Origin of the sequence: Geodermatophilus siccatus (assembly GCF_900103785.1) — a bacterium.
In the GTDB taxonomy this organism is placed as follows: Bacteria; Actinomycetota; Actinomycetes; order Mycobacteriales; family Geodermatophilaceae; genus Geodermatophilus; species Geodermatophilus siccatus.
The window spans coordinates 1-115343 of the sequence record NZ_FNHE01000009.1 but is presented as its reverse complement, the minus strand read 5'-3'; the positions used below and the strand labels follow the sequence as shown (position 1 = coordinate 115343).

Sequence of the window (115343 nt, the reverse complement as noted above, 5' to 3'; positions counted from 1 at the left end):
GCGAAGAGGAAGCCCCAGAAGTTCAGCTCGGTGATCGAGCCGACGTCCAGCCAGTCGGCGAGGAGACCGCCGAGGACCGCTCCGGCGACGCCGAGCAGCACCGTGGCGAGGACGCTCATCCGCTGGCGTCCGGGCTGGAGCAGCCGGGCCAGGGCCCCGATGACCAGGCCGACCGCGATGAGGCCGAGGATCTGCACGGCTTCTCCCTCGTGTTGCGGGCCGGGGACGCCGGAGCTGATCGCCGTCCGGTCGTCGATGCCGGCCAGGTCGACCGACGCGCCGCCGCGCACGATCGGCACCCGCTCGTTGCGCAGCACCTGCACCCCCAGGGTCGGCAGGTGGCGCAGCCACGCGGTCGTGTCGACGAAGTACTCGTGGTTGCCGGTCACGAAGTAGACGCCCTGCTCGCTGACCAGGTCGGCCAGCGGGGCCACCTCCTCGCGCAGCTCGCTGAGCTCGCCGTCGACCAGGTCGCCCACGATCGCCACGACGTCGGGCCGCTGGGCGTTGACGATCTCGACCAGCCGCTCGAAGCGCCGTCCGCCGTACAGGGCCGACAGGTGGCCGTCGGAGAAGGTGACGATCCGCAGCCCCTCGAGGGCCGGGTCCAGGCCGGCGAGCGTGATCGGCACCCGGCGGACCACGGGGGCGCTGTTGGCGAGGTAGGCGCCCGTGCCGGCGGTGCCCAGCGCGACCGCTCCCGCCGTCACCGCGAGCCCGCGGGCCAGGAGCAGCCTCCGCGACAGGTCTGCAACCCCGTCGTCCTGCCGGGCGGCACCGCGGCCAGGTGCCGTCCCCGGTCCGGGCTGAGCCGCCGCGTCGTCGCTGCGCGGAGCCCTCCGGGCCCCGCTCGCGACGAGCGGCTCGTCCTCGGCGAACCTCGTCGGGCTCGCCGCGCCCCGGGACCGGCGCCGCAGGACCGGCCTCACCGGCTCGAGGGCGAGCAGGGTCAGGAAGAGGTAGAACGCGGTGCCCAGCCAGCTGAAGCCGACCCACTGCACCACGGTGCTCAGCGCGGAGTCCTCGCGCCGCAGCAGGACCGCTCCCATCGGCAGCACGGCGAGGACGACCACGCCCAGCGTCAGCAGCCGCCGGGTCCGGCCGGGCGGGGTGGTGCTGCGGACCAGCCGCCACCACAGGTAGCCGTGCAGCAGCAGCACGGCCAGGAGGACGACGGTGGCGAACCCGAGCAGGCCGATGAGGGACAGCGGAAGGACCTCCTCGCCCCCCACCATGGAAGGACCCCGTCCTACCCGCCCTTCGCACGCTCGGGGCGGTGCCCTGGACGGGGCCAGCGGCGGGACCCGGCAGGGGTGGGGGCCTCGCTCAGGCTAGCCCGGCCACCGTCTTGACCGCGCGGCGCAGGCCGGGCTCCAGTGCCCAGAACTCCGCCTCGGCGGCCGCGGCCCGGGCCTCCTCGAGGCCGTGCAGCCGGCCGTAGGTCCAGGCGTTCTCGCCCGCGGCGAAGGCGGCCCGCCCGACCCGCACAGCGACGTCCCGGGTGACGACGGTGTCCTGGGCCGCCCCGAGGAGGTCCTGCACCTGCTTGGTGCAGACGATGAGCGCGCCGGCCGGCTCGCCGACCTCGGCCTCGGCCACCTCCGCGGTGTAGCGCACCCGCTTGGCGGCCTTGCGGACCTCGTGCAGGCGCTCGTGCCGCTGCTCCCCCTCCACCTCACGGGCCGCCGCGACGGCGCGGCGCAGCCGCTTCCCGGTGCGCCGGACGGCGTCGGTCAGCTGCTCGCGGGCGGGCGCGGCGGCCAGCTCGGTGAGCGGCGGCTCGGCCAGCAGCGCGTCGAGGGCGTCGAGCAGCCGCAGGTAGCGCCGGTCGGTGAGCGTGCGGGTGACCCGGCGGGCCCCGGTCTGGTGGTCCTTGACCTCGGTCTGCCGCAGGCGGGCGGCGACCGGCCCGAGCACCAGCTCGACCGGCTGGGCGACCACCAGCTCGCGCAGGTGGGACAGCGCCACCTCGGTGTCCCGGGCGCCGGAGAGCTGCGCGCCCACCCACTGCAGCTCGGCGCGCAGCGGGTCGGTGTGCTCGCGGTCCAGCACGGGGCGGAACGCGGCGAGGATGCTCCGCAGCCGGCGACAGGCCACCCGCAGGTCGTGCACGCCCTCCGGCTGCTCGGTGCGCACCGCCAGGTCGGCGTCCCGCAGCGCCCGGAGCTGCCCGGCCACCGCGCCGAGGACCACCTCGCCGGCCGTGCGGACCGGGCCCTTGTCCTTCCGCGCCTTCTTGCCCTTCTTCGCCGTCGCCCCGGCCTCGGCCGGCTCCGGAGCGGGGGGCGCCGGCGCCGGCAGCCGCCCGTCGAGCACCCGCGCGACCTTGGAGGGGACGGCGGCGGGTCGGGCGCCGGCCGCGACGAGCCGCTCGGCGACCGCCTGGAGCAGCGTCTCGTCGCCGTCGACCAGCTCGACCTCGACCTCCCGCCAGGTGGTGACGGTGGCCGGCTCGCCGGGTGCGGTCGCGAGCGCCGTGCCGACGACGGCGTCGTCGGCCACCTCGGCCAGCACCCGTCCGTCCTCGTCCAGCAGCCGGTGCACCACCCGGCGGGTGGAGAGGGTGGCGACCGGCTCGGCCGCGGCGGTGCCCAGCAGACCGAGCAGGGGGGCGACGACGGCGCGCGGGGCGGTGCGGGCCGCCCGGCCCAGTGGCTGGTGCAGCTCGCGCCGGGCGCCGTCCGCCCCCGGGAGCTTCACGTGCCAGCCGGCGTCGGCTCCGCCGGTGCGCCGCCGCAGCGTCACGCGGGAGCGCAGCAGCCGCAGGTCGGGGGTGTCGTAGTAGGTGGCCTCGAGCGACTGCTCGTCCGGGTCGCCGACCGCGGCGACCCCTCCCACGCCGGTGAGATCCGGGAGGGCGAAGGTCTCGTCGGCCTCGAACTTGCGCTCGACCTCGACGTGCACGGTGGTCACAGGTGTCACGGTAGGCGGACGCGCAGGTCAGCACAGCGCGGTCGCCGCGCAACGACCCATGTTCGGCCGGTGTCCCGGGTGGGCACGCTGGACCCGGCAGGTCCCGTGGGGGCCCTGCGCGGACGAGGGGAGCCGACCCGGTGTTGAGCGAACGAGAACTGTCCGCGGCGATCGGCAGCGCTGCCTACGGCCCGGACGGCGAGAAGATCGGCACGGTCGAGCACTTCTTCACCGACGACCGCACCGGCGCCCCCACCTGGGTGGCGATCTCCACCGGGCTGTTCGGCACTCGGCACTCCGTCGTGCCCGCGACCGAGGCCACCTTCACCGGGGGCGCCGTGCGGCTGCCGGTCACCAAGGAGGCCGTCCGCACCGCTCCGTCGGTCTCCGACCAGCACCTCGACCCCGAGGCCGAGGCGCTGCTGCGCCAGCACTACGGCCTGGACGCCGGGACGTCCCCGGCTGGGACGACGACGGCCGGGGACGCTGCCGGCACGACGACGGCCGGGGGGACGGCCGGCACGACGACCGCGGGTCCCGCGCCGGCCGGGACGACGACGGCTCCCGCCGGCGACGACTCCACCACCCGTGACCTCTCCCGGGTGCCGGTCGACCCCGGCGCGGGCGGCCCGCGGCAGGACACCGTCGGCACCGACCGGGCGGCTGCCGGGGACGCGACCGTGCCGGTCGCCGCCGTGCCGACCCCGCCGGCCAGGGACGGCGCCATGACCCGCAGCGAGGAGCAGCTGCGGGTGGCCACCGAGCGCTACGCCGCCAAGCGGGTGCGGGTGGTCAAGTACGTGGTCACCGAGGAGGTGCAGGTCACCGTCCCCATCCGCCGCGAGGAGATCCGGATCGAGGAGGTCCCCCTGGACGACGGCGCCCCCGCGACGGCCGGCGCTCTCGACGCGGTCGGCACCGGCGGACTGCCGGAGACGATCGTGCTGCACACCGAGCGACCGGTCATCGGCACCGAGGTCGTGCCGGTGGAGCGGGTGCGGCTGCGCACCGAGTGGGTGCAGGAGCAGCAGCAGGTCCGCGACCAGGTGCGCCGCGAGCGGGTCGACGTCGACCAGGACCGCCGGGACCAGGAGCGCACCGCTCAGGACCGCCTCGGCCAGGAGCGCATCGGCCAGGAGCGCATCGGCTAGGCCCGCCGGTCGGGAGGCTCTGCCGTCAGCGCCGGTCGGCGAGGAACTGCAGCCGCTCGCGCGTAGCGGTCACCTCGGCGGGGTCGACGTCGGCCACCAGCACCGTCTCCACGCCCGCGGCCGTCGCCAGCAGCTCGCCCATCGGGCTGACGATGCGGCTGTCGCCGGTGTGCTCGGTGCCGCCGCCCGCTGTGCCGACGCGGTTGCAGCCCACCACGTAGGCCTGGTTCTCGATCGCCCGGGCCTGCAGCAGCGTCTGCCAGTGCAGCCGGCGGGCGGCCGGCCAGTTCGCCGTCACCAGGTAGACGTCGGTGTCGAGCGCGGCGGACCAGAAGACGTCGGCGAAGCGCAGGTCGTAGCAGACGAACGGGGTCACCCGGAGGCCGCCGACCTCCACGGTCACCGGCTTCTCCCCGGCCCGGAAGCGCTCGTGCTCGCCGCCGTGGGTGAACGGGTGCAGCTTGCGGTAGCGGTGCACCGTGCCGTCGGGGCCGGCCAGCACGAAGGAGTTGTAGGGCAGGTCGCCGTCCGGGGCGATCTCCGGGCAGCTGCCCGCCACCCAGACGCCGTGCTCGGCGGCCCGCTCCTGGAGGAACTGCGCCGACGGGCCTCCCTCGGGCTCCCCTATCCCCGGCGTCATCGAGAAGCCGGTCGAGAACGTCTCGCTGAGCAGCACGAACTCCGCCCCGGCGCCGGCCGCTCGCGCGACCAGCGGCGCCAGGCGCGCGAAGTTCGCCGCCCGGTCCTCCCAGACGATGTCGTGCTGGACCACCGCGAACCTCATGGCTGACCTCCCACACCCGCCCGACCCATCCCGCCCAGCCTGTCGACCGCCTCGGCCAGCACGGCGTCACCCTTGCAGAACGCGAAGCGCACGAGGTGGCGGCCCAGGTGGGCGTGCTCCGACGAGTAGAAGACCACCGTCGGGACGGCCACCACCCCCGCGCGCTCGGGCAGTGCCCGGCAGAACGCCAGGCCGTCCCCGTCGGGCTGCACCGGCCGGACGTCGACCGTGGCGAAGTACGTCGCCTCCGGGCACACCACCGGCAGGCCCGCGGCGGTCAGCCCCTCGACCAGCACGTCGCGGCGGTGCTCCAGGTCCCGCGCGATGCCGGCGAAGTACTCGTCGGGCAGCCGCAGCCCGGCCGCGACCGCCGGCTGGAACGGCCCGCCGTTGACGTAGGTGAGGAACTGCTTGGCCGTGCGGACGGCGGACACCAGCGGCGCCGGCCCGCAGATCCAGCCGACCTTCCAGCCGGTGACGTTGAAGGTCTTGCCGGCGCTGCCCACGACGAGGGTCCGCTCGCGCATGCCGGGCACGGTGGACAGGGAGGCGTGCCGGGCGCCGGTGAAGACCAGGTGCTCGTAGACCTCGTCGGCGAGCACCAGCAGCTCGTGCTCCATGGCCAGCGCCGCCAGCGTGCCGAGCTCCGCGCGGGTGAAGACCTTGCCGGTGGGGTTGTGCGGCGTGTTGAGCAGCAGCAGCCGCGCCCGCGGGGTGACCGCCGCGCGCAGCTCGGCGGGGTCGAAGGTCCACGGCCCGGTGCCGGACGGCGGGGGCCGCAGCGGCACCGGCCGGGCGACCCCGCCGGCCATCGCGATGCCCGCCGCGTAGCTGTCGTACATCGGCTCGAACAGGACGACCTCGTCGCCGGGCTCGAGCAGGGCCAGCAGCGCGGCGGTCAGCGCCTCGGTCGCACCCGCGGTGACCAGCACCTCGGTGTCCGGGTCGTGGGCGTGGCCGCCGAAGCGGTGCACGTGCTCGGCCACCGCGGTCCGCAGCTCCGGGATGCCGGGGCCCGGGGGGTACTGGTCGTGCGCGGTGCCGATCGCCGAGCGGGCGACCTCGAGCACCTCCGGCGGGCCCGGGTAGTCGGGGAAGCCCTGCCCGAGGTTGATCGAGCCCGTGGCGACGGCGAGCGCACTCATCTCGGCGAAGACCGTCGTCCCGAAGCCCTGCAGCCGGGACGACAGGTACGGCGCGCGCGTCATGGGGTCAGCCTGTCAGTTCCACGTGGAACCCCGCTCACCCCCGGCCATCCCCGCGGAGATGGCCGCTCAGCCGACGATGACACGGGTCGGCTCCCACGCCTCGATCCGCTCCTCGCTCGCTGCGATGCTCCCGCGGCTGTCAGCCGACGCGCACGTCCTCCATGCCCTCCACGCTGACCACGTCACCCCTGCGGACCTGCCGGCCGCGACGCTCCTCGGGCTCGCCGTTGACCCGGACCGTGCCGGTGAGCAGCACGTCCTTCACCTGGGCGCCGGTCGGGACGGCGTCCACCAGCTTGAGCAGCTGACCCAGCCGGATGGACTCCTCGCCCGGCCGCAGTTCCACGGTGCGCACGCGGCTCATGCTGTCAGCTCGTCGCCCACCGCGACCGTGCCGGCCCGGACGACCAGCGCCCCCACCGCGAGGCGGCCGTCCCGCTCGCGGTGGATGGTCTTGAGGACGCCGTTGTCGCGGCCGATCCCGCCGGGCTGCGGCCGGGTCACCATGACGCAGCGGTCCACCTGCTTGACGACGTCCAGCTCGGCGCCGCCCAGCCGCACCCGCCGGCCGACCAGTGCGTCCTCCCCCGCCCCCTCGAGGACGACGTTGGCGCGGAACCGCCGCCGGTCCCAGGTGCCCAGCGTGCCGGTGGAGACCAGCGACACCCGGGTGCGGGAGCTGTCGTGGAAGGCGCCGCGGGCGCCGGAGAAGGCGTCCCAGTCGTACTCGCCGGCCTCGCCGACCTCGTGGGGGTTCTCGTACCGGCGCTCGCCGGGCGCGTCCGCCGCGGCCCGCAGCACCACCGATCGGCCCAGCCGGTCCGACAGCACGGCGTCGTCGGAGGTGACGGTCCCGTCCGGCAGCACCACCTCGACGTGGCCGTCCGCGCGCAGCCGGCCGGAGAGGAACAGCAGGTCGGGCACCCGTCGGGCGGTCAGCCCGAAGCCGCTGTCGACGTCGAACAGCGCCCACTGCCGGTCGCCGGCCAGCCCCTCCGGACCGACCTCGGCGCCGGTCAGCCGCTCGCCCTGCAGCGACTTGACCGGGTACCGCCACAGCTCGGCGACCCGCACGTCACACCTCCCAGGTGAGGGTCCAGGTGCCGGACCACTCGGCGCCCGGGTCGAGGACGACGAGGTCGACGTGGTCGGCCAGTGCGTTCGGCGGGCAGGTCATCGGCTCGACGGCGACGCTGCGCCGGCGCTGCCCGACGCTGAGCGTGTCGCCGGTGAAGACCTGCAGCCACGACCAGGAGCCGTCGACGGCGAGCTCGAGGCTGCCCAGCGCCGCGCTGCGCAGCCGCACGCGGGCCCAGCCGTCGGCGTCGCGGTCGAGGTCGGTGACCGGGGTGTCCAGGGAGCGGTCGCCGATCCGGCCGATCGCCCCGGCGAAGGGACGCCGCTCGCCCGTCGGGAGCCCGCCGTCGTCGACCACCAGCTCGGTGCGGGCGGGCAGCTCCAGCTCGGCGTCGGCGATCCCGCCGTCCTCCTGCGCGCCGACGGCGAGGTACGGGTGGAAGCCGGCGCCGAAGGGGGCCGGCTCGGCGCCGGCGTTGCGCACCCGCATCGTCACGGCGAGCCGGCCGGGCTCAAGGGTGTGGTCGATCGCGGCGGCCAGCCGGAACGGGTAGCCGGAACGGGGCTCGACGACGGTGCCGACGGTCACCGCGCCGTCCCCGCTCTCCAGGACGCTCCAGGGCTGCCAGCCGACCAGGCCGTGCATGGCGGTGGGCTTGTCCGGGCCGGCCAGCTCCAGCTGCAGGTCGCGGCCGCCCCAGCTCCACCGGCCGTCGCGGACGCGGTTGGGCCAGGGCAGCAGCACCCGGCCGCGGCTGCCGCCGGGCACCGCGCCCGCGGGGTAGCCGTCGAGCAGTTCGCGGTCGCCGACGGTCAGCGTGCGCATGGCGCCGCCGCGCAGGTCGACGGCCAGCCGGGCGTCGCCGGCGGTGATCTCGACCTCGGTGGGCTCGGTCGCGGGCCAGGCAGCGCTCATGGGCTCCACCCCACCACACCGGGCCCGTCGGGGCGGCGAGTCGAGGAGCCGGATCAGGCCGGGTCGAGCACGCGCTCGTAGAACAGCGAGTCGTCGGCGTCGTCCACGTAGGGGCCGAAGGCAGGGATCGGCCGGTAGCCCGCACCCTCGTACAGCGCGACGGCCTCCGGCTGCCGCGGACCGGTCTCCAGCCGCAGCGTGGTCCAGCCGCGGTCTCGCGCGGCCGCCTCCAGCCCGGCGAGCACCAGCTTCGACAGGCCCCGCCCCCGCGCCGCCGGCAGGACGTACATCCGTTTGATCTCGGCGACGTCGTCCCCCAGCGGGCGCAGCGCGCCGCACCCGACCGCCTCGCCGCCGGCGTCGCGGGCGACCAGGACGACGGCGACGTCCGCGGCCGAGGGCGGCGTCCCGGGCTCCTGACCGCCCTCGTAGCGCGCCCGCAGCTCGGCCTGCTGGGCGGCGGTCAGCCGCTGGACGTCGGGGTCGTCCCAGGCGGCCGGGACGAGTCGCACGTCGGGCACGGCCCGACCGTACTGACGCGTTCCACGTGGAACCGGTGACGTCCGTCAGTACCGCCGGGCCCGCCCCGGCGGAAGACTGGAGCCCCGACCCGAGGAGGCCACCCCGATGCCCGAGCCGCACCTGCGCGCCGCTGACGCCGACCGCGCCGCCGTGGCCGCCCAGCTCGGTGAGCAGATGAGCGCCGGGCGGCTCACCGTCGCCGAGTACGACGAGCGCCTGGCCCGTGCCTACGCCGCCCGCACCTACGGCGAGCTCGAGGAGCTCACCGCCGACCTGCCGCGCCCGGCCGCACAGCCACCGGCGCCCGCTCCGGTCCAGCCGCAGCCCGCTGCGGCGCACGGCTGGCACCACGGCGGCTGGAGCGGCGGGCCCACCCGCGAGGCGGCCTGGCGCAACTGGGCCGTGACCGCCGTCATCGTGCTCACCGTCTGGCTCGCCACGGTGATCGGCTCCGGCGAGTTCCGCTACTTCTGGCCGATCTGGGTCATCGGCCCCTGGGGTGCGGTGCTGCTCGCCCAGACGCTCGGCCGGGGACGCGGCGACGACGACCGCCGCCGGTTGACCTGACGGCAGGGGTGACGGTCCCTGGAGTGGGTACAGCGACCCCGACCGCCCACGCCGCACCCCGGGGGACCGATGCACACGATGACCGAGCGCTTCACCGACGCGCTGCACCGCATCGACAGCGACCGCGACGTCCAGCCCATGGTGGACCTCACCGGGGACGACGCCGAGCTGGTGAAGCTGGACGAGCACCACCGGACGACGGGCAAGGACGGCGCGAAGACCTTCTGGGAGGACTACCGCAACGTCTTCGGCGCCCTGGAGACGACCTTCACGCACAGCGTCGTCGGTGAGGACAGCGCCGCCCTGGAGTGGACCTCGACCGGCACCCTGCGCAGCGGCAAGCCGTTCCGGTACCGCGGGGTGACCGTCATCGAGGGCGACGAGGAACGGCTCACCGGCGTCCGCACCTACTACGACTCCGCGGCCTTCATCCAGGAGCGCGGCGGCACCGCCTGAGAAAGGACCCCCTGCCCCCCTGCAGGGGGCCGCCGCGAGCGCCGGCCGTCGGCTCGCGCCGGGCCGCACTCCCCGGCGGCCACGTCACCCGCACGGGTGAACCGCGGTCAACCACCGCGCGGGACGGGCCGACCGGATCGGCATGAGCTCCACCCGCCCGATGGCCGAGCACGCTGCCCGGCGCGGCGCTCCCCTGTGGCTGTACCTCACCGCGCTGGTGTTCGTCCCGCTGCTCGGCGTCGCCGGGCTGACCGCGGTGATGGTCCGGTCCGTCGTGGTCGACGCCGACAGCGCCGCGCGCGCCGCCGCGGCCGTGGGTGCCGTCGCGCAGCTGGACGCCGTCCGCAGCGGGGTGGCGCACGAGATGATCCCCTCGCTGTCCCTGACGGTCATCGAGGACCCGGCCAGCGCAGCCGAGCTCGGGGTGCCCGTCGAGCAGGTGGCCACCCAGCGCCGGCTGACCCTGACCCTGCTGCAGCAGAGCCGGGGGGTGACCGACGACGTCCTGGGCTCGGCACCGGCGGATCCCGCCCGCTCGTCCGCTCTGGGCGGCGCCGCCCGTGAGGTCGCGGAGCTGCGCGCCCACGTCGACGCGCACGACCTGCGCGTGGACCTCCTCTACGACCGGTACCTGGCGCTCCTCGACGACCTGGGCTCCGCGCAGCAGGAGGCGGTCGCCGCGGCCGCGGCCGAGCAGGTCCCCGTCGCCACGCTGACGGCCACCCGCGACGTGCAGCTGGTGGGAGAGCTCGTCACCGCGGCCATCCGGCAGATGCCGAACTTCTTCGGCGCCCAGCTCGACTGGGACCGGTCGGCCGACTTCCGGCAGGACTGGCAGGCCGACTGGGCGGCCTACACCGACGCCCAGCAGGTGATGAGCCAGCTCTCCCAGGCCCCCCTGCGTGCGGAGTGGCAGGAGATCAGCACCTCCCCGGAGGTGACCACGGTCGACGGCGTGCTGGCCACCCAGGCCGGCGGCACCACCGCGGCTCCGCTGCCCCTCCCCGACCTGGTGCAGCTGGTGATCGGGACCTCGACCCGCGACACCGCCCTGACCGGCCTCCTGGACAGTGCCGTGGAGCGGGCCCGGGACCTGGCCGCCGCGGACCGGGACCGGGCCACGGGCCACCGCGACCTCATCCTGGGTCTCGGTGCCGGGCTCGTCCTGGCCTCGCTGCTCGGCGCGCTGTGGGTCGGGCACCGCATCTCCCGCGCCCTCGGCCTGGTCGCCGACCGGGCCGAGCGCATCATCCAGGGGAGCCTGGTGGACGTGGAGAGCGTCGGCCCCCGCGAGGTGCGCACCGTCTCCCGGGCCCTCGCCTCGGCCGTCGCCGGGCTGCGCCGCATCCAGCACCAGGCGCGGGCCATCGCCCGCGGCGACCTGTCCCACCCCGTCCTGGACGAGCCCCTTCCCGGGTCGCTCGGGCAGCTGCTCCACGCGTCCGTCGAGCAGCTCGTCAGCGCCATCCGCCAGCGGGACAGCCTGCAGTCCGCGCTGGCGCACCAGGCCGCGCACGACCCCCTCACCGAGCTGCCCAACCGGGCGCAGGCACTGTCCCTGGTCACGGCCGCGCTGCACCGCGGTCGGCGCTCCGGCTCCATGACCGGCCTGCTGTTCGTCGACCTCGACGGCTTCAAGGCGGTCAACGACGGGCACGGCCACGCGGCCGGGGACGAGGTGCTGCAGGAGGTCGCGCGCCGGCTGAGGAGCACCGTCCGTCCCGGGGACGTCGTCTGCCGGCTGGGTGGGGACGAGTTCGTCGTCCTCGTCGAGGAGAGCGGGTCCGAGCGCGACCTCCAGGGCCTCGCGGAGCGGCTGATCGGATCGGTCAGCGAGCCGATCACCGCCGACGGTTCCCAGGTGCGGATCGGCGCCAGCGTCGGGATCGCCGTCTGCCGCGACGCGGACACCGACGCCGACGCGCTCATCGCCGAGGCCGACACCGCCGCCTACCGCGCCAAGGACCGTGGACGTGGCCGGGCGGAGATGTTCGACGAGGCGCTGCGCCTGCAGCTGAGCGCCCGCTCCGAGATGGAGGCCGCGATCGCCGCCGGCCTGGCCGCCGGCGAGATGCGGCTGCACTACCAGCCCGTGCTCGACCTGTCCGCCGGCCGGCTGAAGGGCTACGAGGCCCTGGTGCGCTGGGAGCGACCGGGCGCGGGGATGGTGCCGCCCAACGACTTCATCCCCGTGGCCGAGGAGAGCAGCCTGGTCTGCGAGCTGGACCGCTGGGTCCTGCACGAGGCGACCCGCCAGCTGGCGGAGTGGCGGGTCGAGGCCCCGGTCGAGCCCGGCGAGCCCGAGCCCACCGTCGCGGTGAACGTCTCCGGCCGCCACCTCGCCGACCGGCGCATCCTCCAGGACGTCGCGGACGCCCTGGCGGCGTCCGGCCTCCCGCCCCGGCTGCTCGTCCTGGAGGTCACCGAGACCGTGCTGGTCAACGAGCCCGTGGCGTTCAGCCACCTCGCCGCGCTGCGGGAGCAGGGCATCACGATCGCGATCGACGACTTCGGCACCGGCTACACCTCGATCGGTCAGCTGGGGAACATGCCGGTGGACACCCTCAAGATCGACCGCAGCTTCGTCGCCTCGACGCAGCCCGGGCACCCGGAGCTCGTGGCCCTCATGATCCGCGCCGCGCACACCTTCGGGCTCACCGTGGTGGCCGAGGGCGTGGAGGAGGTCGAGCAGGTCGAGTGGCTCAGGGGCCAGTCGTGTGACCAGGCGCAGGGCTACCTGCTGTCCCGCCCCCTGCCCCCGGCCGACGCAGCGGCCCTGCGCCGGCCGACCGTGGGCGCCGTCCCCGCCGATCGCTGAACCGCCAGTCGGGACGGCCGGACCACGACAGCGGCGAGGCCCCGGGGATCCCCCCGGGGCCTCGCTGTCGGTGTGGGCAAGGGGGGAGTTGAACCCCCACGTCCTTCCGGACACACGGACCTGAACCGTGCGCGTCTGCCATTCCGCCACTTGCCCTGGCGAGGAACGACAGTAGCAGCCCCCGTGGCACGACCCGGGCAGGGGGTCGGTCGTCCTCCCAGGGGGTCTGCCGCGCTCCCCGGAACGTGAGTCGGTCCACGGCTGGCCGCTCCGCGGACGGCTACGATCATCGGTGGCAGACCGGACGACCGCGCGAGCGCAAGGGAGCGACTGTGGGTGTGCTGCAGCGCTTCGAGCGGCGACTCGAGGGCATGGTCGGACTGGCCTTCGCCCGGATCTTCAAGGGCAAGGTGCACCCGGCCGAGATCGCCAAGGCCCTGACCCGCGAGGCCGACGAGCAGCGCGCGGTGATGGGCGAGGGCCGGGTCCTCGCGCCCAACATCTACGACGTCCGGCTGGGCCCCACCGACCACGACCACCTCGCCGAGTGGTCCGAGCAGCTGGCCGCCCAGCTCGCCGACATGGTCACCGAGCACATCGAGGGCGAGGGCTACCAGGTCTTCGACACCGTCCAGGTGCGTCTGGAGCGCGACGAGCAGCTGCCCACGGGCGTCTTCGAGGTCAGCTCGCACGTCGCCGACCCGTCGGCGAAGCCGGGCCCGCGCCTCGACGAGCCGGTCGGCCCCCGCAGCGGCGCCGTCCCCCCGCTGCCCCCGCTGCAGGGCCGCATGGCCACCGACACCGGCCGGCAGGCGCCCTCCACGGTGGTCGGCCGCGCCGGCGCCAAGCCCGGCGTCACCCACGTCCTGCTGGTCGACGGCCCCGGCACGCGGCACGAGCTGACGACGGGGCGCAACGTGATCGGCCGCGGCACGGACGCCGACATCCGGCTGCCCGACACCGGCGTGAGCCGCAAGCACGTCGACGTCGTCCTGGACAACGGGACGGCGATCGCCGAGGACCTCGGCTCGACCAACGGCACCCTGGTCAACGGCCGGCGGATCACCCGCCAGCCGCTCGCCGACGGCGACGTCATCCGCATCGGACACTCGGTGCTGGTCTACCGGCAGGACGGGACGTGACCGAGCTCGCGAGGTCACGCATGAGCAGAGCACGCCCCGGCACGCGGCCGACGAGCGCCAGCGAGGCGGACGCGTGACGGCCGAGATCGTCCTGCAGATCTTCCGCTTCGGCTTCCTCCTGCTGTTGTGGCTGTTCATCTTCGCCGCCTTCCGGGTGGTCCGGGCCGACCTGTTCGGCGGCCGCGCCGGACGGGTGGCCTCGGTACCGCCGCGGGCCGCCGCCCCGGGGAAGAAGAAGACCCGCGGCGCCCCCAAGACCCTCGTCGTCACCGCCGGCCCGCTCACCGGCACGAAGATCACGCTGGGCGACCAGCCGATCCTCATCGGCCGCGCCGACGACTCGACCCTGGTGCTCACCGACGACTTCGCCAGCTCCCGGCACGCCCGGCTGACCAACCGCGGCGGCCAGTGGTACGTCGAGGACCTGGGCTCCACCAACGGCACCTACCTCGACCAGCAGCGCGTCCAGGGGCCGCTGCTCGTCGCGCCGGGTCAGCCGATCCGCATCGGGCAGACCGCGCTGGAGCTGCGCTCGTGACCCGCCGCCCCCGGGGGAGCCGACCCCGATGAGCCTCGCGCTGCGCTACGCGGCCCGGTCCGACCGCGGCCTGGTCCGCGGCAACAACCAGGACTCGGTCTACGCCGGGCCCCGGCTGCTCGCCGTGGCCGACGGCATGGGCGGCCACGCGGCCGGCGACGTCGCCAGCAAGGTGGTCATCGCCGCCCTCGAGCACCTGGACGACGACGCGCCCAGCGGCGACATGCTGCAGGCGCTGCGCGAGGCGGTCTTCGACGGCAGCGAGCACCTGCGCGAGGTGATCCGCGAGTCCCCGCAGCTGGAGGGCATGGGCACCACGCTCACCGCCGTCCTGTTCGCCGGCGGCCGGCTCGCGCTGTGCCACGTCGGCGACTCGCGCGCCTACCTGCTGCGCGACGGCGTCCTGCAGCAGATCACCCACGACGACACGTTCGTGCAGACGCTGATCGACGACGGGCGGATCACGCCCGAGGAGGCCAACCACCACCCCCAGCGCTCGCTGCTGCTGCGCGCGCTCAACGGGCAGGACGTCGACCCCGACCTGTCGATGCGCGAGGCCCGCGCCGGCGACCGCTACCTGCTCTGCTCCGACGGCCTGTCCGGCGTGGTCAGCGAGGAGACGCTCGCCGAGGCCCTGCAGGACCCCGACCCGCAGTCGACCGCCGACCGGCTCGTCGAGCTGGCGCTGCGCAGCGGCGGGCCGGACAACATCACGGTGATCGTGGCCGACGTCGTGGAGGACGACGGCGAGGGCACCTACCCGGTCGAGCCGGTGGTCGACGGTGCCGCGGGCGACAACGTCGGGCAGCGCGCGGTCGACCCGCGCTCGGCCGCCGGGCGGGCCGCGCTGGCCGACCCGCGACCGGAGCCCCCCGCGTCGGCGGCACCGATGGCGGCCGCCCCCCCGCCCCGCCGCGGGCGCCGGCGGGTGCTCGGCGCGCTCGCCGCCGTCGTCCTGCTGGCTGCCGCCGCCGCGGGCACCTACCTGTGGGTGCTGTCCAACTGGTTCGTCGCGGTGCAGGACACCGCGGACGGCGCACGCGTGACGGTCTTCCGCGGCCTGGACACCTCGCTGCTGGGCATGGACCTCAACCAGGTCTCCGACGTCACCGACCTGCCCGTCGCCGACCTCACGCCGGCAGCCGCCAGCAAGGTGCAGCGCGGCATCGACGCCACCGACGGCCAGCACGCCCGGCGCATCGTCTCCACGCTGCGCGAGCAGCGGCTGCCGCTGTGCCCGACCGAGGAGGACGTCGAGCCGGCACCGGTCGCGCCGACCGCGCCCCCGCCGCCCTCCCCCACGCCGGCCCCGGACGGTGCGGCGCCGACCGACGCCGCCCCCGTCCCACCCGAACCGACGACCCCCGAGCCGACGTCGACGCAGCCGACGAGGACGTACGAGCCCGGGGTGGACTGCCGGGAGGCCAAGTGACGTCCGGCCCCACGACCGACCCCCGCGCCGCGGCGCCGGGGGCGGCGAACCCGCCCAAGCGCCGCAACACCGAGCTGGCCCTGCTCGGCTTCGCCGTCCTGATCACGCTGGTCGCGCAGGCGATCGTCGACCTCACGGTCACCGGCTCGCTGACCACCGAGCTGGCGACCTTCGGGGTGTGGTTCGCCGCGCTGTGGACCGTCGCCCACCTCGTCGTCCGCCGGTGGGCGCCCTACGCCGACCCGCTGCTGCTGCCCGCGGTCGCCCTGCTGGTGGGCCTCGGGCTGTCCTTCATCCACCGCCTCGACCTGGCCGCCCAGCAGGCCGACAGCGCGCTCAGCCGGGAGGACGCCCCCGTCCAGCTGGTGTGGGCCACGCTGGGCCTGGTCCTGTTCGTCGGCGTGCTGCTGGTGCTGCGCGACCACCGGCTGCTGTCCCGGTTCGCCTACACGCTGGCCCTCGTCGGCCTGGTGCTGCTGGCCATCCCGGCGCTGCTGCCGTCGTCCCTCTCGGAGGTCAACGGCGCCAAGATCTGGATCCGGGTGGCCGGCTTCAGCATCCAGCCCGGCGAGTTCGCCAAGATCTGCCTGACGGTCTTCTTCGCCGCCTACCTCGTCGACAAGCGCGACGTCCTGGCGCTGGCCAGCCGCCGCGTCATGGGCCTGGAGCTGCCCCGCGGCCGCGACCTCGGCCCGGTCCTGGTCGCCTGGGGGCTGTCGATCCTCGTGCTGGTCTTCGAGCGCGACCTGGGCAGCTCGCTGCTGCTGTTCGGCATCTTCGTCGTCATGCTCTACGTGGCCACCGAGCGGGCCAGCTGGCTGCTCATCGGCCTGGGCCTGTTCGCCGGGGGCGCACTCGTCGCCTACCAGCTCTTCGGCCACGTGCAGCAGCGCGTCGACTCCTGGCTGGACCCCTTCGAGTACTACGACGGCTCCGGCTTCCAGGTGGCCCAGGCGCTGTTCGGCCTGGGCACCGGCGGGCTGTTCGGCGCCGGGCTCGGCGGTGGCCGCCCCGACCAGGTGCCGGTGGCCAAGAGCGACTTCATCGCCGCCGCGGTCGGCGAGGAGCTGGGCCTGTTCGGCCTGGTCGCGGTGATCATCGTCTACCTGGTGCTGGTCGAGCGCGGGCTGCGCACGTCGCTGATCTGCCGCGACGCGTTCGGCAAGCTGCTGGCGGCCGGCCTGTCCTTCGCCATCGCCTGGCAGGTGTTCGTCGTCCTCGGCGGGGTCACCGGCCTGCTGCCGCTGACCGGACTGACCACGCCCTTCCTCGCCTACGGCGGCTCGTCGCTGGTGGCCAACTTCGTCCTGGTCGCCGTCCTGGTGCGGATCAGCGACGCCGCGCGCCGCCCGGCCGCCCCCACCGGGCCGCCCAAGCCCGCGCTCGGTGACGCCCCGACCGAGGTGGTGCAGACGTGAACGCCCCCCTGCGCCGCGTGGCGATCAGCGTGCTCGTGCTGTTCACGCTGCTGATCGTCAACGTCAACGTCATCCAGGTGGTCCGTTCCGACGAGCTGCGCTCCGACGGCCGCAACACCCGCGTGCTCGTCGAGGAGTACGACAGCGAGCGGGGCTCGATCGTCGCCGGCGGCACCGAGGTCGCCAACTCGGTCCCGACCGACGACCAGCTCACCTACCTGCGGCAGTACGCGAACGGCCCGGTGTACGCACCGGTCACCGGCTACTACTCGCTGGTCTACGGCAACGCCCAGATGGAGCGGGCGGCCGACGACGTGCTCTCCGGCGACGACGCCCGGCTGTTCACCCGGCGCCTGGCCGACCTGTTCACCGGACGCGACCCCGCCGGCGGTGACGTCGTCCTGACCCTGGACCCCGCGGTGCAGGAGACGGCGATGGCCGGGCTCGAGGGCGTCACCGGCGCGGTCGTCGCCCTCGACCCCTCGACCGGGGCGGTGCTGGGCATGGCGAGCACCCCGACGTACGACCCGAACCAGCTCTCCAGCCACGAGCCGGCCGCGATCCGCGACTACGCCGCGCAGCTCGACGGCATGGAGATCGACCCCCGGCTCAACCGGGCGATCAACGCCCGTTACGAGCCGGGGTCGATCTTCAAGGTGGTCGTCTCCGCCGCGGCGCTGTCCAGCGGCCAGTACACGCCCGACACCGTCATCCCGGCGCCGCAGGAGCTCGTCCTGCCCGGCACCAGGACGGCGCTGGAGAACTTCGGCGGCTCGGCCTGCGACCCCAGCGGCCGGCAGAGCCTGCTCGAGGCGCTGACCATCTCCTGCAACACCGCCTTCGCCCAGCTGGGCATCGACCTCGGCGAGGACCGGGTGCGGGAGATGGCCGAGGCGTTCGGCATCGGCGGCGACCCCCTCGAGATCCCGCTGCCCGTGTCGGAGAGCACGCTCGGGGAGATCGAGACCGACGCGGCGCTCGGGGTCAGCTCGATCGGTCAGCAGGACGTGCAGCTCACCCCGCTGCAGGCGGCGATGATCGCCTCCGCGGTGGCCAACGACGGGACGCTGATGAGCCCCTACCTCGTCGACCAGGTGCGTGCCCCGGACCTGTCGGTCATCGACCAGACCGACCCCGAGGAGCTCAGCGAGCCGGTCTCGGCCGACGTCGCCGACCAGCTGACCGAGATGATGACCAGCGTCGTGGAGAACGGCAGCGGCCGGCGCGCGCGGATCCCCGGCGCCACCGTCGCGGGCAAGACCGGGACGGCGGAGAACGCCGGCCCCGACCACAACTGGTTCATCGGGTTCGCGCCGGCCGACGACCCGCAGATCGCCGTGGCGGTCTTCGTGGCCAACGGCGGCGGCACGGGCGGCGACGTCTCCGCCCCCATCGCCCGGGACGTCATGCAGGCCTACCTCGACGGGCAGGGCGGCTGATGACACTGTCGACCGGGACGATCCTCGCCGGGCGCTACGAGATCACCGCACCCATCGCCACGGGCGGCATGGGCGAGGTGTGGCGTGCCCGCGACCGCGTCCTCGACCGCGAGGTCGCCGCCAAGGTGCTCCGCAGCGAGTTCACCGGCGACCCGAGCTTCGTGGCCCGCTTCCGCAACGAGGCGCGGCACACCGCGGCGCTGTCCCACCCCAACATCGCCTCGGTCTACGACTACGGCGAGACCGAGGACGAGCGCGGCGCCCGGCTGGCCTTCCTCGTCATGGAGCTGGTCGAGGGCAAGCCGCTGGTCACGATCCTGCACGAGGAGGGCAAGCTCCCGGTCGACTGGACGCTGCACGTCCTCGGCCAGGCCGCCGACGGGCTCTCGGCGGCCCACCACGCCGGCGTCGTCCACCGCGACATCAAGCCGGGCAACCTCATCGTGCGCCCCGACGGCGTGGTGAAGCTGACCGACTTCGGCATCGCCCGGGCCCGCGACGCCACACCGCTGACCCGCACCGGCATGGTCGTCGGCACCGCCCAGTACCTCTCCCCCGAGCAGGCGCAGGGCTTCGAGGTCACCGCCGCCTCCGACGTCTACTCCCTCGGTGTCGTCGGATACGAGTGCCTGACCGGCGGCCGGCCGTTCGACGGGACGTCGCAGGTCGCGGTGGCGCTGGCGCACATCAACCGCCAGCCGCCGCCCCTGCCGGCGAACGTGCCCCCGGCGGTGCGGCTGCTGATCGAGCGCGCTCTGGCCAAGGACCCGGCCGACCGCTTCCCCGACGGCGCCGCCTTCGCCGCCGCGATCCGATCGGTGGCCTCCGGCAACGGCACCTCCCCCGCCCACCGGGCCGCCGGGTCCGCCACGACGCCGCCGTACCCGGTGGGCGCCGCGCCCACGGCGCAGACCGAGGTCGTCGACGACCTCGCCGACTCGCGCACCCAGGTGCTGGGCGCCGCGTCCGCCGGCGGGGCCGCCGTCACCGGGGCACGCACCTCGGCGGGCGCCATGCCGCCCCTGCGCCGCACCGAGGACGACGACGAGCGCGGCCGGCACACCGCGCCGCCCGCGGACGACGACCGCCGCCGCAAGCCCTGGGTGTGGCTGGTCGCCGGCCTGCTGCTGCTCGCGCTGGTGGGCGGCGGGCTGTGGGCCCTCGCGGGCGGCGGGGACGACGGCTCGACGGGCACCGACGCCGCCCCCACCACCGCGGCACCGAGCACGGCCTCCAGCGCGGCGCCGGGGGCGTTCTTCGTCGCGACCGACGACTACGTCGGGGACGACGTCGACGACGTCGCGGACCTCCTGCGTGCCGCGGGCCTGCAGGTCGAGACCGAGGAGGCCAGTGCCGCGCAGCTGGCCGCGCTCGGTCAGCCGCTGGACGAGGGCGACGTCGTCACCACCGACCCGGCGAACACCGACGTCTCGCCCGGCGACACCGTGACCCTCTTCTACGCCGCTGCGGGCTACGCGCCCGACACCGGCGACGGGGGCACCGGCACCGGGGACGACGAGGCTCCTGCGGCCCCCACCACCCAGGCCCCGCCCCGGACGACCGCTGCTCCGGCCCCGACGACGGCCAGCGATCCCGGCGGCGACGAGGACAGCGGGAACGACGGCGGGGACCCCGACGGGAACACCTGGCCCACCGGCAACCCCCGGCCGACGGGTGGCGGCGCCACGTCCACCCCCACCGCACAGCCGACACAGACCACGCTGCCCGGCAACACGCCGACGGCGACCGTGCCCCCACGTGACACGGCCGAGCCACCGGCCGGCAACGCGCAGAACCGCCAGCCGGTGGCTGGGGAAGCAGGTCCGACGGCGTGAGCCGCTCCCCTCGCGCCGTCCGGGTCCTGGCGGTCGCAGCGGTTACGCTGCCCGCCGGCCCACCCGTCCACTGCGCCCCGCGGGGTCCCGCCCGGACGCAGGACCGCACCGCCCGAGAGGACCTCCGATGACCACGCCCCAGGTGCTCGGTGAGCGCTACGAGATCGGCGGGGTGCTCGGTCGCGGTGGCATGGCCGAGGTGCACCGCGGCCGCGACCTGCGCCTCGGCCGCGAGGTGGCGGTCAAGGTCCTGCGCAGCGACCTCGCGCGCGACCCCTCCTTCCAGGTCCGGTTCCGCCGCGAGGCGCAGGCGGCGGCCTCGCTGAACCACCCGGCGATCGTCTCGGTCTACGACACCGGCGAGGACCGGACGTCGAGCGGCGCGACCCCGTACATCGTCATGGAGTACGTCGAGGGCGAGACCCTGCGCGACGTGCTGCGCCGGGAGGGCGTGCTCTCCCCGGAGCGGGCGATGACCTTCGCCGCCGACATCTGCGCCGCGCTGGACTTCAGCCACCGCAACGGCATCGTGCACCGCGACGTGAAGCCCGGGAACGTGATGGTCACCCCCCAGGGCACCGTCAAGGTCATGGACTTCGGCATCGCCCGCGCGGTGTCGGACTCGGCCGCGACCATGACCTCCACGGCCGCGGTGATAGGGACCGCCCAGTACCTCTCCCCCGAGCAGGCCCGCGGCGAGAGCGTCGACGCCCGCTCGGACGTCTACTCGGTCGGCTGCCTGCTCTACGAGCTGGTCACCGGAGCGCCGCCGTTCACCGGCGACTCGCCGGTCTCGGTGGCCTACCAGCACGTGCGCGAGGACCCGAAGCTGCCGTCGTCGGTCAACCCGGCGATCCCGGCCGACCTCGACGCCATCCTGCTCAAGGCGCTGAGCAAGAACCCGGCGAACCGCTACCAGTCGGCCGCGGACATGCGCAACGACCTGCTGCGGGCCCTGGCCGGCCAGCGGGTCGAGGCCACGCCGGTGATGGGCGACGCCGAGAAGACCGCCATCATCGGCGCCCCGCCCGGCGGGTACGGCGACGGCGGCTGGGACGACGAGGACGACGACGTCGGCAAGCGCCGGCGCAACCGGATCATCGCCGCGGTCATCGCCGGCGTGCTGATCCTCGGCGCCGTCGTCGGGGTGGCGCTGCTGGTCAACTCCGGCGACGACCAGCCGGCGGCCGAGCCCACGGCCACGCAGGTGCCGGTGCCCAACGTGGTCGGGCAGCAGCAGGCCGCGGCCGAGCAGCAGCTCACCGACGCCGGGCTGACCGTCGGCGAGGTGACCCAGCAGGTCACCCAGGACGAGTCCCAGGAGGGCACCGTCCTGGGCACCGATCCGTCCAGCGGCACCCAGGTCGACCCGGGCAGCGCGGTCCGCCTCACCGTCGGCGTCGGGCCGGGCACCGTCGAGGTCCCGGCCGTGATCGGCCTGGACGTCGACCGCGCCGAGAACACCCTGCAGAACGCGGGCTTCGACAGCGTGGAGACGGAGGAGATCGACTCGCTGAAGCCCGCCGACCAGGTCGTCGACGTCAGCCCCGGCGAGGGGCAGTCGGTCGACCCGAGCACCACCGTGACCCTGCAGGTGTCCGACGGCGACGCCGAGGTGCCCGACGTCACCGGCCAGCAGCAGGCGGCGGCCACCCAGACGCTGCGGAGCGCGGGCTTCACCAACGTCACCGCCGAGCAGGTCGAGTCCCAGCAGCCCGAGGGCACGGTCATCGAGACCGACCCCTCCGCCGGCGAGCAGGCCTCCGCGGACGACCCGATCACCCTGCAGGTCTCCAGCGGCCCGTCGGAGCCGGCCGAGGACCCGCTGCTCACCGTGCCGGATGTGACGACCCAGAACTCTGCCACGGCGGCCCGCGACGCACTGCGCGCCGCCGGCTTCACCGACGTCAGCGTGATCGACGAGCAGGGGGCCGTGGTCACCAACTTGTCGCAGGTGACCGCGATCCTGGGCACCCGACCGGGAGCCGGTAGCCAGGCGGCCGCGAACGAACCGATCGCGGTGGTCGTCCGGGTGCCGCCCACGACGGCCGAGCCGCCGCGCTGACGACAGCAGGGCCCCTTCCCGTGCGGGGAGGGGCCCTGCTGCGTCGAGGGCCGCTCAGGCCGTCGTGGCGACCGTGGTGAGCCGGTGGGCCGCGGCGCTGGCCGCCTCCACGGTGGCGGGGTCGGGCGCCACGCCGCAGGCCTCCAGCCAGGTGGCGAGCATCCGGTGGCCGCCCTCGGTGAGCACCGACTCGGGGTGGAACTGCACGCCCTCGATGGGCAGCTCCCGGTGCCGCAGCGCCATGACGATGCCCGAGGGCGTCGTCCCGGTGATCTCGAGCTCGGCGGGCACGGTGTCGCGGTCGACGGCCAGCGAGTGGTAGCGGGTGGCGGTGAACGGGGAGGGCAGCCCGGCCAGCACGCCGGCGCCCTCGTGGACCACCTGGCTGGTCTTGCCGTGCAGCAGCTCGGGTGCGCGGACGACCTCCGCACCGAACGCCTCACCGATCGCCTGGTGGCCCAGGCACACGCCCAGGACCGGCGTCCCGGCCTCGGCGGCGGCCCGCACCATCGGCACGGTCACCCCGGCGTCGGCCGGCGTCCCCGGCCCCGGGGAGAGCAGCACCCCGGCGACGTCGAGGCCGGGCAGCTCGTCGACGGTGACGGCGTCGTTGCGCCGGACGACGCACTCGACGCCCAACTGGCCCAGGTACTGCACCAGGTTGTAGACGAAGCTGTCGAAGTTGTCGACGACGAGGACGGGTCGGCTCACGGTCCCTGTGTACCAAAAGGACGCCATCCTCCTCACGCTCGCGAGCTCGCAGCGGGCCCCTGCACGGGGCCGGGGCCGTGAACGGGGCCTCAGCCGGCAGCGGCTGTGGCGTACTCCATCGCCGGCTGGCCGTCGTAGGCCGGCAGCGTGAGCTCGCCGCGCGCCTGGACGGCGAAGCCCAGGCCGTAGTCCTCGACCGCCTGCTGGAAGACCTGCACCTGCGGGGAGGCGGCCAGCTGGGCGCGGATCGCGTCGGCGTCGCCGATGGCGGTGACCACGAACGGCGGCGACCAGGTGCGGCCGTGCAGCAGCAGGACGTTGCCGACGCAGCGGACGGCGCTGGTCGCGATCAGCCGCTGGTCCATGATGGCCACCGCGTCCGCGCCGGAGGCCCACACGGCGTTCACGACGGCCTGCACGTCGGACTGGTGGATGACGACGTCGTCGGGCTGGGCGCCGATGGGCAGCGAGCCGTCGGGCCGCCGCGGGGCGTCGTCCAGGGTGATCTCCACACCGGGACCGGTGAGGGCCACCAGGCCGGCCGAGAGGACGCCGGCCTCCCCGGCGTCGCGGGCGGCCGCCACGTCGCCGTCGCGGGACGCGGCCTGGTCGGTGAGGGCCTGCACCTGGGCCTGCAGCGCCGCCAGCTGCGCCTCCTGCTGGGCGACGACGTCCTCCCGGGCGGGGATGAGGGCGGAGAGCTCGGTGGCCTCCCCGCCGCGCAGGTCCGTGCCCTGGGCGGTCTGGCTGGACGTCGCGAACAGCAGCCCGGCCGCCAGCGCCACCACGGGCACCAGGGCGGCCCACGCGGCACCCCCACGGGTCATCCGTGGGCGCAGGGTGCGGGCTGGTGCCACATCTGCAGCTTAGGCTGGGGAACCGTCACGGCCGGTCGCGAGGGACCGGCCCCGGAGGGAGTCCATCGGTGCCCAAGTCCAAGGTGCGCAAGAAGTCGGTCTACACGCCGCCGCAGGGCACCCTGCAGTCCGGGACGACGAGCGCGCGGGCCCTCCAGCCCAGCCCGCGCTGGTACGCCCCGCTCATGGTCACGCTCATGCTGCTGGGGCTGCTGTGGATCGTCGTGTTCTACGTCGCCGGCGACCGGATCCCGTTCATGTCGGCGCTCAACGCCTGGAACTTCCTGATCGGCTTCGGCCTCATGGTGGCCGGTCTGGTCATGTCGATGCGCTGGCGCTGAGGAGCACCCTCCTGCCCGCCCTCCCACGTCCGGGGCGGTGCGCAGGAGGGGTTGCCACCCGCCGACGAGGCCCTCGTCCCACCCGGGACGGGGGCCTCTCGTCTGTCACCGACTGGATACACACAGTGTTGTCCACACGCAGCGTTGTGCACAGCGGCTCGACGCTGTCCACAGGTCGACAAAGCGCTGAACCCCCAGGGTTGTCCACGACGTGTGGAGAACGCCTGTTCGACCGCGCCGCGCTGAGCTGCGGGTTCATCACGGGTGGGACGGGAGTGACGAGAAGGGCACCCGAGTAACTACAGCCCTGTGAGTCCATCCCCAGCTGTGCACACAACTGTGGACGAGTCGACATGGCGGCAGCCCTGCGTTCGCCGTCCTACCCGCCCTGTGGTAGCGCGACACGCGGCCTGACCACGGCGAATCCCGATCTCCCACGACGCCGTCCCCCGGGACGACGACGGCCCCCGGGCCACGGGGGACCGGGGGCCGTCGACAGGGGCCTGTGGATCAGGAGGGAAGCAGCTCCAGGACGGTCGCGTTCGCCATCCCGCCGCCCTCGCACATCGTCTGCAGGCCGTAGCGGGCGCCGGTGGCCTGCATGGTGTGGACGAGCGTCGTCATGATCCGGGCGCCGGACCCGCCCAGCGGGTGACCCAGCGCGATCGCGCCGCCCCGCGGGTTGAGCCGGTCGGCGTCGGCCCCGGTCTCGACCTGCCAGGCCAGCGGCACCGGCGCGAACGCCTCGTTGACCTCGAACACCCCGATGTCGTCGACCGACAGGCCCGAGCGCTGCAGCACCTTGTGGGTGGCCGGGATGGGGGCGGTCAGCATGATGACCGGGTCGTCGCCCGCCATGACCGTCGTGTGGACGCGCACCAGCGGGCGCAGGCCGAGCTCCCGGGCCCTCTCCGAGGTGGTGACCAGCAGCGCGGCCGACCCGTCGGAGATCTGGCTGGCGTTGCCGGCGCTGATGACGCCGTCCTCCTTGAACGGGGTCTTCAGCGTGGCCAGCTTCTCCAGGGTGCCGCCGGGCCGGATCCCCTCGTCGGCGCTGACCACGGTGCCGTCCGGCGTGGTCACCGGGACGATCTCCTCCTCGAAGGCGCCGTCGGCCTGCGCCTTGGCCGCCTTCTCGTGCGAGGCGAGGGAGTACTCGTCGAGCTGGGTGCGGGAGAAGCCCCAGCGCTCGGCGATCATCTCCGCGCCGATGCCCTGGTTGGGGAAGACCCCGCCGTAGCGCTCGAGGAAGCGCGGCCCCAACGGCTTGCCCGCCAGGCCGTCCGCGCGGGCGGCTCCCATCGGCACCCGGCTCATCGACTCGACACCACCGGCGACCACGACGTCGGCCTGCCCGCTGATGACCGTGGCGGCGGCGAAGGCCACCGCCTGCTGCGAGGAGCCGCACTGCCGGTCGATCGTCGCCCCGGGCACCGACTCCGGCCAGCCCGCGGCCAGGATGGCGTTGCGGGCGATGTTGAAGGTCTGCTCGCCGACCTGGCTCACGCAGCCCCAGAACACGTCCTCGACCACGGCCGGGTCGAGGCCGGTGCGCTCGACCAGCGCGTCCAGCACGGTGGCCGACAGGTCCACGGCGTGCACTCCGGACAGCCCACCGCCCCGCTTGCCCACCGGGGTGCGCACCGCGGCGCAGATGACGGCATCTCGCATGACCACTCCTCGTCGACGTGGGCGGCGTTCCACCCACCGTGGCGCGATCGTAGGACGTCCACGCATAGGAGCGGCCGCGGTCGCCTGGGAGGCTGGACGGCGTGGAGTGGTCGCCGCGCACCGGGGAGACGGCGGTCCTGGCGGCGGCCGGCGTCGTCCTGGGCCTGGTCACGGTGGTCCTGGACCCGCTCGGCCGGGTGCTGGTCGGCGCGGCCGCCGTCCTGCTGCTCGCCCTGTCCGCACGCGACCGGGTGCTGCGCCCGCGGCTGGCCGCCGGTCCGGAGGGCGTCGCCGTCCGCCGGCTGGGCGGCACGACCGTGCTGCCGTGGGCCCGGCTGCAGGTGCGGGTGCGCGACGCCCGCCGGTGGGGGCTGCGCTCCCGGCTGCTGGAGCTGGACACCGCCGCCGGACCGGACGGCGACGGCCGGCCCCGTCCAGAGGCTCGCCGCGAGCCTGCGAGTGGTGAGGAGGACGGGGTCCTTGTACTGCTCGGCCGCCGGGACCTCGGCGCCGACCCCGGCGACGTCGCCCGGGCGCTGCGCGCGCTGCGGCCCTGGTGACGGACCGGGACGGCCACCTTCCAGGGCCCCGCGCCGAGCCTCGACGGCCCTCGTGCAGGGTCCCGTCGCGAGCCTGCGAGTGGCGGGGGGCAAGGGGGTCCTCCACGGGGGAAGGGTGGGTCCTCACGCGAGGACGACGAGGGTGGGGACGGTCAGCGCGACCACCACGAGCGCCGCCGTCAGCAGCATCAGGCCCAGCACCTGCAGCTCGGTGCGCCGACGGGCCAGCACGACCAGCCCGGTGGCGACGAAGCCGGCCACCAGGCCGCCCAGGTGCCCCAGCAGGGAGACGCCGGGCAGGAAGCTGATGAGCACGTTGATCGCCAGCAGGGTGAGCAGCCCGCGGAGGTCCTCCCGGCGGGCGATCATGACCACGGCCAGGCCGCCGAGCAGGCCGTAGATCGCGGCCGAGGCCCCGGCGACCGGGCGCCCCGGCTCACCGAACAGCTGGAGCGCGACCGCTCCGCCGAGCAGGGAGACGAGGTACACGGCGAGGTAGCGCCACCGGCCCAGCTGGCGTTCGAGCTCGGAGCCGAAGACCAGCAGCGCCAGCATGTTGAGCACCAGGTGCAGGATCCCGATGTGCAGGAAGGCCGCGGTGACCAGCCGCCAGTCCTCGCCCAGCTCGACGAGGACCGGGATCTGCGCCAGCTGCACGAACAGCGGCGAGAACTGGTTGTCCAGCGGGTTGGCACCGGCCAGGCCGGCGGAGACCGCGGTCACCACGAAGACCACCAGGTTGAGCGCGATGAGCGTGACCGTGACCGCGCCGAAGCGCCGTCCGGCCCGCTGCAGCAGCGGGGCCTGGCGGGGACGGCGCACACCGGCGTTGCCGGCCCGGACGTCGTCCGGGCACTGGAAGCCGACCGAAGCGGGGGTCATGCACTCCGGGCAGATGGGTCGGCCGCAGCGGGTGCAGGCGATGCGGGTGGGCCGGTCCGGGTGCCGGTAGCAACTGGGTGGCGGGGGCGCCGGCTGCGGCTGGCCGGCGCCCCCGTCGTCCGGGCTCGTGGTCAGCTGCGCTGCACCTCGACCGACTGCAGGACGACGTCCTCCACCGGGCGGTCGCCACGGCCGGTCCGCACCTTGGCGATGCGGTCGACGACGTCCCGGCTGGCCTGGTCGGCCACCTCGCCGAAGATGGTGTGCTTGCCGGTCAGCCAGGTGGTCGGCGCGACGGTGATGAAGAACTGCGAGCCGTTGGTGCCGGGCCCGGCGTTGGCCATGGCCAGCAGGTAGGGCTTGGTGAAGGCCAGGTCGGGGTGGATCTCGTCGCCGAACTGGTAGCCCGGACCGCCGATGCCCTGACCCAGCGGGTCACCGCCCTGGATCATGAAGCCGTCGATGATCCGGTGGAAGACGGTGCCGTCGTAGAGGCGGTCGGTGGTCTTCGCGCGGGTCTGCGGGTGGGTCCACTCCCGGCGACCCTCGGCGAGGTCGGCGAAGTTCGCGACCGTCTTGGGTGCGTGGTCGGGGAACAGGTCGACGGTGATGTCGCCGTGGTTGGTGTGCAGGACGGCGCGGCGTGCAGGAGTCGCTTCAGTCACGACGTCCACTCTCCCACTGGCCCGCTCCCCGCGAGGCACGGGGAGCGGACGGCCGGTACTGCGGTCAGATGCGCATGAGGTGGACGACGTCGAGGTCGCGGAAGCTCGCCTCCCCCTCGGTGACCTCCTGCATCCGCTTCGAGATCTCCGTGGTCACCGGGTGCTCGGAGTTGCGCATCGCGGAGGCGTGGTCGGGGAACGCCACGAACTGGAGGTAGGTGTCGGCCCGGTCGCGATCCGCCGTGAACACGATCCAGCGGGCCGTCGTCTCGCGGCCCATCCGCTCCCGCCACTCCTCGCCGAGCGCGCGGACCCCGTCGAGGTCTCGGGCGTGGAACTCGATCAGCTGGACGAAGGCGCCCTCCTCCAGGTGGAGGGCCTCCTCGTCCCGCAGCGCGGCACGCAGCCCGTCGCGCAACTCCCGGTCGTCCGCGTGCCCGTGCACCGACACCGCGTGCTGGACGGCGAGCTCGAGGACCTCGTCCTCCTCGCCGGCGATCTGGACGGTGCAGTTGCTCTCGCTCGGCATCGTCCGGCAGTCGATGGTCTTCCGAGCCATGACTCTCCTCCTCGGGACGAGGCCCTGGCCCGCCCTGAGCCGTGGGCCAGCGGCCTGGCCGACCGATACGCGGAGGGCGGCGGGACGTCCAGTGCCGGAGGTCCTGGGGAGTGGGTGGAGACGAGGGGAATCGAACCCCTAACCCCCGCCTTGCAAAGGCGGTGCTCTGCCAATTGAGCTACGTCCCCGAGGTGGGAGGTGGGAGCCCCCCGGCGGGTCAGCGGGTGGTGGGCGTGCTGACCCCCTGCGGGCCGCGGGTGGCCTCGGCCCAGAGGTCGGCCTCCACCCTGCCGGACGAGCGCCGGCGGACGGCGGCGAGGGCTCCGGCGGCGGCTGCCGCGAAGACCAGCTTCCTCAGCACGCGGGGTACCTCCTCGAGGGGAGCCCCCCTCCTCGGGAGGGGGCCGGGGCCCGACCCCGGGGACGGGGTCGGGCCGGTGGCTCCGGATCACGGGTGGGCCTGGGAGGACTTGAACCTCCGGCCTCATCCTTATCAGGGATGCGCTCTAACCGCCTGAGCTACAGGCCCGTGGACCTCGACCAGCGTACCTGGCCCCACCGTGCCGCCCGCAGGGGGGTCACCCGGCGTGGCGCCTCCAGCGCACCGCCGCCCCCTGCAGGGTCCCGCCGCGAGCTCGCGGGTGGCGGGGAGCAGGGAGTCCTCTCTCAGTCGCGCTCGGAGAGGGTGACCTCGAGGCCGCCGACCAGGTCGGAGCACATGTTGTAGATGAACGCCGCGACGGTGCACAGCGCGGTCATCAGCACGATGTTGATCGCCCCGATGACCGCGGCGCCGCCGAAGACGATGCCCGGGGTGATGACCTCGCTGCCGCCGTCACCGCCCGAGGCGCTGCCGAGCTGGCCGAACAGGTCGTTGAGGGTCTCGAAGACACCGAGGCCGGAGAGGATGCCGTAGAGCAGACCCACGGCGACCATCCAGATGAAGAACATCGCGATGGACAGGACCAGCGAGATCTTCAGCGCGGAGAACGTGTCGATGTGCCGCAGCTGCAGCCGGGCGCGACGCGGACCGCGGGCGGCCTTGCCGCCGCCGTCGCCCGAGGAGGCCTTCGCGGCACCGGTGGCCGGCTGAGCACCAGGGGCGGGCCGGGCGCCGGTGGCGGCCTGGGTGCCGGTGGCGGGCTGGGCACCGGTGGCGGGCTGGGTGCCGGTGGCGGGCTGGGCACCGGTGGCCGGGGGGACGGCGGTCTGCGTCCCCGACGCCGGGCCGGCCGCGGCCGGGGCCTCACTGTCCGCGGCGACGGCCTTCGTCCGGGCGGTGTTCGCACCGGGGATGGTCTGCGTCGACCCCACCGAGGGCTTGCCGTCAACCGCGGGCTGCTGACCGGTCGCCGTCCCCTGTGCCGGGGTGGTCTCCCCGGTGCGCACCGAACCCTGCGTCCGGTCGCTCATGCGAGTCTCCCGTTCCCCAGCGGCCCTCGCCGCTGCCTCGCACCCGGTGTGCCCGGCGCGAGGCCGGGAGCGCCTGGGCGCCGATCATGGCTGGGACGACGGAGGCGGGGCTGCCGACCCGGGGGCCGGCGACCCCGCCTCCACCGTCGTCGTCCACAGACTAGGCGGCAGCCTCGTCGTTGTCCGTCGTACGCGCGATCGCCACGATCGACACGTCTTCGGGCAAGTTCATGAGCTTGACACCCATGGTGGCGCGGTCCTTGTTGTGGCGGACGCCGTTGACCGGGGTCCGGATGACGCCGCCACCGGAGGTGATGGCGTAGAGCTCGTCGCCGAGCCGGACCGACAGGGCCCCGACCAGGTTGCCCTTGCGCGCCTTCGGGTCGGCGGTGAGCACGCCCTTGCCGCCGCGGCCCTGCGGCGGGTAGTTCTCGATCCCGGTCCTCTTGGCGAAGCCGCGCTCGGTGGCGACGAGGACGTCGACGCCCTCCTCGACCACGATCATCGACAGCAGGGAGTCGCCCTCGCCGAGGGAGATGCCGCGGACGCCCTCGGTGGCCCGGCCCATCGGCCGCAGCGTGGCGTCGTCGGCCTTGAAGCGGATCGACATCGCCTTGCGGGTGACCAGCAGCAGGTCCTGGTCGGGGTCGATGAGCGCGGCGCCCACCAGCTCGTCGCTCTCGCGCAGGTTGATCGCGATGACACCGCCGCTGCGCGGGGAGTCGAAGTCGTTCAGCCGGGTCTTCTTCACCTGCCCGTTGGCCGTGGCCAGGACCAGGTACGGCGCGACGTCGTAGTCCTTGATCTGCATGACCTGGGCGATCCGCTCGTCGGGCTGGAACGCCAGGATGTTGGCCACGTGCGCGCCGCGGGCGGTGCGGTTGGCCTCGGGCAGCTCGTAGGCCTTGGCCCGGTAGACGCGGCCCTTGTTGGTGAAGAAGAGGATCCAGTCGTGGGTGGAGCCCACGAAGAAGTGGTCGACGATGTCGTCCTGCTTCAGCGCCGCACCCATCACGCCCTTGCCGCCCCGGCGCTGCGACCGGTACAGGTCGCTCTTGGTCCGCTTGGCGTAGCCGGTGCGGGTGATGGTGACGACGACCTCCTCCTCGGCGATGAGGTCCTCCATGGAGACGTCACCGTCGTTGGGCACGAACTTCGTGCGCCGGTCGTCGCCGTACTTCTCCACGATCTCGGCGAGCTCGTCGTGGATGATCTGCCGCTGCCGCTCGGGCGAGTCGAGGATGGCCTGCAGGTCGGCGATGCGGGCCTCGATCTCGGCCAGCTCGTCCATGATCCGCTGCCGCTCGAGAGCGGCCAGCCGGCGCAGCTGCATGTCCAGGATCGCGGTCGCCTGGATCTCGTCGATGTCCAGCAGCTCCATCAGGCCGCTGCGCGCCGCGTCGGCGGACTCGCTGGACCGGATGAGGGCGATGACGGCGTCGAGCTGGTCGAGGGCCTTGGCCAGACCGCGCAGGATGTGGGCGCGCTCCTCGGCCTTGCGCAGCCGGTAACGGGTCCGCCGCTGGATGACCTCGATCTGGTGCAGCACGAAGTAGCGGATCAGCTCGTCGAGCCGCAGCGTCCGCGGGACGCCGTCGACGATCGAGAGCATGTTGCAGCCGAACGAGGTCTGCAGCTGGGTGTGCTTGTAGAGGTTGTTCAGCACGACCTTGGCGACGGCGTCGCGGCGCAGGGTGATGACCAGTCGGCGGCCCACGCGGTCGCTGGACTCGTCGGCGATCTCGCTGATGCCCTGCAGCCGGCCGTCGCGGACGGCCTCGGCGATCGCCTCGGCCAGGTTGTCCGGGTTGACCTGGTACGGCAGCTCGGTGACGACCAGCTGCACCCGCCCCCTGGCGTCCTCCTCGACGGTGACGACGGCCCGCATGCGCACCGAGCCGCGGCCGGTGCGGTAGGCCTCCTCGATGCCCTCGCGGCCGACGATGAGACCGGCGGTCGGGAAGTCGGGTCCGAGGACGCGCTGCATGCAGGCGTTGAGGGCCTCCTCCGGTTCGGCGTCCGGGTGCTCGAGCACCCAGAAGACCGCGGAGGCCACCTCGCGCAGGTTGTGCGGGGGCATGTTGGTGGCCATGCCGACGGCGATGCCGGCCGAGCCGTTGATCAGCAGGTTGGGGATGCGCCCGGGCAGGACCAGGGGCTCCTGGTTCTTGCCGTCGTAGTTGGGCTGGAAGTCGACGGTCTCCTCGTCGATGTTGGCCAGCATCTCCATGGCCAGCGGCGTCAGCCGGGCCTCGGTGTAGCGCATGGCCGCCGCGGGGTCGTTGCCGGGGGAGCCGAAGTTGCCCTGGCCGTCGATCAGCGGGTAGCGCATCGACCACGGCTGGGCCAGCCGCACGAGGGCGTCGTAGATCGCCGAGTCGCCGTGCGGGTGGTAGTTGCCCATGACCTCGCCGACGACGCGGGCGCACTTGACGTAGCTCCGGTCGGGGCGGAAGCCCTGGTCGTACATGGCGTACAGCACGCGGCGGTGCACCGGCTTGAGGCCGTCGCGGACCTCCGGCAGCGCGCGGCCGACGATGACCGACATCGCGTAGTCGATGTAGCTGCGCTGCATCTCCTGCTGGAGGTCGACCGGCTCGATGCGGTCGCGGGCAGGGGTCTCGGTCACGGTTCAGTTCTCCACGAGTGGGTGCGCAGGGGGGACGGCCGGCCCCCTCGCAGGGCCCCGCCGCGAGCCTGCGAGCGGGCTGGGGGGCGAGGGGGTCCTTCCTCAGACGTCGAGGAAGCGGACGTCCTTGGCGTTGCGGGTGATGAAGCTGCGGCGGGCGTCGACGTCCTCGCCCATGAGCACGCTGAACAGCTCGTCGGCGGTCGCGGCGTCCTCGAGGGTGACCTGCAGCAGGATCCGCGTCTCCGGGTTCATCGTGGTCTCCCACAGCTCGGTGGCGTTCATCTCACCGAGGCCCTTGAACCGCTGGATCGCGTCGTCCTTGATCTTGCGTCCGGCCTCGGCGCCGGCGCGGAGGACGGCTTCCTTCTCCTTGTCGGTGTAGACGTACTCGTCACCGACCTTGCCGCCCCACTTGATCTTGTACAGCGGCGGCTGGGCCAGGTAGACGTGCCCGGCCTCGACCAGCGGCCGCATGAAGCGGAACAGCAGGGTCAGCAGCAGGGTGCGGATGTGCTGGCCGTCGACGTCGGCGTCGGCCATCAGCACGATCTTGTGGTAGCGCAGCTTCGACAGGTCGAACTCGTCGTGGATGCCGGTGCCGAAGGCCGTGATCATCGACTGGACCTCGGTGTTCTTGAGGACCCGGTCGATGCGCGCCTTCTCGACGTTGATGATCTTGCCGCGGATCGGCAGGATCGCCTGGAACATCGAGTCGCGGCCGGACTTGGCCGAGCCACCGGCCGAGTCGCCCTCGACGATGTAGACCTCGGAGTTGCGCGGGTCGGTCGAGCGGCAGTCGGCCAGCTTGCCGGGCAGGCCGGTCGAGTTCAGCGGGTTCTTCCGGGCCAGCTGGCGGGCCTGCTGGGCGGCGCGACGGGCGCGCGCGGCCGAGCTGGCCTTGGTGATGATCTGCTTGGCCTCGGTCGGGTTGGCCTCGAACCAGTGCCCGAGCTGCTCGTTGCAGACCCGCTGCACGAAGCCCTTGACCTCGGTGTTGCCGAGCTTGGTCTTGGTCTGGCCCTCGAACTGCGGGTCGCCGATCTTCACCGAGACGATCGCCGCCAGCCCCTCGCGGATGTCCTCACCCGTGAGCTTCTCGTCCTTGCCCTTGAAGAGCTTCTTCTCCTCGGCGTAGCGGTTGACGATCGAGGTCAGCGCCGCGCGGAAGCCCTCCTCGTGGGTGCCGCCCTCGTGGGTGTTGATGATGTTGGCGAAGGTGTGCACCGACTCCGAGTACGCCTCGGACCACTGCATCGCGATGTCCACCGACATCGCCGTGTCGTTCTTGCCGGTGCCGTCGGCGGAGAAGCCGATGACCGAGCGGTGGATCGGGGTCTTGGACCGGTTCAGGTAGGCGACGTAGTCCTTGAGGCCGCCCTCGTAGAAGTACATGACCTCGGTCGGCTCGAACGCCGGCGTCTCGGCGTCCGGGGCCGGGGCCTCCTCGGCGAGCGACACCTCCTCGGCCATGCCGGTCTCGGCCTTGCCGTGCCCCGGGCGCTCGTCGCGCAGGACGATCTTCAGGCCGGCGTTGAGGAAGGCCATCTCCTGCAGGCGACGGCTGATGGTGTCGAACGAGTAGCTCGTCGTCTCGAAGATGTCGGGATCGGCCCAGAAGGTGATCTGGGTGCCGCGCTTCTTCGTCGGGCCGATCTTCTCCAGCGGACCGGGCTTGGCCTCGGCGTAGTGCTGGTGCCACTCGGTGCCGTCGCGCCAGATGCGCACGTCGAGTTCACTGGACAGCGCGTTGACGACGGTGACGCCGACGCCGTGCAGACCACCGGAGACGCCGTAGCTCTTGCCGTCGAACTTGCCGCCCGCGTGCAGGATGGTCATGACGACCTCGACGGTCGGGCGCTTCTCGACCGGGTGCATGTCGACCGGGATGCCGCGGCCGTTGTCCTCCACCCGGACGCCGCCGTCGGGGAGCAGGGTGACCCGCACCGTGTCGCAGTAGCCGGCCAGGGCCTCGTCGACGGCGTTGTCGACGACCTCCCAGACCATGTGGTGCAGGCCCCGCTCACCGGTCGAGCCGATGTACATGCCAGGGCGCTTGCGGACCGCCTCGAGACCCTCGAGGACGGTGATGGAGCTGCCGGAGTAGGCGTCAGCCTGGGCGTCGGTCTTCGGTCGAGCGACCACGTGTGGCCCTTCTGTCGCGCACCCGGCGGCAAGGCGCCCCGATCGTGGACAGGGGCGCAGAACGGCTCTCAGCCGGATGCTGGCGGTTTCTGCTCTCCAGGATACCGGGTGGTACGACAGGAATGCCGTCGTCCCGGCCCTCACGTCGTGTCTGCGCCACTCGCAGCACGTCTGCCACCACAGGTGTTGACCCCGGGCCCGACACGCCGTCCCCGGGGCGCTGGGTGCCCCCGTCCGGGACGGCCCCGGTGAGGCCTCCCTGCCCCCGCCCGGGAAGGACCCCGCGGGGAGGCCGAGAGGACGGGGTCACCCTCCAGGTCCCGCGCCGAGCGCGCGAGGCGTGGGGGGTGGTCCTCCTCAGTTGACCGGGCCGCCCTTGGTGAACCGCTCGGGGTCCAGCGGCGGCACGGCGGGGCCGGTGCGCCGGTTGATCAGCACGGTGACGCCCCAGAGGACGACGCCGATCGCGAGCAGGACCCCGGCGATCCGGTACTGCTCCGTGGGCCGCCCGGCCCACGGCGTCGCGAGGTACGCGCAGGCGAGTGCGCCCACGACGGGGAGCACCGTCGGCGTGCGGAAGTGGTCGGCCTCGACGCGGTCGCGGCGCAGCACCAGGACGGCCACGTTGACGACGGTGAACACCATGAGCAGCAGCAGCGCCGTGGTGCCGCCGAGGGCGGGCACCGCCCCGACGAAGGTGATCAGGCCGAAGGCGAGCGCGGTGGTGAAGAGGATGGCCGTCGTCGGGGTGCGGCGGCGGTGGTGGACCCGGCCGAGCAACGGGGGCAGCACGTGCTGGCGGCTCATCCCGTAGACCAGCCGGCTGGCCATGAGCATGTTGATCAGCGCGGAGTTGGCGACGGCGAACATCGTGATGACCCCGAAGACGCCGATCGGGAAGCCCGGGGCGCCCGCCTCCACCACCTGCAGCAGGGGGGTGTCGCCCTCGCTGAGCTGGTCGGCCGGCACCAGCGCGATCGCCGAGATGGACACGAGCACGTAGATCAGCCCGGTCAGGCAGAGCCCGGCCAGCAGCACCTTGGGGAAGATCCGCCGCGGCTCCTTGCACTCCTCGGCCATGTTGACCGAGTCCTCGAAGCCGACCATCGCGAAGAAGGCCAGGCCGGTGGCGGCGATGACCCCGCCGAGCACCGAGCGCTCGCCGGTGTCGAACTCGGTCACCCGGGAGAAGTCCCCCTCCCCCATACCCAGCGCCCAGACGCCGACCCCGATGACGATGAGCAGACCGGTGAGCTCCACGCAGGTGAGCAGCACGTTGGTCTTCACGCTCTCGCCCACGCCGCGGAGGTTGACCAGCGCGACCAGCGCCATGAACCCCAGGCCGATGAGGGTGATGCCGACGCCCTCGCCCAGGCTGAGGCCGAACACGTCGGCGAAGTTGGCGCTGAACGCACGCGCCGCCGTCGACGCCGACGTGATGCCGCTGCTCATCACCGCGAAGGCGACCAGGAACGTGACGAAGTGGATGCCGAACGCCTTGTGCGTGTAGAGCGCCGCCCCGGCCGCCTGCGGGTACTTCGTCACCAGCTCCAGGTAGCTGAACGCGGTGACCAGCGCGACGAGGAAGGCGACGAGGAACGGCAACCAGACCACACCGCCCACCTGGGCCGCGACCTGCCCGGTGAGCGCGTAGATCCCGGTGCCCAGGATGTCGCCGACGATGAACAGCAGCAGCAACCCGGGTCCCATGACCCGCTTGAGGGTGGGTTGACCGTCCTGGGTGCGGTCGGGTGCTGCGGTGGTGTCGGCCATGGGGGACCCCCTGCTCGACTCGTGCCGGTGGACGGGACCGCCGTTGGTCTCCGGGACGTGCGCCCAGCGTGGCGGGTGCAGGGGTGGTCCGCGACCCGAGCGGGCGGGGCGTTCCCGCCGGACACTCGGGACATGGCCGAGACCGACGGCACCACCTCCACCCCCACGGCGAAGACCTGCCTCGTCACCGGGGCCACCGGATACATCGGCGGGCGGCTCGTGCCCGAGCTGCTCGCCGCCGGGCACCGGGTGCGGGTGATGACCCGATCGCCCGAGCGGCTGCGCGACCACCCGTGGGCCGGTCAGGTCGAGATCGCCCGGGCCGACGCGGGCGACGCCGAGGCGGTCGCGGCGGCCTGCGCCGGGGTCGACGTCGTCTACTACCTGGTCCACGCGCTGGGCACCGGCAAGGAGTTCGAGGAGACCGACCGGCGGACGGCGCGGGTGGTGGCGCGCGCCGCGCGGGAGGCCGGCGTGGGCCGGCTGGTCTACCTCGGCGGCCTGGAGCCCCGGGGCGAGGAGCTCTCCCCGCACCTGCGCTCGCGCGCCGAGGTCGCCGAGATCCTGCTCGGCTCCGGCGTCCCGACCGTCGTCCTGCGGGCCGCGGTGGTGCTCGGCTCGGGGTCGGCGTCCTTCGAGATGCTGCGCTACCTGACCGAGCGGCTGCCGGTCATGGTCACGCCGCGCTGGGTGCACAGCCGGATCCAGCCGATCGCCATCCGCGACGTGCTGCGCTACCTGGTCGGCTGCGCGACGCTGCCGGCCGACGTGCACCGGTGCTTCGACATCGGCGGCCCCGACGTCATGACCTACCTGGAGATGATGCAGCGCTTCGCCGCGGTGGCCCGGCTGCCCAGGCGGCGGATCCTGCCCGTCCCGGTGCTCAGCCCGGGCCTGTCGAGCCACTGGGTCGGCGTCGTCACGCCCGTGCCGGCGTCGATCGCCCGTCCGCTGGTGGAGTCGCTGCGCAACACCGTCGTCTGCGCCGAGCACGACATCGCGCAGTACGTCCCGGACCCGCCGGAGGGGCTGCTCGGCTTCGACGAGGCGGTGCGACTGGCGATCCAGCGGGTCAAGGACCAGACCGTGGCCACCCGCTGGTCCTCGGCGTCCACACCCGGGGCGCCGTCGGACCCGCTGCCCACCGACCCCCGCTGGGCCGGCGGCACCCTCTACCTCGACGAGAAGACCCGGGAGACCTCCGCCTCACCGGAGGCGCTGTGGCGGGTGGTCGAGGGGATCGGCGGGGAGACCGGCTGGTACTCGTTCCCGCTGGCCTGGGAGGTGCGCGGCTGGCTGGACCGGGCCGTCGGCGGGGTCGGCCTGCGGCGGGGACGCCGGTCGCCGTCGGACCTCTACGTCGGCGACGCCCTGGACTTCTGGCGGGTCGAGGCGCTCGAGGAGGGCCGGCTGCTGCGGCTGCGCGCCGAGATGCGGCTGCCCGGGCTGGCCTGGCTGGAGTTCCACGTGGAACAGGAGGACGGACGCAGCCGGCTGCGGCAACGCGCGACCTTCAAGCCGAACGGGCTCTTCGGCAACCTCTACTGGTGGGTGCTGGTGCCCTTCCACGGCCCGATCTTCGGCGGGATGGTGCGCAACATCTGCCGCGCCGCGGAGCAGGGGACGGCCGCCGCCGCGGGCCAGAGACGCGCCCGCGCGGCGTGACCTCGACGATCAGCTGGGCTCACCGCTCTGGTTCCTGGCCCAGCACTGGTGGTGAGCCAGGAACCGCGATGACCAGGTCAGCTGGTCATCGCGCTACACCAGCAGCTGGGCGGCCGCCAGTTCGCGGTAGAGGGGGCTGGCCTCCACCAGCTCCTCGTGGGTGCCGCTGGCGACCACCCGCCCGGCGTCGAGGACGACGATCCGGTCGCTGTCGAGCACGGTCGACAGCCGGTGCGCGACCACCAGCAGCGCCCGGTCGGCGGAGGCGGCGGCCAGGGTGTCGCGCAGCAGCGCCTCGTTGCGGGCGTCGAGACTGGCGGTCGGCTCGTCGAGCAGCAGCAGCGCCGGGCGGGCCAGCAGCGAGCGCGCGATCGCCAGCCGCTGCCGCTCGCCGCCGGACAGCAGCACGCCGTCGTCCCCCACCGGGACGTCGAGCCCGCGCGGCGAGCGCTGCACCACGTCGGTGAGCCCGACGTCGGCCACCACTGCCCACAGCTCGAGGTCGGTCGCATCCGGCGCGGCCAGCAGCAGGTTGTCGCGCACCGACCCGGCCAGCACCGGCGCCTCCTGCTCGACGTAGCCCAGCCGCGCGCGCAGGCCCGCCCGCGGCAGGTCGCGCACGTCGGTGCCGGCCCACCGCACCGCCCCGCCGGTCAGCGGGTAGAAGCCCTCGACGAGCGCCAGCACGGTCGACTTGCCCGCCCCCGACGGCCCGACCAGCGCCACCCGGCTGCCGGCCGGCACGCTGAACGAGACCCCGTGCAGCACGTCGGTGCCGTCCGGGTAGCGGAACGACACGTCGTCCAGCTCCAGCAGCGGGACCTCCGCGGACGGCGGCGACGCGGGGACGACGACGAGCGCCCCACCCCGCTCGGGCCGCGCGTCGTCCTCCGGCTGGAGCGCGAGCACCTCCTGCACCCGCGCCAGCGCGCCCAGCCCGCTCTGCAGCTGGGTCCAGGCCCCGATCGCCTGGCCCAGCGGCATGACCAGCAGGAACAGGTAGAGGATGAACGCGACCAGGTCGGCGACGGCGATCGAGCCCGTCGCCACCCGGTAGCCGCCCAGGCCGAGGACGGCGAGGAACGCGCCCTGGACCGCGATCGACCCGGCCGGGCTGACCAGCGCCTGCAGCCTGGCCACCCGCAGGCCGGCCTCGTACGCCCGGCCGGCGCTGGCCGCGACGACGTCCACCTCGCGAGCGGTCGCACCGCTGGCCCGGATGGTGCGCACCGCCGACAGCGCCCGCTCCACCGCGGCGGTCATCGCGCCGACCTCCTCCTGCGCCTGGCGGGAGAGCCGCTGCACGCCACGGGCGACCGAGACCACCACCGCCAGGCCGACGGCGACCGAGCCCGCGGTGACCAGCAGCAGCCACCCGTCGACCAGCGCCATCGCCACCACCGCGCCCACCGCGACCACCGCGGAGCCGGCGACCTCGACGACCCCGGAGGTCACCGTGGCGCGCAGCAGGGTGGTGTCCGCGCCGACCCGCGACATGAGGTCGCCGGTGCGCCGCCGGTCGTACTCGGCGATCGGCAGCCGCAGCAGCCGGTCGGCCAGCGTCCGCCGGGTGGAGAGCACGACACCCTCGGCCGTGCGCTGCAGCAGGTACTCCTGCACCGCACCCAGCGCCGAGGACGCCAGCAGGACCACCACCAGCAGGCCGACGGCGGGCAGCAGCGCCCGGCCGGCCCCCACCGCCTCGATCACCCGGGCGACCAGCGCCGGCTGGGCCAGCGCACCGGCGGCCGCGACCAGCGAGAGGACGGCGGCCGCGGCCAGCGGGCGGCGGTGCGGCCGGACCAGGGGCCACAGCTGCCGCAGGGTCGCGCGAGCCGCGGTCTCCGCGGAGGTGCTCTCCTCGGCCACGGACTCGCGCGGCTCAGAGGGCCGGGGCGAGGGCGCTGACCAGCGCGGTCAGCAGCCGGGCGTGGTGCTCGATCAGCTGCGGCCGGTGCCCGTCGGGACGGATCGCGGCCAGGTAGCCACCCGCCAACCCACCTCCGTCGGCCCCTGCCACCGTCCAGAACTCGTCGCCGTCGTCGGTGCCCAGCAGCAGCCCGCGCACCGTGGCGTCGCCGACCAGCGCGCGGGCGGCCGGGCCGTCCTCGGCGGCGAGCAGCACCCAGCGGGTGTCGAAGGCGGGGTCGCCGCTGGGCACCTGGACCAGCCCGCCGGTGCGGTGCTTCCAGAAGCGGGCCGGCGACAGCCGCAGCGGCGGCAGCGCGCCCAGCACCGGGGCGGCGGTGACCGCGTACTCGGGGACGGCGTAGCGGCCGGAGGCGTAGAGCACGTCGAAGGCGACCAGGTCGAGCGTGCCGTAGCGGCCGCGCATGACGCCGGCGGGCCGGTGGTCCTTCGTCGCCCGGACCGGCGCGGTGCGCACCAGCTCGGCGAGGACGGCGTCCTCCGGTGCGGTGCCGTCGGAGATGGCCCAGCCCTGCTGCACCGCCCAGCCCTGCGCGCCGACGGCGTCGCCCTGGTAGGCGAAGACCTGCTCGAGCTCACTGGGCTGCCGGGGCCGCCGGCTGCCGAAGAGGCCGCCGCGGGTGGGCTGCTCGCCCACCGTCTGCGGGCCGGCGGCCGGGGACTGCGCCGGGCGGTCGGGGGCGGCGGGTGGCAGGTCCCAGCCCGGCGGCTGCCAGGCGGTGCTCCCGCCCGGCCGGTCGGCCGGCGGCTGGTCGGCCGGCGGCTGGTCGGCCGGCGGCTGCTCGGGCCGGTCGGCCGGGGGCTGCCCGCCGTCCCCGCCGAGGTGGCCGGGCTCGCGCCAGCCGCTGCCCTCGTCGGGGCGCTCCTCGAAACCGTCGCGGTCGCGCGGGCTGCTCATCGCTGCCTCGTCTCCATCTGCCCCGTGCCCATGTGCACCGTCCTCCCGGGGCCACCACCCCGGGCGGCGGCCCCTATCCGTACGTGTCCCGCGGCCCGCGTCCGCGGACCGACCGGGGGCCCTTCTTCCAGCTCGGGGCCGTCGGACCGACAACGCGCAGCCGGCTCACGACGTCCCCGCCGACCGTGGCGTGCAGCTTGGCGAGGATCGTCGGCGCCAGCAGTCGCAGCTGGGTGGCCCACGCGGTGGACTCCGCGACCACCAGCAGCTCGCCCTCGGTGAGCGTCTGCGGCGTGCAGTGGGCGGCGATCTCCGGCCCGACCAGCGCCGACCAGCGGCCGAAGACCGCGCCGACCTTGGTGTGCTCGGTCCAGTCCTGGGTCTCGACGAGGTGGTCCACCAGCCGGGCCAGCGGCTGCGGGTCGTCGTCCCCCGGGCGGGGCCCGCTCCAGCTGCGCTTCGGCCCGGCGATCCGCCGCCGGGTGGGGCGCGGCCGGGACGCCGAGGCCGCGCGCGCCGCCTCCAGCGCCGCGCGCGCGATGTCACTGGGCCGCGCCGGCCGCTCCTCGGTCACGGCTCCTCCTCGCCGACGCTCGTCGTCCCCGTGCCCGGCCGTGCCGCACCCCCGCGTGACCTCGCCAGCTCGGTCACGTGACCTCCTCCCGCACGGCCCCATCCTCGGCGGCCTCCGGGTCGAGCGGTACCGCCTGCCCGCCGGCGACCTGCACCACCGTGCTGCGCAGCTCCGGCGGGACGTCGTCCAGCACCGCCGCGGTCACCAGGGACTGCTCCGCCGAGCGGGCCACGGCCGCCAGCGCCGCGCGGCGGTCGGCGTCGAGGGTGGCGAAGACGTCGTCGAGCACGAGGATCGGCTCGTCGCCGTCGGCCCGCAGCAGCGCGAAACAGCCCAGCTTCAGTGCCAGGGCCAGCGACCAGGACTCCCCGTGGCTGGCGAAGCCCTTCGCCGGCATCGACCCCAGCGAGATGACCAGGTCGTCGCGGTGCGGGCCGACCAGCGTCATGCCGCGGTCGACCTCCTCGTTGCGGCGCTCGGCCACCCGCTCGCGCAGCGCGGCCGAGAACTCCCCGGCCGTGGGCAGCGTCGTCCCCTCCGGTACCGGCGTCCCGTCCCCGGCCAGCGGCACGGTGCTGGCGTAGCCGAGCGCGGCGACGGCGGCGTCGGCACCCGCGACCCCGGCGTAGGCGCGGGTCACGTGCGGAGCCAGGTCGGCGACCAGCCGCAGCCGCGCGGCGAGCAGCTGCCCGCCGAGGTCGACGAGGTGCCCGTCCCAGACGTCGAGCGTGGCCAGCGCGTTGCCGCGGGCCATCCGGGCGGTCTTGAGCAGGGCGTTGCGCTGCTTGAGCACCCGGTCGTAGTCGCTGCGCACGCCGGCCAGCCGCGGGGTGCGGCTGACCAGCAGGTCGTCGAGGAACCGCCGCCGCTCGGCGGGGTCGCCGCGGACGAGCACCAGGTCCTCGGGCGCGAACAGCACGGACTTCACCAGCCCGAGCAGCTCCCGGGGCCGCGCCAGGGGCGCCCGGTTGACCCGCACCCGGTTGGCCCTGCCCGGGTTGATCTCGATCTCGACCAGCAGCTCGCGGTCCTCCCGGCGCAGCGCCGCGCGGACCACCGCCTGGGACGCGCCCTGCCGGACCAGCGGGGCGTCACCGGCGACCCGGTGACTGCCCATCGTGGCCAGGTAGCCGACCGCCTCGACGAGGTTGGTCTTGCCCTCGCCGTTGCGGCCGACGAAGACCGTCGGCCCCGGGCGGAGGGCCAGGTCCACCCGGTCCCAGTTGCGGAACGAGCCCAGCTGGAGGTGGCGCAGGTACACCTCAGGCCCGGCCCAGCAGCGCGGTCATGCGGGGCGTTCGACCTCCTGCTCGCGGACGGCGTGCACCGCGTGGCCGCCGAACTGCTGGCGCAGCGCCGCGACGGCCTTCATGGTCGGCGAGTCCTCCTGCCGCGAGGAGAAGCGCGCGAACAGCGAGGCGGCGATCGCCGGCATGGGGACGGCGTTCTCGATGGCCTGCTCGACGGTCCACCGGCCCTCGCCGGAGTCCTCGGCGTAGCCGCTGATCTTCTCGAGGGCCGGGTCCTCCTCGAGTGCGCGCACCAGCAGGTCCAGCAGCCAGGAGCGGATGACGGTGCCCTGGGTCCAGGACTTCACGACGCCGGGGACGTCCTCGATCAGGTCGACGGCGGCCAGCAGCTCGTAGCCCTCCCCGTAGGCCTGCATCATCGCGTACTCGATGCCGTTGTGGACCATCTTGGAGAAGTGCCCGGCGCCGACGGGACCGGCGTGCACGAAGCCCGCGCCCGGCAGCTCCTGACCGGACTCGTCCTTCGGCGCCGGCGGCTTGAGCGCGTCGAACACCGGCTGCACCTTGGCGACGTCCTCCTTGGTGCCGCCCACCATCAGCGCGTAGCCGTTCTCCAGGCCCCACACCCCGCCGGAGACGCCGGCGTCCACGTAGCCGATCCCCTTCTCGCGGCACATCACGTCGTGGACCTGGTCGTCGGTGTACTTGGAGTTGCCGCCGTCGACGATCACGTCACCGGGCTCGAGCAGCTCGGCGAGCTCCTTGACCGTCGCCCGGGTCGGCTCCCCCGCCGGCACCATCACCCAGACCACCCGCGGCGCCGACAGCGCCTCCTTCAGCGCCGGCAGGCTGTCGACGTCCCGCTTCTCCGGGTGGTGGTCGAAGCCGACGACCTCGTGACCGGCGCGGCGCAGCCGCTCGGCCATGTTGCCGCCCATCTTGCCCAGCCCGATCAGCCCCAGCTGCACGACGCAGTCCTCTCCTCGCAGTGGTCCGGCCGGCCCGTCGGCGGGCCGGCTCGTCTCCGCAGTCCATCGTGCTCGGTCCGGCCGGACGCTGCCGCCCGGGCCCCGCCGGCAGCCGAGGCGACGTCCTGGAACGGCCTCGTCCCGGGTCCCACCCTGAGCCTGCCAAGGGTGGGGAGGACGAGGTCCTTATCCCGGCAGCCGCACCGGCATGATCAGGTACCGGTAGCTGCCCGGCCGCTCGGCCGGCCGGGAGGCCGCCTCGTCGTCGTCGGTCGCCGGCTCGGGCACCCCGGAGAGGACGGCGGGCTTGAGCGGGCTGGTGAAGTCCATCCGCGCGCGCGGCGTGTGCACCGCGGCCAGCCCGTCGAGCAGGAACGTCGGGTTGAAGCCGATGGTCAGCGGCTCCCCCTCGAACTCGACGTCGCAGCGCTCCTCCGCCTGGCCCTCGTCGTCGGTGCCGCCGGCGCGCAGGGTGACCTGGCCGGGGGTGAACTCGCAGCGCAGCGGCGTGCCCCGCTCGGCGACCAGCGCGACGCGCTTGGCGGCGTCGGTGAACAGCCCGACCGGCAGCGTGGCGTTGCTGGCCGACTCGTTGGGCATGATCGCCCGGTACTTGACGAACTCGGCGTCAAGCAGCCGGGTGGTGGTCTGCCGGTCCTTGCCGGAGAGCCCCAGGATGCCCTCGCCGGAGCCGCCCGAGGACAGCGAGAGCGTGATCTCCGGCCCGCTGGTCAGCGTCTTCGCCGCGTCGGCCAGCGTGCGCGCGGGCACCAGCACCGCCGCGGTCAGACCCGGGGTCTCCGGCCGCCAGGCGAACTCGCGGACGGCGAGGCGGTAGCGGTCGGTCGCCGCCAGCGTCACCAGGTCGTCCTCGATCTCCAGCCGGACGCCGGTGAGCATGGGGAGGGTGTCGTCCCGCCCGGCGGCGACGGCGACCTGGCCGACGGCCTCGGCGAAGACGTCGCTGTCGACGACGCCGGCCGACGACGGCATGGCCGGCAGGGACGGGTAGTCCTCGACCGGCAGCGTCGGCAGGCTGAAGCGCGCGTTCCCGCAGGAGATCGACAGGCGCGGGCCCTCGGCGGTGAGGTCGACCGGGTGCGGTGGCAGTGCGCGGGTGATCTCGGCGAGCAGCCGGCCGGGCACGAGCACCCGGCCGCTCTCGGAGGCCTGCACGTCCACCTCGGCGCGGGCGGAGACCTCGTAGTCGAAGCCGGACACCGACAACTGGCTGCCGTCGACCTCGAGCATGATCCCGGCCAGCACCGGCACCGACGGCCGGGGCGGCAGGCTGCGCGCCGTCCACGCGACGGCATCGGCGAGCACCTCACGTGCCACCCGGAACTTCATGACCTGATCCACCCCAGCTGTCGTCGGTGTCCTCGTGGTGCGGTGCTCATCGTGCCCTCTGGGAGGGACATGCAGGTAACCGCTGTCCTCGGTCAGGTCACTCGCAGCGCAGCTTCCCCACCCAGAGTGTGGTTCGAGAAATCCTCGATCTATCTCCCTCATCTTCGTCATCACTGGTGTGGATCCTGGGGATCGAGGCCGTCCGTGCAGGTCAGCGCCCAAGTCGACATGTTGGCCGACTGTGGGTGGTGAGGCGGACTCCCGTGTCGACACGTGGACATCTCGACGTCCACCCACACCGGCCGCCGTCTCTCCACGTCCTGTCCCCCGGTTCCCCCAGCGTCCGTCCCCAGTCCGTACCCAGGTCCGGGTGCCCGGCGCCGCGGCGACCGGTGCCCGATGTCCCCGATGGAGTGAACCCGCAGGTCAGGAGGTCGACGGCCGGGATCCCCAGGGGTGGATGGAGCGGTGGGCAGCTCTGGCACGTCGTGACCGGGGGTGAGCGGGCGAGGAGAGATCTCCCCAACCTGTGCACATCGCTGGGGACAACTCGTCGACGAGTCGACCCGGGTCACCGGTGCGAGTGACCTGCACAGCACGCCTGACGCGGGGACGACGACGATCCGCCCGCCCACAGGACTGTGGACACGGAGCGGCCCTCTGGGGACACCGAGGTGGACGACCGAGGTCGCCGTCCACCGGACACACCGGGCCCGCCTGTGATGCCGCGCCACCTGCGCGGAGCGACCAGGGTCCGACCCGGTGCGAGTGGGCAGCAGCGCGGGTCGGCCGGGGACGACACGTGACCGCGGTGTCGTCCGGGGGACGACGGTGTCCTCAGCGCGGGGCGACGCGCTGCCGGAGATGTCGTCCGCTAGGACCGGGCGCGGCTCTTGATCCGGGCCGTCAGCTCGGTGACCTGGGTGTACGTCGCCCGCCGCTCGCTCATCAGGTTGGTGATCTTCTTGACGGCGTGCATGACCGTGGTGTGGTCCTTGCCGCCGAAGGAGGCCCCGATCCGCGGCAGGGACAGCTCGGTGAGCTCCCGGCACAGGTACATGGCGATCTGGCGGGCGTTGACGAGCGTGCGGCTGCGGTTGGAGCCCTGCAGCTCCTCCATCGTCACGGAGAAGTACTCGGCGGTGGCGGCCATGATGATCGCCGCGGTGATCTGCGGGCCCTGCTCGTCGCTGATCAGGTCCTTGAGCACCAGCTCGGCCAGCGGCAGGTCGACCTGCTGCTTGTTCAGCGACGCGAACGCGGTGACCCGGATGAGCGCGCCCTCGAGCTCGCGGATGTTGGTCTGCACCTTGCTGGCGATGAACTCCAGCACCGGGTCGGGCACCTGCAGCCGCTCGCCGTAGGCCTTCTTGCGCAGGATCGCGATGCGGGTCTCCAGGTCCGGCGCCTGGACATCGGTGATCAGCCCCCACTCGAACCGCGTGCGCAGCCGGTCCTCGAGCGTCGTCAGCTTCTTCGGCGCCCGGTCGGAGGTGATGACGATCTGCTTGCTGGCGTTGTGCAGCGTGTTGAAGGTGTGGAAGAACTCCTCCTGCGTCCGCTCGGCGCGCTCCAGGAACTGGATGTCGTCGATGAGCAGGAAGTCGATGTCCCGGTAGCGGCGGCGGAAGTCCTCGGCCCGCCCGGAGTGCACCAGGTTGATGAACTCGTTGGTGAACTCCTCGGTGCTCACGTAGCGCACCCGGACGTTGGGGAACATCCGCGCCGCGTAGTGGCCGATGGCGTGCAGCAGGTGCGTCTTGCCCAGCCCCGAGTCGCCGTAGATGAACAGCGGGTTGTAGGCGCGGGCCGGCGCCTCGGCGACCGCGACGGCCGCCGCGTGGGCGAACCGGTTGCTGTTGCCGATGACGAAACTGTCGAAGACGTACTTGGGGTTCAGCCCCGGGTCCTGCCCGCCGGCCGGGGCCCGGCGGTCACCGCCGAACAGCGGGACGGCGTCCCCTCCGCCTCGGGACCCGCCGCGCCGGCCGCGGGACGGCGGCGCGGGCGGCTCGGGGACGCCGCCGTCGTCGTCGCCGGTGTCGAGGTCGAAGGGCAGCACGGCCACGCCGTCCTCGTCGAGGTCGGTCCCGCCCCAGTCGCGCTCGGCGGCGCGGGTGCCGCGGCCGGCCGGACGCCGGGCCGGCGGGCTCCAGTCGGTGGGGGCCCACTCCTCCGGCTCACGCTCGGGCGGTCGGGGGTCGGAGGTGCTCCTGCCGTCGTCCTCCCACGCGGGCCGGACGTCGGCTCGCACGCCGAACGCGCTGCGCCCGTCGTCGGCGCGGTCGCGGGTCTCCCGGTCCTCCTCGGCCCGCTGCGCCTCGACCACCGACCACCGACGGCGGGTCGGCACCTCGGGTGCAGGTGCGGCCGGTGGCTCGGCCGGGCTGTCCTCCACCTGGACGGCGACGCGGATGTCGCGGCCGAGGTGCTCCGACAGCGCCTCGGCCAGCACCCGGCGCATCCGGGACTCGAGCACGGTCTGGGTGAACTCGTTGGGTGCCGACAGCACCGCGGTGTCCTCGAAGACCCCCACCGGGCGGGTGAGGTTCAGCATCGCGTTCTGCTGCGGGGACAGGCTCGTCGCCAGCCGCTCGCGGATCTGGTCCCAGACCGTCGCCAGGTCCACCGTGGCATCGGCCATGGCCCTCGTCCTCCCAGGTTCCCGTGTGTCGTCGGCCCCGCGGCGGCCGTCCGTCGCCGGGTCCGTCGTCCCCCGGTCGGTCCCCCACTGTGGACATCCGGACACACGGAGTCCACACCGGTGTCCACAGGCTGTGCACGATCGGCGACACATGCGCACCGGCTCCCGCGCGTTCCGCCGGGCTGGGGGGTGTCGCCGCTGGTCAGAGGGGAGTCGTCGCGGTTGTCCGGAGTGCGTGGTGGTCGGTCGACACCAGCGGGGCAGCCCCTGCGCCGGACGTCGGTGTCCGGTGTGGAGCGACGGCGACGCTAACAGCCTCGTCCACAGCCCGGCAACGAGGCCGGGGACAGCTCTCGGCGCGCCGCGGGGCGTGTCGCGGACCGTCCGTGGCGCGGCACCACGCGTCGTCCCTCCCGATGGGAGACCCTGGGGAGTCGGTGTCCGGCCGGGCCGCCGGTCCCCCCGCTCCCTCGGCTATGCTGGTGGGAGATCCGTGGACGGGGAACCGGCTCCCGCCGTGTGCCCGTCCCTGTCGCGCGCCCTCCCCCCGGTGGGCGTGCCCCGTCGATGTCGTGTAGTGGGAGTACCTCGTGAGCAAGCGCACGTTCCAGCCGAACAACCGCCGCCGGTCCAAGACCCACGGCTTCCGGCTGCGGATGCGCACCCGCGCGGGCCGGGCGATCATCGCCGGCCGTCGGCGCAAGGGTCGCGAGAAGCTCTCCGCCTGAGGTGCTGCCCGCGCAGGCACGCCTGCGCCGGCGTCCGGAGTTCACCGCGGTCGTCCGGTCCGGCAGGCGTGCCGGACGGCCGACCATGGTGCTCCACTACCTCCCCGAACGGCCCGTGACCCCGACCCCCGGTGACGCCGGGACGGTCGGTGGTCCACGGGCCGGCTTCGTGGTGGGCAAGGCCGTGGGCAACTCGGTGGTCCGTCACCGCGTGACCCGGCGGCTGCGAGCGGTGGTGCACGACCAGCTCGACCGCCTGCCCCCCACCGCGGACCTGGTGGTCCGCGCCCGGCCGGAGGCGGCCACCGCCAGCTCGGCGGACCTGCGCCGCGACCTGACCGCCGGACTCGACCGCGTCCTCCGGGTCCGCACCCCGTGACCGCCGACCCGCCGGCCGCCCGCGACGGACGACGCCCGGTCGCCCGGGCGCTGCTGGCCGTCGTCGGCTTCTACCAGCGGGCGATCAGCCCGGCGTTCCCCCCGCGGTGCCGCTTCCAGCCCACCTGCAGCGCCTACGCCGCCGAGGCGATCGCCGTCCACGGCGCCGGCCGCGGGAGCTGGCTGGCCCTGCGACGGCTGCTCAAGTGCGCCCCCTGGCACCCTGGTGGCCTCGACCTGGTGCCGCCGGCCCGCACGACCGCGCCCGCACCCGACCGACCCGTCCCGTCGGCACCCCGCCGGGCCCCGCAGGAGGAGTCCCCCCTTGCTTGACTGGCTGTACACCGCCATCTCGTGGGTCCTGGCCCGGTGGCACTCGCTGTGGAGCCTCGTGTTCGACGACCCCGAGGCAGGGACGGGCCTGTCGGGCCTGGCCTGGGCGCTGTCGATCGTCTTCCTGGTCGTCACCGTCCGGGTGATCCTCTTCCCGCTGTTCGTCAAGCAGGTGAAGTCGCAGCGGGCGATGCAGGAGCTCCAGCCGGAGATCACGCGGCTGCGCAAGCAGTACGGCAGCGACCGGCAGGGCTTCGCGGTGGCGATGCAGAAGCTGCAGAAGGAGCGGAACGTCAGCCCGCTGGCCGGCTGCCTGCCGATCCTGCCGCAGATCCCGATCTTCCTGTCGCTCTTCCACGTGCTGCGCCGGCTGGCGCCGAACGCCCAGGGCCTCTACGGCTGGGACGAGCCGCTCACCAACGAGGCGGCCGTGGCGCCGTTCTTCGGGGCGCCGATCTCGTCGTCGTTCTCGATGAGCGGGGCCAAGGAGCAGGCGATCCTCGAGGTCGCCAGCTACGCCAACATCCGGGTCGTCGCGTTCGTGCTCATCCTGATCATGAGCTTGACGACGTTCTTCACGCAGAAGCAGATCATGCGCCGCTCCGGTCCGGTCGAGGGCCAGGCCGCGATGGTGCAGAAGATGCTGCTCTACGTGATGCCGATCGGCCTGTTCGTCTCCGGCTTCATCTTCCCGATCGGCGTCCTCCTCTACTGGTTCACCAACAACCTGTGGACGCTGGGCCAGCAGTTCTTCATCCTGCGCAAGATGCCGCCGCCCGGCTCCGACGCCGCCAAGGCCAGGGCCGCCGCGGAGAAGCCCGCCGTCGACCCCAAGGCGCTGGCCCCCCGGCCCGGCGCCAAGCCGGTCCGCCCCAAGAACGGCCGCACCGCCGCCCCGGCCTCGACGGTCGACACGGCCAACCCGACCGGCGACACCACGGCCGGCGACACGGCCGGCGACACCGCGGCCGGCGAGCCCACGACGCACGACACCACGGCCGACGACGCCCCCACCGCGACGGGCGCCACCGCCGCGAGCTCCGGCGGCGCGTCGGCCGCCGCCCGCTCCTCGGGGGGCCGCCCACGCACCGGCGGTGCGCGCGGCAGCCAGGGACCGGCCAACCGCGGCAAGCGCAAGCGCCGCTGAGCCGGCGCGTGCGGCGCCCCTGCGGGCGCCCGCGCCGGTGATCGACCACCGGGGCCGACCCCGGACGCCCGCACGACTGGAGGACACGCCATGAGCGCCCCACAGCACCCCACCGAGCCGGCCGCCCCCACCAGCGAGGCCACCTCCGGCGCGGTCCTGAGCCCACCCGCCGACGCCGCCGTCCCGGCGCAGCCTGACCTGCCCGACCCGGACGAGGACGGCGCCGACGCCGTCGTCGAGCCGGCGGACCCGGTCGGGGACGACGAGGGCACCGACGACCTGCTGGTCCGCGAGGGTGACGTCGCCGGCGACTACCTCGAGCGGCTGCTCGACATCCTCGACGTGGACGGCGACATCGACCTCGACGTCGAGGGTGACCGGGCCTCGGTGGCGATCGTCGGCGGCGACCTCAAGGACCTCGTCGGTCCCGACGGCGCCGTCCTGGAGGCGCTGCAGGAGCTCACCCGCCTCGCCGTGGCCCAGTCCACCGGCGTCCGCAGCCGCCTCATGCTCGACATCAGCGGGTTCCGCGCCCGGCGCCGGGCCGACCTCACCTCGCTGGCGGCCGAGACCGCGCGCCGCGTCGCGAGCAGCGGGCAACCGGAGCGGCTGTCGGCGATGAACCCGTTCGAGCGCAAGGTCGTGCACGACGTCATCGCCGGCGTTGCCGGCGTGCACAGCGAGTCGGAGGGCGAGGAGCCCAACCGTCGCGTCGTGGTGCTGCCGGATCGGTGACCGAGCCCGCCTCGTCCGGCACCGGTGCCCCAGTCGTCCCACCGGCCCCGGAGGTCGCCCGCTCGGTGTTCGGCCCGGCGCTGGCCGACGCCGAGCGCTACGTCGTCCGGCTGGCCACCGACGGTGTCACCCGCGGGCTGATCGGCCCGCGGGAGGTGCCCCGGCTGTGGGAGCGGCACGTCCTCAACAGCGCCGCGGTCGCCGACGCCGTCCCGGCCGACGCCCGGGTGGTCGACGTCGGCAGCGGTGCCGGCCTGCCCGGGATCCCCCTGGCGCTGGCCCGGCCGGACCTGCGGCTCACCCTCCTCGAGCCGATGGCCCGCCGGGTGGAGTTCCTCGAGGAGGTCGTCGCCGACCTGGGCGCCCCGTGGCGCGTCGTGCGCGGCCGGGCCGAGGAGCGCTCGGTGCGCGCCGCGGTCGGGCCGGTGGACGTCGTCACGGCGCGGGCGGTGGCGGCCCTCCCCCGGCTCGTGGCGTGGTGCCGCGGGCTGCTGCGCCCGGGCGCCCAGCTGGTCGCCCTCGTCGGGTCCCGCGCGCTGGAGGAGTTGCCGTCCCTGCTTCCCGAGCTGGAGGCGGCCGGGATGCGGGAGATCCACGCACGGGCTGTCGGTGCGGGGCTGGGGGAGGCTGCCACTACCGTGGTGGTGATGACGCGAGGGACGCGGTGACGCGCGTTCCACGTGGAACCCCGTACGGCTTCCCGCGTCCGTTCCACGTGAAACGGACCGGCAGGAAGGACCTCAGATGACCGACCCGGGCCAGCGGCTGCGGAGCAGTCTCACGGCCGAGCAGTCGGCTCCCGCCGTCGAGTTCGACAGCCCCATCGCGATGGAGGCGCTGCGGGCCACCCAGGTCCTGCACGCGGCCGACCAGGAGCCGTTCCCCGCCCCGGGCCGCATCCGGGTCATCACCATCGCCAACCAGAAGGGCGGCGTCGGCAAGACCACCTCGTCGGTCAACCTCGGGGTCGCCCTGGCCCTGTACGGGCTGCGGACGCTGGTCATCGACCTCGACCCGCAGGGCAACACCAGCACGGCCCTCGGCGTCGACCACAGCGTGGGGACGCCGTCGGTCTACGACGCCCTGGTCGGCGACAGCTCGCTCGCCGAGGTGGTGCACCCGACGACGGCCACGCCGCTGCTCTCCTGCGTGCCGGCGACCATCGACCTGGCCGGTGCCGAGATCGAGCTGGTCTCCGTCGTCGCCCGCGAGTACCGGCTGCGCCGGGCGATCGAGACCTACCTGCAGGAGCTCGCGCCGGAGCAGCGCCCGCACTACGTGCTCATCGACTGCCCGCCGTCCCTGGGGCTGCTCACGCTCAACGCGCTGGTGGCCGGCGACGAGGTGCTGATCCCCATCCAGTGCGAGTACTACGCGCTCGAGGGCCTGGGGCAGCTGCTCAACAACATCGACCTGGTCCGCCGGCACCTCAACCCGGGGATCGCCGTCCGGACGATCCTGCTCACGATGTACGACGGGCGGACGAAGCTCGCCGACCAGGTCGCCGAGGAGGTGCGCAACCACTTCGGCAGCCTGGTGCTGGACACCGTCATCCCACGGAACGTGCGAGTCTCGGAAGCTCCGGGTTACGGCCAGTCGGTGGTCACCTACGACCCCGGGTCCCGTGGCTCGACCAGCTACGTGGAGGCCGCGCGCGAGCTGGCCCACCGCGGCGTCGCCCTGCCGCCGCTGCCCTCGCGCCCGACCCCCGGCACACCCGTCGCCGCCCCCGTGGGCACGGCGTTCCCCGACACCGACGCGGCAACCGTGCCCGTCCCCCCGTCTCCTGAGGAGCGAGCATGAGCAAGCGTGGCGGTCTGGGCCGCGGGCTGGCGGCGCTGATCCCCACCAGTGCCCCGGAGGACGAGCAGAGCCCGCTGCCCCTGGCGGACGACGGTGCCGGTCCGGCCGCTGACCCCGAGGCCGCACCGACCGCGCCGCCCGCTCCCCCGGTCCACCTGCTCCCCCCGGCGGCCCAGGCCGCGGCCACGGTCGCCGCGCAGGCCGAGGCCGCGGTCGGCGTCCCCGGCGCGCAGCTGCGCGAGGTCGCGGTGGTCGACGTCGTCCCCAACCCCAAGCAGCCTCGTCAGGTCTTCGACGACGAGGCGCTGGAGGAGCTCACGTACTCCGTCCGCGAGTTCGGCCTGCTGCAGCCGATCGTCGTGCGCGAGCGCCCCGAGGGCGGCTACGAGCTCATCATGGGCGAGCGCCGGCTGCGTGCCGCCCGCGCCGCCGACCTGAAGTTCGTGCCGGCGATCATCCGGGACACCACGGACGACGCGCTGCTGCGCGACGCCCTGCTGGAGAACATCCACCGGGTCCAGCTCAACCCCCTGGAGGAGGCCGCGGCCTACCAGCAGCTGCTGGAGGAGTTCGGCGCCACCCACGAGGAGCTGGCCAGCCGGATCGGTCGCAGCCGCTCGCAGGTCACCAACACCATCCGGCTGCTGAAGCTGCCGGTGAAGGTGCAGACCCGCGTCGCCGCCGGGGTCATCTCCGCCGGCCACGCCCGGGCGCTGCTCGGCCTGCCCGACGCTGCGAAGCAGGAGGCGCTGGCCGCACGCATCGTCGCCGAGGGCATGTCGGTGCGGGCCACGGAGGAGGCGGTCGCGCTGGCCGTCGCCGAGGAGCCCACGGCGAAGCGCCGGCCGCGGAAGTTCAGCGCGCCGGGCGTGGAGGACCTCGCCGGCCGGCTCTCGGACGCCTTCGAGACCAAGGTGAAGATCCAGATCGGCCGGGCCAAGGGCCGCATCGTCGTCGAGTTCGGTTCGGTCGACGACCTGCAGCGCATCATCGGCCAGATGGCCCCGGACGTCGCCGGACACCGCCCGGAGGAGTGATCGGACGACAGAGGCCCGGTTCCGTCACGGACGGAACCGGGCCTCTGTCCCTGAGCGACCGGTGCGGCCCTCCTGCAGGGAGGAGGACCTCGCCGCCTCAACCCCCGCCGGCTCGGGTCGAGACCGGCCTGCGAGGGTGGGGAGGACGGCGTCCTCCTTCAGCGGGTGGTGGCGGCCCGCCGGGTCAGCAGCCGGGCGAGGACGTCGCCGAGCGAGGAGCCGGCCGCCTCGACCGCCATCGGGAACATCGAGGTCTCGGTCAGCCCCGGCGAGACGTTCACCTCGAGGAAGTGCACCGCGCCGTCCGGCGTGACGATCGCGTCGGTGCGGGAGAGATCGGCCAGGCCGAGCACCTCGTGCACCCGGACCGCGAGCTCCGCGGCCCGGGCCGCCACCTCGGCCGACACCCGCGCCGGCGCGTGGTACTCGGTGAGGCCGGGCGTGTAGCGCGCGGTGTAGTCGAAGACCCCCGACTCGGGGGCGATCTCCACCGCCGGGAGCGCCTCCGGGCCGTCGCCGAGGTCGACCACCGACAGCGCCACCTCCACGCCGTCGACGTAGCGCTCCACCATCACGGTGTCGCCATAGGCGAAGCAGCTCACCATGGCGGCGGGCAGGTCCTCGACCCGGCTGACCTTCTGCACACCCAGCGCGGAGCCGCCCGAGGCCGGCTTGACCATGAGCGGCAGGCCGAGGCGGGCGACGATGAGGTCCAGCACCGCACCGGCCCCCAGCTCCCGGAAGGTGCTGTGCGGCAGGGCCACCCAGTCCGGGGTGGTCACCCCGGCGGAGCGGACGACGGACTTCGCGGCCGGCTTGTCCCAGGCCAGCCGGCAGGCGGCGGCGGGCGAGCCGACATAGGGGACGCCGGCGAGGTCCAGCACCGCCCGCAGCGCGCCGTCCTCACCCGTGGCGCCGTGCAGCGCGATGAAGACGGCGTCCGCGGGCGCCGCGGCCAGGCCCGGGAGCAGCTCGGCGTCGGCGTCGCGCAGCTCGGCCTCCACGCCGGCCCGGGCGAGCTCCTCGGCCACCTGGGTGCCCGAGGAGAGGCTGACCTCCCGCTCGACGTTCAGCCCGCCGGCGAGGACGACGGCGCGCAGCGGGTGCGCGACCGCCCCGGGCTCCGCGGCGGGGACGGCGGTCGGCTCGCTCATGCGCGGTCCTCGTATCGGTCGCTGTTGGCCGGGCCGACGATCGTGCCGGCCCCGGCCGCCTCAGCGCCGTGCGGTCCCGGGACGGCCCGGAAGGTGCCGGTGTCCACGCTGTCGAAGGTGGAGTGCAGGTCCAGCTCGGCCTCGATGACCCGGGCCAGCCGGCGCACCCCCTCGCGGATCTGGTCCGGCTCGGGGTAGCAGTAGGACAGCCGCATGTACTCCTGGCCCGACCCGTCGGCGTAGAAGCCGATGCCGGGCACGTAGGCCACGTGCGCGTTCACCGCGCGCGGCTGCATGAGCTTGGCGTCCAGGCCGTGCGGCAGCTTCAGCCACACGTAGAAGCCGCCGTCGGGCCGGGTCCACGTGGTGCCCGGCGGCATCAGCGCCTCGAGCGACTCGAGCGTGGCGTCGCGCCGCTCCCGGTACAGCTCGACGAAGTGCTTGACCTGCTCACGCCACGGCTGGGTGTCCAGGTACCGGGCGACGGCGTACTGGGTCAGCGAGGGCGGGCAGAGCACCTGCGCCTCGGTGGCCAGCACCAGCTTCTCCCGGACGGCGAGCGGGGCGAGCACCCAGCCCACCCGCAGGCCCGGGGAGAACGTCTTGGAGAACGAGCCGAGGTAGATGACCCGGCGGTCGTCCCGGGCCCGCAGGGCGCGCATCGGCTCGCGGTCGAAGCCGAGCAGGCCGTAGGGGTTGTCCTCGATGACCAGCAGGTCGTAGCGCTCGGCGATCTCCATGACCGCCTGCCGCCGCGGCTCGGACAGCGTGACGCCGGCCGGGTTGTGGTAGTTCGGCACGGTGTAGAGGAACTTCACCCGGTCGCCGGCCGCGCGGCACTCGATCAGCGCCTGTTCCAGCGCCTCGGGGATGAGCCCGTCGTCGTCCATCGGGACGTGCCGGACGCGCGCCTCGGCCGCCTGGAAGACGCCCAGCGCGCCGACGTAGGACGGGCCCTCGGCGAGGACGACGTCACCGGGGTCGCAGAAGACGCGGGTCACCAGGTCCAGCCCCTGCTGGGAGCCGACGGTGACGACGACCTCGCTGGGTGAGGCATCGGTGATGCCCTCGAGGGCCATGACGTCGCAGATCCGCTCGCGCAGCCGCGGGTCACCCTGACCGGAGCCGTACTGCAGGGTCTGCGCGCCCATCCCGGACACCAGCTCGCCGATCATCGAGCCGACCGCGTCCAGCGGCAGCGCGGTGACCGCGGGCATGCCACCGGCCAGCGAGACGACCTCGGGGCGGCTCACCACGGAGAAGAGGGCCCGGATCTCCGAGGTCTTCATCCCGTGCGTGCGTGCTGCGTACCGGTCTGCCAGCGGGTCCAGCCGCGGATGGCGCGGAGCGGGGTGGTGCACACCGGGGCCCGGGGGCGTCCCGGGCTGGAGATCGGCCACATCCCGAGTGTAGGGACCGGAGTGGGCCGACCTGCCGGGGACACGGGTCGGGACGGACCCAACCGTCACGGGTACATCGTCGGCCTACCGGCCTACCGGCCTACCGGCCTACCGGCCGACACCGCGACCGGACCACACCGCGACCAGGTGCCGTCCCCCGTGGCGTCGAGCCCTTGTCCGGTCCCACTCCCCGCGCCGCCGCGCAGGGCGGCTCACCCTGCTAGCGCTTCGCGGGCAGGATGAACGTCCCGGTGGGCGGGTCGGCCTCGGCGGGCAGGAACAGCCGCTGGACGGCGGCGAGGACGGCGCTGGCCACGGTGCTGCGCAGCCGGGCGTCGAGCAGCAGCAGCCGGTCGACCGGGTGGGAGAGGTAGCCGACGTCGAGTCGGACGGCGGGCATGCGGCTCATCCGCAGCAGGTCCCAGGTCTTGGGGTGCGAGCCGAGGTCGAGCAGGCCGGTGCGGACGACGACCTCGCGGCGCACGAGGTTGGCGAACTGCTCGCCCACGGTCGAGGAGGCTCCCGAGCCGGTGCCGTAGTAGTAGCTGGACACCCCGCGGGCGTGCTCGGAGCTGTGCGCGTCGGTGTGCAGGGAGAGGAACAGGTCGGCGTGGGCGTCGTTGGCGAACGCCGTCCGCTCGGCCGGGGACGGGTCCTGGTCGCGGCCGCGGGTCAGGTAGACGGTGGCGCCGGCGGCGGCGAGCCGGCCCTCGATGCGCGAGGCCAGGTCGAGCACGAGGTCGGCCTCGGTGGTCTCGCCGGCGGTGAAGCCGGTGTCGGTGCCGCCGTGGCCGGGGTCGACGACGATCCGCCGTCCGATGAGGTGCGGGCCGCTCTCCACGAAGCTGGCGCTCTGCCGCAGCAGCTGGGGGCGCCCGCCGGTGACCTTGCGGCCGAGCTGGCGCAGTGCTCGCAGGGTGGCCGGCCCGCAGGTGCCGTCGGAGGTCAGGCCGTAGTCGCGCTGGAAGGCCCGCAGCCCCCTCTCGGTCTCCGGGCCGAAGACGCCGTCCACCGGGCCGGCGTCGTAGCCGAGCTCGTGCAGCCGGTCCTGCAGGTTCGTGACGTCGTCCCCGCGCATGGGGCGGACCGGGTCGTGGTGAAGCAGCCGGTCGCCGAGGGACCAGCGCGCCTCGGACAGGGCACGGTAGGTCTCCTCGCCGACGCGGCCGTCGACGGAGAGCCCGCGCACCTGCTGGAAGTGGCGGACGGCGAGCTCGGTGGCCGCGTCGTAGACCGCCTGGTCCAGCGACGCCTCTTCCGCGGCACCCCCCGCCGGCAGCAGGGTGAGGGCACGCAGGGCGGCGTGCACGTCGGCCACGGCGGGGCCACGGTCCCCCGGCCCCAGGGGTTGCATGCTGCTGTCGGATGCCATCGTGGGTCGATTGTGGTCCCCGGGCGCCCGAGCGGCCCGGTGGGGCCCCCGCACGCGCGAGGGCCTCCTCCGCCGGCCGGCGGAGGAGGCCCTCGAGATGCTCACGTCCTCGAGAGGACGGGCCCTTGCTCAGATGTAGTCGGCGAGGTCCGAGAGGATCGCGCCCTTCGGCTTGGCGCCGATGATGCTCTTCACCGGCTTGCCGCCCTGGAACACCGTCATGGTCGGGATCGACATGACCTGGTAGTCGCGGGCGATCTGCGGGTTCTCGTCGATGTTCAGCTTGGCGATCGTCAGCTTGTCGCCGTGCTCGGCGGCGATCTCCTCGAGGACGGGGGCGACCATCTTGCACGGCCCGCACCACTCGGCCCAGAAGTCGACGAGGACGGGCTTGTCGCTGCCCAGCACGTCGTCGGCGAAGGTCGCGTCGGTGACCGTCACGGTGTTGCCTGCCATGGTCTCTCCCTTGGTTCGACTGGCTCGAGTGCCGCCGGTGTCAACCGGCGGGCGGATGGATGTATGCCCGGCAGGAGGACTCCCACCTCGGCCCCGTCCCGGGCCCCGCCCTCAGCTCGCGAGGGGTGGGGGGGACGGGGTCCTCCTTCAGCGCTCGCCGAAGGCGACGGCCAACCAGCGCTCGGCGTCGATCGCCGCGGCGGCGCCGGTGCCGGCCGAGGTGATGGCCTGGCGGTAGATGTGGTCGACCACGTCGCCGCAGGCGAAGACGCCCTCGATGTTGGTCCGCGTGGTCGGGTGCTCGACCTGCACGTAGCCCTCGTCGTCGAGCTTGAGCTGCCCGACGAAGAGCTCGCTGCGCGGATCGTGCCCGATCGCCACGAAGACGCCCGAGACCGGCAGCTCCTCGGTGGCGCCGGTGCTGACGTCGGTCAGCTTGACGCCGGAGACGGTCTGGTCGCCGAGCACGTCGACGACCTGCTTGTTCAACGCCCAGCGGATCTTCTCGTTGTCCTGCGCGCGCTGCTGCATGATCTTCGAGGCGCGCAGCTCCTCCCGCCGGTGGACGACGGTCACCGTCTTGGCGAAGCGGGTGAGGAAGGTGGCCTCCTCCATCGCCGAGTCGCCGCCGCCGACCACGACGATGTCCTGGTCGCGGAAGAAGAAGCCGTCGCAGGTGGCACAGGCCGAGACGCCGCGGCCGAGCAGCCGCTGCTCGTTGTCCAGGCCGAGGTACCGGTACTTCGAGCCGGTGGCGATGATGACCGCGTGCGCGCGGTGCACCTCGTCGCCGACCTTGACGATCTTCGGCTCGGCGGTGAGGTCGACCTCGGTGACGTCGCGGGCGACCAGCTCGGCGCCGAACCGCTCGGCCTGGGTGCGCATGTCGTCCATGAGCTGCGGGCCCTGGACGCCCTCGGCGAAGCCGGGGAAGTTCTCCACCTCGGTGGTGGTCATCAGCGCGCCGCCGAACTGCGAGCCCTCGAACACCAGCGGGTGCAGGTTCGCGCGGGCGGCGTAGATGGCGGCGGTGTACCCGGCCGGGCCCGACCCGATGATGATCAGGTCGCGGACGCCGTCGTGCTCGGCGGGCGGGATCGCGGGGTCCACGTGCTCTGCGGTCACCGCGGGGCCGGGGGTCGGGTGGTCTGTCGTCACGGGCGGCACAACGAGGATCGTAGGTGCGGCATTCCCGGTCAGGGCCCCCTCGGAGGGGTGTCGACCGGGCGGTTCACCCGGCCGGCGTGAGGGTGACCTCGGCGACCTCGGCCGAGAAACCGCCGTCCGACGGCGCCAGGCCGGTCAGCCACAGCAGCACGTAGCGGGTGGTCGCCGGCTCGTCGAAGGCCAGGTCGGCCGGGTCGCCGAGCTCGCCGCTCGCGACCACCCGGTAGGAGTCGAGGTCGCCGTCGCGCTGGTCGCCGACCCGGACCTCCGCGGTGGCGCCGGCGGTGCCGGTGACGCCGAGGCCGGTCAGGGTCTGCTCGGAGCCGAGGTCGTAGAGGACGCCGATGCCGTCCTTGAGGTTGCCGAACGCCGCGGACCCCCGGTAGGTCACCGTCGACCAGGCGGTGGACGGGTCGCCGTCGAAGGACAGCGGCACCTCGTCGGGGTTGTCCGGGTCCCCGTCGCCGAACGGGTCGTACACCCTGGCGCCGGTGATGGTGAGGGCGGGGCCGTCGCCGGGGTCGTCCGTCTCCTGCGCGGGCGGTGCGCTGGACGGCGGTGCGCTGGGGACGGGCGCCTGGTCGCCGGTGAGGTCGTCGGGCGAGATCACGTTGCCGAGCCAGACCGCCAGCGCGATGACGACGGCCAGCGCCGCCACCGGCAGCCCGACGACGAGCAGGCGGCGCCGGCGCGCGTCCCCGGCGCCGTCGTCCCGCGGGGGCGCTCCGTCGTCGTCGGCGTCGTCCAGCAGCGGCAGCAGGTCGTCCTCGTCGTCCTCGTCCCGGCGGCCGGGGACGGGCGGCAGGCTCCGGGCGTCCAGCGGCGGGTACGCGCCGCCGGAGGCGTCACGGGTCGGCGCGGGGTCGACGGCGACGTCCTCGGCCGCCCCGGCCGCGCGTTCCTCGTCGCGGCGCTCGCGCAGCCGGCGCAGCCACCCGCTGTCGGACTCGTCGGGGGCGCGCTGCGGCTCGGCGGTGTGCCCGGTGCGGGGGCGCTCGGCCAGCAGGGCGGCCATGGCCGCGACGCTGGACAGCCCCGCGCCGGGCTCGGTGGAGCGGGCGCGGCGCACCAGGGCGGCGAGGTCCGGGGGCATCCCCGCCGTCCGCCCGGCCGCTGCGGTGCCCGGCCGTCGACCGGTGAGGCAGTACTCGAGCAGCTCCCCGAGGGCGGCGACGTCCCCCTGGACGGTGCCGCTGGCGGCCGGCACCGAGCGCAGCCCGACCAGGCCGTTGGGCCGCAGGACGACGGTCTCCGGGCTGAGCCCGCCGACGGCCAGCCCCACCCGGTGCGCCGCGGCGACGCCCTCGGCGAGCCGGCGCAGCACGGTCCGGGCCTCCCGCTCGGGCATCGGGCCCTCGGCCAGGCGCTCGGCGAGGGTGCGACCCTCGATCCACTCGTTGACGACGTAGGCCGCGCCCCCGGACGCCGCGCCGTCCCCGCTGCCCTCGGCGGCGTCGTAGACCATGGCCAGCGCGGGCGTGGCCAGCCCGCCGGCGGTGAGCGCGCGGGTGATCCACTCGCGGGCGGCCGGCCCGCCGGGGGTGTGCACCCGGATGGCGACGTCGCGGTTGAGGATCCGGTCCTTGGCCCGCCAGCAGTGGATGACGCCGGTGGCGGTGGTCTCGGTGGGGCCGACCTCGTCGAGCGGCCGGTAGCGGTCGGGGAGGCCGGTGATCGTGGACGTCATCGGTGCGCCCGGCCCCCTGTCCCCTCCGTGCCGGCGGCTGGGTTGCCCCGGCGGCGGCGTCACGCCGCTCACCTGCGCCCCAGCTTGGCCCGGACGGCCGCCAGGGGCTCCTGGACCTCGGGGACGCGGGCGAGCACGAGCCCTCCGAGGGTCGCGACGCCGATGACCACGGTACCCAGCAGCACGGTGCCGAGCGACCCTGCCACCGACGGGCCCAGGGCACCGCCGGCCAGGGACACCGCCAGCCACCCCAGCAGGCCGGCGACGACCGCGACCGCGGCGGTGCGCAGCACCGGGCCCAGCGTGGCGCGGTTCTCCAGCGTCCCGAGCCGCCGGCGCAGCAGGACGTGCCCGATCACCCAGCCGGCCACGTACGTGAGACTGGTGACCAGCATCAGCCCGGCCACCACCCGCCCCGGGGGGACGACGACCGGCACGAGCAGCAGCAGCGGCACCCGGACGGCGACCATCCCCACCTGGACCAGCGTGGGGGTGCGCGAGTCCTTCATGGCGTAGAAGACCCGCAGCTGCAGCAGGGTGACCGCCATGGGCAGCAGCCCGAAGGCGCCCACGGCGAGCGCGACGCCGATGGCGCGGGCCTCGTCGGCGCCGGTGTTGCCGCGGGCGAAGACGACGACGGCCAGCGCGGGGCCGAGCACGGTCAGCGCGGCGCTGACCGGCAGCAGGCCGAGGGCCGACAGCCGGGTCCCGAGGGAGAGGTCGCGGACCACACCCGGGACGTCGGTGCGCGCGGCGGCCCGGCTCAAGCGCGGCACCAGCGCGGTCAGCAACGCGACACCGATGATCCCGTAGGGCATCTGGAACAGCAGGCTGGCGTTGGCGAAGCCGATCGAGCCCAGCCCGCCGGCGCGCCCGGCGGCGTTGGCGATGCGGGTGGCCACGACGACGCCGATCTGGCTGACCGCCACGTAGCCGATCACCCAGAGGCCGAGCCTGGCCGCCTCGCCCAGGCCGGTGTCGCGGAGCCCCCAGCGGGGACGCAGCGGGACGCCGGCCCGGCGCAGCAGCGGCAGCAGCACCAGCGCCTGCACGGCGATGCCCAGCGTGGTGCCGACGCCCAGCAACCACACCTGGCCGTCGGTGATGGTCACCGGCGTGAGTTCTCCGGGGCCGGTGGCGGCGAGGAACAGCAGGCCGGTGGTGATGACGACGACGTTGTTGAGCACCGGGGCCCAGGCCGGCGGGCCGAAGACCCCGCGCGAGTTGAGGATCGCCTGCGCCAGGGCGCCGAGGCCGTAGAAGACGATCTCGACCAGCAGGATGCGGGCCAGCCAGGTCGCCAGCCGGTACTGGTCGGGGTCCTCGTCCAGGCCGTACAGCGAGGTCAGCAGGGGTGCGGCCAGGATCGCCAGGCCGGTGACCACGACCAGCCCGACGGTGGCGACCGTGGCCAGCCGCTGGGCGTAGGCCGCGCCGCCGTCGTCGTCGCGCTCCTGGGCGCGCACGAGCAGCGGGACGACGACCGAGGTCAGCACCCCGCCGAGCAGCAGCTCGTAGACGATGTTGGGCAGCGTGTTCGAGGTGTTGTAGGCGTCGCCGACCAGGCCGACGCCCAGGGCGGCGGTGAGCACCATCGTGCGCAGCAGCCCGGTGATGCGGGAGACCAGCGTGGCCACCGCCATGGTCCCGGCGGCGCGCAGGATCCCGCGACTGGCGCCGGGCCGGCCCTCGCGGGCCTCGACCTCCTCGTCGGTCTCGTCGACCCGGCGCGGTACCGCGGGCAGCACCGGGATGAGCTGGGTGTCGTCGGGCCCGGGCACCCACCGCGAGGCGCGGCGCGGCGGCGGCACGGGCGGCAGGTCGCGGACGCGGGGCGCCGGCGGCGGGACCGGCGGCAGCGACCGACCGCCGGGCGGGGCCTGGGGGTACGGCGGCGGGGGCAGCGGCCGGGCCGGCGGTGTCCCCGGACCGCGGACCGGCGGCGGCTCCCGACGGGCGCGTTCGGCGGGCGGCGGCTCGCGCCGCGTGCCGCCCTCCGGCGCCGCGGGGCGCTCGGGAGCGGGCCGGCGCGGCGCCGCGGGGGGCGGCGGCACGGGGGGCAGCGGTCGGCGCTGCTGCTCGCGCACTCGTGGCTCGCTCACGAGTCCGCCCCGCTGGTGCTCGGCGGCCGCGTTCGCGGGGCTGCTGTGCTCGTCGTGCGAGCTCGTCCGCTCGCTCACACCGGGCTCCGCGTGGGCGGCAGGGGGACGGCCGCGCCCTCGGGCGCCGGGCCGCCGGGCAGGTCGCCGTCCTCGTCGCCGGGGGTGCCGCGGCGACGGCGCAGCAGGTAGCGCACGAGCCGGCGCAGGAAGAGCAGCCCGAGCAGCACCGCCGCGCCGATGGTGACGACGACCGAGATCGACCCGTACGCGGTGCTCTGCACCTGCAGCCGCACCGGGTCGCCCAGCGGCGCGCCGTCCGGGGTGGTGAGCGTGGCCGCGACGCCGAAGCGACCGGACTGGCGCACCTGGGTCGGCACCTGCAACGTCGTCCGCCGCTCGGGGCCGAGCACCTGGTCGCCGAGATCGCCCACCGAGAGCGCGTTGCCGCGGGTCTGCACCCGCAGCTGGACGCGCAGGGCGAAGGGCAGGTCGTTGCTCACGGTGAGCACCAGCGGGGCGTCGCTGGAGGCGAGGCTGTAGGTGCCGTCGGCCGGGGAGAGCAGGGTGACCCGATCGGTCAGCCGGTCCACCGTCGTCCGCAGGTCCGCGGCGGCCGTGGTGAAGCCGGCGGGGTCGTCGCGCCACGCGGCCGAGGTGGTGCGGGCGGTCGCTGCGTCCCAGCGCGCCAGCGCCGCGTCCGGGTCGCCGGCGACGGCGCTGGCCAGCTGGTCGCGGATCGAGACCGCGGCGGCGACGTCGGTCAGCCCCGCGGCCTCGAGTCCGCCCACGTCCGCGGGGGTCACCAGCTCGCCGGTGTCGGTGGTGGGACCGTCGCCGAGCTCGGCCACGGTGGCCGGCCGCAGCCAGGGGGACCGCGCGGAGGCGGCCATCATGGCGCTCACGCCGGCGGGGTCGGCGTCGACCTCCCGCGGTGGGGCCACCAGCACGCTCTGCTGCGCGCTCGCGCCGCCGGGCTGCAGGCCGAGCAGCGCGAGCTCGGCGATCGAGCGCTGCTCGGCGGCCCGGCTGCCCCCGGGGGCCCGCGCCGCGCCACCGGCGAGGTCGCCGAGCGCGGGGTCGGCGACCAGGGCCGGGACCTCGCCGCCCTCGGTGGGCACCGTCGTCCGGGCCGCGGCGGGGCCCTCGAGGCCGAGCGCGGCCGCGCCGTCGGTGAGCCCGCCGGGAGCGAGCACGACCTCCTCGACGCCGCCGTCCCGCAGCACGCCGAGCGTCTCGGGGCGCAGCGCGCCGCCCACCGCCCAGGCCAGGTCGGTGCGCGCGTCGACGCCCAGGACCTCGCGCAGGATGTCCGCGCCGGCGGTGCCGTCGGCCTCGACGTCGGCCGGTGCGCCGGTCGGTGGGGCGGCGGGGGCGTCGGGGTCGTCCTGCGCCGTCCCCTCGGTGCTGCCCGCCAGGCTGCGCGTCACCACCGGGGCCAGGCCCGCGCCGGTCAGGGAGTCGGCGTCGACGTCGCCGTAGGGCAGCGCGACCACCGGGTGGTCGGCGGCGACGGCGCGCAGCCGCTGCAGCCAGGCGGCGGCCTCGTCGCTGCCCGACCCGGCGTCCTCGTCCCCGGCGACGGCGTAGGGGCCGTCGGCCATGACCTGCAGCTCCTCGACCAGCGCCGGGTCGACCGCCAGGGTCACCCGGACCACCGGCGCCGGATCGCCGCCCTCGGGCGGGACGGTCTCGGGCAGCCGCTCCACCGTGGCCAGCGCGCGGTCCAACCGGCCACCGGCCGCGACCTCGGCGGTCAGCCCGTTGTCGAGGAACGCGCCGGAGGCGTCGCGGTGGGTGCGCTCGACCAGCGGCCACAGCCAGGCGACGCTGGTCGGCGTCGCCGGCACCACCGACGGCTGCACCAGGTAGGTGCTCAGCTCGCCGACGCGCCGACGCTCCCCGTCGGCACCGACGCCGTTGAGGTTGAGCAGCACCGGGTAGACGCCGTCGCGGTCGATCGCCAGCGCGTCGGTGGTCGTGGTGAGGGTGAAGGTGACCGAGTCCCCCGGGCGCAGCTCGCCGGCCACGTCCTGGAACGGCGTGGCGGCGGCGGCCGTCAGGTCGGGGTCGCCGTCGACGGCGTGCAGCTCGGCGCGGGAGTCCAGCGGCTCACCGCGCTGCAGCCGCACGTCGAGGTCGGTGAGCGTCTCGGTGCCGCTGTTGGTCAGCTCGCCCTCGACGGTGACCGTCGCGCCCGGCAGCAGCGTGCGGGGGTCCAGGCGGGTGAGCCGGACGGTGACCGGGCGGTCGTCGGCGGGCGCCTCGGTGGCGGCGGGGTCCCCGGGAGCGGCGGCCGCGACCGGGGTGAGCGCGACGAGCGGGGCGCTGAGCACCCCGGCGAGCGCGACGACGACCGTCGTCCCCCGGGTGGTGCGGCGGTGACCCCGCGCGGCGGACCGGCCGGCGACCGACCGCCGCCTCACGACAGCTCCTCGCCGGCGCTCGTCGCCACGGGGCCGCCCGCTGTGTCTGCCGGTGAGCTCGCCAGCTCGCTCACGCGCTGTCGGCGAGGAGGGCGGGCGCCCGCTCCACCAGCGCTCGCTCGTCGGCGTAGGCGAGCCGGGCGCCGAGCTCGTCGAGGGGCACCCAGGCGACCTCGGTCACCTCGATGTCGGCATCGGACAGGGCTCCCCCGATGGCGCGCAGCAGGAAGTGGTGCACGGTCTTGTGCACCCGGCGGCCGTCGGCGACGAACCAGAAGTCGATGATGCCGAGGGGGGCGACGACCTCGCCGATGATCCCGGTCTCCTCGGCGACCTCCCGGACGGCGGTGTCCTCCGGGGTCTCGCCCTCCTCGATGTGACCCTTGGGCAGCGACCAGAGCAGCCGGCCGCGGCGGTCGGTGCGGCCGATGAGGGCGGCGCGCGGCCCCGTGATGGGGTCGTCAGCCACCACCAGGCCCCCGGCGGAGGTCTCGTCGACCCGCCGCAACCGGCGGCCCGGGCGCCCTCGCCCGCCCGTCCCAGCCATGCCAGGAGGGTAGCGCGCGTCCGGCGACAGCTCCGGGAGCATCGCAGCGAGGAACGGACCGGAGCGCGGAGCCGGACGGGAGTCTATTCGGCGCGGCACTACCCTGGATCGTCGTGTCCGGTGAGCCTCCCCGTCCGACGACAGCCCCGGGAGCATCGCAGCGAGCGCCAGCGAGCGAGGAGCGGACCGGGGCGCGGAGTCGGACCAGTGTGAACAGTCCGACGACGGCAGCTGCCGTGCCCGTGCCGCCCGCCGTCCAGGAGGCCGTGCGCGAGCTCGTCGACCTCTCCCCCGTCCTGACCAGGCTGGGGCAGCGCTTCACCGACGCCGGCTTCGAGGTGCACCTCGTCGGTGGGTCGGTCCGCGACGCGCTGATCGCCGCTGGGTCCGGGGAGCCGCGCGTGCCCGGGGACCTCGACGTCACCACCGACGCGCGGCCCGAGCAGGTGCTGCGGCTGCTCCGCGGGTTCGCCAGTTCCACGTGGAACACCGGCATCGCCTTCGGCACGGTGGGTGCCGAGGTGGACGGCGTCCGGCTGGAGATCACCACCTTCCGCGCCGACCGCTACGACCGGGAGTCGCGCAACCCCGAGGTGGCGTGGGGTGACTCCCTCGTCGACGACCTCGCCCGCCGCGACTTCACCGTCAACGCGATGGCGGTCTCGCTCGGCCCCGACCGCACGGTGACCGACCCCTACGGCGGGCTCGGCGACCTGCTGGCCAAGCGGCTGCGGACCCCCGCCGCCGCCGCCGACTCCTTCGCCGACGACCCGCTGCGGATGCTGCGCGCGGTCCGCTTCGTCGCCCAGCTGGACCTGACACCGGTCGGCGAGGTGGTCGAGGCGATGACGGCGATGTCCGACGAGCTGGCGCGGATCACCCCCGAGCGGGTGCAGGTGGAGCTGTCGAAGACGCTGCTGCAGGACGCGCCGCGGGCGGCGCTGGAGCTGTTCGTCGCCACCGGCCTGGCCGACGTCGTCCTGCCCGAGCTCTCGGCGCTGCGCATGGAGATCGACGAGCACCACCAGCACAAGGACGTCTACACCCACTCGCTGACGGTGCTGGACCAGGCGATCGCGCTGGAGAAGGCGGATCCGCAGGCCGGGTCGCCGGACCTGGTGCTGCGGCTGGCGGCGCTGCTGCACGACATCGGCAAGCCGGCCACCCGCCGGCACGAGCCGCGCGGGCGGGTCTCCTTCCACCACCACGAGGTCGTCGGCGCGAAGCTGGTCCGCAGACGGCTGCAGGCGCTGCGCTACTCCAAGGAGGTCGTGGAGGCGGTCGCCCGGCTGACCTTCCTGCACCTGCGCTTCCACGGTTACGGCCGCGGCGAGTGGACCGACTCCGCCGTCCGCCGGTACGTCACCGATGCCGGCGACCTGCTGCCCCGGCTGCACAAGCTGGTGCGTTCGGACTGCACGACCCGCAACAAGCGGCGGGCCGCGGCGTTGTGGGCCACGTACGACTCGCTGGAGCGGCGGATCGGCGAGCTCTCGGCGGCCGAGGACCTCGCGCGGGTGCGCCCGGACCTCGACGGCAACGCGATCATGGCGATCCTCGGCATCCCGCCCGGCCGCGAGGTCGGCGAGGCCTGGAAGTACCTCAAGGACCTGCGGCTCGAGCGCGGCCCGCTGGACCCCGGCGAGGCCGAGGCCGAGCTGCGCGCCTGGTGGGCCGCCCGCAACGGCTGATCCGCTGCAGCCGGAGCCCCCGGCCCGACCGCTACGGCGACCGCTGGGCACCGGTCCTCGTCGCCTGGCAGACCCAGGGGGAGAACCCCGCGCTGGCCGGCGACACCGTCGGCGAGGCCGGCAGCCTGGCCGTGTCGCTCGGGGACGGCCCGCGGGTCCACGTCACCGGCACCGTCTCCCTCCACGCCGGCCAGTTCCCCGGGATCGCGGCGGACAGCCCCCCGACGGCGTCGGGGGTCGTGCTGCACGAGCTGGCCCACCTGGTCGGCCTGGACCACGTGGACGACGAGTCGCAGCTGCTCCACCCCGAGACCGTGCGCGGCGTCACCGACTACGCCACCGGGGACCTCACGGGCCTGTCCCGCCTCGGCCAGGGCCCCTGCGTCCCGCAGCTCTGACGACCCGGCCGGTCAGCGCGCCAGCGGGGAGCGGGCGACGTGCAGGGCGGTGAGCACGTAGGCCGCGCCGACGGCGACCACGGCGGGCGGCGAGACGCCGTCCGCCGGCAGCAGGTACGCCGCCACGAGCAGGGCGAGGACGTAGCTGACGTTGACGAGCATGTCGTAGACCGAGAACACCCGGCCGCGGACGTCGTCGTCCACCGCCCGCTGCAGGGTGGCGTCCACGCAGATCTTGACGCCCTGACCGAGGAAGCCGAGCACCGCGCCGGCCAGCACCACGGTCACCGGCAGGAAGGGCACGCCCAGCGCCGTCAGCAGGACGCCGCCGAGCGCCAGCAGCAGGGTCACCCACCGCGCCGTCCCGAGACGGCGCACCGCCCCGGGTGTCGCCACGGCCGCCAGCAGCGTGCCGACCGCGCCCGCGGCGACCACCGCCCCGACGCCGACCAGGCCCGCGCCGGCCGGTGCGGCGGCGCGGGAGAACAGCAGCGTCGCGAGGGTCAGCACCCCGAAGCAGAGCCGGTGCACGGTGATGACGGCCAGCGCGGTACCCGCCGGGGGGCGGGCCCGCACGTGCCGCACGCCGGCCACGAGGCCGGCGACCACCTGGCGGGCCGACGACGTCGTCGCGCTCCCGTCCGGCCCGAGCGCGCCCGGCGGGAAGCCCGCGGCGAGCGCCGCGGCGAGCAGGTAGGGGCCGGCCGCGCCGAGGGTCAGCAGGGCGTACCCGGCGTCCCCCGCGATGCCGGCGGCCTGCTGCACCGCGACCGCGGCCGCTCCACCCACCACCGTGGCCACCGCGCCGGACGTCGTCGACAGCGCGTTGGCCGGCACCAGGTGGGGGGTGGTGTGCGGCAGCGCCGCCGACAGGGCCGACAGCACGAAGCGGGCGACCGAGAACAGCACCAGCCCGGCGAGCAGGAGCGGCAGGCCGCCGGACCCGCCGGCCACGAGCAGCGCCAGGACGCCGACCAGCCCGGTCCGCAGCAGGTCGGCGTGCACCAGCACCTGCCGGCGGCGCCACCGGTCCAGCCAGACGCCGGCGAACGGGCCCACCAGCGAGTACGGCAGCAGCAGGACGGCGAACCCGGCGGCGACCGCCACCGGGTCGGCGGCACGCTGCGGGTTGAACAGCACCGTCCCGGCGAGGGCGGCCTGCAGCACGCCGTCCCCGAACTGGGCCGAGAGCCGGGTGGCCAGCAGCCGGCGGAAGCCGCGGCCGGCCAGCAGCGAGCGCACGGTCGTCCCCGCCTGCCGCACCCGGTCACCCTACGGTGGCCACCCCTCCCCACAGGGTCGACGACGGGCCGCAGCGGCACCCGTCGCGGGCGCGACCACTCCCGCCGCACCGCCCGGAGGTGGGGCACACTGGGAGCGATGACTCCCCCGTCCTCGCCCGATCCCGAGTCGGGGCCGCCGGCCCGGCCCGCGACGGGCCGACGCCGTCCGGACGCGGTCCCCGCGCTCTCGACGGGCACCCTGGACGACGTCCGGCCCGGGTCGCTGCTGGTGGCGATGCCGAGCCTGACCGACCCCACCTTCGCGGGCACGGTCGTCTTCGTGCTCGACCACAACGACAGCGGCACGCTCGGCGTGGTGCTGGGCCGGCCGAGCCAGGTGGAGATCCGCGACGTGCTGCCCGGCTGGTGCGACCTCGCCGTCGACCCCGGCGTGTTCCACGTGGGCGGCCCCTGCGAGACCGACACCGCGCTGTGCCTGGCGGTCTGCCGCACTCCCGGTGAGGACTGCGGCCTGCGGCAGGTCGCCGACGACGTCCACCTGGTCGACCTGGACGCCGACCCCGACGAGCTGGTCGGCCGGGTGCGGGGCCTGAGGGTGTTCGCCGGCTACGCGGGATGGTCGCCGGGCCAGCTGGCCGTGGAGGTCGCCGAGGGCGCCTGGGCCTGCGTGCCGGGCCGCCCGGACGACGTGCTCAGCGAGCTGGCCGGCCCGGAGCTGTGGCGCCGGGTGATGGGACGCCAGACCGGGCGCCTGGCGGTGCTGTCGACGGCGCCGGCCGACCCGACCGTGAACTGATCCGCGCGTCACCGGGTGCGCGGACGCCCGGCATCTGATAGGAACGTCGTCGGAGGGGGCGGTCTGGGGAAGAGGCCGCCCCCTCCCCCATGTCCGGGCCCGGTGAGGTGCTGGAACGGCCACCCTCCAGCAGAAGGACCCCTCCTCCCCACCGCTCGCACGCTCGCGGCGGGCCCCGGGAGGGGGCCTCCAGGCGTGGGGGAAGGGTGGTCCTCCTACAGCCCGACGGTCGCCGCCACCTCGGGGTGCGCCGCGCCGTCCACGGACTCCTCCTCGGCCGGCAGCGTGATCTCCCGCGGGCCGTGGTCCGACAGCGTCACGGTGACCTCGAACTCCTGGCCCGGCAGCGGGGTGCGGTACTGCACCAGCAGGTCGGTGGAGCGGTCGACCGCGACCGACCAGCCGGCGTCCGAGGCGTAGAGCTGGGTCAGCTCGCCGTCGATCGAGCGGTCGCCCTCCCAGGTGTAGCCCCCGCCGCGGAAGTCGCCGGCGTCGTCCGGCTCCTCGGCGGAGAGGTTGAGCACCACCCGGGTGAGCACGTCGACCAGCGGTGCCTGCTCCCCCAGCGTCACGGGACGGCGCACGTAGGAGGCCTCCGGCAGCCCCTCCTCGGCCAGCGCGGCGGCCAGGCCCGGCACCTCGCCGAACCACAGCTCCTCGTCGGTGAAGAAGAGCGTGCGGGTGTCGTCGGCGCGGCCGTCGCCGTACGACGTGACCGCCTGCGCGCGCCCGGCACCGCCGGCGAGGTCCACCTCCCCGGTGAGGGTGAGTACGGTGTCCTCGCCGTACGGGGCGGTGACCACGAAGTCCGCGCCGCCGTGGTCGTGGTTCTCGGCCAGCAGCCCGGCGAGGACGCCGGCCTCCTCCTCGGTGACCGGCGAGCCCTCCGCCCGCTCGTCCGCGCCGGCGCAGCCGGCCAGCAGCGCCACCGTCAGCCCCAGCGCCGGGAGCAGCGGACGGCGGTGCGGGGGCATGCGGTCAGCGTAGGCATCCGGGCAGGTCACCGACGCCGTCCCACGCGCAGGAGGACCCCTCTGCCCCCGCCACTCGCAGGCTCGTGGCGGGACCCTGCAGAGGGGCCGGCTGGCCCCCCTGCAGGGCGGCCGTCACCGCTCCACGTCGCCCCGGATGAACGCCTCGACGGCGTCGCGGGCCTCGCTGTCGCTGTACTGCACCGGCGGGCTCTTCATGAAGTAGGACGACGCGGAGAGGATCGGGCCGCCGATCCCGCGGTCCTTGGCGATCTTCGCGGCGCGGACGGCGTCGATGATGATCCCGGCCGAGTTCGGGGAGTCCCAGACCTCGAGCTTGTACTCCAGGTTCAGCGGGACGTCGCCGAACGCGCGGCCCTCGAGGCGCACGTAGGCCCACTTGCGGTCCGACAGCCACGGCACGTGGTCCGACGGGCCGATGTGCACGTTGTCGGTGCCCATGTCCCGGTCGACCTGGCTGGTGACGGCCTGCGTCTTGGAGATCTTCTTGGACTCCAGGCGCTCGCGCTCGAGCATGTTCTTGAAGTCCATGTTGCCGCCGACGTTGAGCTGCATGGTGCGGTCGAGCTGCACGCCGCGGTCCTCGAAGAGCTTGGCCAGCACGCGGTGGGTGATGGTGGCGCCCACCTGCGACTTGATGTCGTCGCCGATGATCGGCACCCCGGCCGCGGTGAACCTGTCGGCCCACTCCTGGGTGCCGGCGATGAAGACCGGCAGCGCGTTGACGAAGGCCACGCCGGCGTCCAGGGCGCACTGCGCGTAGAACTCGGCGGCCTGCTGCGACCCGACGGGCAGGTAGCAGACCAGCACGTCGGCGCCGGACGCGCGCAGCGCCGCGACGACGTCCACGGGCTCCTCGTCGGACTCCTCGATCGTCGCCCGGTAGTACTTGCCGAGGCCGTCGAGGGTGGTGCCGCGCTGCACGGTCACGCCAAGCGGCGGGACGTCGCAGATCGTGATGGTGTTGTTCTCGCTGGCGACGATGGCCTCGGAGAGGTCACGGCCGACCTTCTTGGCGTCGACGTCGAACGCCGCGACGAACTCCACGTCGCCGACGTGGTACTCGCCGAAGCGGACGTGCATCAGGCCCGGCACCGACGTCGTCTCGTCGGCGTCGCGGTAGTAGTGGACACCCTGCACGAGCGAGGCGGCGCAGTTGCCGACGCCGACGATGGCGACCTTGACGGATCCCATGGGTTCTCCTTCTTCTTCGCAGACCGGGTGCGGTCGGTGAACGCGGACCGCGGACGGTCCTGCTCGGGGCGGCGGGCGCGGAGCTCTCCCGCCGGGTCTGTCGGGGACGGACCGCTCAGGGCTGCGGCGGCGTCTCGCCCGGAGGGGCCAGGGGGTCCCCGGGGTCGGCGCCGTCGGCTCGGCGCCGCTGGCTCTCGTCCAGCTCGCGGTCGATGAGCTCGGCCAGCCAGCGGACCTCGCGGTCGACCGAGTCCAGGCCGTGCCGCTGCAGCTCGAGGGTGTAGCGGTCCAGCCGCTCGCGGGTCCGGCTCAGCGAGGCCCGCAGCCCCTCGCGCTGCCGCTCGACGGTGCGGCGGCGGCCCTCGAGGATCCGCAGCCGCACGTCGGCGGCGGTGTGCCGGAAGAACGCGAGGCGGACGCCGAAGAGCCCGCCGTCGTCGTACGCCTCCGGGCCGGCCTGGCTCACCAGCTCGTGGAAGCGCTCCTTGCCCTCGGCGGTGATCGTGTAGACCACCTTGCCCCGCCGGCCGGTGAGCGGGGGGGCGTCCGCCGGCAGGAGGGCTCGCGGGTCCGGCTCGTCGGTGGTGACGTAGCCGGCCGCGTGCAGCCGCTTGAGCGCGGGGTACAGCGACCCGTAGGAGATGCTGCGCAGACCGCCGAGGACCTGGGCGAGCTGTTTGCGCAGCTCGTAGCCGTGCATCGGCGACTGGTGCAGCAGGCCGAGGATGGCGAACTCGAGCACGTCCCCTCCTCGCCGTCCTGCGGATCGATGTATCGGGACGATACATCAAGGACCCCGCTGCCCCGTGCCTCGCTCCGCTCGCCCCGGGACCCTGCAGCGGGCCGTTCCATCCGGTCACCAGGCTCGGGGCGGTGCTCCGGACGGGGCCGCGCGAGCCCCGGGACGGGGCCGGAGGGCGGAGTCGATGTCGGCGGAGGGCTTCCGGTGTCCCCGCCGGTGCGTACATTGGCGCCGTGCCCGGACGTCGATCCGTCGTGGACTACGCGCTGCAGCGGCGAGCCGTCCTCGCCGACGTGTACGCCGGTCGCACGGGGCTGTTCGAGGTCTGCGACGCCAGTCCGTACCTCACCCGGGCGGCGAAGTACCACGGCGAGGCGACCGACGTCGTGTGCCCGGTCTGCCGCAAGGTGGAGCTCACGCTGGTGAGCTACGTCTACGGTGAGCACCTCGGTCCCACGGCCGGCCAGGCGAAGACGCAGGCCGAGCTCGCCCGGATGGACGCGGCACAGGAGGAGTTCTCCGTCTACGCCGTCCAGGTGTGCCGCGGCTGCGGGTGGAACCACCTGGACTGCTCGTACGTCCTCGGGGCCGAGCCGGACCCGGGTCGCCAGCCGCGGCGCACGCGCCGGCGGGCGGCCACCGAGTAGTAGTACGCGTCACACGGGGAACACGGGGTGCCCCGCGTGGTCGTTGATACACCAGGGCGTCGCTGCGCCGCGGGTCGTCCTCGCTCGCCGTACTGAAGACGCCACCCTGGGTGCTGGACGCGTCACGTCTGTGCGCCCACCGAGACCCGAACCAGAGAGGGGCCCCTGCGTGCCTCCCCACGACGAGACCTCACCGGTCGGGCCGCGCAGCGGCTCGGTCCGCCGTCCGCCGTCCGGCCGCACCGCCGGTGGCGGCGGCGGAGGCGGGCGTCCGCCCGCAGGCCGCGGCGGCCGCCCACCGGCCGGCCGCGGGGGCCGGACGACGGCCACACGCGGCGCAGCCGCGTCCGGGACGTCGCGCACCGGCGCGGCCACCACGGGCGGCACCCGCCCGGCGGGCAAGGCCGTCCGCACCAAGAAGCAGCGCCGCCATCGCCGGCTGAAGGCCCTCGGCGCCGCGTTCGCCGGGATGCTCGTGCTGCTCGGCGTCTTCGTGGGCGTCGTCTACGCGACGACCGAGGTACCCGACCCGAGCTCGGTGCAGAACGCGCAGACGACGGTCGTGTACTACGCCGACGGCACCACCGAGATGGCGCGGCTCGGCGTGGACGGGGGCAACCGCACCAACGTCGACCTGACCGAGGTCTCGGAGCCGGCGCGCGAGGCGATCCTCGCCGCCGAGAACCGCAACTTCTACTCCGACCCGGGCATCTCCTTCACCGGCATCGTGCGCGCCGCGTGGAACAACTTCACCGGCGGCTCGACGCAGGGTGGCTCCACCATCACCCAGCAGTACGTGAAGAACGCCTTCCTGACCTCGGAGCAGACGTTCAGCCGCAAGTTCCAGGAGCTCTTCCTCGCCGTCAAGCTCGACAACGAGTACGCGAAGGACGACATCCTCGAGAACTACCTCAACACCATCTACTTCGGTCGCGGTGCCTACGGCATCGAGTCCGCTGCCAACACCTACTTCGGCGTGCCGGCCAGCCAGCTCACCGCCCAGCAGGGCGCGGTGCTCGCCGTCCTGGTCCGCAGCCCCTCCACCTACGACCCTGAGTCCAACCCCGAGGGCTCGATGGACCGCTGGGGCCTGGTGCTCGACGCGATGGTCGACGAGGGCTGGCTGACCGAGGAGGAGCGGCAGGCCTCGGTCTTCCCGCCGGTGCTGCCGCGGACCGGCTCCAACCTGGGCATCCCCGACGGGCCGGAGGGCCTGGTCGTCCAGCGCGCCATCGCCGAGCTGGAGGCCAAGGGCTACGACGAGCAGCAGATCCGGGCCGGGGGCCTGCGGATCACGACCACGGTCGACAAGCGCTACCAGGACGCCGCCATCTCCGCCGTCGACGACGTGATGGACGGCCAGCCGGACAACCTCCGCGAGGCGCTGGTGTCCATCGACCCGAACACCGGCGCCGTGCGCGCCTACTACGGCGGTCCGATCGGCGCCGGTGACGGGGCCGTGGACTACGCGCAGGCGCTGCGCCAGCCCGGCTCGTCGGTCAAGCCCTACGTGCTGGCCACCGCGCTCGAGGACGGCATCAGCGTCAACGCCCGGCGCGACGGCTCGTCGCCGCAGGAGTTCCCGGACCGCCCGGGCCTGCCGGTCCGCAACTCCGGCGGCGCCTCGTGCGGCTCCTGCACGCTCATGGAGGCGCTGACCCGCTCGCTCAACACCACCTACTACGGGCTGGCCTACGAGGTCGGCGCGGAGCGGGTGCGGCAGAACATCCTCGAGGCCACCGGCCTGCCGGAGGCCTGGCCGGACGAGCCGGCCTACGGGGTGCTCGGCGGCAGCAACACGCTGGCCGACCCGCAGACCGGCGGGACCGGCGCCTCGATCGGCATCGGCCAGTACGAGATGCGCCCGATCGACCAGGCGCACGGCTTCGCCACCCTGGCCACCGGCGTCGAGCACGAGCCGTACTTCGTCGCCCGGGTGACCGACAGCGAGGGCGCGGTCCTGCTCGACTACAACGGCGACGCCGGCGACCAGGTCTTCGAGGAGAACGTCGTCAACGACGTCACCTACGCGATGACCGACGTGGCCGCCTACTCGCGGCGCTCGCTCGACGGTGGCCGCGAGGTGGCCAGCAAGACCGGTACGCAGGGCCAGGGCGAGGACAACTCCGACGCCTGGATGGTGGGCTTCACGCCGTCGATCTCCACCGCGGTGTGGATGGGCAACGACTCGCCCGCCCAGCCGATCGAGGACGTCAACGGCCGGATCATCTACGGCTCGGGCCTGCCGGGCGCCATCTGGCAGGAGTTCATGGACGACGTGCTGGACGGGACGCCGGAGGAGGACCTGCCCGACCGCGCGCTGATCCGCGGCGACACCGGCAACGGCGTGCCCGCGCCGCAGACGGAGACGCGGACGCAGGCGCCGACCCAGGTCACCGCCGCGCCGACGCAGCAGGCCGAGCCGACCCAGACGGCGACCGCGACCCCCACGCCGTCGACCCCGGTCACGCCGACGACGCCGTCGACCCCGACGACCCAGCCCCCGGCCCAGTCGCCGACGCAGTCGACGGGCGGGTTCACCCCGCCGTTCGTCCCGGGCAACACCCCCGTCCAGCCGCCGAACGGCACCGGCGCCGCCAACGGCAGCAACGGTCAGCAGAACGGCTGACCCCCGGCGGGCAGACTGGCCCGCATGAGCACGATCCCCACGGGCCCGTCCGCACCAGCGGACGGGCCCGCGGCGTCCCCGGCCCCGGACGGCCGCCCCGACCGCGTCGTCCCCAGCTGGACCGACCCGGTCGTGGCGCAGGCCAGCGAGGCGGTGGGCGGACCCTGGGGCCGGCACGCGGTCGTCGGGCGGGCGTCGTTCTGGACCCCCCTGCGGGTCTGCCTGCTGTTCGCCTCGACCGTGCTGGCGTTCGCCTGGCTCAAGCAGGCGCCCTGCGCCGACGGCAACTGGACCGGATCGCTGCAGTACACCCACCTCTGCTACTCCGACCCCGTCCCGCTGTTCGGTCTCCACCGGCAGGGCGAGGGGGCGCTGCCGTACCTCGACTCGCGGGTGGAGTACCCGGTCCTCACCGGCGCGGTCATGGCGCTCGCCGCGCTGCTCTCGGGCTGGTACGACCGGCTGGCCGCCACGGTCGGCGTCCTCCCGGCGGTCCCGCCGGTGGAGAGCTACACCGTCGTCACGGCGCTGCTGATGTCGCTGTGCGCGCTGGTGGTGGTGCGCGCCGTCCTGCCGTTGACCGGCCGGCGGCCGTGGGACACCGCGATGGTGGCGCTGTCACCGGTGCTGCTGGTCTACGCGTTCAACAACTGGGACCTGCTGGCCGTCGCCCTCGCCACCCTCGGGATGTGGGCGTGGGCCCGGCAGCGGCCGGTGCTCGCCGGTGCGCTGCTCGGGCTCGGCGTGGCCGCCAAGCTCTACCCCGTCCTCGTGCTGGGCGCGCTCTTCCTGCTGTGCCTGCGGGCCGGGCTGCTGCGGGTCTGGCTGCGGACGGCGCTCGCGGCAGCCGGCGCGTGGCTCGCCGTCAACCTGCCGGTGGCCCTGGCGGCGCCGGAGAACTGGAGCTGGTTCTTCGCCTTCAGCCGGCAGCGCCCGGCCAACCCCGAGTCGATCTGGAACGTCCTGCTCACGGCCACCGACAACCGGGTGCTCGACGGGCCGCTCGCCGAGGGGCAGACGCCCTCGGTGCTCAACGCGGTCGTGGCCGTGCTGCTGCTCGCGCTCGCCGCCTGGGTCGCCTGGCTGGTGCTCACCGCCCCGGTGCGGCCGCGGGTGGCGCAGGTGGCCTTCCTGCTGGTGGCCGGCTTCCTGCTGCTCAACAAGGTCTACAGCCCGCAGTACGCGCTGTGGCTGCTGCCCCTGGCGGTCCTGGCCCGGCCGCGGTGGCGCTCGCTGCTGGTCTGGCAGGTCAGCGAGGTCCTGGTGTGGGTCCTGACGATGCTCTACTACCTCGGCACCGAGAACCGCGGCGTCGAGGTGGAGTGGTTCTTCACCGCCGTCCTGGTCCGCGACGCCGTCCTGGTCGCGCTCATGGTGCTCGTCGCCCGCGAGGTGCGGCGGCCGGACGACGACGTCGTCCGCACCAGCTGGCCGGGCGTCGACGACCCCGCGGGCGGCGTGCTCAGCGGAGCTCCCGACGTGGTGACGCTCGACAGCCGGGGACGGGTCCTGTCGCGACGAGCGGGGCCCGGAGGGTCCCGCGAGGAGTGACGCAGCGGCTCGGTGCACCCGGGGGCACGGTGCAGCCGGGGGATGGCACCGGGCCGCGGTGTCGTCCGGGAGGACGACGGTGTCATCGGCTCCACGTGGAACATCGCGATCCCCGTCAGCCGAGGGCCTCCCGGAGCAGGGTGATCTCCTCGGCGTGGCCGGCCGCGTCGCCCGGGGTCTCGAGCACGATCGGGCAGTCCGCCGCCCGGGCCACCTCCACCAGCAGCTCGGTCGGGATCTCGCCCTCGGTCAGCGGGGCGTGCCGGTCGCGGCTGGAGCCCTGCGGGTCGCGGCTGTTGTTCAGGTGCACCAGGTCGACGCGGCCGGTGATCGCCCGGACGTCGTCCACCGCGGTCGCCAGGTCCCAGCCGGCGGCCCACGCGTGGCAGGTGTCGAGCACGAAGCCGGCCCCGAACCCGCCGACGGCGTCCCACAGCCGGGCGAGGGCGTCGAGGTCGCGGGCCATGGCGTTGCCGCCGCCGGCGGTGTTCTCGATGAGCAGCGGGAGGGGGAAGCCGCCCTCCTCGGCCTGCCGGGAGAAGGTCTTGCGCCAGTTGTCGACACCGGCGGCCGGGTCGTCGGTCCCCAGCACGTGGCCGCCGTGCACGACCATGCCGCGGGCGCTGATGGCCGCGGCGACCTGGGCGTGCTGGCCGAGCGTCTTGCGGCTGGGGATGCGGATGCGGTTGTTCGTCGACGCCACGTTGAGGACGTAGGGCGCGTGCACGACGAGGAACAGGTCCCCGGCGCGGTCACCCGAGAGCGCGGACTGCTGGTCGGCGGCCAGCCGCGGTGCCTTCCACCCCTGCGGGTCACCCAGGAAGACCTGCACGCCGTCGGCGTCCATCTCCGCGGCCCGGGCCAGCGGGCCGCCGTGGTCCATCCCGCCGTCCTGGGTCAGACCTGGGCCGACGTGTACGCCGATCGGGTGAGCTGCCACGCCGCCGACCCTAGAAGGACCCCCTGCCCCACGCCGCTCGCAGGTCCGCGGCGGGACCCTGCAGGAGGCCGACGGGCGCCGTCCCCGTGGACGACGGCCGGCGGGCGGCTCGCCGCTGGTAGCATCGGCGGAGCGCGTTCCCTCGGTGGTCGTCACCGGGCGGGGCGCGCGACGCGTGTACGACCCTCCTGCTGCAGACCGACTGCAGCCGCCCAGACCAGAGGAGGTGGGGTTCTCCGTGCGTCACTACGAACTGATGGTCATCCTCGACCCCGACCTGGAGGAGCGCACGATCGCTCCCTCCCTCGACCGGTTCCTCACCGTCGTCACCAACGCCGGTGGCACCGTGAAGACCGAGATCTGGGGCCGCCGCCGGCTGGCCTACGAGATCAAGAAGCAGGTCGAGGGCATCTACGCCGTCGTCGACATCCAGGCCACGCCCGCCGCGGTGGCCGAGCTCGACCGGCAGCTGAACCTCAACGAGTCGGTCCTGCGCACGAAGCTGATGCGGCCCGAGGTCCACTGAGCATGGCCGGCGAGACCGTCATCACCGTCATCGGCAACCTGACGTCGGACCCGGAGCTGCGCTTCACCCCCTCCGGCGCCGCGGTCGCCAACTTCACCGTGGCCTCCACGCCGCGGACCTTCGACCGTCAGTCGCAGGAGTGGAAGGACGGCGAGGCGCTCTTCCTGCGCTGCAACGTCTGGCGGCAGGCGGCGGAGAACGTCGCCGAGTCGCTGACCCGCGGGTCGCGGGTGATCGTCTCCGGCCGGCTCAAGCAGCGGTCGTTCGAGACCAAGGAAGGCGAGAAGCGCACCGTCGTCGAGCTCGAGGTCGACGAGATCGGCCCCTCGCTCCGCTACGCCACCGCGAAGGTCACCAAGGCCTCGCGCGGTGAGGGCGGCGGCGGCTTCGGCGGCGGCGGCGGTGGCGGCTTCGGTGGTGGCGGCGGGTCCAGCGACCCGTGGTCGACCCCGGCCCCGCCGTCCGACGAGCCGCCCTTCTGAAGAAGGACCCCGTCCTCCTCACCCCTCGCAGGCTCAGGGTGAGCCTCTGGACGGGGCCGCCCCCCACACTTTCCCGAACTCACCTGATTCTGGAGAACCCCGGTGGCCAAGCCCCCCGTTCGCAAGCCCAAGAAGAAGGTCTGCCAGTTCTGCAAGGACAAGGCGACCTACATCGACTACAAGGACACGACGCTGCTGCGGAAGTTCATCTCCGACCGCGGCAAGATCCGTGCCCGCCGCGTGAGCGGCAACTGCAGCCAGCACCAGCGGGACGTCGCCACGGCCGTCAAGAACAGCCGTGAGATGGCCCTGCTGCCCTACACCTCCACGGCGCGCTGACCATGAGCACCCAGAAGCTGATCCTGACGCAGGAGGTCACCGGTCTCGGGTCCTCCGGTGACACCGTGGAGGTCAAGGGCGGCTACGCCCGCAACTACCTCCTGCCCCGCGGCCTGGCCATCGTCGCCACCCGGGGTGCCGAGAAGCAGGTCGAGTCGCTGCGCCGGGCGCGTGCCGCCCGCGAGGTGCGCTCGCTCGAGGAGGCGCAGGCCGTGGCCGGGCGCCTGTCGGGCATGACCGTCCGGGTGCCGGCCCGCGCCGGTGAGGGTGGCCGCCTGTTCGGCCGCATCACCACTGCCGACGTCGTCAACGCCGTGACCGCCGCCGGCGGCCCCGAGCTCGACCGGCGCCGGGTGGAGCTGCCCAGCAGCATCAAGACCACCGGCCAGCACACGGTGACCGTGCGGGTGCACCCCGAGGTCACCTCGCAGCTGACCATCGAGGTCGTCCCCGGCTGAAGCAGCCGCTGCACCACTGCACCGCCCGCGAGGGGCGTCGGACTCCGGTCCGGCGCCCCTCGCGGCGTCTCGGGCCCCTGGCCGTCCCCGCCGCGCCGGCGCGGACCACCGGTGACCTCGGCCGCTCCCGCGGCCGCGTGCAGGTGTGTCGACCTGTGGACGTGTGACCGCTGGGGCGGCTGCGGCCAGGCACTCGACACGCCGGACGGCGACACCCGGATTTCTCGGAGATTTCTCCCGTCCACACCCGGTGGGTCGTCTCCGTGCAGGTCGGAGGCGGGATCCGGGGGACGGCGTCGCGCCGTCCCCCGCTGTCTCCACATGTCGACACGGCTGTGTCCACCGACTTGTCCACAAGTTGTGCAGAAGCGCGCCCACACCGGTGTTGGACTGGTCCGTCCGCACTTCCTAACGTCCTCCTCGGCCCCGTGACCCGCCCGAACTGTCGGTGCCCCGGGGTAGGAACGACCCGAACACACGTTCGAGTCAGGTGTGCAGCGTTCTGGTGCTTCCCCCACCAGGCCCCGGCCTCGTGCCGGGGCCTGTTCGCGGGTGCGCCGTGAGTGGATGGAGGACCCCGTGGCGGTGGCCGACGACTTCGAGCGCCCGTCCCCGACGGCGCCGGCGTACGACCGGCAGCCGCCGCAGGACGTCGCGGCGGAGCAGTCGGTGCTCGGCGGCATGCTGCTGAGCAAGGACGCGATCGCCGACGTCGTCGAGGTGCTGCACGGCAACGACTTCTACCGGCCGGCGCACCAGGTGATCTACGACTGCATCCTCGACCTGTACGGGCGGGGTGAGCCGGCCGACGCGATCACCGTCGCCGCCGAGCTGAACCGCACCGACCAGCTGTCGAAGATGGGTGGCGCGGTCTACCTGCACACGCTGATCCAGTCGACGCCGACGGCGGCCAACGCCGGCTACTACGCCGCGATCGTCGCCGAGCAGGCGGTGCTGCGGCGGCTGGTCGAGGCCGGTACCCGCGTCGTCCAGCTCGGCTACGGCGCGGCCGGCGGCAAGGGCGACGTCGACGACATCGTCGACCGCGCCCAGCAGGAGATCTACGACGTCACCGAGAAGCGCATGAGCGAGGACTACTCGCGCCTCGAGGACGTCCTGCAGCCGACGATGGACGAGCTGGACGCCATCGCCTCCCGCGGCGGCACCGCCCGTGGCGTGCCCACCGGCATCCGCGACCTCGACGAATTGACGAATGGTCTCCAGGCCGGCCAGATGGTCGTCATCGCGGCCAGGCCTGGTGTGGGAAAGAGCACGCTGGGACTTGACATCGCGCGATCTGCAACCGTCAAACACCATCTGGCGGCGGTCATCTTCTCGCTCGAGATGAGCAAGCACGAGATCACCATGCGTCTGCTGTCGGCCGAGGCGAAGGTGCCGCTGCACCACATGCGCGCCGGCACGCTGTCCGACGAGGACTGGTCGAAGCTGGCGCGGCGGATGGGCGAGATCGCCGACGCGCCGCTCTACATCGACGACTCGCCGAACATGACGATGATGGAGATCCGGGCGAAGGCGCGGCGGCTCAAGCAGCGCAACGACCTCAAGCTCGTGGTCATCGACTACCTCCAGCTGATGACCTCCGGTAAGCGCGTCGAGAGCCGTCAGCAGGAGGTCTCGGAGTTCTCCCGTGCGCTCAAGCTGCTCGCCAAGGAACTCGAGGTCCCGGTCATCGCGATGTCGCAGCTGAACCGTGGGTCCGAACAGCGCCAGGACAAGAAGCCGATGCTCTCCGACCTCCGCGAATCGGGTTCGATCGAGCAGGACGCCGACATGGTGATGATGATCCACCGCGAGGACATGTACGAGAAGGAGAGCCCGCGGGCCGGCGAGGCCGACATCATGCTGGTGAAGCACCGTAACGGCCCCACGGCTAACGTCACGGTCGCCTTCCAGGGCCACTACAGCCGCTTCGTGGACATGGCGAACTGACCCAACCCCCCGCACGCGGAAGGCCCGGAGCGCAGCCAGTGCTCCGGGCCTCCCTGCGTCCCGGACGGGACACCTGGTCGCGCACCGGCCTGTACCGCAACGACCGCGCACCCCAGGCGGGGAGGAGCCCGCACGGGTTCCTGCTCGACCCGCGGTCCGCGCCGGCGACGCAGCAGGGCCAGGTGCAGGTCGCCACGTTCCTCGGGGACGGAGCGGTCGCGGACCCGAACGGCCCGGGGGTGACCTGGGAGGTGCCGATCAGCGCTCCCGAGCTCCTCCTGCCGCTGGACCACGCCTCGGCGGCCACGCGACCCTGAGGCACCGCTGATCGCCGCCGACCACCACGGAGGCCCGCGACGACGTCCGTCCCGGGCCTCCGTGCGCGTCAGGCGCCGCGGTGTTCCACGTGGAGCACCGGCTCAGCCGACCGGCACCTGCGCCAGGCTCCTCGCTCGCGCGCGCAGCTCACCCCGGGCCACGTTGACCGTGCCGGTGAAACCGAACACCGTCGCGTTGAGCGCCTGCAGCTCGGGCGCCGCGGTGCGCAGGTCGACCGCGCCGTGCATCGGCAACTCCACGTCGGGCCAGGCGAAGGACGGGTCCGCGATCTCCTCCAGCGGCGGCATCGGCACCGGCGACGTCAGGTAGCCGTGGACCCGCGTGGTGACCGTCCGGCCGCCCTCGCCCGAGAACACCTGCCGGACGTCGACGATCCCGACGCCGTCCCGCCGCAGCAGGAAGTAGTCGACGCCCTCGACGGCGTCCCCGCTCAGCGGGCCCTCGGTGATCGTGCCCTGGTAGTGCGCGTCCAGCCGCAGCCCCTCGGGCACCAACCCGATCGGGACCACCCGCGTCATGGTGGCCTCGAAGGCGTAACCGTCCACGGCGCTCCTCCCCCTCGCTCGACAGGCAGCCATGTCAGCGGCCGGATGAGGTGCACCGACAGGGTCGTGGGTCCCGGGGTGCGGGGCTGCGTCACCGGGTGGTGGCGCACGACGACGGAGGGCGGGGTGCAGGGCTCACGCCGCGCACCCCGCCCTCCGTCGTCAGCGGGTCGGGAGACCGATCAGGCGGCGGCCGCGGCTGCCGTCCACTCCGCCTGCAGGCGGCGGCGCGTGCGCCGGTCGCCGGTCGTGGCCTTGTAGAGCTTGACCAGCTGCGAGGGCAGGTTCTTCCGGTTGGTGGCGTCCAGCCAGCCGTTGGGCAGCGACAGCCGGATGATCTTGTGCCAGGCCGAGCCGACCTGCTGCGGCAGCGGCGCGGTGTGGTAGTTCAGCCCGTAGCGGTCGAACAGGTCGCGGATCTTCGGCGCGATCTCGGCGTACCGGTTGCTCGGCAGGTCCGGGAACAGGTGGTGCTCGATCTGGTGCGACAGGTTCCCGGTCATGATGTGCATGGCCTTGGAGCCGGAGATGTTGGCCGAGCCGAGCATCTGGCGCAGGTACCACTCGCCGCGGGTCTCGCCGTCGATGGACTTCTTCTCGAAGGTCTCGACGCCCTCGGGGAAGTGCCCGCAGAGGATCACCGAGTTCGACCAGAGGTTGCGCACCAGGTTGGCGGTGAAGTTGGCCGCCAGCGTGGAGAGGAAGTTCGGCCCCGACAGCAGCGGGTGGATGAGGTAGTCCTTGCGGACCTGGGCACCGATCTTGCGCAGCACGGCCTTCGCACGCGCCCGGAACTCCGGGTCGCCGGTCTGCTTCCTGGCGATGACCCCGCCGAGCTCGAGGTCGTAGGCCGCGATCCCGTACTCGAAGAAGCAGGCGTTGATGAAGCTCCAGATCGGCTGGCCGAGGTGGAACGGCTGCCACGGCTGGTCCTCGTCGACGCGCATGATGCCGTAGCCGAGGTCGTTGTCCTTGCCGACCACGTTCGTGTACGTGTGGTGGAGCTCGTTGTGCGAGTGCTTCCACTGCTCGGCCGGGCTGGCCATGTCCCACTCCCACGTCGTGGAGTGGATCTTCGGGTCGCGCATCCAGTCCCACTGACCGTGCAGGATGTTGTGCCCGATCTCCATGTTCTCGAGGATCTTGGCCACCGAGAGGCCGATCGTCCCGACGACCCACGCGGGCGGGAAGCCCGAGGCGAGCAGGACGGCGCGGCTGCCCAGCTCGATCTTGCGGTGGACGTCGATGACCTTGCGGATGTAGCGGGCGTCGGACTCGCCGCGGGTGTCGATCACACTCTGGCGGATGTCGTCGAGCTCCTTGCCGATGAGCTCGATGTCCTCGGAGGTGAGGTGCTCGATCGGGTTGTCGGCCTTCTTCTGCAGGACGGTCATGCGGTGCGGCTCCTCGGGTCTCGAGTGGTCAGTGGTCGATGTCGCAGGCGCCGGCGGCGGCGCTGATGCAGGTCTGGATCAGGACGCCGTCGCCGGGCGCGGCCGTGGTGACCTCGCCGTTGCGCAGGTCGCGGACGGCGCCCTCGCGCAGGGGCAGCACGCAGCCGTAGCAGATGCCCATCCGGCAGCCGCTGGGCATGAGGACGCCGGCCTCCTCGGCGGCGTCGAGGATCGGGGTGGCCCCGTCGGCCTCGATGCTCGTGCCGCCCTTCGTGAAGGTCACCGTGCCGCCCTCGCCGGCCACGACGACCGTGGGCCGGAAGCGCTCGGTGAACAGCCGGTCGGCGATGCCGGCGGCGCTCCAGTGCTCCTCCAGCGCCTCGAGCATGCCGACCGGGCCGCAGGCCCAGGTGGCGCGCTCGGCCAGGTCGGGGACCAGCGCGGCGATGGCGGCGGCGTCGAGCATCCCGGCGCTGTCGGTGTGCTGCTCGACGAGGCGGATGCGGCCGGCGGCGGCCAGCTCCCGCAGGTCCGCGCCGAAGACGACGTCCTCCGGGGTGGGAGCCGAGTGCACGACGACGACGTCGGCCAGCTCGTCGTGGTTGCGCAGGATGCCCATGACCGGGGTGATGCCGGAGCCGGCGGTGACGAACAGGACCTTGGCGGGGGCGTGCGCGGGCAGGACGAACTCGCCGGTGGCCTGGTCGAGGTGGACCAGCGTGCCGGGCTGCGTGCGGTGCACCAGGTGGTTGCTGACCTTGCCACCCGGGATGGCCTTGACGGTGATGCTGATGCAGCCGTCGGGGCGGTCCAGGTGCGAGGTCAGCGAGTAGGCCCGCCACATGCGCACGCCGTCGACGTCGACCCCGATGCGCACCCACTGGCCGGGCACGTGGCGCTGCCAGTCGGCGCCCGGCCGGATGACCAGCGTGGCGGCGTCCCGGGTCTCCCGGTGGACGGCGACGACGCGGCCGCGCAGGTCCGCCCCCGCGCGCAGCGGGTTGACCATGTCCAGGTAGTCGGCCGGCAGCAGCGGGGTCGTGACGAGCTCGGCCAGGCGCATCGCCCGGTCGCGCAGCGCGCTCAGGGTCGGCCGGGCCGACGGAGGGCGCGGGACGGTCGCGGTCATACCCCTGATGGTTCCCAGCGCTGCGCGCAATTACCTGTGCCGTGGGCGTGAACCTGCCGCTGGATACTGTCCCTGCCGAACAACGCCCGGAGCGGAGGGGAGCGTCGATGGCGCCGGAGCAGGACACCTTCCCGCCGGAGGTCGCGGCGGCGATGCAGGGGCAGCTGCCGGCCGTCGCCGAGCGGACCGTCGCGGCGATCGTCGTCGAGGTGCCCAGCTACACCGAGGCCTTCAGCGGCGTCATGGGCCGCAAGATCGAGAACGCCGTCCAGCTGGCCCTCGGTGGCTTCCTGGAGCTGGCGACCGCGGACGGTGGGGCGGACCCCAGCCGGCCCATCGGCCCGGCGCTCGAGGGTGCCTACGCCCTCGGTCGCGGGGAGGCCAAGTCGGGCCGGACCATGGACGCGTTGCTGGCCGCCTACCGGGTGGGCGCGCGGGTGGCGTGGCGGCACATGAGCGAGACGGCGGTGGCCGCTGGCATGCCCGCCGGGTCGCTGGCCCGCTTCGCCGAGCTGGTGTTCGCCTACATCGACCAGCTGTCGGCGGCCAGCGCCTCCGGCCACGCCGACCACCTCGACAGCAGCGGCCGGCTGCGCCGCCGCAACCTGGAACGGCTGACCGAGCTGCTGCTCACCGGGGCGCCCCCGTACGACCTCGCCGCCGCCGCCGAGCGCGCGGACTGGGCGCCGCCACGGACCCTGACCGCGGTGCTGGTGCCCGAGTCCCGCGTCCGCGGCGCGCTCGCCGTGCTCGACGTGCGCACGCTGCAGGCCGGGGAGGACCTGCCCGGCACCGAGCCCGGCGCCGAGCGCTCGGTGCTGCTCGTACCGGACGCCGACGGGTACGCCCGCACCCAGCTGGTCCGGGCGCTGAGCGGGCGGGAGGCCGTCGTCGGCCCGGCCCGGCCGTGGCAGCAGGCCCGCTCCTCCTACTCGCGGGCGCTGCGGGCGCTGCAGCTGGACCTGCGCCCGGACGGCGACCTGCCGGTCGACACCGAGCTGCGGCTGGCCGACCTCGTGCTGCGCGCCGACGGCGAGGCGCTCGCCGACCTGCGCGCCCAGGTGCTCGCCCCGCTCGACGGGCTGGGCCCCGGACCCCGCGAGAAGCTGGTGGAGACGCTGCGCTCCTGGCTGCTGCACCACGGGCGCCGGGAGAAGGTCGCCGCCGAGCTGTACGTGCACCCGCAGACGGTCCGCTACCGCATGGGTCAGCTGCGCGACCTGTACGGCGAGCGCCTCGAGGACCCGCAGTCGGTCCTCGAACTCACCCTGGCCCTGGCTGCCGTGGAGCGGTGAACGCGGCGGCTCAGGCCGGGCGGAGGACGGCGACCAGGAAGTCCGCGTCCGGGGTGAACGGCCGCAGGTCCCAGGTGGACAGCAGCAGGTCCTCCGCCCAGCCGGCCGTGCGGGCGTCGGCGCGGAAGTCGTCGAAGGCGTAGCCGCGGCCGGCGCCGAAGCCGATCGCCGCCCGACCACCGGGGGCCACGTGCGCCCGCAGCCGCTGCAGGACGGCGACCCGCGTGCTCGGCGCCAGGAAGGCCATCACGTTGCCCGCCGAGACGATCGCGTCGAACGGCTCGGGGATGCCGCGCGCCGGCAGGTCGAGCTCGGCGAGGTCGCAGACCAGCCACCGCGGCCCGGGGTGGTCCACCTCGGCGGCCGCGACGAGCACCGGGTCGACGTCCACCCCGACCACGTCGTGGCCCGCGCGGGCCAGCCAGCCGCCGGTGCGCCCCGGCCCGCAGCCGGCGTCGAGCACGCGGGAGCCGCGCGGCAGCATCGCGTCGACCAGCCGCGCCTCGCCGGCCAGGTCGAACCCCTGCGCGGCGAGGTCCCGGAACCGCTGCACGTAGGCGGCCGAGTGGCCCGGGTCCTGCTGGGTGATCCGCGTCCAGGCGCTCTGCTCCGTCACCCGCCCATGGTCGCCGACCGGGGCGGATCCCGAGGCAACCGGTACCTGGCGTCCAGGTGGGCCACAGGTGCGCCCCCGAGGCTCGACCTCACCAGCGGCCCACCGGGGGCCGGAGGACGGGAGGCACCGCCATGACCCAGACCCTGACCGGACGCCGGTCCCGCGACACGTGGACGCCGCTGCCGACCCCGCCGGCCGCCGACGTCCTCGACGCCGATCTCGAGGTGCGGGTGGCGGCGGCCGCCCTCGCCGAGCACCCGGGCGCGACGGTCGGCCGGGTCGAGGTGGACGGCGAGGGCCGCTACGCGGCCCACCTCGTCACCTGGTTCGGCCAGCAGGTCGTCGTCCCGGTCGACCGGGACCTCACGGTCATGGGGTGGGCGGCGCTGGCGCGCTGACCCGCCACTCCGGCGGCTCGGCCGGGTGCAGGGCCGGGTCGTCGGCGGCCAGCGTGCGCACCGGCCCGGGCGGGGTCAGCGGCCCCTCGAAGCGCACGGTGACCCGACCGAGGCCGCGACCCCACACCCAGCCGGCGCCGTGCTCGTCGTGCCGCACGTCCTGGCCCGGCCACCAGCGCGACTCCGCGGTCAGCGGCTCGGGCGCCTCCTCGACCTCGGCGCCGGGCGCCTCCTCGGCGTCGTCCACCGGCTCCTCGTCGGTGGCGAACAGGTCGCCCTGCGCGTAGAGCGACAGCCCGGAGACGCCGACCCCGAGCAGCCGCAGCCCGCCCTGGGTGCCCGCCTCGGCCAGCAGCCGAGCGGCGATCGAGGCGATCACCCGCGGGTCGTCGGTCGGGTGGGGCAGCGTCTGCGAGCGGGTGAGCGTGGTGAAGTCGTAGCGGCGCAGCTTGAGCGTCACCGTCCGGCCCGAGTACGCGGACGCGCGCAGCCGGCTGCCGACCCGCGCGGCCATGCTCTCGACGTACCGGCCGAGCACCCTCAGGTCGGTGAGGTCGCGGGCGAAGGTCTCCTCCTGGGAGATCGACTTGGCCTCCCGCTCGGCGACCACCGGCCGGTCGTCCTCGGCGCGGGCCAGCGCGTACAGCCCCGTGCCGTGCGCCCGGCCGGCCAGCGCGACCAGGTCGGGCAGCGACTTGGCCGCCAGGTCCGCGACGGTCTTCACGCCCACCTGGTGCAGCCGCTCGGCGGTCGCCGGTCCCACGCCCCCGAGCCGGGTCACCGGCAGCGGGTGCAGCACCCGGAGCTCGCCCCCCGGCGGGACGACGACCAGCCCGTCGGGCTTGTCGAGGTCTGAGGCGATCTTGGCCATCAGCTTGGAGCTGCCGATGCCGACCGACCCGGTGACCCCGCCGGTGGCCGCGGCGATCCGCTCCTTGAGGCCGTGGGCCAGCCGGGTCACGCCGTCCACGGACAGGTCGAGGCCGTGCCCTGCTCCCAGGTCGACGTAGGCCTCGTCGATGGACACCGGCTCGACCAGTGGGGACAGCTCGCGCAGCAGCGCCATCACGACGTCGGAGGTGCGGCGGTAGGCGGCGAAGCGGCCGCCGAGGAACGCCGTCCCGGGCGGGCAGCGGCGGCGTGCCTCGGCGGTGGACATCGCCGAGCGGGCGCCGTAGGCCCGCGCCTCGTAGGACGCCGTCGCCACCACGCCGCGCCCGCCCACGCCGCCGACCACGACCGGGCGGCCCCGCAGCGAGGGCTTGTCGCGCTGCTCGACCGCGGCGAAGAAGGCGTCGAGGTCCAGGTGCAGGATGCTCGCCTCCCGCCGCACGCCCCCACCTCCTCGTCGTCGTGCTGACCGCCGTCGATCATCCGCGACCGGCCGCCGTGGCCACGCCCGGGGAGCACCGGTCAGGGGCTGCGGGACGACGCGCCGGGACGGCGGCCAGCCGGGGCGGACCCGGTTGACGTCCGCCCGACGTGCTCCGCACCATCGTCAGCCCCCGCTCCCGCGGCCCGAGGAGAAGACCATGGCCGACACCGTTCTCGTCGCCGGGGCCAGCGGTCTGGTCGGCACTGCGTGCGTCGACCGCTTCCTCGACGACGGCTGGGACGTCGTCGCCGTGTCCCGGCGCCGTCCCGAGGTGTCCAGCAGCAGACCGTTCCAGCACCTGACGGTCGACCTCCGGGACGAGGCGGCGACCCGGACGGCGGTCTCGGGGCCGACCGGCATCACGCACCTGGTCTACGCGGCCGTCTTCGAGAAGCCCGGGCTGATCGGGGGCTGGACCGAGCAGGACCAGATGGACACCAACCTGGCCATGCTCCGCAACCTCGTCCAGCCGCTGGTCGAGGCCGGCTTCCTCCGGCACGTGACCCTGCTGCAGGGGACCAAGGCCTACGGCATCCACCTGCACCCGATGCGCGTGCCGGCGCGCGAGCGCCATCCGCGCGACCAGCACGCCAACTTCTACTGGCTGCAGGAGGACTACCTGACCGCCGAGGCGGCGACCGCGGGCTTCACCTGGACGATCATGCGTCCGCAGCTGATCGTCGGGCCGAACACCGGCGTCGTGATGAACCTGCCGCCGGTGATCGGGGCGTACGCCGCCATCTGCAAGGCCGAGGGGCGGCCCTTCGGCTTCCCCGGCGGGGCGCCCTACGTGTGGGAGGCCGCCGACACCCGGCTGGTCGCGAACGCCATCCGGTGGGCCGCGGAGGCGCCGGCGGCCGCTGGGCAGCACTTCAACCTGACCAACGGCGAGGTCTTCGAGTGGCGTGACCTGTGGCCGGCCCTCGCCGACGCGCTCGGCGTGCCGGCCGCACCGGACCAGCCGCTGTCGCTGGCCGAGTTCCTCCCGGCGAAGGCCGACACGTGGGAGAAGGTCGTGGCCGAGCACGGACTGCGGCCGATCGCGATGACCGACCTGCTCGGGGAGTCGCACCACTACGCGGACTTCTGCTTCGCCCACGGGGCGACCCAGCCTCCGCCGCCCGCCTTCGTGAGCACGGTCAAGATCAAGCAAGCCGGCTTCACCGAGGTGTGGGACACCGAGGAGAGCTTCGTGCACTGGATCCGCGTGCTGCAGGACCGCCGCGTGCTGCCGCCCGCCGGCTGACCGCGGCGGTCCTGCCGCCACCGGCCGCTCGCCCGTCGACGCGCGTCCGCCGTGGTCATCGGCGTCTGGTCGGCCGACACGCCGGTGCGCACAGCCGGATGCCGATGGTCAACGCGGGAGCGGCGCCCAGATGCCGGCGAAGTGGTGCACCGGGCCGTGCCCGGAGCCGACGCCCAGGCCCTCCCCCGCCTCCAGCGCCCGCTGCAGGTAGTCGCGGGCGGGGTCGACCAGCCGGGACCAGTCGTCGGTGCGGTGACGGGCGGCCAGGGCGGCGAGCGCCGAGGACAGCGTGCAGCCGGTGCCGTGGGTCGAGGTGGTGCCGATCCGCGGCCGCCGGGTGACCGTGACGCCGTCCGCGGTGGCCAGCACGTCGACGCTGTCGTCCCCACCCAGGTGGCCGCCCTTGAGCAGCACCGCGCGGGGGCCGAGCGCGAGCAGCGCGGTGGCCTGGCCGGGCAGCTGGTCGACGTCGGTGGCCGGGGGCACGTCGAGCAGGACGGCGGCCTCCGGCACGTTCGGCGTGACCAGGTCGGCCAGGGGCAGCAGGTCGGTGCGGACGGCGTCGACCGCGGCGTCGTCGATGAGCCGGTCGCCGCTGGTCGCGACCATCACCGGGTCGCACACCACCGGGCCGCCCGGGCGCTCGGCCAGCCCCGCGGCGACGGCGCGCACCACGCCGGCGGTGCCGAGCATGCCGAGCTTGGTGGCGTGCACCTCGACATCGGCGAAGAGGGTCGCCAGCTGCTCGGCGACGAACTCCGGCGGGACGCCGTGCACGCCGGTGACGCCGCGGGTGTTCTGGGCGGTCAGCGCGGTGAGCACGGCCGTCCCGTAGACCCCCAGCGCGCTGAAGGTCTTGAGGTCGGCCTGGATGCCGGCGCCGCCGCTGGGGTCGCTGCCGGCCACGGTCAGGGCGACCGCAGTGCCACTCACCGGACCACCTGCGCGAGCCGGCCCCGGTCGATGGCCGAGCGGAGCGCGCGGGCGGCGGCGTCCGGGTCGGCAGCCGCGCAGATCGCGGAGACGACGCAGACGCCGTCCACCCCGGTCGCGGCCACCTCGGCGGCCCGGTCGGCGTCGACGCCGCCGATCGCGACGGTGCCGAACCCCGCGGCGCGGGCCGCCTCGGCCAGCCCCCGGACGCCGTCCGGGCCCAGGGCGCTGCCGGCGTCGGGCTTGGTGGGCGTCGTCCACACCGGGCCGATGCCGACCAGGTCGACCGTCCCCGCCGGCAGTGCGCGGGCGACGTCCAGCTCGGCGACGGAGGAGACGCTGAACCCGAGCAGCCGGTCGGGCCCGAGCAGCGCGCGCACCTCGGCTGGCGGCAGGTCGTCCTGGCCGACGTGCACGCCGTGCACGCCGGCGAGCAGCGCGACGTCGACGGCGTCGTTGACCCAGAGGGCGACGTCCGGCCGGTCGGCCAGCGCCGCCTGCACCGCGCGGGTGAGCGCGAGCAGCTCGCGGCGGGAGGCGGTCTTGTCCCGCACCTGGACGGTGGTGACGCCGCCGGCGACCGCCGCGCGCACGACGTCGGCGACCGGCCGCGGGGCCGACAGCGCGGTGTCGGTGACCAGGTAGAGGGTCGGGTCGAGGGGACGCCTCATCGGACGTCCGCCGCGGCCATGGCCTCACCGTCGACGGCGTCCAGCGCGTCGAGCCAGGCGGGCGCGAAGGTGCCCGGGCCGTGCGCGACCTGCGCGGCCCGCTCGGCGGCGACGGCGACGTGCGCGTGCGCGGCCACGGTGCCGGTCAGCGCGTCGCCGGTGGCCGCGACGTAGGCGGCGACCAGGGCGCCCAGCGCGCAGCCGGCGCCGGTGGTGCGGGTCAGCAGCGCCGATCCCCCGCCGACGCGGACGGTGCGGTGTCCGTCGGTGACCAGGTCGACCTCGCCGCTGACCGCGACGACCCCGCCGGTGCAGGCGGCCAGCGCGGTGGCCGCCTTGGCGGCGTCGTCGGTGCTGTCGGTGCTGTCCACGCCGCGGCCGCCGCCACCCGCGCCGGCCAGCGCCATGACCTCCGAGGCGTTGCCGCGGACGACGGTGGGCCGCAGTCCGACCAGCTCGGCGGCCAGCTCGGTGCGGTAGACCAGGCCGCCGACGGCGACGGGGTCCAGGACCCACGGCGTCCCGGCGGCACCGGCCGAGCGGGCCGCCAGCCGCATCGCCTCGGCGGTGCGGGCGTGCACGGTGCCCATGTTGACCAGCACCGCGGAGGCGACGGCGGCGAAGTCGCCGGCCTCCTCCGGGGCGTCCACCATCGCCGGCGCGGCGCCCGCGGCCAGCAGGGCGTTGGCGGTGATCGTCTGGACGACGGTGTTGGTCAGGCAGTGCACCAGAGGGGTGCGTGCGCGCACCGCCGCGCGGGCGGCGCGCAGGTCGACGGCCGGCATGCCGGTGACATCCCTTCGCCAGTGCGAACTGGAGCAGGTTCGACGGGTGTGCTCTCAGTCCCCGGTCGGGGACACCCCGTGCCACGTGCGCCTCCGAACGTAACACCGCTCCGCCGTGGTGCTCCCGCCGCGCGGAGCAGCAGCCGGGGCGTGCGACAGGATGGCCGGCGTGCTGCTCGCCTGCCTCGCGGTGCTGGTGGGCGCGACCGTGCAGGCCGCCGCCGGGTTCGGGCTGGCGCTCATCGCCGGACCCGCTCTCGTGGCCGTGCTCGCCCCCACCGAGGCGGTGACCACGCTGATCGTGCTGGCCACGGTCACCACCCTGCTCCTGCTGCTGGTGCGCCGCGGGTCGCGGCCGGCCATCCGGTGGGCCGACGTCCGCGTGGTGGTCCTCGCCGCCGTCCCCGGGGTCCTGGCCGGCGTGCTGGTGCTCGCCGTGGTCAGCAAGCCGGCGCTGCAGCTGGCGGTGGGCGTGGGCGTGCTCGCGGCCGTGGCGCTGCAGGTCCTGCGGCGCCCGGTCCCCGGCCAGGGGACGCCGTCCCGGTGGGCCACGCTCGGCGTGGGGCTCCTCGCCGGCGTCCTCACCACCACGACCAGCACCAACGGGCCGCCGCTGGTGCTCTGGCTCGAGCGGCGGCACGTGCCCCCGGCGGAGATGCGCGACACCCTCGCGGCGCTGTTCCTCGCCCTCAACCTGCTCGGCGCCGCGGTGCTCGCCGCGTCGGGGCGGGTCGCGCAGGCCTTCCGGCCGGAGGTGGTGCTGGTGCTGCTGGTCGCGGCGGTCGTCGGCCACGTGGCGGGCCGCCGGTTGTTCCACCTGCTCGACGTCCGCCGGTTCCGGGCGGCCGGGTTGGCGCTGTCGGCGTTGGCCGGGGTGGCCAGCATCGTCGCGGCGCTCGGCTGAGGCTCACCAGGAGCGCCCGCAGGGAGCGCGGGCCCCGGGGGTTGATCACGGGGTCCGTGCAGGCGGACACGCGGTCGACGGCGCGTCGTCGAGCAACAACCCCATGATCAACGCGGGCAGGGTGGCCCTCACTCGGTGAGCGCGACGGGTGGCAGCCAGTCGGCGTCGAGCAGCTCGGCGATCTCCTGCAGGGCCGAGGTGTCGGCCCCGGCGGTGGAGCCGCTGACCGCCAGCCGCTCCACCATCACCCGGGCCACCTGCTCCTCGACCGTGTCCTCGGCGAAGGCCACCCGCCACGGGGACACCTGTCCGTCGCGGTGCGTGCGGCCGGTGACCTGGCGGGCCTGGATGCCGGAGAAGCGCGGCTGGTGGAACAACCCGACCCGCGGCGTCGTGGACGCGGTGGCCCCGCCGGGCAGCAGCTCGCCGGCGTGCAGGCTGATGGACGCGGTCACGGTGAACACGCACACCGGTGCCGCGCCGGTCTGGAAGCGCAGCCGCTCGGCCTCGACGTCGAAGCGGTCGCGCCCGTAGATGGCGGCGACGCCGATGCCGGAGTCGAGCAGCGCCTCGCGGATCGGGTCGGCCGCCGTCTCGACGAACTCCACCGACACCGCGACCTGCCGCTCGGCCTCGACCTGCGCGCGCACCCAGTCGACGGTCGCCTGGGCGCGGATCAGCCCGGCCTTCTGCCGGAAGCGCAGCAGCGCGGCGCGCCCGCGCGCGGTCTGGCGGGCCTTCCGGGCCAGCTGCATCTCGGCGCGGAACTCCTGCCACTCGGACTCGTAGGCGCACCTCTCGGCGGGCGTCAGGGCGACCGGCGTCCCGGTGACCGACACCGGGCCCCAGGGCGCGGGCCGGTGCAGCGTCGCGGGCGGCTCGCCGTCGGCCAGCCAGCCCTGCAGCCGGGCGAGGTCGGCGCGGCGGGCGTCGGCGTCCTCGGTCCACGTCCACCCGTAGCGCCCACGTTCCACGTGGAACCCGTGCTCGGCGAGCTTCGCCGGGAGGTCGGCCCAGGCGCGCAGCGGCTCGCCGTGGCGCTGGGCGAACTGCGGGGCGAGGTAGGGCAGCTCCAGCGGCGTGTGCGCCGGGGTGGCGGTGGTGGCGACGACGAAGGGCACGTCCTTCGCCCGCCCGGCGCCGGAGACGGCCTTCCAGTGCCTCCACCGCTGGGTCGTCGTGTGCCGGACCATGTGCGCCTCGTCGGCGATGACGACGTCGAAGCGCAGCTTGCTCACCTTGGCCAGCCGGTCCCAGGTGGTGACGCACCAGCGCAGCCCGCCGTCGCCGAAGCCGGCGATCGAGCGGGTCCAGTGCGGGATGGTGATCGCCGCCGGGCGGTCGGCCACGACCAGCACGCGGTCCCCGCCGCGCAGCTCGCAGACCTCCCGGGCGGCCAGGACGGCGGTCCCGGTCTTGCCCACGCCCGGGTCGTCGCCGAGCAGGAAGACCCGGTGCCCGGCCGCCGCGGAGGCGACGACGGCCTCAGCGCCCGTGGCCTGCTCCCCGCGCGGGACGAGGGGACGGCCCGGCGGCAGCGGCCGCGGGGTGTCGTTGAGCTCGTCCTCGAGGAAGCGTTCGAAGGTGTACGGGGGCGGGTCGTAGGCGGCCAGCTCCGGTGGCAGCTCCCGGCCCACCCAGACGTGCGCCTGCAGGTCCGGCCGCCACTGCGCGCCCGGCGCCGGCGCGCGGAACGGGACGGCGAGCACCCACACCCGCTCCCCCGGCCCGGCGACCGGCCGCTCGGGTGCGGGCTTCGCGGTGCGGCGGGCCGGCGCCTCCGGGCGGGTCGTCGTCGTGGTGCGGGTCGTGCCGGTCGAGCGGCTCCGGCTCGTCGACCGGGCTGTGCGGCGGCGCCGTCCGGGCACGGGTGTCCTCCTCTGCGTCGGTCGACGACGGTAGGTCGGCGGCGCCACGGGATCTGGTGGAATCGCCGACGTGACGGCGAACTCCGAGGACGAACGGCTGCACGCCCGGACGCTGGGCTCCGCCGGGCCGCGGGTGGTGTTCGTCCACGGCCTGTTCGGCCAGGGCAAGAACTGGACGACGATCGCCAAGGGCCTCGCCGCGGACCACCGGGTCACCCTCCTCGACCTGCCCAACCACGGGCACTCGCCGTGGACCGACCGGGTCGACTACGTCGACATGGCCGAGCTGGTCGCCGCGGAGCTGCGCTCGTTCGGCGAGCCGGTCACGCTCGTCGGGCACTCGATGGGCGGGAAGGTGTCGATGCAGCTGGCGCTGCGGCACCCGGAGCTGCTGCGCGCGCTGGTCGTCGTCGACATCGCCCCGGTCGAGTACCCGGTCACCGGCGGCCGCACCGACGACCCCGACGAGGAGGCCTCGCCCTTCGCCGCCTACATCGAGGCGATGGGCGCCCTCGACCTCGACCGGCTGAGGACCCGCGAGGACGCCGACGCCGCCCTGCAGGCCGCCGTCCCGAGCCGGATGGTGCGCTCGTTCCTGCTGCAGAGCCTGGTGCGCGAGGGGGCGGGCGCCGACGGCGGGTGGCGCTGGCGGCTCAACCTCGAGCTGCTCGGTCGCGACCTGGGTGAGCTGCGCGGCTTCCCCGAGCCGCCGCCGGGCGCCCGCTACGACGGCCCGGTGCTGTGGATCGCCGGCGCCACCAGCCACTACGTGCTGCCCGGGGACCGGGCACGCATGGAGGAGCTCTTCCCGAACACCCGGCTGGTGCGGGTCAAGAACGCCGGCCACTGGGTGCACTCCGAGCAGCCGGAGGTCTTCCTCGAGACGGTGAAGCGGTTCCTCGAGCGCGTCGAGCACTGACGACGGGGGGCCTCGGTCCGCCGTCGACGGTTCCGCTGGAGATCGGACGAATCCGGCCGAAACCCACGGTTGCCCCTGTCTCATCGTCCCCGAGGTGCTCCGTGCGGCTGTCCGTCCCGTCCCGTCTGCTCGCGCTGCCCCTGCGCGTCAAGGTCCTCACGGCGGTCGCCGCGGCCTGCGTGGTCGCCCTGACCGTCGGCATCGTCGGCGTCCTGCAGCTGGGTGCCCTCCAGCAGCGCAGCCAGGACATCAACACCGACGCGCTGGTGCCCTCCAACCAGATCGCCGAGGTGCGCCGGGCCTTCCTGCAGACCCGCATCGACGCCCTCGCCGACGAGCTGCTGCCCGACGCCGCCGCCGCGGCCAAGGCCCACGAGCTGTACCTGGCCGACATCGAGGCCATGGACGCCGCGATCGAGGCCTACGCCGCCAGCGGGCTGACCCCCGCCCAGGAGCAGCAGGTGGCGGCCCTCTCCGACGCCTGGGAGCAGTACGAGTCGCTGGTCAGCAGCGACGCCTACCGCCTGGCGGTGCACCAGGGCCGGTTCGCGGACTTCCTGTCGATGCGCAGCGACACGATCGCTCCGGTGGCCGCGCAGCTCAACGCCGCGCTGGACGAGCTGCTGGCCAGCGAGGCCGCGGCCGCCGAGTCCTCGGTCCAGGCGGCGACGGACACCTACGAGTCGGCCCGCACCCTCGTGCTCGTCCTGCTCGTGGTCGGGCTGGCCGTCGCCGTCGTGCTGGCGCTGCTGGTGGCGCGACTGATCACCCGGCCGGTGGTGGCCGTGCGCGACGGCCTCATGGCGATGGCCGCCGGTGACCTGACCACCCGGGTGGAGGTCTCCTCCGGCGACGAGGTCGGCCAGATGGCCGGGGCGCTCAACCAGGCGGCCGAGAGCCTGCGCGGCACCGTCTCCTCGACGGCCGAGTCGGCGTCCGCCCTCGCCGCCGCAGCCGAGGAGCTCAGCGCGTCGTCGGAGTCCATCGCCGGCAGCGCGGAGGACGCCGCGAGCCAGGCCGGCACCGTGGCCGCCGCCGCCGAGCAGATCTCCCGCAACGTGCAGACCGTCGCCTCCGGCTCCGAGGAGATGGGCGCGTCCATCGACGAGATCGCGCAGAACGCCTCGGAGGCCGCCCGCGTCGCCGGCACCGCCGTCCAGGCCGCCGAGGAGACGACGCGGACGGTGAGCAAGCTCGGCGTCTCCTCGCAGGAGATCGGCGAGGTGGTCAAGACCATCACCTCGATCGCCGAGCAGACCAACCTCCTGGCGCTCAACGCCACCATCGAGGCCGCCCGCGCCGGGGAGGCGGGCAAGGGCTTCGCCGTGGTGGCCAACGAGGTCAAGGAGCTGGCCCAGGAGACGGCCAAGGCCACCGAGGACATCGCCCGCCGGGTCGAGGCCATCCAGGCCGACACCGCCGGCGCGACGACGGCGATCAGCGGGATCGCGGGGATCATCAGCCAGATCAACGACTTCCAGCTGACCATCGCCTCGGCGGTGGAGGAGCAGGGGGCGACCACCGCGGAGATGAACCGCAGCGTCAGCGAGGCCGCCACCGGCAGCGGCGAGATCGCCGGCAGCATCAGCGGCGTCGCGCACGCCGCGTCCGCCACCACGGCCGGCGTCGCGCAGACCCGGCAGGCGGCCGAGGAGCTGGCCCGCATGTCCGGCGACCTGCAGGAGCTGGTGCAGCGCTTCCGCTACTGACCGCGATGCGCGTCCGACGGGCGCCGTGGACCTGCAGGTCCGCGGCGCCCGTCGTCGTTCCCGGGCCCGTCAGGCCCGGACCGCCGGGCGCACGTCGACCAGCCGGCGGTCGTCCCCTCGACCCGGCGCCGTGCTCGGTCGGACCGTGGGCCCGGACGCCCCGTAGCGTTGCCGACCTGCCGCGTCTCCGCCGCCTCCTCCCGGGGTCCCCATGCGCCTGCGCCGCTCGCTGCCCGCCGTCTCCGCCGCAGCGACCGCATCGATGACCGTCGCCGTCCTCGGCGCCTCGCCGGCCGCCGGCATCGCTCAGGGCGTCGCGGCGGAGGAGGGCCAGTTCCCGTTCGCCGTGCAGCTGCGGTTCGCGGACACCACCCGGTCCGACGGCACGGTGTACGACAGCGCCTGCTCCGGGGTCCTCATCTCGCCGACCTGGGTCATGACCGCCGGGCACTGCTTCCACGACGACGACGGCGACCGCGCCGGCGGAGCTCCGGCCTACACCGCCGTCGCGCGCCTCGGGACGGCGAGCACCACGGACCCGGCTGCCGGCGTGACGCGCTCGGTGGTGTGGGTGGAGCAGTCCGGCAGCAACGACGTCGCCGTCGCCCGCCTGGACGCGCCGGTCGACGGGCTCACCCCCCTGCCGCTCAGCACCGAGGAGCCCGCGGAGGGGCAGCTGCTGTCCTTCGCCGGCTGGGGTGCCACCACGAGCGACGGCCCCTGGAGCGACCAGTTGTACTGGGGTCAGGTGGAGGTCGGGGCGGTGCGGTCGACGACCGTGGCGGTGGAGGGCCACTGGCCCGCTCCGGACACCAGCGCGTGCGCGTACGACTCGGGGGCGCCCTACACCACCGGCGGGGCGAGCCCGGTGCTCGTCTCCGTGGAGAGCGGAGGGCCGGTGTGCCCGCACCGGTCGCAGGAGACCACCGCCCGCGTCGACGTCGTCGCCGGCTGGGTCGACGGCGTCGTCGACGACCTGCCGTGAGCAGGTGACCCGGCCCGGGCCTCGGCCGGCACGCGGTACGACGAGGCGGCGCCCGCCGATCCGGTCGGGACCGGAACTACAGTCGGCCCGCCCGGGAGCCGGGCACACCGCGTGGGGAGGGGAGCCCGTGGCGGAGACGTGGCCGCGGCCGGTGCCGCTGGTCGGCGACACGACCTCGGCGTCCCAGCGGGCCGCCGACCCCACCGGCTGGGCGATGGGCGAGCAGGTCCGGGACGCCCTGCACCGGGTGGTCGGCGCCCGCCGCGACGTCCGACGGTTCCGGCCGGACCCCGTTCCCGCCGACGTCCTCGAGCGGGTGCTGTCCGCGGCGCACGCCGCCCCGTCGGTCGGCCACAGCCAGCCGTGGCGGTTCCTCGTCGTGCAGGACGCCGGGACCCGGGACCGGGCGGCGGTGCTGACCGACCGGGAACGGCTGCGCCAGGCCGCGCAGCTGGAGCCGGACGCCGCCCGCCGGCTGCTCGACCTGCAGCTCGAGGGCGTCCGGGAGGCGCCCCTCGGCGTGGTGGTCTGCTGCGACCGGCGGACCCCGGCGGCCGGGGTGCTGGGCCGGGCCACCTTCCCCGACGCCGACCTGTGGAGCTGTGCGGCGGCCATCCAGAACCTGTGGCTGGCGGCCCGGGCCGAGGGCCTCGGACTGGGCTGGGTGACCCTGTTCCGGCCCGAGGAGCTCGCCGGGCTGCTCGGCCTGCCGGACGGCGTCGTGACCCTGGGCTGGCTGTGCCTGGGCTGGCCCGACGAGCGGCCACCCGCCCCGGGCCTCGAGCGGGCCGGCTGGTCCCGGCGGCTGCCGCTGTCCGACGTCGTCCTGCACGACCGGTGGCCCGTCGACGACGCCGGGGCCCCGGCCGCGCCGCCGTCGCACCTGCGGGCGCCGGGCCGGCAGGCGGTCGTCGCGGCCCGGGACCAGGCCGACCGGTTGCTCACCCCGCCGGGCTCGCTCGGCGTCCTGGACCGGGCCGTGGACGGCGTGGTGGCGCTCGGTGGCGCCGGCACCTCCGGCGGCACCCTGGTGCTGGTGGCCGCCGACCACCCGGTCGCCGCCCACGGGGTGTCGGCCTACTCCCCCGGCGTCACCCGGGACGTCGTCCACGCGGCGGTCGGCGGGACCTCGCTGGGGGCCACGGCCGCCCGGACTGCCGGCCTCGGGGTGTGCGTCGTGGACGCCGGGGTCTCCGGCGACCCGGTCCCGGGTGCGACGGTGCGCCGTCCCGTCGACCCGCGCGGGGACCTCGTCGACCGGCCGGCGATGACGCCGGAGGACGCCCGGCGGTCGCTGGACGCCGGCCGCGAGCTGGGCCGGGTAGCGGCGGCCGCGGGGCTGGTGGCCCTGGGTGAGGTCGGGGTCGGCAACACCACCGTGGCGGCGGCGCTCGCGTGCGGCCTGCTGGACGCCGACCCGGCCGACGCCGTCGGGCTGGGGTCGGGTGCCGACGCCGAGGTCCTCGCGCGCAAGCGGCAGGTGGTCGGTGAGGCCCTGGGGCGTGCCCGGCGGAGCTCCCCGGCCCTGACGCGGGACCCGGTGGTGGCGCTCGCCGAGCTGGGCGGCCCCGAGCTCGCCGCCCTGGCCGGGGTGGTCCTCGGTGCGGCGGAGGCCGGGTCGGCCGTGGTGCTGGACGGCTACGCCACCTCGGTCGCCGCCCTCGCGGCCGTGCGGCTGGAGCCGGGGGTGCAGCCCGCCCTGGTCGCGGGGCAGCGCAGCCGCGAGCGCGGGCACGAGCTCGTCCTGCAGGACCTGGGCCGGGAGCCGCTGCTGGACCTGCGGGTGCGCGCCGGTGAGGGCGTCGGCGCGGCCCTGGCCAGCGGCCTGCTGCTCGCCGGGCTGGCGCTGCGCCGGGAGACCGCGCGCGTCGACTCCTGACCGCGAGGCGGAACCGGTCGCCCCGGCCCGGTCTCCCCCGTCGGGGTGGCCGGGCCGCGCGCCGCGCCCCCGACGCCGCCGTCAGCGGCCACGATGGGGCTGACGCCCGGCGGACGGTCGTCCCCGGCGGACGGGCAGGAACCAGGAGCGAGCAGATGACACACCCTGGTCCCCATCCGCAGGGTGGCGACGACCCCCAGGGCCCGTCGGGCCCGGTCCCCCCGGCCGGGTGGGGGCAGGCGCCGTACGGCGGCGGGTACCCCGGGTACCAGGCCTCGCCCCCGCCGGGGAGCGGCTGGCCGGCGCCCCCGGGGCGACCCGGGCCCTACGGCCCGCCGTACGGCGGCTACCCGTACGCGCCGCTGCGGACCACCAACGGGTTCGCCATCGCCTCGATGGTGCTGGGCATCCTCTGGCTGTACTGGTTCGGCAGCATCCTGGCGCTGGTCTTCGGCTACGTGGCACAGAGCCAGATCCGGGAGCGAGGTGAGGCCGGCGGCGGCATGGCGACCGCAGGCATCGTGCTCGGCTGGATCGGCGTCGGGTTCCTCGCCCTGTTCATCGCGTTCGGTCTCGCCGCTTCCGTCTGACCGCCGACCCGCCCGACCGGATGGTGCCCGCCGGGGTCGCGGGGGCGGCGGGTGCAGGGCCAGGATCGGCGCATGACCGACCCCCGCGCCGGACAGCCGGCTGCCCCCAGCGACCTGGTCGACGTCGCCTCGCTGGTCACCGCGTACTACACGCTCGAGCCGGACCCGGCCGACCCGGCCCAGCAGGTCGCGTTCGGCACCTCCGGGCACCGCGGGTCGGCGTTCGACCGGGCGTTCAACGAGGCGCACATCGTCGCCACCACCCAGGCCATCTGCGAGTACCGCGCGGCGCAGGGCTACGACGGCCCGCTGTTCATCGGCCGGGACACCCACGCGCTCTCCGAGCCGGCCTGGGCCTCCGCGCTGGAGGTGCTGGTCGCCAACGACGTGACGGTGCTGGTCGACGCCGCGGACCGCTACACGCCCACCCCGGCGGTCAGCCACGCCATCCTGCGGGCCAACCGGGGGAAGACGTCGGGCCTGGCCGACGGCATCGTCGTCACCCCGTCGCACAACCCGCCACGGGACGGCGGGTTCAAGTACAACCCGCCCAACGGCGGCCCGGCCGACACCGACGCCACGAAGGTGATCGCCGCTCGCGCCAACGAGCTGCTGCAGAAGGGGCTCGAGGGCGTGCAGCGCGTGCCCTTCGCCCGCGCCCGGGCGGCGGCGCAGGCGCACGACTTCCTCGGCGACTACGTCGACGACCTGCCCTCGGTGCTCGACCTCGACGCGGTCCGGGACGCCGGCGTGCGCATCGGCGCGGACCCGCTCGGCGGCGCCAGTGTCGACTACTGGGCGGCGATCGCCGAGCGGCACCGCCTCGACCTGACCGTCGTCAACCCGCTGGTGGACCCGACCTGGCGGTTCATGACGCTGGACTGGGACGGCAGGATCCGCATGGACTGCTCCTCGCCGTCGGCCATGGCCTCGCTCATCGGCAAGCGCGAGCAGTTCCAGATCGCCACCGGCAACGACGCCGACGCCGACCGGCACGGCATCGTGACCCCCGACGGCGGGCTGATGAACCCCAACCACTTCCTCGCCGTCGCGATCTCCTACCTGTTCGCGCACCGGCCGGAGTGGGGCGCCGACGTGGCCGTCGGCAAGACGCTGGTGTCGTCGTCCCTCATCGACCGGGTGGTCGGCGGGCTGGGCCGGCGGCTGGTCGAGGTGCCCGTCGGCTTCAAGTGGTTCGTCCCCGGCCTGCTCGACGGGTCGGTCGGCTTCGGCGGCGAGGAATCCGCCGGCGCCTCGTTCCTGCGGCGGGACGGCGGCGTGTGGACGACCGACAAGGACGGCATCCTGCTGGCGCTGCTGGCCAGCGAGATCCAGGCGGTGACCGGCAGCTCGCCGTCCCAGCTGCACGCCGAGCTGACCGCCCGGTACGGCGAGTCGGCCTACGCCCGCGTCGACGCGCCGGCCACCCGCGAGCAGAAGGCGGCGCTCGGCAAGCTCTCCCCGGAGGACGTGACGGCGACCGAGCTGGCCGGCGAGCCGATCACCGCCAAGCTCACCCGCGCGCCGGGCAACGACGCCGCGATCGGCGGGCTCAAGGTGACCACCGAGAACGCCTGGTTCGCCGCCCGCCCGTCGGGCACCGAGGACGTCTACAAGGTCTACGCCGAGTCGTTCCAGGGCCCCGACCACCTGGCACAGGTCCAGGAGGAGGCCAAGGCCGTCGTCTCGGCTGCGCTCGGGGCGTGATCCGGGAGCCCGGACCGTTCGGCACGGCCGGGGACGGCACCCAGCCGAGGTGGACCGGTCGCGGGGGCCCGGAGGGTCCCCGACCGGGACACGGGCAGCGGCTCGGCCCCGGTCGGGAACGGCACCTGGTCGCGGTGTCGTCCGGTAGGACGACAGGTCACATGGTGTCCTCGTCGACCCAGTCGAGGCTCTTGGTGACCGCCTTCTGCCAGTTGCGGTAGTAGCGCTCGCGCTCCTCCGCCGGCATCTGCGGCTCCCAGCGCTTGTCCTCGGCCCACTTGGCGGTCAGCTCGTCGAGGTCGGACCAGAAGCCGACCGCGAGCCCGGCCGCGTAGGCGGCGCCCAGGGCGGTGGTCTCGGCGATCTTCGGCCGGATCACGGGGACGTCGAGGATGTCGGCCTGGAACTGCATGAGCAGCTCGTTGCCGACCATGCCGCCGTCCACGCGCAGCTCGGTGAGGTCGACCCCGGAGTCGGCGTTCATCGCGTCGAGCACCTCGCGGGTCTGGTACGCCGTCGCCTCGAGCACGGCGCGGGCCAGGTGCCCCTTGTTGACGTACCGGGTGAGCCCGACGATCGCGCCGCGCGCGTCCGAGCGCCAGTGCGGCGCGAACAGCCCGGAGAAGGCGGGCACGAAGTACGCGCCGCCGTTGTCCTCGACCGTGCGGGCCACCTGCTCGATCTCCGGAGCGCTCGTGATCATCCCGAGGTTGTCCCGGACCCACTGCACCAGCGACCCGGTGACCGCGATCGAGCCCTCCAGGGCGTACACCGGCTTGCCCTCGCCGAGCTGGTAGCACAGCGTCGTGAGCAGGCCGTTCTGCGACGGGACGGCCTCCTCGCCGGTGTTCAACAGCATGAAGTTGCCGGTGCCGTAGGTGTTCTTGGCCATGCCCTTGCTGAAGCAGACCTGGCCGAAGGTCGCCGCCTGCTGGTCGCCGAGCGAGCCGGCGATGGGGACCCCGGCGAGGAAGCCGGCCTTGCGGCCCCGGCCGTACTCCTCGGAGTTGGACCGGATCTCCGGGAGCATGGACGTCGGGATGCCCATCTCCTCGGCGATGTCGGCGTCCCAGGACAGCGTCCGGTAGTCCATGAGCATCGTGCGGGAGGCGTTGGACACGTCGGTGAGGTGCAGTCCGCCGTCGGCCCCGCCGGTCATGTTCCAGATCAGCCAGGAGTCGATGGTGCCCATGAGCAGCTCACCGCGCTCGGCCCGCTCCCGGGCGCCGTCGACGTTGTCGAGGATCCAACGCACCTTGGGCCCGGCGAAGTAGGTGGCCAGCGGCAGGCCGACCTTGTCCTTGTACCGGTCCGCTCCGCCGCCGAGGGCGCCGAGCTGCTCGACGATCGCCGTGGTGCGGGTGTCCTGCCAGACGATCGCGTTGTAGACCGGCCGACCGGTGTTCCGGTCCCAGACGACAGTGGTCTCGCGCTGGTTGGTGATGCCGACGGCGACCACGTCCGAGTGCCCGACGTTGCCCCGGGCGAGCGCCTGGCCCACCACCTCCCGGGTGTTCGCCCAGATCTCCATCGGGTCGTGCTCGACCCAGCCGGCGCGCGGGAAGATCTGCTGGTGCTCCTTCTGGCCGACGGAGACCACGGCGCCCTCGTGGTCGAAGATCATGCAGCGGGTGCTCGTGGTCCCCTGGTCGATGGCTGCCACGTACTGGCTCACGGTGGTTCCTCTCGCTTCGTCGCGGTGGGGTTCGGGGGAGCTGCGGTCAGAGGGGAGCCCGGGACAGCAGGCCGCCCAGGACGGCCCCGATGAGCGGGCCCACGACCGGCACCCAGGCGTAGCCCCAGTTGCTGTCCCCCTTGGCGCGGATCGGCAGCACGGCGTGCGCGATGCGCGGGCCCAGGTCGCGGGCGGGGTTGATGGCGTAGCCGGTCGGTCCGCCGAGGGAGGCGCCGATGCCGATGACGAGCAGCGCCACCGCCAGCGGGCCGAGCTCGCCGGGCGTGTCGCCGAAGCGCAGGATGAGGTAGACGAGCACGAAGGTGCCGATGGCCTCGGTGACCACGTTCCAGGCGGGGCTGGCGATCGTCGGGCCGGTGGAGAAGGTGCCGAGCACCGGCTCGGTCGCCGCGTCGTACTGCTTGCGGTAGGCCAGCCACGCGACGACGGCGCCGAGGAAGGCGCCGACGAGCTGGCCGATCACGTAGACCACTGACGACGCCAGGGTGATCGGCACGCCGGGCGCGTACTCGTTCGCGCCGCTCACCGCCAGGCCGAGGGTGACCGCCGGGTTGAGGTGCGCCCCGGAGCTGGCGCCGGCGTAGACGCCGGCGAAGACGCCGATGCCCCAGCCGAAGTTGATGAGCAGCCAGCCTCCGCCGTTGCCCAGGGTCTGGGGCAGGACGACGTTGGCGACCACGCCGACGCCGAGGAGTATGAGGACGCCGGTTCCGACGACCTCGCTGCCGAACACGGTCCACAGGCTCATGCGCTGCTCCTCATCGCCGGTGATGCGGTGGTGCCACGGGCTCGGCGCCGGACCGCGGGACGGCCGGTCGACGACTGGCGCGGTGACGCTATTCACACAGGTCGAGGGCGGACAACGGGCGCTGTACGACGATGTCGGACAGCGCGATCCCCCGTCAGGGGCGTTCGCCCCACGCGATGCTCAGCTGCACGGCGCGCTCCCACTCCGGATAGGCGGCGTCGAGCGCGGCCACCCGCTTCGGGTCGGGCACCCACTGCGCGGAGCGGTGCCAGTTGCGCCGCAGCGCCTCGGTGTCCGACCACACCCCCACGGCGAGCCCGGCCGCGTAGGCCGCGCCGAGCGAGACCGTCTCCCCCACCATGGGGCGCACCACCGGGCTGTCGAGCACGTCGGCCAGGAACTGCATGAGCAGGTTGTTGGTGGTCATCCCGCCGTCCACCCGCAGCGCGGTGAGCGGCAGGCGGGAGTCGGCGTCCATGGCCCGGACGACGTCGCGGGTCTGCCAGCCGGTCGCCTCCAGCACCGCCCGGGCCAGGTGCCCCTTGGTGACGTAGGAGGTCAGGCCGGCGACCAGCCCGCGCGCCCGGCCCGCCCAGTGCGGGGCGAGCAGCCCGGAGAACGCCGGTACGACGTAGCACCCGCCGTTGTCCGAGACGCTGCGGGCCAGGGTCTCCACCTCGGGCGCCGAGCCGATGAGCCCGAGGCTGTCCCGGAGCCACTGCACCAGGGCGCCGGTGACCGCGATCGAGCCCTCCAGCGCGTAGTGCACCGGCTCCCCCGCCAGCTGGTAGGCCACCGTGCTGATCAGCCCGTGCGTCGAGCGGACCAGCTCGGTGCCGGTGTTCTGCAGCAGGAAGCTGCCGGTGCCGTAGGTGCACTTGGCCTCGCCGGGCGCGAAGCAGGTCTGCCCGAACAGCGCCGCCTGCTGGTCGCCGAGCGTGCCGCCGATGGGCAGCGGCACCGGCAGGGCGGTCGCGGTGCCCAGCACGCCGACCGACGGGCGGATCTCCGGGAGCATCGCGGCGGGGACACCGAAGAAGTCGAGCAGCTCGGGGTCCCAGCGGCAGCGGTGCACGTCCATGAGCAGGGTCCGGCTGGCGTTCGTCACGTCGGTGACGTGCACCCCGCCGTCCGGGCCCCCGGTGAGGTTCCAGACCAGCCAGCTCTCCATCGTGCCGAACAGCAGCTCGCCGCGTTCGGCGCGCGCCCGGGCGCCGCGGACGTTGTCGAGCACCCAGCGCAGCCGCGGGCCGGCGAAGTACCCGGCCAGCTCCAGCCCGGTGCGCTCGCGCACCAGCGCGGCCTCGGGGCGGGCGGCCAGCTCCTCCACCAGCGGTCCGGTGCGGGTGTCCTGCCAGACCAGCGCGCGCACCAGCGGCCGGCCGGTGGCGCGCTCCCACACCACCGTCGTCTCGCGCTGGTTGGCGATGCCCAGCGCCACCACCTGCCCGGGCGAAGCGGCGACGTCGCGCAGCGCCTGGGCGGCGGTGAGCTGGGTGTTGGCCCAGATCTCCTCCGGGTCGTGCTCCACCCAGCCGGGCCGGGGGAAGTGCTGGCGGTGCTCCCGCTGCCGGACGGCGACCAGCCGGCCTGCACGGTCGAACACGATCGACCGGGTCGAGGTGGTGCCCTGGTCCACCGCGAGCACGTACCGCTCCGTCACGTGGCGAGCTCCCGGGAGACCGCGGCCGCGGCCTCGACCACCATGCCGCGCAGCGCCGGCCGCGCGGCGTCGGCGAAGAGCTCCTCGACCGGGCCGCTGACGCCCAGCGCGCCGACGACCAGGCCACCCGGCCCGTGCACCGGTGCGGCGATCCCGCCCAGGCCCATCCGGTACTCCCCCTGCTGCTCGGCCCAGCCCCGCGCGCGGACGGTCGACAGCTCGGCCAGCAGCGCCGCCGGGTCGGCGATGGTGCGCGGGGTCAGCGCCTCGAGCCGGGTGTCGGCCAGCATCCGGGCCATCGCCGGGCGGGAGGCCAGCAGGATCTTCCCCACGGCGGTGGCGTGCGCCGGCAGCACGGACCCGACCTCCAGCTCCTGCGGTGAGTCGTCGGGCCGGAACACGTGGTGGACGACGACGACCTGCAGGCCCGCCGGCGTCCCGAGCCGGACGGCGAACCCGCTGCGCGCGGCCAGCGAGTCGGCCCAGTTCGACGCCCGGGACCGCAGTTCGTTGGCGTCCAGGTAGTGCGAGCCCAGCCCCAGGAGGCCGGCGCCGAGGGTGTAGCGGCCGGTGCGCTGGTCCTGCTCGACGAACCCGACTGCCAGCAGCGTGCGCAGCAGCCCGTGGGTCGTGGTCTTCGGCAGCCCCACGGCACCCGCCAGCTCGGTGACGCCCATCTGGCCCCCCGACTCGACGATGGCGTGCAGCAGGGTGGCGGCGCGCTCGATCGACTGCACGGTGCCCGGCACGGCGCGTCACCCTAGGCCCTTGGCGTACGACGATGTCGAACGGAGCACGTCGACGGCCCAAGAGCACCCGCCTACCGTTGTGGACGAGCAATCCCCGCCAGAGGAGTCGGCATGCCCGTAGTCCCCCCACTCGGCCCCGATCAGCGCGCGCGAGCCTGGGCGGAGCTGGCCGAGCAGTCCTTCGAGGTCCTCGTCGTCGGAGGCGGCGTGACCGGTGCCGGCGTCGCGCTCGACGCGGCGACCCGGGGCCTGCGGACGGCGCTGGTCGAAGCCCGCGACTTCGCCAGCGGCACGTCCTCGCGCTCGTCCAAGCTCTTCCACGGCGGGCTGCGCTACCTGGAGTCCTTCGACTTCGGCCTGGTGCGCGAGGCCCTCCACGAGCGCGACCTGAGCGTCACCCGGCTCGCGCCGCACCTGGTCAAGCCGGTGCCCTTCCTCTACCCGCTCACCCACCACTGGGAGCGGCCCTACGTCACCGCCGGGCTCACCCTCTACGACGGGCTGGCCCGCATCGGCGCGCTGTCGACCCCGCTGCCCCCGCAGAAGCAGCTCACCCGCACCGGCGCCCGCAAGCTGTTCCCCGCGCTCAAGCCCGACGCGCTCGTCGGCGCGGTCCGCTACTACGACGCCCAGGCCGACGACGCCCGGCACACCCTCACCGTCGCCCGCACCGCCGCGGCCTACGGCGCCACCGTGCTCAACTCGGCCGAGGTCGTCGCCTTCCACCACGCCGGCGGCCGGGTCACCGGGGTCCGGGTCCGGGACGTCGAGACCGGGCGCGAGGTCGACGTGAAGGCCGAGGTCGTCGTCAACGCCACGGGGGTGTGGACCGACGACATCCAGACCCTGGTCGGCGGGCGCGGCCGGTTCCACGTGCGGGCCAGCAAGGGCGTGCACATCGTCGTCCCCCGCGACCGGATCAACGGCGAGACCGGGCTGATCCTGCGCACCGAGAAGTCGGTGCTGTTCGTCATCCCCTGGGGCAGCCACTGGATCGTCGGGACGACGGACACCGACTGGACGCTGGACAAGGCCCACCCGGCGGCGTCACGGGCCGACATCGACTACATCCTCGAGCACGTCAACAAGGTGCTGACCACGGAGCTCACGCACGACGACATCACCGGGGTCTACGCGGGTCTGCGTCCGCTGCTGGCCGGGGAGTCGGAGCTGACCAGCCAGCTGTCCCGCGAGCACGCGGTCGCCCGGCCCATGCCCGGCGTGATCGCGGTGGCCGGCGGCAAGTACACGACGTACCGGCCGATGGCCGCCGACGCGGTGGACGCCGTCGCCGTCGACGTCACCCGGCCGGTGCCGCCCAGCGTCACCGACAACATCCCGCTGGCCGGCGCCGAGGGCTACGCGGCGATGCGCAACTCCCTCGACGCCCTCGCCGAGCGCTGGGGCATCCCGCACTTCCGTGCCGAGCACCTGCTCAACCGGTACGGGTCGCTCACGCCGGAGGTCCTCTCGCTCGCCGCCGACGACCCGGCGCTGCTGGCTCCGGTCCCCGGCGCCGAGGAGTACCTCATGGTCGAGCTGGTCTACGGCGCCGCGCACGAGGGCGCCCAGCACCTCGACGACCTACTCGCCCGCCGCACCCGGATCTCGATCGAGACGCCGCACCGAGGGGTGGAGTCGGCCGAGCCGGTGGCCCGCGCGGTGGCCGGGGTCCTCGGCTGGGACGAGCAGCGGATCACCAACGAGGTCGAGAGCTACCGCGCCCGGGTCGACGCCGAGCGGCGCTCGCAGGAGGCGGCCGACGACCGGGCGGCCGACGCCGTCCGGGTCGCCGCGCCGGACACCCGCGCCGTCGCGGTGGGCCGCGCCCTCGTGTGATCTGCGGTCCTACCGGACCGCACCGCGGCCAGGAGCCGTCCCCGGCCTGCGCTGAGCCCGGCCCGCGCACTCGTCGGGGAGCCTCCGGCCCCCGCTCCTCGCACGCGCCCCGCGGGGCGGCTCACCCCGCTACCGCGGCCCGGAGCCGTCCCCGGCCTGCGCTGAGCCCGGCCCGCGCACTCGTCGGGGAGCCTCCGGCCCCCGCTCCTCGCACGCGCCCCGCGGGGCGGCTCACCCCGCTACCGCGGCCCGGAGCCGTCCCCGACTGCCGTGGAGCCACCGCTCGTGGCCGGTGGAGCCGCTGCGGTGTCCCGCGCCGTCCCGGCGCCGCGGGGGCAGGATCGGACCATGACGGCGACCGGCCCTGCCCTCGACCTGGTGGCGCTCGTGCGCGAGCTGGTGCGCCGCCCCACCGTCTCCGGCGACGCCGACGCGCAGCGCGACGTCCTGGGCACGCTCACCGAGGTGCTGCGCGAGCGCGCCCCGCACCTGCAGGTGACCCAGGGCCGCGACCGCGACCACCCCTGGACCCTGCTGCGCACACCGGCCGACCCCGGCCGCCGGCAGCTGCTGCTCGCCTGCCACGTCGACACCGTCCCCGCGGCCGACCCGGCCGCCTGGCAGCGGGCCCCCTTCGACGGCGACCTCGACGGGGGCCGGGTGTGGGGCCGCGGGGGCAGCGACATGAAGGCCGGCGTGGTCGCCGCGGCGGCCGCGCTGGCCGCCGCCGACCCGGGGACGCCGGTGGCCCTGCTGCTGACCAGCGACGAGGAGATCGGCTCGCGTGGGGCCGCCGCGGCGGCCGCAGCCGTCGCCGAGCTCCCCGTGGGCGCGGTGGTCGTGCCGGAGGCCACCGGGAACCGGGTGGTCCTCGGCCACAAGGGAGCGCTGTGGCTCGCCGTCCGGACCGCCGGCCGGGCCGCCCACGGCAGCACGCCGGAGCGCGGGCACAACGCGGTGCTGGACCTGGCCGCGCTGCTGGCCCGGGCCGCCGGGGTGCTGCCCTTCCGCACCGACCCCTTCCTCGGCATGGAGACGTGGAACCCCGGGGTCGTCGCGGGCGGCACGGTGCCCAACGTCGTCCCCGACCGCGCCGAGGTGGTCGTCGACATGCGCACCGTGGCCGACGGCGGCGACCTGCTCGCCTGGTGGCGGGCGCAGCCGGAGGTGGCCGACGTCGAGGTGCGGGTGGACCTGCCGCCGGTCGGCACCCCCGCCGACGACCCGTGGGTGGCCTCGCTGCCCGCGCCGGTGCTGCCCACGCCCGCCACCTACTTCACCGACGCATCGGTGCTCGTGCAGGTCGTCCGGGGCGCCCCGATCGTGGTCTGGGGACCGGGCACCCCGGCGGTCATGCACGCCGTCGACGAGTACGTCGAGCTCGCCGAGGTTGAGCAGGCCGCCGCCGCCTTCACCGAGGTCGTCAGCCGCTGGAACGGGGGGTAGGAGGGTCCCTCAGTCCTGCCAGCGGGCCTTGTCGACGTACATCGCGTCGTCGGCCTCCCGCACGAGCGCCTCGAACGCCCGCTCGGGGTCGACATCGCCCTCGGCCGTGCCGATCCCGATGCTCACCGTCAGGGGGAGGGCCAGCCCGCTGGCCAGGCGCAGCGGCTCGCGCACCCTGTCCCGCAGCCGGGCGGCGAGGGTCTCGGCGTCGGGCCGCCCGCTGTTCTCGCAGACGATGCTGAACTCGTCCCCGCCGACCCGGGCCGCCGTGTCGCTGGCCCGCAGCACCGAGGTCAGCCGCTCGGCGAGGGCGACGAGCACCTCGTCGCCCACCGGGTGGCCGTACTGGTCGTTGATCTGCTTGAAGCCGTCGAGGTCGATGCCCAGCAGGCTGGTCGGCGTCCGCTCCCGGCGCCCACGCTCCAGGGCGTGGTGCAGCCGGTCGTTGAACAGGATCCGGTTGGGCAACCCGGTCAGCGGGTCGTGCAGGGAACGGTGGACCAGCGCGGCCTCCAGGGCCTTGCGGTCGGTGATGTCCTCGACGATCGCGACGACGTGCGGCGGGTCGCCGTCGGGCGTCCCGTCCACCCAGGACGAGGTGACCTGCACGGGCACCACGCTGCCGTCCGCCCGGAGCAGCCGGGTCTCGTGCCGCATCATCTTGCGCTGCTCGAGGAGCTCGGCGAACGCCTCGACGGCGGCTGGGCGGTTGTCGGGGTGGACGAGGTCGAGCATCGAGCGGCCGTAGAGTTCCTCGGCGGTGTACGCGAGCATCGCCGCCAGCGCCGGGTTGGCGTCGACGATGAGACCGGTCGGCGTGGCGAGCGCGATCCCCATGGGCGCGTTGGCGAACGCGCTCCGGCGATCCGCCGGGGGCAGCGTGTCCGCCGCATTGGTCACATCCCACCTCCGTGCCGGTCATCCTGCGCCGACAGGGCCCGTTGCTGCAGCTCTTCGGCCCGAACGCGTCCGAGTGGTTCCACGTGGAACCCGGCGCCGGGGCAGGATGTCACGTGATCGACCGAGGAGGGCCCGTGAACGAGTTCGACCTGGTGCTGCCCGCGACGGTGGACGTCCGCGAGGTCGGCATGCGCGACGGCCTGCAGCTGGAGGCGCCGGTGCCCCTCGAGGGCAAGCTGGCGATGCTGGAGGCGCTCGTGGCCACCGGCGTCCGCCGGATCGAGGTGACGTCGTTCGTCTCCCCGAAGGCCGTGCCGGCACTGGCCGACGCCGACCAGGTGGCCGCCGAACTGCACGCCTTCGACGGCGTGCTCTTCTCCGCCCTGGTCGCCAACGCCCGGGGCGCCACCCGCGCGGTGGATGCCGGCGTCGCCGACCTGGAGTACGTGGTCTCGGCCTCCGACGGGCACAGCCGGGCCAACGCCGGGCGCAGCACCGCCGAGGCCGTCGCCGCGGTCGGCGAGATCGCCGCCCTGGCGCACGGCGCCGGGGGTTCGTCGGAGGTGGTGATCGCGACCGCCTGGGACTGCCCCTTCGACGGCCGCACCCCGATCCCCCGCACCGTGGACGTCGCCCGCGCCGCGGTCACCGCCGGTGCCGACCGGCTCTGCCTGGGCGACACGATCGGCACGACCACCCCGCTGCGGGTCGTGCAGCTGCTCGACGCCGTCCGCCGGGCCTGTCCGGGCGTCGACGTGGGCGTGCACTTCCACGACACCCGCGGCACCGGGCAGGCCAACGCGCTGGCCGCCGTCCAGGCGGGGGTGACCCAGCTGGACTCCTCGGTCGGCGGTCTCGGCGGCTGCCCGTTCGCGCCCGGCGCGAGCGGCAACATCGCCACCGAGGAGCTGGTGTACATGCTCGAGGAGTCCGGTGTGCGCACCGGGCTGGACCTCGACGCCGTCCTCGCCGCCGCCCGGGTCACCGAGGAGGCCGTCGGGCACGAGCTGCCCAGCTCGCTGTACCGGGCAGGGGGGCGCTCGGTGCCCCGCTCGTCCGCCGCCGTCGGGTGACGCCGGCGGGAGCATCGCAGCGAGCTCTGCGAGCGAGGAGCGGACCGGGGGCGGGAACCCGACCAGTGGACACCGTCGGGTGACGCCGGCGGGAGCATCGCAGCGAGCTCTGCGAGCGAGGAGCGGACCGGGGGCGGGAACCCGACCGGTGCCATCGGTGACCGGCGCCTGCGTGGTTGGCTGGAGGTCATGAGCCAGCCGCCGTCGGGGGGCGGGACGGTCGACCCCCGCACCATGCGTGACGTCCTCGGCCACTTCGCCTCCGGCGTCACCGTGGTCACCGCCCAGGGGGAGCACGGGCCGATCGGCTTCACCTGCCAGTCGTTCAGCTCGCTGTCGCTGGACCCGCCGCTGGTGGTCATCGCGCCCGCGCGCACCTCCCGCACCTGGCCGCGGCTGCGCGAGCTCGGTCGCTTCTGCGTCAACGTGCTCGCCGAGGACCAGACCGAGCTGTCGGCCCAGTTCGCCCGCTCCAGCGCCGACAAGTTCGCCGGGGTGTCCTGGCGGCCCAGCCTGCAGGGCCAGCCGGTGCTCGACGACGTCGTCGCCTGGATCGACTGCGAGCTGTGGGCGGAGTACGACGGCGGCGACCACACCCTCGTCGCCGCCCGGGTGCTGGACCTCGGTGCGGACCCCGGACGGCGGCCGCTGCTCTTCCACCGCGGCGCCTACGGCCTGCTGGAGACCCGCGCGGCCGAGGGGTAGGGCGTCTCCGACGAACCTCCGGCCTCGGGATCAGCGCCCTGGCGGCGCTCCCGTCGGCACGGGTCCGTCAGGCACGCCCTAGCTGTCGTAGCCAGGGACGTTGTTGACGGTCGGCGTGGCGCCTTGGTGACGAAGGAGACCTCCGGAAGGAGTGGCGGTGCTTGACGTCGCCGTTGCCAACCGGAGGTCTCCGTGGCCCACGCTAACGCCCGTACCACCGTGTTCGCCCGCACGCTGATCGTCGACCGTGTCCTGGCCGGTCACCGGCCCGGTGAAGTGGCCAAGCAGCTGGGCGTCAGTCGGCAGACGGTTCACAAGTGGGTGCGCCGCTGGCGCGCCGAGGGCGAGGCCGGGCTGGCCGACCGCTCCTCGCGGCCGCACCGCATGCCCCGGCAGACCTCGCCGGAGACGGTCGCGGCGATCG

General features: G+C 74.5%; 103 protein-coding genes, 3 tRNA genes and 1 riboswitch (1 of these 107 running past the window's edge). Of the genes, 49 read left to right on the top strand and 57 right to left on the bottom strand.

Annotation, left to right across the window (positions count from 1 at the left end; translation table 11 throughout):
• Together BLS21_RS16940 and BLS21_RS16935 are read right to left on the bottom strand one after the other, a co-directional pair.
• Positions 1-1235 carry the 5' portion of a metallophosphoesterase gene (locus BLS21_RS16940; RefSeq protein WP_245700498.1) on the bottom strand. It extends 73 nt beyond the left edge of the window, so 1235 of the gene's 1308 nt are visible here — the first part of the coding sequence; the start codon lies at positions 1233-1235; its stop codon lies off the left edge, out of view.
• Between the two features lie 91 nt (positions 1236-1326).
• Positions 1327-2913, bottom strand: a complete 1587-nt coding sequence (locus BLS21_RS16935) for a CYTH and CHAD domain-containing protein (protein ID WP_091221089.1) — start codon at positions 2911-2913, stop codon at positions 1327-1329.
• Positions 2914-3053: 140 nt separating this feature from the next.
• On the opposite strand from BLS21_RS16935, the gene BLS21_RS16930 reads away from it, so the two are divergent.
• Positions 3054-4064: a PRC and DUF2382 domain-containing protein gene (locus BLS21_RS16930; RefSeq protein WP_091221083.1), complete on the top strand. Its 1011-nt coding sequence runs from the start codon at positions 3054-3056 to the stop codon at positions 4062-4064.
• 25 nt (positions 4065-4089) lie between these two features.
• Here BLS21_RS16930 and BLS21_RS16925 read toward each other — a convergent pair whose 3' ends face one another.
• The 6 genes from BLS21_RS16925 to BLS21_RS16900 all read right to left on the bottom strand — a co-directional run bounded on the left by BLS21_RS16925 (position 4090) and on the right by BLS21_RS16900 (position 8570).
• The gene (locus BLS21_RS16925; protein ID WP_091221080.1) at positions 4090-4848 is read right to left on the bottom strand and encodes a nitrilase-related carbon-nitrogen hydrolase; all 759 of its coding nucleotides are present in this window, start codon (positions 4846-4848) and stop codon (positions 4090-4092) included.
• Positions 4845-6056, bottom strand: a complete 1212-nt coding sequence (locus tag BLS21_RS16920) for a pyridoxal phosphate-dependent aminotransferase (RefSeq protein WP_091221077.1) — start codon at positions 6054-6056, stop codon at positions 4845-4847. The genes BLS21_RS16925 and BLS21_RS16920 overlap by 4 nt, the downstream gene beginning before the upstream one ends.
• A 139-nt stretch (positions 6057-6195) precedes the next feature.
• Complete coding sequence (locus BLS21_RS16915; RefSeq protein ID WP_175479605.1) at positions 6196-6420, bottom strand: RNA-binding S4 domain-containing protein; 225 nt, start codon at positions 6418-6420, stop codon at positions 6196-6198.
• Positions 6417-7130 carry an MOSC domain-containing protein gene (locus BLS21_RS16910; protein ID WP_091221073.1) on the bottom strand — a complete coding sequence of 238 codons (714 nt, stop codon included), beginning with the start codon at positions 7128-7130 and terminating at the stop codon, positions 6417-6419. The genes BLS21_RS16915 and BLS21_RS16910 overlap by 4 nt, the downstream gene beginning before the upstream one ends.
• A gap of 1 nt (position 7131) precedes the next feature.
• On the bottom strand, positions 7132-8049 hold the full coding sequence (locus tag BLS21_RS16905; RefSeq protein ID WP_091221069.1) for an aldose 1-epimerase family protein: 918 nt from the start codon (positions 8047-8049) through the stop codon (positions 7132-7134).
• Between the two features lie 53 nt (positions 8050-8102).
• Positions 8103-8570: a GNAT family N-acetyltransferase gene (locus BLS21_RS16900; protein ID WP_245700497.1), complete on the bottom strand. Its 468-nt coding sequence runs from the start codon at positions 8568-8570 to the stop codon at positions 8103-8105.
• 106 nt (positions 8571-8676) lie between these two features.
• Between BLS21_RS16900 and BLS21_RS16895 the strand changes: the two genes are divergently transcribed.
• The 3 genes from BLS21_RS16895 to BLS21_RS26245 all read left to right on the top strand — a co-directional run bounded on the left by BLS21_RS16895 (position 8677) and on the right by BLS21_RS26245 (position 12412).
• Positions 8677-9138, top strand: coding sequence for a DUF1707 SHOCT-like domain-containing protein (locus BLS21_RS16895; RefSeq protein ID WP_091221067.1), 462 nt, complete (start codon positions 8677-8679; stop codon positions 9136-9138).
• Positions 9139-9216: 78 nt separating this feature from the next.
• On the top strand, positions 9217-9594 hold the full coding sequence (locus BLS21_RS16890; protein ID WP_217636173.1) for a nuclear transport factor 2 family protein: 378 nt from the start codon (positions 9217-9219) through the stop codon (positions 9592-9594).
• Positions 9595-9736: 142 nt separating this feature from the next.
• Complete coding sequence (locus BLS21_RS26245) at positions 9737-12412, top strand: putative bifunctional diguanylate cyclase/phosphodiesterase (protein ID WP_091221061.1); 2676 nt, start codon at positions 9737-9739, stop codon at positions 12410-12412.
• Positions 12413-12485: 73 nt separating this feature from the next.
• Here BLS21_RS26245 and BLS21_RS16880 read toward each other — a convergent pair.
• Positions 12486-12568, bottom strand: a tRNA-Leu gene (locus BLS21_RS16880).
• Positions 12569-12744: 176 nt separating this feature from the next.
• On the opposite strand from BLS21_RS16880, the gene BLS21_RS16875 reads away from it, so the two are divergent.
• From BLS21_RS16875 to pknB, 7 genes are all read left to right on the top strand, one after another.
• Entirely contained in the window at positions 12745-13554 is an 810-nt protein-coding gene (locus BLS21_RS16875) for an FHA domain-containing protein (RefSeq protein WP_091221058.1), read from the top strand.
• A gap of 73 nt (positions 13555-13627) precedes the next feature.
• Positions 13628-14092, top strand: a complete 465-nt coding sequence (locus tag BLS21_RS16870; protein ID WP_091221056.1) for an FHA domain-containing protein FhaB/FipA — start codon at positions 13628-13630, stop codon at positions 14090-14092.
• Between the two features lie 28 nt (positions 14093-14120).
• Positions 14121-15524, top strand: a complete 1404-nt coding sequence (locus BLS21_RS16865; RefSeq protein WP_091221053.1) for a PP2C family protein-serine/threonine phosphatase — start codon at positions 14121-14123, stop codon at positions 15522-15524.
• The gene (locus BLS21_RS16860) at positions 15521-16942 is read left to right on the top strand and encodes an FtsW/RodA/SpoVE family cell cycle protein (protein ID WP_175479604.1); all 1422 of its coding nucleotides are present in this window, start codon (positions 15521-15523) and stop codon (positions 16940-16942) included. The genes BLS21_RS16865 and BLS21_RS16860 overlap by 4 nt, the downstream gene beginning before the upstream one ends.
• Positions 16939-18381 carry a peptidoglycan D,D-transpeptidase FtsI family protein gene (locus BLS21_RS16855; protein ID WP_091221051.1) on the top strand — a complete coding sequence of 481 codons (1443 nt, stop codon included), beginning with the start codon at positions 16939-16941 and terminating at the stop codon, positions 18379-18381. Before BLS21_RS16860 ends, BLS21_RS16855 begins: the two co-directional genes overlap by 4 nt.
• On the top strand, positions 18381-20216 hold the full coding sequence (locus tag BLS21_RS16850; protein WP_091221048.1) for a serine/threonine-protein kinase: 1836 nt from the start codon (positions 18381-18383) through the stop codon (positions 20214-20216). Before BLS21_RS16855 ends, BLS21_RS16850 begins: the two co-directional genes overlap by 1 nt.
• Before the next feature lie 127 nt (positions 20217-20343).
• Positions 20344-22281, top strand: coding sequence for a Stk1 family PASTA domain-containing Ser/Thr kinase (gene pknB, locus BLS21_RS16845; protein ID WP_091221045.1), 1938 nt, complete (start codon positions 20344-20346; stop codon positions 22279-22281).
• A 54-nt stretch (positions 22282-22335) separates the two neighbouring features.
• Here the strand turns inward: pknB and BLS21_RS16840 are convergent, their stop codons facing one another.
• Both BLS21_RS16840 and BLS21_RS16835 read right to left on the bottom strand, forming a co-directional pair.
• Complete coding sequence (locus BLS21_RS16840) at positions 22336-22992, bottom strand: aminodeoxychorismate/anthranilate synthase component II (protein WP_245700496.1); 657 nt, start codon at positions 22990-22992, stop codon at positions 22336-22338.
• An 89-nt stretch (positions 22993-23081) separates the two neighbouring features.
• Positions 23082-23819 carry a DUF881 domain-containing protein gene (locus BLS21_RS16835; protein WP_245700494.1) on the bottom strand — a complete coding sequence of 246 codons (738 nt, stop codon included), beginning with the start codon at positions 23817-23819 and terminating at the stop codon, positions 23082-23084.
• A gap of 98 nt (positions 23820-23917) precedes the next feature.
• On the opposite strand from BLS21_RS16835, the gene crgA reads away from it, so the two are divergent.
• Positions 23918-24190 carry a cell division protein CrgA gene (gene crgA, locus BLS21_RS16830; RefSeq protein WP_091221035.1) on the top strand — a complete coding sequence of 91 codons (273 nt, stop codon included), beginning with the start codon at positions 23918-23920 and terminating at the stop codon, positions 24188-24190.
• Positions 24191-24700: 510 nt separating this feature from the next.
• Here the strand turns inward: crgA and BLS21_RS16825 are convergent.
• Positions 24701-25861 (bottom strand): thiolase family protein, encoded by a 1161-nt coding sequence (locus BLS21_RS16825; RefSeq protein ID WP_091221431.1) that lies wholly within the window; start codon positions 25859-25861, stop codon positions 24701-24703.
• A gap of 101 nt (positions 25862-25962) precedes the next feature.
• Here BLS21_RS16825 and BLS21_RS16820 point away from each other — a divergent pair, with 101 nt between their 5' ends.
• Positions 25963-26421 (top strand): PH domain-containing protein, encoded by a 459-nt coding sequence (locus BLS21_RS16820; RefSeq protein WP_091221032.1) that lies wholly within the window; start codon positions 25963-25965, stop codon positions 26419-26421.
• A gap of 123 nt (positions 26422-26544) precedes the next feature.
• Here BLS21_RS16820 and BLS21_RS16815 read toward each other — a convergent pair whose 3' ends face one another.
• The 10 genes from BLS21_RS16815 to BLS21_RS16775 all read right to left on the bottom strand — a co-directional run bounded on the left by BLS21_RS16815 (position 26545) and on the right by BLS21_RS16775 (position 36487).
• Complete coding sequence (locus BLS21_RS16815; protein WP_091221029.1) at positions 26545-27303, bottom strand: rhomboid family intramembrane serine protease; 759 nt, start codon at positions 27301-27303, stop codon at positions 26545-26547.
• Positions 27304-27434: 131 nt separating this feature from the next.
• Positions 27435-27968: a peptidylprolyl isomerase gene (locus BLS21_RS16810; RefSeq protein ID WP_091221429.1), complete on the bottom strand. Its 534-nt coding sequence runs from the start codon at positions 27966-27968 to the stop codon at positions 27435-27437.
• 64 nt (positions 27969-28032) lie between these two features.
• A complete protein-coding gene (locus BLS21_RS16805) occupies positions 28033-28527 on the bottom strand; it encodes a DUF1059 domain-containing protein (protein WP_091221027.1) in 495 nt (164 codons plus the stop codon).
• A gap of 115 nt (positions 28528-28642) precedes the next feature.
• Positions 28643-28715, bottom strand: a tRNA-Ala gene (locus tag BLS21_RS16800).
• Positions 28716-28744: 29 nt separating this feature from the next.
• On the bottom strand, positions 28745-28888 hold the full coding sequence (locus BLS21_RS25215) for a DLW-39 family protein (RefSeq protein ID WP_175479603.1): 144 nt from the start codon (positions 28886-28888) through the stop codon (positions 28745-28747).
• A gap of 94 nt (positions 28889-28982) precedes the next feature.
• Positions 28983-29056: transfer RNA gene (locus tag BLS21_RS16795), tRNA-Ile, on the bottom strand.
• A gap of 137 nt (positions 29057-29193) precedes the next feature.
• Positions 29194-29940 carry a DUF3566 domain-containing protein gene (locus tag BLS21_RS16790; protein WP_091221024.1) on the bottom strand — a complete coding sequence of 249 codons (747 nt, stop codon included), beginning with the start codon at positions 29938-29940 and terminating at the stop codon, positions 29194-29196.
• Between the two features lie 160 nt (positions 29941-30100).
• On the bottom strand, positions 30101-32569 hold the full coding sequence (gene gyrA, locus BLS21_RS16785; RefSeq protein ID WP_091221021.1) for a DNA gyrase subunit A: 2469 nt from the start codon (positions 32567-32569) through the stop codon (positions 30101-30103).
• 102 nt (positions 32570-32671) lie between these two features.
• A complete protein-coding gene (gyrB, locus tag BLS21_RS16780) occupies positions 32672-34714 on the bottom strand; it encodes a DNA topoisomerase (ATP-hydrolyzing) subunit B (RefSeq protein WP_091221018.1) in 2043 nt (680 codons plus the stop codon).
• Between the two features lie 357 nt (positions 34715-35071).
• Positions 35072-36487, bottom strand: coding sequence for an APC family permease (locus BLS21_RS16775; protein ID WP_091221014.1), 1416 nt, complete (start codon positions 36485-36487; stop codon positions 35072-35074).
• Positions 36488-36619: 132 nt separating this feature from the next.
• On the opposite strand from BLS21_RS16775, the gene BLS21_RS16770 reads away from it, so the two are divergent.
• Positions 36620-38152 carry an SDR family oxidoreductase gene (locus tag BLS21_RS16770; protein WP_091221012.1) on the top strand — a complete coding sequence of 511 codons (1533 nt, stop codon included), beginning with the start codon at positions 36620-36622 and terminating at the stop codon, positions 38150-38152.
• 93 nt (positions 38153-38245) lie between these two features.
• On the opposite strand, the gene BLS21_RS16765 is transcribed toward BLS21_RS16770, so the two are convergent.
• From BLS21_RS16765 to dnaA, 7 genes are all read right to left on the bottom strand, one after another.
• Positions 38246-40021 (bottom strand): ABC transporter ATP-binding protein, encoded by a 1776-nt coding sequence (locus BLS21_RS16765; protein WP_245700492.1) that lies wholly within the window; start codon positions 40019-40021, stop codon positions 38246-38248.
• A gap of 13 nt (positions 40022-40034) precedes the next feature.
• A complete protein-coding gene (locus tag BLS21_RS16760; protein ID WP_091221008.1) occupies positions 40035-40979 on the bottom strand; it encodes a hypothetical protein in 945 nt (314 codons plus the stop codon).
• Positions 40980-41052: 73 nt separating this feature from the next.
• Positions 41053-41553, bottom strand: coding sequence for a DciA family protein (locus BLS21_RS16755; RefSeq protein WP_091221005.1), 501 nt, complete (start codon positions 41551-41553; stop codon positions 41053-41055).
• A gap of 73 nt (positions 41554-41626) precedes the next feature.
• Entirely contained in the window at positions 41627-42814 is a 1188-nt protein-coding gene (recF, locus tag BLS21_RS16750) for a DNA replication/repair protein RecF (RefSeq protein ID WP_091221003.1), read from the bottom strand.
• Positions 42815-42838: 24 nt separating this feature from the next.
• Entirely contained in the window at positions 42839-43771 is a 933-nt protein-coding gene (gene gnd, locus BLS21_RS16745; protein WP_091221000.1) for a phosphogluconate dehydrogenase (NAD(+)-dependent, decarboxylating), read from the bottom strand.
• A 186-nt stretch (positions 43772-43957) separates the two neighbouring features.
• The gene (gene dnaN / locus BLS21_RS16740; protein WP_091220997.1) at positions 43958-45121 is read right to left on the bottom strand and encodes a DNA polymerase III subunit beta; all 1164 of its coding nucleotides are present in this window, start codon (positions 45119-45121) and stop codon (positions 43958-43960) included.
• A gap of 874 nt (positions 45122-45995) precedes the next feature.
• On the bottom strand, positions 45996-47765 hold the full coding sequence (dnaA, locus tag BLS21_RS16735; protein ID WP_091220994.1) for a chromosomal replication initiator protein DnaA: 1770 nt from the start codon (positions 47763-47765) through the stop codon (positions 45996-45998).
• A gap of 590 nt (positions 47766-48355) precedes the next feature.
• On the opposite strand from dnaA, the gene rpmH reads away from it, so the two are divergent.
• The 8 genes from rpmH to BLS21_RS16695 all read left to right on the top strand — a co-directional run bounded on the left by rpmH (position 48356) and on the right by BLS21_RS16695 (position 53926).
• The gene (rpmH, locus tag BLS21_RS16730; RefSeq protein ID WP_089305879.1) at positions 48356-48493 is read left to right on the top strand and encodes a 50S ribosomal protein L34; all 138 of its coding nucleotides are present in this window, start codon (positions 48356-48358) and stop codon (positions 48491-48493) included.
• Between the two features lies 1 nt (position 48494).
• The gene (gene rnpA / locus BLS21_RS16725; protein ID WP_091220992.1) at positions 48495-48872 is read left to right on the top strand and encodes a ribonuclease P protein component; all 378 of its coding nucleotides are present in this window, start codon (positions 48495-48497) and stop codon (positions 48870-48872) included.
• A complete protein-coding gene (gene yidD, locus BLS21_RS16720) occupies positions 48869-49204 on the top strand; it encodes a membrane protein insertion efficiency factor YidD (protein WP_091220989.1) in 336 nt (111 codons plus the stop codon). Before rnpA ends, yidD begins: the two co-directional genes overlap by 4 nt.
• Positions 49197-50351: a membrane protein insertase YidC gene (gene yidC / locus BLS21_RS16715; protein ID WP_091220986.1), complete on the top strand. Its 1155-nt coding sequence runs from the start codon at positions 49197-49199 to the stop codon at positions 50349-50351. The genes yidD and yidC overlap by 8 nt, the downstream gene beginning before the upstream one ends.
• 90 nt (positions 50352-50441) lie before the next feature.
• Positions 50442-51086 carry a Jag family protein gene (locus BLS21_RS16710; RefSeq protein WP_091220983.1) on the top strand — a complete coding sequence of 215 codons (645 nt, stop codon included), beginning with the start codon at positions 50442-50444 and terminating at the stop codon, positions 51084-51086.
• On the top strand, positions 51083-51754 hold the full coding sequence (gene rsmG, locus BLS21_RS16705) for a 16S rRNA (guanine(527)-N(7))-methyltransferase RsmG (RefSeq protein WP_091220980.1): 672 nt from the start codon (positions 51083-51085) through the stop codon (positions 51752-51754). Before BLS21_RS16710 ends, rsmG begins: the two co-directional genes overlap by 4 nt.
• A gap of 76 nt (positions 51755-51830) precedes the next feature.
• On the top strand, positions 51831-52889 hold the full coding sequence (locus tag BLS21_RS16700) for a ParA family protein (RefSeq protein WP_091220978.1): 1059 nt from the start codon (positions 51831-51833) through the stop codon (positions 52887-52889).
• Positions 52886-53926: a ParB/RepB/Spo0J family partition protein gene (locus BLS21_RS16695; protein ID WP_091220975.1), complete on the top strand. Its 1041-nt coding sequence runs from the start codon at positions 52886-52888 to the stop codon at positions 53924-53926. Before BLS21_RS16700 ends, BLS21_RS16695 begins: the two co-directional genes overlap by 4 nt.
• Before the next feature lie 158 nt (positions 53927-54084).
• Here the strand turns inward: BLS21_RS16695 and BLS21_RS16690 are convergent, their stop codons facing one another.
• The 9 genes from BLS21_RS16690 to BLS21_RS16650 form a co-directional block, all read right to left on the bottom strand.
• Positions 54085-55080 (bottom strand): D-alanine--D-alanine ligase family protein, encoded by a 996-nt coding sequence (locus tag BLS21_RS16690; RefSeq protein WP_091220972.1) that lies wholly within the window; start codon positions 55078-55080, stop codon positions 54085-54087.
• Positions 55077-56480, bottom strand: a complete 1404-nt coding sequence (locus tag BLS21_RS16685; protein WP_245700490.1) for an aminotransferase-like domain-containing protein — start codon at positions 56478-56480, stop codon at positions 55077-55079. Before BLS21_RS16685 ends, BLS21_RS16690 begins: the two co-directional genes overlap by 4 nt.
• 220 nt (positions 56481-56700) lie before the next feature.
• Entirely contained in the window at positions 56701-57852 is a 1152-nt protein-coding gene (locus BLS21_RS16680; RefSeq protein WP_245700489.1) for an N-acetylmuramoyl-L-alanine amidase, read from the bottom strand.
• Between the two features lie 129 nt (positions 57853-57981).
• Entirely contained in the window at positions 57982-58308 is a 327-nt protein-coding gene (trxA, locus tag BLS21_RS16675; protein ID WP_091220964.1) for a thioredoxin, read from the bottom strand.
• 147 nt (positions 58309-58455) lie between these two features.
• Positions 58456-59466, bottom strand: a complete 1011-nt coding sequence (gene trxB, locus BLS21_RS16670) for a thioredoxin-disulfide reductase (RefSeq protein WP_245700488.1) — start codon at positions 59464-59466, stop codon at positions 58456-58458.
• A 73-nt stretch (positions 59467-59539) separates the two neighbouring features.
• Positions 59540-61162 (bottom strand): hypothetical protein, encoded by a 1623-nt coding sequence (locus tag BLS21_RS26240; protein ID WP_091220959.1) that lies wholly within the window; start codon positions 61160-61162, stop codon positions 59540-59542.
• Between the two features lie 68 nt (positions 61163-61230).
• Complete coding sequence (murJ, locus tag BLS21_RS16660; RefSeq protein ID WP_245700487.1) at positions 61231-63342, bottom strand: murein biosynthesis integral membrane protein MurJ; 2112 nt, start codon at positions 63340-63342, stop codon at positions 61231-61233.
• Positions 63339-65687, bottom strand: a complete 2349-nt coding sequence (locus BLS21_RS16655) for a DUF6049 family protein (RefSeq protein ID WP_091220958.1) — start codon at positions 65685-65687, stop codon at positions 63339-63341. Before BLS21_RS16655 ends, murJ begins: the two co-directional genes overlap by 4 nt.
• A 70-nt stretch (positions 65688-65757) precedes the next feature.
• Positions 65758-66234 carry an NUDIX hydrolase gene (locus tag BLS21_RS16650; RefSeq protein WP_091220955.1) on the bottom strand — a complete coding sequence of 159 codons (477 nt, stop codon included), beginning with the start codon at positions 66232-66234 and terminating at the stop codon, positions 65758-65760.
• Between the two features lie 266 nt (positions 66235-66500).
• On the opposite strand from BLS21_RS16650, the gene BLS21_RS16645 reads away from it, so the two are divergent.
• Entirely contained in the window at positions 66501-67925 is a 1425-nt protein-coding gene (locus BLS21_RS16645) for a CCA tRNA nucleotidyltransferase (RefSeq protein WP_245700486.1), read from the top strand.
• Positions 67904-68323: a hypothetical protein gene (locus BLS21_RS16640; RefSeq protein ID WP_175479602.1), complete on the top strand. Its 420-nt coding sequence runs from the start codon at positions 67904-67906 to the stop codon at positions 68321-68323. The genes BLS21_RS16645 and BLS21_RS16640 overlap by 22 nt, the downstream gene beginning before the upstream one ends.
• A 12-nt stretch (positions 68324-68335) precedes the next feature.
• Here the strand turns inward: BLS21_RS16640 and BLS21_RS16635 are convergent, their stop codons facing one another.
• Entirely contained in the window at positions 68336-69586 is a 1251-nt protein-coding gene (locus BLS21_RS16635; protein WP_091220949.1) for an MFS transporter, read from the bottom strand.
• A gap of 117 nt (positions 69587-69703) precedes the next feature.
• On the opposite strand from BLS21_RS16635, the gene BLS21_RS16630 reads away from it, so the two are divergent.
• Positions 69704-70363 (top strand): YqgE/AlgH family protein, encoded by a 660-nt coding sequence (locus tag BLS21_RS16630; RefSeq protein ID WP_245700485.1) that lies wholly within the window; start codon positions 69704-69706, stop codon positions 70361-70363.
• Between the two features lie 215 nt (positions 70364-70578).
• Here the strand turns inward: BLS21_RS16630 and BLS21_RS16625 are convergent, their stop codons facing one another.
• From BLS21_RS16625 to BLS21_RS16615, 3 genes are all read right to left on the bottom strand, one after another.
• Positions 70579-71337, bottom strand: coding sequence for a hypothetical protein (locus tag BLS21_RS16625; protein ID WP_091220947.1), 759 nt, complete (start codon positions 71335-71337; stop codon positions 70579-70581).
• A 132-nt stretch (positions 71338-71469) separates the two neighbouring features.
• Entirely contained in the window at positions 71470-72549 is a 1080-nt protein-coding gene (locus BLS21_RS16620) for an inositol-3-phosphate synthase (RefSeq protein ID WP_091220944.1), read from the bottom strand.
• Between the two features lie 115 nt (positions 72550-72664).
• Positions 72665-73291: a PadR family transcriptional regulator gene (locus BLS21_RS16615; protein WP_091220941.1), complete on the bottom strand. Its 627-nt coding sequence runs from the start codon at positions 73289-73291 to the stop codon at positions 72665-72667.
• Positions 73292-73524: 233 nt separating this feature from the next.
• On the opposite strand from BLS21_RS16615, the gene BLS21_RS16610 reads away from it, so the two are divergent.
• The 3 genes from BLS21_RS16610 to BLS21_RS16600 all read left to right on the top strand — a co-directional run bounded on the left by BLS21_RS16610 (position 73525) and on the right by BLS21_RS16600 (position 78118).
• Positions 73525-73938 carry a DUF5318 family protein gene (locus BLS21_RS16610; RefSeq protein WP_217636172.1) on the top strand — a complete coding sequence of 138 codons (414 nt, stop codon included), beginning with the start codon at positions 73525-73527 and terminating at the stop codon, positions 73936-73938.
• Between the two features lie 169 nt (positions 73939-74107).
• Positions 74108-76567 carry a transglycosylase domain-containing protein gene (locus tag BLS21_RS16605; RefSeq protein WP_245700484.1) on the top strand — a complete coding sequence of 820 codons (2460 nt, stop codon included), beginning with the start codon at positions 74108-74110 and terminating at the stop codon, positions 76565-76567.
• A 24-nt stretch (positions 76568-76591) separates the two neighbouring features.
• Positions 76592-78118 carry a glycosyltransferase family 87 protein gene (locus tag BLS21_RS16600; RefSeq protein ID WP_091220936.1) on the top strand — a complete coding sequence of 509 codons (1527 nt, stop codon included), beginning with the start codon at positions 76592-76594 and terminating at the stop codon, positions 78116-78118.
• 115 nt (positions 78119-78233) lie between these two features.
• Here the strand turns inward: BLS21_RS16600 and BLS21_RS16595 are convergent, their stop codons facing one another.
• The gene (locus BLS21_RS16595; RefSeq protein ID WP_091220933.1) at positions 78234-79058 is read right to left on the bottom strand and encodes a deoxyribonuclease IV; all 825 of its coding nucleotides are present in this window, start codon (positions 79056-79058) and stop codon (positions 78234-78236) included.
• Positions 79059-79296: 238 nt separating this feature from the next.
• On the opposite strand from BLS21_RS16595, the gene rpsF reads away from it, so the two are divergent.
• The 6 genes from rpsF (at position 79297) to BLS21_RS16565 (ending at position 83130) form a co-directional block, all read left to right on the top strand.
• Positions 79297-79584: a 30S ribosomal protein S6 gene (gene rpsF / locus BLS21_RS16590; protein ID WP_091220931.1), complete on the top strand. Its 288-nt coding sequence runs from the start codon at positions 79297-79299 to the stop codon at positions 79582-79584.
• Between the two features lie 2 nt (positions 79585-79586).
• Positions 79587-80066 carry a single-stranded DNA-binding protein gene (locus BLS21_RS16585; protein ID WP_012951017.1) on the top strand — a complete coding sequence of 160 codons (480 nt, stop codon included), beginning with the start codon at positions 79587-79589 and terminating at the stop codon, positions 80064-80066.
• A gap of 102 nt (positions 80067-80168) precedes the next feature.
• Positions 80169-80405, top strand: a complete 237-nt coding sequence (gene rpsR, locus BLS21_RS16580) for a 30S ribosomal protein S18 (protein ID WP_012951016.1) — start codon at positions 80169-80171, stop codon at positions 80403-80405.
• Between the two features lie 2 nt (positions 80406-80407).
• Complete coding sequence (gene rplI / locus BLS21_RS16575; RefSeq protein WP_091220928.1) at positions 80408-80863, top strand: 50S ribosomal protein L9; 456 nt, start codon at positions 80408-80410, stop codon at positions 80861-80863.
• Positions 80864-81430: 567 nt separating this feature from the next.
• Positions 81431-82813, top strand: coding sequence for a replicative DNA helicase (gene dnaB, locus BLS21_RS16570; RefSeq protein ID WP_091220926.1), 1383 nt, complete (start codon positions 81431-81433; stop codon positions 82811-82813).
• Between the two features lie 38 nt (positions 82814-82851).
• A complete protein-coding gene (locus BLS21_RS16565; protein WP_091220923.1) occupies positions 82852-83130 on the top strand; it encodes a hypothetical protein in 279 nt (92 codons plus the stop codon).
• Positions 83131-83232: 102 nt separating this feature from the next.
• Here BLS21_RS16565 and BLS21_RS16560 read toward each other — a convergent pair whose 3' ends face one another.
• The 3 genes from BLS21_RS16560 to BLS21_RS16550 form a co-directional block, all read right to left on the bottom strand.
• A complete protein-coding gene (locus BLS21_RS16560; RefSeq protein ID WP_091220921.1) occupies positions 83233-83697 on the bottom strand; it encodes a DUF3237 family protein in 465 nt (154 codons plus the stop codon).
• 182 nt (positions 83698-83879) lie between these two features.
• Positions 83880-85091: a fatty acid desaturase family protein gene (locus BLS21_RS16555; protein ID WP_091220918.1), complete on the bottom strand. Its 1212-nt coding sequence runs from the start codon at positions 85089-85091 to the stop codon at positions 83880-83882.
• A 28-nt stretch (positions 85092-85119) separates the two neighbouring features.
• On the bottom strand, positions 85120-86220 hold the full coding sequence (locus tag BLS21_RS16550) for a ferredoxin reductase (RefSeq protein WP_091220916.1): 1101 nt from the start codon (positions 86218-86220) through the stop codon (positions 85120-85122).
• A 107-nt stretch (positions 86221-86327) separates the two neighbouring features.
• Between BLS21_RS16550 and BLS21_RS16545 the strand changes: the two genes are divergently transcribed.
• Positions 86328-87515 (top strand): PucR family transcriptional regulator, encoded by a 1188-nt coding sequence (locus tag BLS21_RS16545; RefSeq protein ID WP_091220913.1) that lies wholly within the window; start codon positions 86328-86330, stop codon positions 87513-87515.
• 10 nt (positions 87516-87525) lie between these two features.
• Here BLS21_RS16545 and BLS21_RS16540 read toward each other — a convergent pair whose 3' ends face one another.
• Positions 87526-88131 (bottom strand): class I SAM-dependent methyltransferase, encoded by a 606-nt coding sequence (locus BLS21_RS16540; protein ID WP_091220912.1) that lies wholly within the window; start codon positions 88129-88131, stop codon positions 87526-87528.
• Positions 88132-88262: 131 nt separating this feature from the next.
• On the opposite strand from BLS21_RS16540, the gene BLS21_RS16535 reads away from it, so the two are divergent.
• Positions 88263-88529, top strand: a complete 267-nt coding sequence (locus tag BLS21_RS16535) for a hypothetical protein (RefSeq protein ID WP_091220909.1) — start codon at positions 88263-88265, stop codon at positions 88527-88529.
• On the opposite strand, the gene BLS21_RS16530 is transcribed toward BLS21_RS16535, so the two are convergent.
• A complete protein-coding gene (locus BLS21_RS16530) occupies positions 88501-89862 on the bottom strand; it encodes a DNA polymerase IV (RefSeq protein WP_091220907.1) in 1362 nt (453 codons plus the stop codon). The genes BLS21_RS16535 and BLS21_RS16530 overlap by 29 nt on opposite strands.
• A gap of 199 nt (positions 89863-90061) precedes the next feature.
• Here BLS21_RS16530 and BLS21_RS16525 point away from each other — a divergent pair, with 199 nt between their 5' ends.
• Entirely contained in the window at positions 90062-91150 is a 1089-nt protein-coding gene (locus BLS21_RS16525) for an SDR family oxidoreductase (protein ID WP_091220904.1), read from the top strand.
• A 108-nt stretch (positions 91151-91258) separates the two neighbouring features.
• On the opposite strand, the gene thiD is transcribed toward BLS21_RS16525, so the two are convergent.
• From thiD to thiM, 3 genes are all read right to left on the bottom strand, one after another.
• Positions 91259-92083 carry a bifunctional hydroxymethylpyrimidine kinase/phosphomethylpyrimidine kinase gene (gene thiD, locus BLS21_RS16520; protein ID WP_091220901.1) on the bottom strand — a complete coding sequence of 275 codons (825 nt, stop codon included), beginning with the start codon at positions 92081-92083 and terminating at the stop codon, positions 91259-91261.
• A complete protein-coding gene (thiE, locus tag BLS21_RS16515; RefSeq protein ID WP_091220898.1) occupies positions 92080-92754 on the bottom strand; it encodes a thiamine phosphate synthase in 675 nt (224 codons plus the stop codon). The genes thiD and thiE overlap by 4 nt, the downstream gene beginning before the upstream one ends.
• A complete protein-coding gene (gene thiM, locus BLS21_RS16510; protein WP_091220895.1) occupies positions 92751-93539 on the bottom strand; it encodes a hydroxyethylthiazole kinase in 789 nt (262 codons plus the stop codon). The genes thiE and thiM overlap by 4 nt, the downstream gene beginning before the upstream one ends.
• Positions 93533-93628, bottom strand: a riboswitch (TPP riboswitch). (Overlaps the previous gene by 7 nt.)
• An 80-nt stretch (positions 93629-93708) precedes the next feature.
• On the opposite strand from thiM, the gene BLS21_RS16505 reads away from it, so the two are divergent.
• Positions 93709-94443: a sulfite exporter TauE/SafE family protein gene (locus tag BLS21_RS16505; RefSeq protein ID WP_175479601.1), complete on the top strand. Its 735-nt coding sequence runs from the start codon at positions 93709-93711 to the stop codon at positions 94441-94443.
• 128 nt (positions 94444-94571) lie between these two features.
• Here the strand turns inward: BLS21_RS16505 and BLS21_RS16500 are convergent, their stop codons facing one another.
• Entirely contained in the window at positions 94572-96311 is a 1740-nt protein-coding gene (locus tag BLS21_RS16500) for a DEAD/DEAH box helicase (RefSeq protein WP_091220890.1), read from the bottom strand.
• 70 nt (positions 96312-96381) lie between these two features.
• On the opposite strand from BLS21_RS16500, the gene BLS21_RS16495 reads away from it, so the two are divergent.
• The 6 genes from BLS21_RS16495 (at position 96382) to pgm (ending at position 104100) form a co-directional block, all read left to right on the top strand.
• Positions 96382-97230, top strand: a complete 849-nt coding sequence (locus BLS21_RS16495) for an alpha/beta fold hydrolase (protein WP_091220887.1) — start codon at positions 96382-96384, stop codon at positions 97228-97230.
• A 101-nt stretch (positions 97231-97331) separates the two neighbouring features.
• Positions 97332-98939, top strand: a complete 1608-nt coding sequence (locus tag BLS21_RS16490) for a methyl-accepting chemotaxis protein (RefSeq protein WP_091220884.1) — start codon at positions 97332-97334, stop codon at positions 98937-98939.
• A gap of 211 nt (positions 98940-99150) precedes the next feature.
• On the top strand, positions 99151-99924 hold the full coding sequence (locus BLS21_RS16485) for a S1 family peptidase (protein ID WP_217636171.1): 774 nt from the start codon (positions 99151-99153) through the stop codon (positions 99922-99924).
• A 127-nt stretch (positions 99925-100051) separates the two neighbouring features.
• Positions 100052-101803, top strand: a complete 1752-nt coding sequence (bluB, locus tag BLS21_RS16480) for a 5,6-dimethylbenzimidazole synthase (RefSeq protein ID WP_091220881.1) — start codon at positions 100052-100054, stop codon at positions 101801-101803.
• Between the two features lie 155 nt (positions 101804-101958).
• Positions 101959-102393 (top strand): DUF4190 domain-containing protein, encoded by a 435-nt coding sequence (locus tag BLS21_RS16475; RefSeq protein ID WP_091220879.1) that lies wholly within the window; start codon positions 101959-101961, stop codon positions 102391-102393.
• Positions 102394-102465: 72 nt separating this feature from the next.
• Entirely contained in the window at positions 102466-104100 is a 1635-nt protein-coding gene (gene pgm / locus BLS21_RS16470; protein ID WP_091220876.1) for a phosphoglucomutase (alpha-D-glucose-1,6-bisphosphate-dependent), read from the top strand.
• A 157-nt stretch (positions 104101-104257) separates the two neighbouring features.
• On the opposite strand, the gene glpK (BLS21_RS16465) is transcribed toward pgm, so the two are convergent.
• The 4 genes from glpK (BLS21_RS16465) to BLS21_RS16450 all read right to left on the bottom strand — a co-directional run bounded on the left by glpK (BLS21_RS16465) (position 104258) and on the right by BLS21_RS16450 (position 108956).
• A complete protein-coding gene (gene glpK, locus BLS21_RS16465) occupies positions 104258-105775 on the bottom strand; it encodes a glycerol kinase GlpK (protein WP_091220874.1) in 1518 nt (505 codons plus the stop codon).
• A 46-nt stretch (positions 105776-105821) separates the two neighbouring features.
• Positions 105822-106544 carry an MIP/aquaporin family protein gene (locus BLS21_RS16460; protein WP_175479600.1) on the bottom strand — a complete coding sequence of 241 codons (723 nt, stop codon included), beginning with the start codon at positions 106542-106544 and terminating at the stop codon, positions 105822-105824.
• Positions 106545-106698: 154 nt separating this feature from the next.
• Positions 106699-108207, bottom strand: coding sequence for a glycerol kinase GlpK (gene glpK, locus BLS21_RS16455; RefSeq protein ID WP_091220872.1), 1509 nt, complete (start codon positions 108205-108207; stop codon positions 106699-106701).
• The gene (locus BLS21_RS16450; RefSeq protein WP_091220868.1) at positions 108204-108956 is read right to left on the bottom strand and encodes an IclR family transcriptional regulator; all 753 of its coding nucleotides are present in this window, start codon (positions 108954-108956) and stop codon (positions 108204-108206) included. Before BLS21_RS16450 ends, glpK (BLS21_RS16455) begins: the two co-directional genes overlap by 4 nt.
• Before the next feature lie 111 nt (positions 108957-109067).
• On the opposite strand from BLS21_RS16450, the gene BLS21_RS16445 reads away from it, so the two are divergent.
• Both BLS21_RS16445 and BLS21_RS16440 read left to right on the top strand, forming a co-directional pair.
• On the top strand, positions 109068-110795 hold the full coding sequence (locus BLS21_RS16445) for a glycerol-3-phosphate dehydrogenase/oxidase (RefSeq protein ID WP_091220865.1): 1728 nt from the start codon (positions 109068-109070) through the stop codon (positions 110793-110795).
• 348 nt (positions 110796-111143) lie between these two features.
• On the top strand, positions 111144-112241 hold the full coding sequence (locus tag BLS21_RS16440) for a M20 family metallopeptidase (protein ID WP_091220863.1): 1098 nt from the start codon (positions 111144-111146) through the stop codon (positions 112239-112241).
• A gap of 9 nt (positions 112242-112250) precedes the next feature.
• Here BLS21_RS16440 and BLS21_RS16435 read toward each other — a convergent pair whose 3' ends face one another.
• Entirely contained in the window at positions 112251-113141 is an 891-nt protein-coding gene (locus BLS21_RS16435; RefSeq protein ID WP_091220861.1) for a diguanylate cyclase domain-containing protein, read from the bottom strand.
• Between the two features lie 134 nt (positions 113142-113275).
• On the opposite strand from BLS21_RS16435, the gene BLS21_RS16430 reads away from it, so the two are divergent.
• The 3 genes from BLS21_RS16430 to BLS21_RS16420 form a co-directional block, all read left to right on the top strand.
• Positions 113276-114214 (top strand): hydroxymethylglutaryl-CoA lyase, encoded by a 939-nt coding sequence (locus BLS21_RS16430; protein ID WP_091220858.1) that lies wholly within the window; start codon positions 113276-113278, stop codon positions 114212-114214.
• Positions 114215-114403: 189 nt separating this feature from the next.
• Positions 114404-114919, top strand: coding sequence for a flavin reductase family protein (locus BLS21_RS16425; protein WP_091220856.1), 516 nt, complete (start codon positions 114404-114406; stop codon positions 114917-114919).
• Positions 114920-115111: 192 nt separating this feature from the next.
• Positions 115112-115343: leucine zipper domain-containing protein (locus BLS21_RS16420; RefSeq protein WP_139177144.1), on the top strand; the 232-nt coding region annotated here is incomplete at its 3' end.

Bases quoted from the DNA above. Each gene is read 5' to 3' on its own strand.
- BLS21_RS16925 (WP_091221080.1), bottom strand. From the start codon at position 4,848: ATGAGGTTCGCGGTGGTCCAGCACGACATCGTCTGGGAGGACCGGGCG.
- BLS21_RS16920 (WP_091221077.1), bottom strand. From the start codon at position 6,056: ATGACGCGCGCGCCGTACCTGTCGTCCCGGCTGCAGGGCTTCGGGACG.
- BLS21_RS16915 (WP_175479605.1), bottom strand. From the start codon at position 6,420: ATGAGCCGCGTGCGCACCGTGGAACTGCGGCCGGGCGAGGAGTCCATC.
- BLS21_RS16905 (WP_091221069.1), bottom strand. From the start codon at position 8,049: ATGAGCGCTGCCTGGCCCGCGACCGAGCCCACCGAGGTCGAGATCACC.
- BLS21_RS16895 (WP_091221067.1), top strand. From the start codon at position 8,677: ATGCCCGAGCCGCACCTGCGCGCCGCTGACGCCGACCGCGCCGCCGTG.
- BLS21_RS16890 (WP_217636173.1), top strand. From the start codon at position 9,217: ATGACCGAGCGCTTCACCGACGCGCTGCACCGCATCGACAGCGACCGC.
- BLS21_RS26245 (WP_091221061.1), top strand. From the start codon at position 9,737: ATGAGCTCCACCCGCCCGATGGCCGAGCACGCTGCCCGGCGCGGCGCT.
- BLS21_RS16865 (WP_091221053.1), top strand. From the start codon at position 14,121: ATGAGCCTCGCGCTGCGCTACGCGGCCCGGTCCGACCGCGGCCTGGTC.
- BLS21_RS16850 (WP_091221048.1), top strand. From the start codon at position 18,381: ATGACACTGTCGACCGGGACGATCCTCGCCGGGCGCTACGAGATCACC.
- pknB (WP_091221045.1), top strand. From the start codon at position 20,344: ATGACCACGCCCCAGGTGCTCGGTGAGCGCTACGAGATCGGCGGGGTG.
- BLS21_RS16835 (WP_245700494.1), bottom strand. From the start codon at position 23,819: ATGACCCGTGGGGGTGCCGCGTGGGCCGCCCTGGTGCCCGTGGTGGCG.
- BLS21_RS16825 (WP_091221431.1), bottom strand. From the start codon at position 25,861: ATGCGAGATGCCGTCATCTGCGCCGCGGTGCGCACCCCGGTGGGCAAG.
- BLS21_RS16815 (WP_091221029.1), bottom strand. From the start codon at position 27,303: ATGACCCCCGCTTCGGTCGGCTTCCAGTGCCCGGACGACGTCCGGGCC.
- BLS21_RS16805 (WP_091221027.1), bottom strand. From the start codon at position 28,527: ATGGCTCGGAAGACCATCGACTGCCGGACGATGCCGAGCGAGAGCAAC.
- BLS21_RS16790 (WP_091221024.1), bottom strand. From the start codon at position 29,940: ATGAGCGACCGGACGCAGGGTTCGGTGCGCACCGGGGAGACCACCCCG.
- BLS21_RS16775 (WP_091221014.1), bottom strand. From the start codon at position 36,487: ATGGCCGACACCACCGCAGCACCCGACCGCACCCAGGACGGTCAACCC.
- BLS21_RS16770 (WP_091221012.1), top strand. From the start codon at position 36,620: ATGGCCGAGACCGACGGCACCACCTCCACCCCCACGGCGAAGACCTGC.
- BLS21_RS16760 (WP_091221008.1), bottom strand. From the start codon at position 40,979: ATGAGCAGCCCGCGCGACCGCGACGGTTTCGAGGAGCGCCCCGACGAG.
- dnaN (WP_091220997.1), bottom strand. From the start codon at position 45,121: ATGAAGTTCCGGGTGGCACGTGAGGTGCTCGCCGATGCCGTCGCGTGG.
- dnaA (WP_091220994.1), bottom strand. From the start codon at position 47,765: ATGGCCGATGCCACGGTGGACCTGGCGACGGTCTGGGACCAGATCCGC.
- BLS21_RS16710 (WP_091220983.1), top strand. From the start codon at position 50,442: ATGAGCGCCCCACAGCACCCCACCGAGCCGGCCGCCCCCACCAGCGAG.
- BLS21_RS16700 (WP_091220978.1), top strand. From the start codon at position 51,831: ATGACCGACCCGGGCCAGCGGCTGCGGAGCAGTCTCACGGCCGAGCAG.
- BLS21_RS16695 (WP_091220975.1), top strand. From the start codon at position 52,886: ATGAGCAAGCGTGGCGGTCTGGGCCGCGGGCTGGCGGCGCTGATCCCC.
- BLS21_RS16690 (WP_091220972.1), bottom strand. From the start codon at position 55,080: ATGAGCGAGCCGACCGCCGTCCCCGCCGCGGAGCCCGGGGCGGTCGCG.
- BLS21_RS16680 (WP_245700489.1), bottom strand. From the start codon at position 57,852: ATGGCATCCGACAGCAGCATGCAACCCCTGGGGCCGGGGGACCGTGGC.
- trxA (WP_091220964.1), bottom strand. From the start codon at position 58,308: ATGGCAGGCAACACCGTGACGGTCACCGACGCGACCTTCGCCGACGAC.
- BLS21_RS26240 (WP_091220959.1), bottom strand. From the start codon at position 61,162: ATGACGTCCACGATCACCGGCCTCCCCGACCGCTACCGGCCGCTCGAC.
- BLS21_RS16650 (WP_091220955.1), bottom strand. From the start codon at position 66,234: ATGGCTGGGACGGGCGGGCGAGGGCGCCCGGGCCGCCGGTTGCGGCGG.
- BLS21_RS16630 (WP_245700485.1), top strand. From the start codon at position 69,704: ATGACTCCCCCGTCCTCGCCCGATCCCGAGTCGGGGCCGCCGGCCCGG.
- BLS21_RS16625 (WP_091220947.1), bottom strand. From the start codon at position 71,337: ATGCCCCCGCACCGCCGTCCGCTGCTCCCGGCGCTGGGGCTGACGGTG.
- BLS21_RS16620 (WP_091220944.1), bottom strand. From the start codon at position 72,549: ATGGGATCCGTCAAGGTCGCCATCGTCGGCGTCGGCAACTGCGCCGCC.
- BLS21_RS16600 (WP_091220936.1), top strand. From the start codon at position 76,592: ATGAGCACGATCCCCACGGGCCCGTCCGCACCAGCGGACGGGCCCGCG.
- BLS21_RS16585 (WP_012951017.1), top strand. From the start codon at position 79,587: ATGGCCGGCGAGACCGTCATCACCGTCATCGGCAACCTGACGTCGGAC.
- rplI (WP_091220928.1), top strand. From the start codon at position 80,408: ATGAGCACCCAGAAGCTGATCCTGACGCAGGAGGTCACCGGTCTCGGG.
- dnaB (WP_091220926.1), top strand. From the start codon at position 81,431: ATGGAGGACCCCGTGGCGGTGGCCGACGACTTCGAGCGCCCGTCCCCG.
- BLS21_RS16555 (WP_091220918.1), bottom strand. From the start codon at position 85,091: ATGACCGTCCTGCAGAAGAAGGCCGACAACCCGATCGAGCACCTCACC.
- BLS21_RS16550 (WP_091220916.1), bottom strand. From the start codon at position 86,220: ATGACCGCGACCGTCCCGCGCCCTCCGTCGGCCCGGCCGACCCTGAGC.
- BLS21_RS16545 (WP_091220913.1), top strand. From the start codon at position 86,328: ATGGCGCCGGAGCAGGACACCTTCCCGCCGGAGGTCGCGGCGGCGATG.
- BLS21_RS16535 (WP_091220909.1), top strand. From the start codon at position 88,263: ATGACCCAGACCCTGACCGGACGCCGGTCCCGCGACACGTGGACGCCG.
- BLS21_RS16525 (WP_091220904.1), top strand. From the start codon at position 90,062: ATGGCCGACACCGTTCTCGTCGCCGGGGCCAGCGGTCTGGTCGGCACT.
- thiE (WP_091220898.1), bottom strand. From the start codon at position 92,754: ATGAGGCGTCCCCTCGACCCGACCCTCTACCTGGTCACCGACACCGCG.
- thiM (WP_091220895.1), bottom strand. From the start codon at position 93,539: ATGCCGGCCGTCGACCTGCGCGCCGCCCGCGCGGCGGTGCGCGCACGC.
- BLS21_RS16485 (WP_217636171.1), top strand. From the start codon at position 99,151: ATGCGCCTGCGCCGCTCGCTGCCCGCCGTCTCCGCCGCAGCGACCGCA.
- BLS21_RS16475 (WP_091220879.1), top strand. From the start codon at position 101,959: ATGACACACCCTGGTCCCCATCCGCAGGGTGGCGACGACCCCCAGGGC.
- pgm (WP_091220876.1), top strand. From the start codon at position 102,466: ATGACCGACCCCCGCGCCGGACAGCCGGCTGCCCCCAGCGACCTGGTC.
- BLS21_RS16460 (WP_175479600.1), bottom strand. From the start codon at position 106,544: ATGAGCCTGTGGACCGTGTTCGGCAGCGAGGTCGTCGGAACCGGCGTC.
- BLS21_RS16445 (WP_091220865.1), top strand. From the start codon at position 109,068: ATGCCCGTAGTCCCCCCACTCGGCCCCGATCAGCGCGCGCGAGCCTGG.
- BLS21_RS16440 (WP_091220863.1), top strand. From the start codon at position 111,144: ATGACGGCGACCGGCCCTGCCCTCGACCTGGTGGCGCTCGTGCGCGAG.
- BLS21_RS16425 (WP_091220856.1), top strand. From the start codon at position 114,404: ATGAGCCAGCCGCCGTCGGGGGGCGGGACGGTCGACCCCCGCACCATG.